General features: G+C 44.5%; 85 protein-coding genes (2 of these 85 cut by a window edge). 34 read left to right on the top strand and 51 right to left on the bottom strand.

The window, feature by feature from the left end; genetic code table 11:
- A protein-coding gene (locus tag IEY18_RS05025; RefSeq protein ID WP_188918461.1) for a proline--tRNA ligase crosses the window boundary here: on the top strand, positions 1 to 1,466 show its 3' portion. 250 nt of this gene lie to the left of the window's left edge; only the last 1,466 of its 1,716 coding nucleotides appear in the window; the start codon falls outside the window, past its left edge; it ends in the stop codon at positions 1,464 to 1,466.
- Between the two features lie 132 nt (positions 1,467 to 1,598).
- Here the strand turns inward: IEY18_RS05025 and IEY18_RS05020 are convergent, their stop codons facing one another.
- Positions 1,599 to 3,131, bottom strand: coding sequence for a methyl-accepting chemotaxis protein (locus tag IEY18_RS05020; RefSeq protein ID WP_188918459.1), 1,533 nt, complete (start codon positions 3,129 to 3,131; stop codon positions 1,599 to 1,601).
- A 160-nt stretch (positions 3,132 to 3,291) separates the two neighbouring features.
- A complete protein-coding gene (locus IEY18_RS05015; RefSeq protein WP_188918457.1) occupies positions 3,292 to 4,293 on the bottom strand; it encodes an ABC transporter substrate-binding protein in 1,002 nt (333 codons plus the stop codon).
- A gap of 549 nt (positions 4,294 to 4,842) precedes the next feature.
- Here IEY18_RS05015 and IEY18_RS05010 point away from each other — a divergent pair.
- On the top strand, positions 4,843 to 5,967 hold the full coding sequence (locus IEY18_RS05010) for a patatin-like phospholipase family protein (protein ID WP_188918455.1): 1,125 nt from the start codon (positions 4,843 to 4,845) through the stop codon (positions 5,965 to 5,967).
- Here the strand turns inward: IEY18_RS05010 and IEY18_RS05005 are convergent.
- Positions 5,964 to 6,668 carry an SGNH/GDSL hydrolase family protein gene (locus IEY18_RS05005; protein ID WP_188918452.1) on the bottom strand — a complete coding sequence of 235 codons (705 nt, stop codon included), beginning with the start codon at positions 6,666 to 6,668 and terminating at the stop codon, positions 5,964 to 5,966. The two genes, IEY18_RS05010 and IEY18_RS05005, sit on opposite strands and share 4 nt — an antisense overlap.
- 102 nt (positions 6,669 to 6,770) lie before the next feature.
- Complete coding sequence (locus IEY18_RS05000; RefSeq protein ID WP_188918449.1) at positions 6,771 to 8,717, bottom strand: monovalent cation:proton antiporter family protein; 1,947 nt, start codon at positions 8,715 to 8,717, stop codon at positions 6,771 to 6,773.
- A gap of 216 nt (positions 8,718 to 8,933) precedes the next feature.
- Between IEY18_RS05000 and dgcS the strand changes: the two genes are divergently transcribed.
- Positions 8,934 to 9,821 (top strand): diguanylate cyclase DgcS, encoded by an 888-nt coding sequence (dgcS, locus tag IEY18_RS04995; protein ID WP_188918447.1) that lies wholly within the window; start codon positions 8,934 to 8,936, stop codon positions 9,819 to 9,821.
- A gap of 231 nt (positions 9,822 to 10,052) precedes the next feature.
- Here dgcS and tilS read toward each other — a convergent pair whose 3' ends face one another.
- The 17 genes from tilS to rpsB all read right to left on the bottom strand — a co-directional run bounded on the left by tilS (position 10,053) and on the right by rpsB (position 29,763).
- Complete coding sequence (tilS, locus tag IEY18_RS04990) at positions 10,053 to 11,495, bottom strand: tRNA lysidine(34) synthetase TilS (protein ID WP_188918445.1); 1,443 nt, start codon at positions 11,493 to 11,495, stop codon at positions 10,053 to 10,055.
- Positions 11,496 to 11,510: 15 nt separating this feature from the next.
- A complete protein-coding gene (dnaE, locus tag IEY18_RS04985; RefSeq protein ID WP_188918443.1) occupies positions 11,511 to 14,984 on the bottom strand; it encodes a DNA polymerase III subunit alpha in 3,474 nt (1,157 codons plus the stop codon).
- A 150-nt stretch (positions 14,985 to 15,134) separates the two neighbouring features.
- The gene (gene rnhB, locus IEY18_RS04980; protein WP_188918441.1) at positions 15,135 to 15,749 is read right to left on the bottom strand and encodes a ribonuclease HII; all 615 of its coding nucleotides are present in this window, start codon (positions 15,747 to 15,749) and stop codon (positions 15,135 to 15,137) included.
- Between the two features lie 23 nt (positions 15,750 to 15,772).
- Positions 15,773 to 16,921 (bottom strand): lipid-A-disaccharide synthase, encoded by a 1,149-nt coding sequence (lpxB, locus tag IEY18_RS04975; protein ID WP_188918439.1) that lies wholly within the window; start codon positions 16,919 to 16,921, stop codon positions 15,773 to 15,775.
- A gap of 19 nt (positions 16,922 to 16,940) precedes the next feature.
- A complete protein-coding gene (gene lpxA, locus IEY18_RS04970; protein WP_188918437.1) occupies positions 16,941 to 17,711 on the bottom strand; it encodes an acyl-ACP--UDP-N-acetylglucosamine O-acyltransferase in 771 nt (256 codons plus the stop codon).
- On the bottom strand, positions 17,708 to 18,169 hold the full coding sequence (gene fabZ / locus IEY18_RS04965; RefSeq protein WP_188918434.1) for a 3-hydroxyacyl-ACP dehydratase FabZ: 462 nt from the start codon (positions 18,167 to 18,169) through the stop codon (positions 17,708 to 17,710). The genes lpxA and fabZ overlap by 4 nt, the downstream gene beginning before the upstream one ends.
- A gap of 31 nt (positions 18,170 to 18,200) precedes the next feature.
- Complete coding sequence (gene lpxD / locus IEY18_RS04960; protein WP_188918433.1) at positions 18,201 to 19,223, bottom strand: UDP-3-O-(3-hydroxymyristoyl)glucosamine N-acyltransferase; 1,023 nt, start codon at positions 19,221 to 19,223, stop codon at positions 18,201 to 18,203.
- A gap of 3 nt (positions 19,224 to 19,226) precedes the next feature.
- Positions 19,227 to 19,724, bottom strand: a complete 498-nt coding sequence (locus IEY18_RS04955; protein WP_188919162.1) for an OmpH/Skp family outer membrane protein — start codon at positions 19,722 to 19,724, stop codon at positions 19,227 to 19,229.
- 54 nt (positions 19,725 to 19,778) lie between these two features.
- Positions 19,779 to 22,262 carry an outer membrane protein assembly factor BamA gene (gene bamA / locus IEY18_RS04950; RefSeq protein WP_188918431.1) on the bottom strand — a complete coding sequence of 828 codons (2,484 nt, stop codon included), beginning with the start codon at positions 22,260 to 22,262 and terminating at the stop codon, positions 19,779 to 19,781.
- Positions 22,263 to 22,293: 31 nt separating this feature from the next.
- A complete protein-coding gene (gene rseP, locus IEY18_RS04945) occupies positions 22,294 to 23,664 on the bottom strand; it encodes a sigma E protease regulator RseP (RefSeq protein ID WP_188918429.1) in 1,371 nt (456 codons plus the stop codon).
- 15 nt (positions 23,665 to 23,679) lie between these two features.
- Positions 23,680 to 24,870 (bottom strand): 1-deoxy-D-xylulose-5-phosphate reductoisomerase, encoded by a 1,191-nt coding sequence (ispC, locus tag IEY18_RS04940; protein WP_188918427.1) that lies wholly within the window; start codon positions 24,868 to 24,870, stop codon positions 23,680 to 23,682.
- Positions 24,871 to 24,873: 3 nt separating this feature from the next.
- Positions 24,874 to 25,731: a phosphatidate cytidylyltransferase gene (locus tag IEY18_RS04935; RefSeq protein ID WP_188918425.1), complete on the bottom strand. Its 858-nt coding sequence runs from the start codon at positions 25,729 to 25,731 to the stop codon at positions 24,874 to 24,876.
- Between the two features lie 17 nt (positions 25,732 to 25,748).
- A complete protein-coding gene (uppS, locus tag IEY18_RS04930) occupies positions 25,749 to 26,567 on the bottom strand; it encodes an undecaprenyl pyrophosphate synthase (RefSeq protein ID WP_188918423.1) in 819 nt (272 codons plus the stop codon).
- An 81-nt stretch (positions 26,568 to 26,648) separates the two neighbouring features.
- On the bottom strand, positions 26,649 to 27,206 hold the full coding sequence (frr, locus tag IEY18_RS04925; protein WP_188918421.1) for a ribosome recycling factor: 558 nt from the start codon (positions 27,204 to 27,206) through the stop codon (positions 26,649 to 26,651).
- A gap of 46 nt (positions 27,207 to 27,252) precedes the next feature.
- Positions 27,253 to 27,984 (bottom strand): UMP kinase, encoded by a 732-nt coding sequence (gene pyrH, locus IEY18_RS04920; RefSeq protein ID WP_188918419.1) that lies wholly within the window; start codon positions 27,982 to 27,984, stop codon positions 27,253 to 27,255.
- An 80-nt stretch (positions 27,985 to 28,064) separates the two neighbouring features.
- Positions 28,065 to 28,913, bottom strand: a complete 849-nt coding sequence (gene tsf, locus IEY18_RS04915) for a translation elongation factor Ts (RefSeq protein ID WP_188918417.1) — start codon at positions 28,911 to 28,913, stop codon at positions 28,065 to 28,067.
- Positions 28,914 to 29,034: 121 nt separating this feature from the next.
- Positions 29,035 to 29,763 (bottom strand): 30S ribosomal protein S2, encoded by a 729-nt coding sequence (rpsB, locus tag IEY18_RS04910; protein WP_188918415.1) that lies wholly within the window; start codon positions 29,761 to 29,763, stop codon positions 29,035 to 29,037.
- Positions 29,764 to 30,046: 283 nt separating this feature from the next.
- Between rpsB and map the strand changes: the two genes are divergently transcribed.
- The 3 genes from map (at position 30,047) to IEY18_RS04895 (ending at position 34,782) form a co-directional block, all read left to right on the top strand.
- Entirely contained in the window at positions 30,047 to 30,844 is a 798-nt protein-coding gene (map, locus tag IEY18_RS04905; protein WP_188918413.1) for a type I methionyl aminopeptidase, read from the top strand.
- A 99-nt stretch (positions 30,845 to 30,943) separates the two neighbouring features.
- Positions 30,944 to 33,511 carry a bifunctional uridylyltransferase/uridylyl-removing protein GlnD gene (gene glnD / locus IEY18_RS04900; RefSeq protein WP_188918411.1) on the top strand — a complete coding sequence of 856 codons (2,568 nt, stop codon included), beginning with the start codon at positions 30,944 to 30,946 and terminating at the stop codon, positions 33,509 to 33,511.
- 83 nt (positions 33,512 to 33,594) lie between these two features.
- Positions 33,595 to 34,782, top strand: coding sequence for a tetrahydrodipicolinate N-succinyltransferase N-terminal domain-containing protein (locus IEY18_RS04895; protein WP_188918409.1), 1,188 nt, complete (start codon positions 33,595 to 33,597; stop codon positions 34,780 to 34,782).
- 64 nt (positions 34,783 to 34,846) lie between these two features.
- Here the strand turns inward: IEY18_RS04895 and purU are convergent, their stop codons facing one another.
- From purU to IEY18_RS04870, 5 genes are all read right to left on the bottom strand, one after another.
- Positions 34,847 to 35,680 (bottom strand): formyltetrahydrofolate deformylase, encoded by an 834-nt coding sequence (gene purU, locus IEY18_RS04890; RefSeq protein WP_188918406.1) that lies wholly within the window; start codon positions 35,678 to 35,680, stop codon positions 34,847 to 34,849.
- Positions 35,681 to 35,815: 135 nt separating this feature from the next.
- Positions 35,816 to 37,291: a PTS transporter subunit EIIC gene (locus tag IEY18_RS04885; protein WP_188918404.1), complete on the bottom strand. Its 1,476-nt coding sequence runs from the start codon at positions 37,289 to 37,291 to the stop codon at positions 35,816 to 35,818.
- Positions 37,246 to 37,707 carry a flavodoxin gene (locus IEY18_RS04880; RefSeq protein ID WP_188919160.1) on the bottom strand — a complete coding sequence of 154 codons (462 nt, stop codon included), beginning with the start codon at positions 37,705 to 37,707 and terminating at the stop codon, positions 37,246 to 37,248. The genes IEY18_RS04885 and IEY18_RS04880 overlap by 46 nt, the downstream gene beginning before the upstream one ends.
- 180 nt (positions 37,708 to 37,887) lie before the next feature.
- The gene (gene truC, locus IEY18_RS04875) at positions 37,888 to 38,688 is read right to left on the bottom strand and encodes a tRNA pseudouridine(65) synthase TruC (RefSeq protein WP_229779739.1); all 801 of its coding nucleotides are present in this window, start codon (positions 38,686 to 38,688) and stop codon (positions 37,888 to 37,890) included.
- Complete coding sequence (locus IEY18_RS04870; RefSeq protein WP_188918399.1) at positions 38,675 to 38,995, bottom strand: YqcC family protein; 321 nt, start codon at positions 38,993 to 38,995, stop codon at positions 38,675 to 38,677. The genes truC and IEY18_RS04870 overlap by 14 nt, the downstream gene beginning before the upstream one ends.
- 141 nt (positions 38,996 to 39,136) lie before the next feature.
- Between IEY18_RS04870 and IEY18_RS04865 the strand changes: the two genes are divergently transcribed.
- Together IEY18_RS04865 and IEY18_RS04860 are read left to right on the top strand one after the other, a co-directional pair.
- Positions 39,137 to 40,147, top strand: coding sequence for a DUF3549 family protein (locus tag IEY18_RS04865; RefSeq protein WP_188918397.1), 1,011 nt, complete (start codon positions 39,137 to 39,139; stop codon positions 40,145 to 40,147).
- Entirely contained in the window at positions 40,147 to 40,533 is a 387-nt protein-coding gene (locus tag IEY18_RS04860) for a DUF3301 domain-containing protein (RefSeq protein WP_188918395.1), read from the top strand. Before IEY18_RS04865 ends, IEY18_RS04860 begins: the two co-directional genes overlap by 1 nt.
- A gap of 1,393 nt (positions 40,534 to 41,926) precedes the next feature.
- Here IEY18_RS04860 and IEY18_RS04855 read toward each other — a convergent pair.
- The 3 genes from IEY18_RS04855 to IEY18_RS04845 all read right to left on the bottom strand — a co-directional run bounded on the left by IEY18_RS04855 (position 41,927) and on the right by IEY18_RS04845 (position 43,457).
- Positions 41,927 to 42,238 (bottom strand): Mpo1-like protein, encoded by a 312-nt coding sequence (locus IEY18_RS04855; RefSeq protein WP_188918393.1) that lies wholly within the window; start codon positions 42,236 to 42,238, stop codon positions 41,927 to 41,929.
- Between the two features lie 17 nt (positions 42,239 to 42,255).
- Entirely contained in the window at positions 42,256 to 42,900 is a 645-nt protein-coding gene (locus IEY18_RS04850) for a GNAT family N-acetyltransferase (RefSeq protein ID WP_188919158.1), read from the bottom strand.
- Positions 42,901 to 43,085: 185 nt separating this feature from the next.
- Positions 43,086 to 43,457, bottom strand: coding sequence for a DUF3192 domain-containing protein (locus IEY18_RS04845; RefSeq protein ID WP_188918391.1), 372 nt, complete (start codon positions 43,455 to 43,457; stop codon positions 43,086 to 43,088).
- A 156-nt stretch (positions 43,458 to 43,613) separates the two neighbouring features.
- Here IEY18_RS04845 and IEY18_RS04840 point away from each other — a divergent pair, with 156 nt between their 5' ends.
- Both IEY18_RS04840 and IEY18_RS04835 read left to right on the top strand, forming a co-directional pair.
- On the top strand, positions 43,614 to 43,943 hold the full coding sequence (locus IEY18_RS04840; RefSeq protein WP_188918388.1) for a hypothetical protein: 330 nt from the start codon (positions 43,614 to 43,616) through the stop codon (positions 43,941 to 43,943).
- Entirely contained in the window at positions 43,943 to 44,716 is a 774-nt protein-coding gene (locus IEY18_RS04835; RefSeq protein WP_188918386.1) for a Zn-ribbon-containing protein, read from the top strand. The genes IEY18_RS04840 and IEY18_RS04835 overlap by 1 nt, the downstream gene beginning before the upstream one ends.
- Before the next feature lie 83 nt (positions 44,717 to 44,799).
- Here IEY18_RS04835 and syd read toward each other — a convergent pair whose 3' ends face one another.
- Positions 44,800 to 45,441, bottom strand: a complete 642-nt coding sequence (gene syd / locus IEY18_RS04830; RefSeq protein ID WP_188918384.1) for a SecY-interacting protein — start codon at positions 45,439 to 45,441, stop codon at positions 44,800 to 44,802.
- 26 nt (positions 45,442 to 45,467) lie between these two features.
- Here syd and queF point away from each other — a divergent pair, with 26 nt between their 5' ends.
- Together queF and IEY18_RS04820 are read left to right on the top strand one after the other, a co-directional pair.
- Positions 45,468 to 46,358, top strand: a complete 891-nt coding sequence (gene queF, locus IEY18_RS04825) for an NADPH-dependent 7-cyano-7-deazaguanine reductase QueF (protein WP_188919156.1) — start codon at positions 45,468 to 45,470, stop codon at positions 46,356 to 46,358.
- Positions 46,359 to 46,681: 323 nt separating this feature from the next.
- Positions 46,682 to 47,845, top strand: coding sequence for an alginate export family protein (locus IEY18_RS04820; protein WP_188918382.1), 1,164 nt, complete (start codon positions 46,682 to 46,684; stop codon positions 47,843 to 47,845).
- Between the two features lie 138 nt (positions 47,846 to 47,983).
- Here the strand turns inward: IEY18_RS04820 and IEY18_RS04815 are convergent, their stop codons facing one another.
- The gene (locus IEY18_RS04815; RefSeq protein WP_188918380.1) at positions 47,984 to 48,820 is read right to left on the bottom strand and encodes a 4'-phosphopantetheinyl transferase family protein; all 837 of its coding nucleotides are present in this window, start codon (positions 48,818 to 48,820) and stop codon (positions 47,984 to 47,986) included.
- Positions 48,821 to 48,936: 116 nt separating this feature from the next.
- Between IEY18_RS04815 and IEY18_RS04810 the strand changes: the two genes are divergently transcribed.
- Positions 48,937 to 50,577 (top strand): SLC13 family permease, encoded by a 1,641-nt coding sequence (locus IEY18_RS04810; RefSeq protein ID WP_188918378.1) that lies wholly within the window; start codon positions 48,937 to 48,939, stop codon positions 50,575 to 50,577.
- A 105-nt stretch (positions 50,578 to 50,682) separates the two neighbouring features.
- On the opposite strand, the gene IEY18_RS04805 is transcribed toward IEY18_RS04810, so the two are convergent.
- The gene (locus IEY18_RS04805; RefSeq protein ID WP_188918376.1) at positions 50,683 to 51,558 is read right to left on the bottom strand and encodes an SEL1-like repeat protein; all 876 of its coding nucleotides are present in this window, start codon (positions 51,556 to 51,558) and stop codon (positions 50,683 to 50,685) included.
- A 468-nt stretch (positions 51,559 to 52,026) separates the two neighbouring features.
- On the bottom strand, positions 52,027 to 54,063 hold the full coding sequence (fusA, locus tag IEY18_RS04800; RefSeq protein ID WP_188918374.1) for an elongation factor G: 2,037 nt from the start codon (positions 54,061 to 54,063) through the stop codon (positions 52,027 to 52,029).
- Between the two features lie 363 nt (positions 54,064 to 54,426).
- On the opposite strand from fusA, the gene IEY18_RS04795 reads away from it, so the two are divergent.
- From IEY18_RS04795 to IEY18_RS04765, 7 genes are all read left to right on the top strand, one after another.
- Positions 54,427 to 55,293 carry a transcriptional regulator gene (locus tag IEY18_RS04795; protein WP_188918371.1) on the top strand — a complete coding sequence of 289 codons (867 nt, stop codon included), beginning with the start codon at positions 54,427 to 54,429 and terminating at the stop codon, positions 55,291 to 55,293.
- On the top strand, positions 55,293 to 63,368 hold the full coding sequence (locus IEY18_RS04790; protein ID WP_188918369.1) for a type I polyketide synthase: 8,076 nt from the start codon (positions 55,293 to 55,295) through the stop codon (positions 63,366 to 63,368). The genes IEY18_RS04795 and IEY18_RS04790 overlap by 1 nt, the downstream gene beginning before the upstream one ends.
- Positions 63,361 to 65,385 (top strand): PfaB family protein, encoded by a 2,025-nt coding sequence (locus tag IEY18_RS04785; RefSeq protein WP_188918367.1) that lies wholly within the window; start codon positions 63,361 to 63,363, stop codon positions 65,383 to 65,385. Before IEY18_RS04790 ends, IEY18_RS04785 begins: the two co-directional genes overlap by 8 nt.
- Positions 65,337 to 71,138: a hotdog fold thioesterase gene (locus IEY18_RS04780; RefSeq protein WP_373290719.1), complete on the top strand. Its 5,802-nt coding sequence runs from the start codon at positions 65,337 to 65,339 to the stop codon at positions 71,136 to 71,138. Before IEY18_RS04785 ends, IEY18_RS04780 begins: the two co-directional genes overlap by 49 nt.
- Positions 71,139 to 71,240: 102 nt before the next feature.
- On the top strand, positions 71,241 to 72,872 hold the full coding sequence (gene pfaD, locus IEY18_RS04775) for an eicosapentaenoate synthase subunit PfaD (RefSeq protein ID WP_188918363.1): 1,632 nt from the start codon (positions 71,241 to 71,243) through the stop codon (positions 72,870 to 72,872).
- Positions 72,873 to 73,154: 282 nt separating this feature from the next.
- Positions 73,155 to 74,564: a hypothetical protein gene (locus tag IEY18_RS04770; protein WP_188918361.1), complete on the top strand. Its 1,410-nt coding sequence runs from the start codon at positions 73,155 to 73,157 to the stop codon at positions 74,562 to 74,564.
- A gap of 433 nt (positions 74,565 to 74,997) precedes the next feature.
- Positions 74,998 to 76,134 carry a coiled-coil domain-containing protein gene (locus IEY18_RS04765; RefSeq protein ID WP_188918359.1) on the top strand — a complete coding sequence of 379 codons (1,137 nt, stop codon included), beginning with the start codon at positions 74,998 to 75,000 and terminating at the stop codon, positions 76,132 to 76,134.
- A gap of 179 nt (positions 76,135 to 76,313) precedes the next feature.
- Here the strand turns inward: IEY18_RS04765 and IEY18_RS04760 are convergent, their stop codons facing one another.
- Positions 76,314 to 78,089 (bottom strand): HD domain-containing phosphohydrolase, encoded by a 1,776-nt coding sequence (locus IEY18_RS04760; protein ID WP_188918357.1) that lies wholly within the window; start codon positions 78,087 to 78,089, stop codon positions 76,314 to 76,316.
- Positions 78,090 to 78,833: 744 nt separating this feature from the next.
- On the opposite strand from IEY18_RS04760, the gene IEY18_RS04755 reads away from it, so the two are divergent.
- The 7 genes from IEY18_RS04755 to IEY18_RS04725 all read left to right on the top strand — a co-directional run bounded on the left by IEY18_RS04755 (position 78,834) and on the right by IEY18_RS04725 (position 89,246).
- Positions 78,834 to 79,304: a DUF2846 domain-containing protein gene (locus IEY18_RS04755; RefSeq protein ID WP_188918355.1), complete on the top strand. Its 471-nt coding sequence runs from the start codon at positions 78,834 to 78,836 to the stop codon at positions 79,302 to 79,304.
- A 507-nt stretch (positions 79,305 to 79,811) separates the two neighbouring features.
- On the top strand, positions 79,812 to 80,876 hold the full coding sequence (locus IEY18_RS04750; RefSeq protein ID WP_188918353.1) for a TRAP transporter substrate-binding protein: 1,065 nt from the start codon (positions 79,812 to 79,814) through the stop codon (positions 80,874 to 80,876).
- A 289-nt stretch (positions 80,877 to 81,165) separates the two neighbouring features.
- On the top strand, positions 81,166 to 81,672 hold the full coding sequence (locus tag IEY18_RS04745) for a TRAP transporter small permease subunit (protein ID WP_229779738.1): 507 nt from the start codon (positions 81,166 to 81,168) through the stop codon (positions 81,670 to 81,672).
- On the top strand, positions 81,672 to 83,060 hold the full coding sequence (locus tag IEY18_RS04740; protein ID WP_188918349.1) for a TRAP transporter large permease: 1,389 nt from the start codon (positions 81,672 to 81,674) through the stop codon (positions 83,058 to 83,060). The genes IEY18_RS04745 and IEY18_RS04740 overlap by 1 nt, the downstream gene beginning before the upstream one ends.
- A 603-nt stretch (positions 83,061 to 83,663) precedes the next feature.
- Positions 83,664 to 85,100, top strand: a complete 1,437-nt coding sequence (locus tag IEY18_RS04735) for a methyl-accepting chemotaxis protein (RefSeq protein WP_188918347.1) — start codon at positions 83,664 to 83,666, stop codon at positions 85,098 to 85,100.
- Between the two features lie 533 nt (positions 85,101 to 85,633).
- Positions 85,634 to 86,818: an AAA family ATPase gene (locus tag IEY18_RS04730; RefSeq protein WP_188918345.1), complete on the top strand. Its 1,185-nt coding sequence runs from the start codon at positions 85,634 to 85,636 to the stop codon at positions 86,816 to 86,818.
- Between the two features lie 640 nt (positions 86,819 to 87,458).
- Positions 87,459 to 89,246 carry a flavocytochrome c gene (locus tag IEY18_RS04725; protein ID WP_188918342.1) on the top strand — a complete coding sequence of 596 codons (1,788 nt, stop codon included), beginning with the start codon at positions 87,459 to 87,461 and terminating at the stop codon, positions 89,244 to 89,246.
- 368 nt (positions 89,247 to 89,614) lie between these two features.
- Here IEY18_RS04725 and IEY18_RS04720 read toward each other — a convergent pair whose 3' ends face one another.
- Both IEY18_RS04720 and IEY18_RS04715 read right to left on the bottom strand, forming a co-directional pair.
- Positions 89,615 to 90,772, bottom strand: a complete 1,158-nt coding sequence (locus IEY18_RS04720) for a GGDEF domain-containing protein (RefSeq protein WP_229779737.1) — start codon at positions 90,770 to 90,772, stop codon at positions 89,615 to 89,617.
- 300 nt (positions 90,773 to 91,072) lie between these two features.
- On the bottom strand, positions 91,073 to 91,993 hold the full coding sequence (locus IEY18_RS04715; RefSeq protein WP_188918340.1) for a sensor domain-containing diguanylate cyclase: 921 nt from the start codon (positions 91,991 to 91,993) through the stop codon (positions 91,073 to 91,075).
- Between the two features lie 315 nt (positions 91,994 to 92,308).
- Here IEY18_RS04715 and IEY18_RS04710 point away from each other — a divergent pair, with 315 nt between their 5' ends.
- Positions 92,309 to 92,560, top strand: a complete 252-nt coding sequence (locus tag IEY18_RS04710; RefSeq protein ID WP_188918338.1) for a hypothetical protein — start codon at positions 92,309 to 92,311, stop codon at positions 92,558 to 92,560.
- A 100-nt stretch (positions 92,561 to 92,660) separates the two neighbouring features.
- Here IEY18_RS04710 and IEY18_RS04705 read toward each other — a convergent pair whose 3' ends face one another.
- From IEY18_RS04705 to yjjG, 3 genes are all read right to left on the bottom strand, one after another.
- Positions 92,661 to 93,707, bottom strand: a complete 1,047-nt coding sequence (locus IEY18_RS04705) for a hypothetical protein (protein WP_188918336.1) — start codon at positions 93,705 to 93,707, stop codon at positions 92,661 to 92,663.
- Positions 93,708 to 93,897: 190 nt separating this feature from the next.
- Positions 93,898 to 94,596: a hypothetical protein gene (locus IEY18_RS04700; protein ID WP_188918334.1), complete on the bottom strand. Its 699-nt coding sequence runs from the start codon at positions 94,594 to 94,596 to the stop codon at positions 93,898 to 93,900.
- Positions 94,597 to 94,773: 177 nt separating this feature from the next.
- Positions 94,774 to 95,448, bottom strand: a complete 675-nt coding sequence (gene yjjG / locus IEY18_RS04695) for a pyrimidine 5'-nucleotidase (RefSeq protein WP_188918332.1) — start codon at positions 95,446 to 95,448, stop codon at positions 94,774 to 94,776.
- Positions 95,449 to 95,711: 263 nt separating this feature from the next.
- Here yjjG and IEY18_RS04690 point away from each other — a divergent pair, with 263 nt between their 5' ends.
- Entirely contained in the window at positions 95,712 to 96,434 is a 723-nt protein-coding gene (locus IEY18_RS04690; RefSeq protein WP_188918330.1) for a YebC/PmpR family DNA-binding transcriptional regulator, read from the top strand.
- 62 nt (positions 96,435 to 96,496) lie between these two features.
- Here IEY18_RS04690 and IEY18_RS04685 read toward each other — a convergent pair whose 3' ends face one another.
- The 3 genes from IEY18_RS04685 to rsmS form a co-directional block, all read right to left on the bottom strand.
- Positions 96,497 to 97,219: a DUF599 domain-containing protein gene (locus IEY18_RS04685; RefSeq protein WP_188918328.1), complete on the bottom strand. Its 723-nt coding sequence runs from the start codon at positions 97,217 to 97,219 to the stop codon at positions 96,497 to 96,499.
- Between the two features lie 123 nt (positions 97,220 to 97,342).
- Positions 97,343 to 98,470 carry a Card1-like endonuclease domain-containing protein gene (locus IEY18_RS04680; protein ID WP_188918326.1) on the bottom strand — a complete coding sequence of 376 codons (1,128 nt, stop codon included), beginning with the start codon at positions 98,468 to 98,470 and terminating at the stop codon, positions 97,343 to 97,345.
- A 121-nt stretch (positions 98,471 to 98,591) separates the two neighbouring features.
- The gene (gene rsmS / locus IEY18_RS04675; protein WP_308424050.1) at positions 98,592 to 98,804 is read right to left on the bottom strand and encodes a pleiotropic regulatory protein RsmS; all 213 of its coding nucleotides are present in this window, start codon (positions 98,802 to 98,804) and stop codon (positions 98,592 to 98,594) included.
- Between the two features lie 874 nt (positions 98,805 to 99,678).
- Between rsmS and IEY18_RS04670 the strand changes: the two genes are divergently transcribed.
- On the top strand, positions 99,679 to 100,050 hold the full coding sequence (locus IEY18_RS04670) for a hypothetical protein (protein ID WP_188918324.1): 372 nt from the start codon (positions 99,679 to 99,681) through the stop codon (positions 100,048 to 100,050).
- Between the two features lie 26 nt (positions 100,051 to 100,076).
- Here the strand turns inward: IEY18_RS04670 and IEY18_RS04665 are convergent, their stop codons facing one another.
- Complete coding sequence (locus IEY18_RS04665; protein ID WP_188918322.1) at positions 100,077 to 100,964, bottom strand: alpha/beta hydrolase; 888 nt, start codon at positions 100,962 to 100,964, stop codon at positions 100,077 to 100,079.
- Positions 100,965 to 101,147: 183 nt separating this feature from the next.
- Positions 101,148 to 103,073 carry a methyl-accepting chemotaxis protein gene (locus IEY18_RS04660; RefSeq protein WP_188918320.1) on the bottom strand — a complete coding sequence of 642 codons (1,926 nt, stop codon included), beginning with the start codon at positions 103,071 to 103,073 and terminating at the stop codon, positions 101,148 to 101,150.
- 376 nt (positions 103,074 to 103,449) lie between these two features.
- Here IEY18_RS04660 and IEY18_RS04655 point away from each other — a divergent pair, with 376 nt between their 5' ends.
- Positions 103,450 to 103,989: an NUDIX hydrolase gene (locus IEY18_RS04655; RefSeq protein ID WP_188918318.1), complete on the top strand. Its 540-nt coding sequence runs from the start codon at positions 103,450 to 103,452 to the stop codon at positions 103,987 to 103,989.
- Between the two features lie 178 nt (positions 103,990 to 104,167).
- Here IEY18_RS04655 and IEY18_RS04650 read toward each other — a convergent pair whose 3' ends face one another.
- The 5 genes from IEY18_RS04650 to IEY18_RS04630 form a co-directional block, all read right to left on the bottom strand.
- Entirely contained in the window at positions 104,168 to 104,791 is a 624-nt protein-coding gene (locus tag IEY18_RS04650) for a fumarylacetoacetate hydrolase family protein (protein ID WP_188918316.1), read from the bottom strand.
- Between the two features lie 324 nt (positions 104,792 to 105,115).
- A complete protein-coding gene (locus tag IEY18_RS04645) occupies positions 105,116 to 106,225 on the bottom strand; it encodes a sensor domain-containing diguanylate cyclase (RefSeq protein WP_229779735.1) in 1,110 nt (369 codons plus the stop codon).
- A 328-nt stretch (positions 106,226 to 106,553) separates the two neighbouring features.
- The gene (locus IEY18_RS04640) at positions 106,554 to 107,468 is read right to left on the bottom strand and encodes a pseudouridine-5'-phosphate glycosidase (protein ID WP_188918314.1); all 915 of its coding nucleotides are present in this window, start codon (positions 107,466 to 107,468) and stop codon (positions 106,554 to 106,556) included.
- A complete protein-coding gene (locus IEY18_RS04635; protein WP_188918312.1) occupies positions 107,462 to 108,562 on the bottom strand; it encodes a PfkB family carbohydrate kinase in 1,101 nt (366 codons plus the stop codon). Before IEY18_RS04635 ends, IEY18_RS04640 begins: the two co-directional genes overlap by 7 nt.
- A gap of 266 nt (positions 108,563 to 108,828) precedes the next feature.
- Positions 108,829 to 109,278: a YaiI/YqxD family protein gene (locus IEY18_RS04630; RefSeq protein ID WP_188918311.1), complete on the bottom strand. Its 450-nt coding sequence runs from the start codon at positions 109,276 to 109,278 to the stop codon at positions 108,829 to 108,831.
- Positions 109,279 to 109,541: 263 nt separating this feature from the next.
- Here IEY18_RS04630 and IEY18_RS04625 point away from each other — a divergent pair, with 263 nt between their 5' ends.
- The 3 genes from IEY18_RS04625 (at position 109,542) to IEY18_RS04615 (ending at position 112,440) form a co-directional block, all read left to right on the top strand.
- Complete coding sequence (locus IEY18_RS04625; protein WP_188918309.1) at positions 109,542 to 110,213, top strand: DUF2461 domain-containing protein; 672 nt, start codon at positions 109,542 to 109,544, stop codon at positions 110,211 to 110,213.
- 147 nt (positions 110,214 to 110,360) lie between these two features.
- Positions 110,361 to 111,731 carry an RsmB/NOP family class I SAM-dependent RNA methyltransferase gene (locus tag IEY18_RS04620; RefSeq protein ID WP_188918307.1) on the top strand — a complete coding sequence of 457 codons (1,371 nt, stop codon included), beginning with the start codon at positions 110,361 to 110,363 and terminating at the stop codon, positions 111,729 to 111,731.
- Between the two features lie 217 nt (positions 111,732 to 111,948).
- Positions 111,949 to 112,440, top strand: a complete 492-nt coding sequence (locus tag IEY18_RS04615; RefSeq protein WP_188918305.1) for a glutathione peroxidase — start codon at positions 111,949 to 111,951, stop codon at positions 112,438 to 112,440.
- A gap of 1,050 nt (positions 112,441 to 113,490) precedes the next feature.
- Here the strand turns inward: IEY18_RS04615 and IEY18_RS04610 are convergent.
- The gene (locus IEY18_RS04610) at positions 113,491 to 114,462 is read right to left on the bottom strand and encodes a PstS family phosphate ABC transporter substrate-binding protein (RefSeq protein WP_188918303.1); all 972 of its coding nucleotides are present in this window, start codon (positions 114,460 to 114,462) and stop codon (positions 113,491 to 113,493) included.
- 167 nt (positions 114,463 to 114,629) lie between these two features.
- Positions 114,630 to 115,343 carry the 3' portion of a phosphate regulon sensor histidine kinase PhoR gene (gene phoR, locus IEY18_RS04605; RefSeq protein WP_188918301.1) on the bottom strand. Its footprint extends 621 nt past the window's final position, so the window shows 714 of its 1,335 coding nt (coding positions 622-1,335); its start codon lies beyond the right edge, outside the window; the stop codon is at positions 114,630 to 114,632.

Below are 115,343 nucleotides of genomic sequence, written 5' to 3'. Positions count from 1 at the left end.
GCCGCTGGGAAAAATTTGGCCCAGAGTTGCTGCGCTTTCAAGATCGCCACAACCGAGACTTTGTATTGGGCCCAACCCATGAAGAAGTCATTACTGATATCGTTCGTAAAGAAGTTAGCTCTTACAAACAGCTTCCGCTAAATCTTTATCAAATTCAGACCAAGTTTAGAGATGAAGTTAGACCTAGATTTGGCGTAATGCGTTCACGCGAATTCTTGATGAAAGATGCATACTCTTTTCATCTAGATCAACAAACGATGGACGAAACTTACGAGTCAATGTTCCAAGCTTATAGCAATATTTTAAGTCGTATGGGGCTTGGTTTCCGCCCAGTCATGGCTGACACAGGAGCAATTGGTGGCAGTCTGTCCCATGAGTTTCACGTGTTAGCGAACTCTGGCGAAGATCTAATCGCATATTCTACAGAAAGTGATTATGCAGCCAATATTGAAAAAGCAGAGTCTCCACAACCAACGGAAACACGTCAAGCGGCGACACAAACGCTTTCCAAGTTAGAGACTCCAAAAGCAAAAACCATTGAAGAATTAGTTGAGCACTATGGTATTGCGATTGAAAAAACCGTTAAAACACTCATTGTAAAAGGTTCAAGCGAAGAGGCACCTTTAGTTGCGCTTATTGTCCGCGGTGATCATGAACTCAATGAAGTAAAAGCAGAGAATCTAGAACAGGTTCTTGCACCGTTTGAATTTGCTGATGAAGCAGATATCCGTAAAGCCATAGGCGCAGGTCCTGGTTCTCTGGGCCCAGTTGAGCTTTCTATTCCAGTCATCATTGATCACTCTGTCGCTGTCATGAGTGATTTCGCGGCGGGTGCAAACCAAGATGGGATGCATTACACCGGCATCAACTGGGAAAGAGATATCGCCGAAGCACCAGCTGCCGATCTTCGTAATATCATTGAAGGTGAAGCCAGCCCTTGTGGTCAAGGTACGATTGCCCTACTTCGCGGTATTGAAGTTGGCCATATATTCCAACTGGGTACGAATTACTCCGAAGCCATGGGTGCCAAGGTACTGGATGTAAATGGTAAAGCGCAGACACTCCTCATGGGTTGTTATGGTGTGGGTGTCAGCCGTATTGTCGCTGCAGCAATTGAACAAAACCATGATGACCGTGGCATCATTTGGCCTGAGGCCATTGCACCATTCAAAGTTGGTATCTTACCCATGAACATGCATAAATCTCACCGCGTGAAAGAGCATGCAGAGAAGCTCTACCAGGAACTGACAGAGGCTGGTGTCGAAGTATTATTTGACGACAGAAAAGAGCGTGCCGGCGTCATGTTTGCTGATATGGAGCTTGTTGGACTACCGCATATTGTCGTCATCGGCGATCGCAATATTGATGCTGGTGTATTTGAATACAAAAACCGACGTACGGGTGAAAAACAAGAAATCCCATTCGATCAAATTGTAGAATTCATTAAAAATGGTGGCCAGGTTTAAACCTGCAATCAAATGCAAAAAATAGAAAAACGCGCGATTAGGCGCGTTTTTTTATGAAACCAGTACACACATTGACTTCCAAAATAGTTAAAACACACCAGCCCCCAGCGCTCCAACAAATCAACCAAATACTTACTGAACTTTGAACTGACCAACCACACCTTGTAAATTCACAGCAAGCTCAGCAAGCTGCTCTGTCGCTTGCGCAGTATTGTCAGCACCAATCGCAGTTTCTTGAGTAATATCGCTAATATTCTCAATATTACGATCGACTTCTCCCGCAACCGTACTTTGCTGATCAGTAGCCTGCGCAATCTGAGTGGTAAACTGCGCAATCTCTTCAACTGATGCGGTAATTTCTTTGATCCCTTGGCCTGTTTTTTCTGCTCGATGAACAACATGCCCAGCTTGCTCATGGGCTCTTTCGGTCACGATAACAGCCTCAGAAGTTCCTGCTTGCAAGCTTTCTATCATGGTTTGGATTTCTTCAGTCGCTTGCTGAGTTCTCAAGGCTAATGTTCGCACTTCATCAGCAACCACAGCAAAACCTCGCCCTTGCTCACCAGCACGCGCTGACTCAATTGCAGCATTCAATGCAAGCATATTAATTTGCTCAGCAATCGAACGAATCACACCTAATATCGAAGAAATGCTGTCACTGTCTTGTGCCACACGTTTAATCACGCCTTCAGCATCTTCGATATCCTTTGACAGCTTTCCTATATCCTCGATAGTTTCGTGCAAGGTGTCATAGCCATTATTCGCTTCTTCTTGAGCGATTCTTGCGGAGTCTGCAGCTTGTGCAGCACTTTCCGCAACCTCTTTAGTTGTCACAGACATTTGATGAATCGCAGCTGCTACCTGTGAAGTTTCATGCTTAAGACTATTCACACCTTTTGTGGTTTGTTCGGTAATCTGAGACGTTTCTTGTGCTGTATCAGCAAGTTGTGTGGCATCATCAGCCACGTTTAGCATGACAGCCTGTAATTTTTTAATTACCGCATTGAATGAATCACATAATTGGCCAAGCTCATCTTTGCTATCGTCCTCTATTCGGCATGTCAGGTCGCCCTCACCATCGGCAATATCTGAAATGGCATCGGTGACCCGACTCAAACGATTTAAAACTGACGAGGACAATAGCCAAGAAAGACAAGCCACGATAATGATATCCAGCACTGCAATCTCAATCACAGTAACAATGAGCTGGTGACTTAAAGCTGAGCGAATATGACTGTCATCGGTAAAAAGTGCTAGTTTGCCAACCGGCACTTTTTCTTCATCCTCAACCACAGTTAATTCTTGGGACAGCTCTTTGGTAAACTTTGCTGGCGCGTCACTGGTTTGAGTTAATGTTTGCGAGTCATCTTTATTGCTACCATAAATCACATCTTCACCAGACCAAGCGATGATGGATTTGACACCTTGTGCGGTCATTTCTGAGCCAATAATACTCGCGACCATATCAGTTTCATAATTCCATACGGGTTCCGGTAAGCTATTGGACAAGCGTGAAAGGCTTGCATTCACTTGGCTAGAAAACTGAGACTCCAATTGATCTTTTTGTTGGAAATAGTTGTAGACACCTGATAACCCCAACAACATGGAAATGAGAAATACAAAGCTAATATTGAGTTTTAACTTAATACTATTTGATATTTTCATTGCTCACTCTCGCCAAATTATTGCGGTTTGGCATCACTAACTGCGTCCTATCCCTGTGGGCTAAATACTCCCTCAACACCGCTTTACATCACTTTCAATTTAAGCGATGACAGTAAAAATGACCGCCATCACCCAAAAACCCTAAAAAGAGCAGCTCTTTTTAATCGATGACACTTGCTTTGCTTTGAATCGACTTCGGTAGCGTCAAAGACCAGCGGTCAAGCTGTGCTTGACTAAAGTAAAAGCGACCTTTCTTCGCGACTGCCGGTTGAATCTTCTTCGGTGATTCGCCGGCTAAAACTCTTTTTACAACCTTTGCTGCTTCAACGCCTTGCACTTCACCAAATAGCACGAGCCCACCGATAGCTTTATCTCTACCCACAACAAAGTCCCAAAATGCAAACGGCGGCACAGGGGTATTCTCAGAGGTCCATGATAAGATGTCGCCTGCAGGCACATGCTTGCCACTGTCATCGACTATCGTATGATAGAGCCCAACAATAATGGCATCATAGCCATCAGACTTGGCGTTCGAAACTGCTTGCTGCCATTTGGACTGGGTATCAATCAGCTTCAGTGTCGCTTTGACCTTTCCGACTTTCAGCGTATCTTTGCCCTTAAACGCATCGGTCACCGCGGCTTGAGATGTGGTTCCTGAGTCAAACAAAATCAATACTGATTTGAGACTGTTATTCATCACTTTGTTAACCTCTGAAATGTTACGCTTGAACAGCGGACGCTCCAGAATTCCAGTGACCTGCTTCATCTTGCCAATCCCAACGGCTCTTGGGTTGCTATTGATACCAAGAAAAACCACAGGGGTACCGTCATCATCAATACGTTTACCCAAATATTTAAGAGCATTATCATCACCAAGCATCACAATATCGGGCTTCATGCTTTTATATTTTTCCCAAGCTTTATCCGCTTGCTGTTGGTATGCATCCTTGGGAACCCTTTTTGTATCCATTTGGAACGTTTCAATTTCATAATTTCCATCAAGGGTTTGTCGAATTCCTTTCAAGTAGCTCTTATCCCATGGGTATTCAGCGTGATAGCTCTGAATGACCAAGACTTTCTTTGCTTCAGCAATTGCAGATGGACTCATCACAGCCCCGACAATGGCCAAGCAAAGAAAAAGACATCGACATAGAGTATTCATGTTTATCTCCAAGAAGTTTTGCCTATAAGTTTTCGTTTCCAACTAAGTATAGAAGAGAAAAAACAAGCGATATTAACAAATAAAAAACCATTACATTTCTTAAGGTTAAGTTTGGAGCAGGGGCCAATTTCACAACTAAAAACAGCAAGATACCTCTAAATGGTTAGGTGGGTTTTGGACAAAAAAATAGGCCATTCAGGAAATGGCCTTAAAACATGGAGATGAGAGGTTGAACGCATGATGTGTCAATATCGATTCTATCTGGACCTATGTCGATGAAACCCCAGATTCGCTTTCGATATGTTTAGGTTACCGTCCGAATACAATCAGGTAAAACGTATCCATTAGATAGTGGCAATCTGTTTTTACGATACAATGCCGCTAGCCACAAAGCTTAGCGAACCCTTAATTTAGCAAGTCGTTAATTACGCTTTTGATATACCTCCCCGTTTCAAAGCGACTTTGAAAGCTCACAACAAATGCAACTTGATTTTTCACAACGTTTAACGCTTTAATTAATATAGGTTTCAAATATTTGAGGAAGGTTATTTGCCAGAGTCTAGAGCGATTGTTCTCGGTGGTGGTGGTGCGCGAGCAGCCTATCAAGTGGGTGTATTTAAGGCGATCGTCCAATTCTATCCTCGCAATCACGGAATTCCATTTAAGATTATCTGTGGTACATCGGCGGGTGCTATCAATGGTATTTCTATGGCGACACATGCCTCTTGCTTTCATCTAGGGGTACGCAAATTAGAATGGGTTTGGCGAAACTTCACCACGAGCAAAGTATATCAATCGTCTATTCCCGGTGTGCTATCCCACTTAGGAAAGATGGCACTCCGAGGCATTCAAGACGGCAAGCTGAACTCTGAACCGGGCAGCCTATTTGATAATGAACCTTTACGAAACCTTCTCAATGAGTTAATGGACTTTGATCGTATTGATAGGAATATTCAAAATGGCGCGTTAACCGCTCTGAGTGTTGATACTTCTAGCTATAACACCTCTAAATCAGTTACATTTTTTCAAGCGGCGAAAGAGTTAGATGACTGGCATCGAGCCAGAAGAAGCGGTGAAAGAATACAGTTAAATACTGAACATTTACTTGCGAGCTCGGCCATTCCATTGGTTTTCCCTTCGGTAAAATTAGGCCAAGGTTATTATGGCGACGGCTCTGTCCATCAGCTTGCACCTTTAAGCAGTCCGATACATCTTGGCGCAAAAAAGATATTAGTGATCAATTTGGAAAGCCCCCATAAACAGGCACCGTTAGAACTAAAGCACCATCCAAAAACAGCAACCATTGCAGGTCATCTATTGGATACGATTTTTTCTGATACACTCAATAGCGATCTTGAAAGGCTAGAGCGAATTAACAAAACGCTTGCAATGATCCCCGAGGAGAACCAACAGGCAATACCTTTACGACAAATCGAAACTCTCGTAATTAAACCAAGTGAAGATTTAAGCCAGCTTGCCGCTCATTATTATCAAGATATGCCTTTTGCAGTGCGAAGCCTATTAAGGCTAATCGGCATCGATCGCCGCTCAGACTCAAGTATTGTGTCTTACCTGTTATTTGAGAAGGCCTATACGAGCGCCTTAATCGATCTGGGCTATCAAGATGCGATGTGCCAAATCGATGAATTGAAATCTTTTTTTGATATTGGTTAAGACAACCTGTTTTGTATAATTTCTTGCGCGACAACGCGACCCCAACGTTGATAAATTTTGGGCCCCGGATGAAAACCATCTTTCGCCATATGCGCTTGCGTTAACTCACCACTAATATCCAATAGACTGCAATCATTCTGCTGCTGTACCCATTTCGATAGCGCTAAATTGAAAAGCTTGGCCTTATAACCGAGAAAAAAGCGCAAAGGATGAGGTAACAATGGAAAATGTCCCATAGGTGGTACTTGGGTCAATATGATCTGTTGCGGTTGATAAGTCTGCCTTAATACACTAATAAAAGCACTTTGATGCTTCATCCACACATTCACATTTGGCAAACGCAGCACATCATTCACGCCTAAAGACACGACAACAACATCAACGACACAATCCGTTACTTCAATTGCACGCATGCAATCATAAGTCGTGAACCCTGACTGGGCTCTCAATTGCCAATGCACGTCAAACTGATGACTTAATGCCTGAGCTAACTGACCACTCAGTGCTTCAGATTGACAATCAACGCCAACTCCAGCCGCAGCCGAGTCACCGATAATGAGAACCTTTAACGGCTCCCCTTCGCCGCACCTACCCTGACGCGCACCTGCAGCTTCAGGCAACTTCAATGCAGTTTTTCGCACTTGCTTACCTTGATAAAGCAAAATCGGGGCGAGCGCGATTTGGAGGGGGTAATAAAACATATGTACAATCCTTTGTTATATTCTTCAGCGCTTGTTCTGAGCTCGCTGACTGCATAGTGCAAGATATGCGACAAACCTAAACAATTCTTACCTTCAACTCTCTTAACCTTGCAGTAAAAATGCCTCAGCTTTTTCCACACGGCGGGGCTTACCCACTAACAATAACGTATCCCCGGCTCGAATAACCCAGTCACCATCAGGGTGATCAAACTCTTCTCCACCACGACGAATAGCCCGCAATTCAATTTTCATTTCATCCCAAGCAATGTCTGCGACCAATTTGCCAACTGCATTCGCGCCACGTGGCAAGGCGACTGCATGTAATAGCTCCAAACTAAAGTCAGTTTCTGTACCTGAAAAGAATCCATGTAGGTATTGGTAATGATTCCGGCGCTCGGATTCCAACCGTTTCAAAATACGCGTTAGTGGCACGCCACACTGATAAAGCACCTGAGAAACTAACATTAAACTGCCTTCCAGCGTTTCAGGAATAACTTGACTTGCACCCGCTTCTTCTAACTCCTCAAGCCCTTCATCATCACGGGTACGCACCAATATTTTTGCATTCGAAACCAACTGGCGACAGAGCGCGGTGACATCTTCTAATGTTCGATGATCTGAAAAGGTCAAAACAATCATTTTCGCATCTCTAATCCCGACTTCCTTCAAGATACTGCGCTTACAAGCATCACCAAAGTAAACTGGTTCTCCGGCCTGTCTAGATTCGGCCACACGAGTCGGGTCTAAATCCAAAACGATATAAGGAACAGCTTCTGTTTTTAAAAAGCGCGCAATGGTTTGACCGACACGACCATAGCCAAGGATGACAACAAGGTCTGAATGATGCTCAATATGAGGAATTGTTTCATTCGTCGTGGGTTTTCGTTTCACCCCTTGCAGGCGTTTTGCCACATCCATACTATGGCGAACAAGCCAAGGTGCAATTGCCATCGACATCACTGCAACCATCACCAAAATGGTACTCACCTCTTTATCCAATAATTGATAATTCACAGCCAAGGCTAAGACAACAAAACTAAATTCACCCACTTGAGCAAGGCTCAACGCCGTTGCGACAGATGCACGAAAAGACTCTTTTGCAAGCTTCAAAATAATAAAAACAATAAGCGCTTTACTGGAGACCACCAGCACGAGGATCAGTAATATTTGCCACCAGAAGCGAAGCACTAGCGAAAAATCGAGTAACATACCGATGGAAATAAAAAATAGGCCCATCAATAGATCTCGAAACGGGCGAATATCCGCTTCAAGCTGCCGACGGTATTGACTCTCACTCAGCAGCATACCCGCCATAAATGCACCTAATGCCATTGAAAGGCCTAACCACTGAGTGATAGCTCCAGTGATTAATGCAACCACCAGTGTGGATAAAACAAATAGCTCATTCGACTTTGAACGCGCAACTTCATCAAAAAGTCGGGGTAAAGCCCACTTGCCGATAGCCATGATGGTGATAAAGGCAAGACTGCCTTGCACAATGCTAATCACGATGCCTTCAATTGACATGCTGTCACCATCTGCCGCGAGCAGAGGCAACAAGATGAGTAACGGTACAACTGCGATATCTTGAAATAGCAACACGCTCACAGAGAGCTCACCGTGGCGGCGCCTCAACCAACCTTGTTCATTCAGTAGCTTTAATACAATTGCAGTGGATGAAAGCGCAATCGCAGAACCAATCACCACAGACTCAACCAAGGTCTGCGAAAACAGCATCGCGCCACCAATACCGAGCAACGCCGTAATCGTCATTTGCGCAACACCCAGACCAAATACGGTTCTGCGCATAGCCCATAATCTCGGCAAAGAGAACTCAAGACCTAAGGTAAACATCAGCAGTACCACACCCAGCTCAGCAACCGATTGCATTTGATGCTGGGTAAACCAATGGAAACCACTCGGGCCACTAATGACCCCGGTAAACAAATAAGCCAAAATTGCAGGAAGCTCTATTCGGCGCAACAACGCAATAGAAATAATGGCAATGACAAGCATTAATAAAACTTGAATCAAAAAGCTGTGTTCCATCTAGTTCAGATACTCCCAACGAACAACTTAAGACAATGAGGAAAAAATGACACAAACGTTTTTCAGGCTTGCCAATATACTGACATGGAGGCAAACCAAAGTTTTTAACCTTTGCTAAACCAATGACATATAAAGATAAACTAAATTACTTCTATATCAGGCACACTTATTGCAAATCTCTTGGTACACGAGTCCTTCACTGCTGGAGTTAATATTATGGACTTTGGATTAGCAACAGAGTTTTACCCTGAAGAATACCGCTATCAACCTGAATTTTATAAACAAGATCAAGCTGAACCGGATATGCTACAGATAATGCAACAGCTACATGCAAGTTTAGACCCACGGACAGTCTTTGCCTGTTACGGAAAAATGATCGGGCAAATTTTGCCGATTCAAGGTGTCCATCTTCAGGTTGCCAAGCAACAATTCCACTGGGGAAAACACCATGGGATCAGCCTAAAACATGTTGCAGAGCAAGACCGTCAGAGCTTGTCCATACATTACCGTCTCATTTCGGCACTGACCTCTTCACAACTCGATATACTCCAAGGTATCGAGCGCTTACTCTTGCAACCTCTTCTTAACGCAATCAAGTATCAAAACATGTCCCAGCAGGCAATGTTCGATTCTTTGACTAACTTAGGGAATCGACACTATTACAACCAAACTATCGCAAAATCACTTGCGAAAGCAAATCGACAATCGGAACCTCACCTTTCGCTGGTGATCCTCGACATCGATAACTTCAAGCAGCTCAATGATACTTATGGCCATAGTTTTGGTGATGAGATACTGCATAAATTTGCTTATTTGCTGAATGACAGCATACGCGACAGCGATCAAGCATTTAGGATTGGCGGTGATGAATTTGTCGTAATTGTTCACGGCTGCCATGACGCCGCAGCTGTGTTGTGTCAAAGGTTGCAAAAAGCAATGGCAAAACAAGCGGTTTTAAAAGAGCACCAAGTACATACCAGTATGGGAATTGCCAAGTGGGAAGCCAGCTTATCGGCAAAAGAACTTTATGATCGAGCAGATTCAGCGCTATACCAAGCGAAAGCTGCAGGAAGGCATTGTTATAAAACTTTTAAAGTAAAATAGGTGTTGGTCGATAAGTAAACTAGCCCCTTGTTAACTTTGGCATTTGCGACAACTCCAGTTGCAGGTGCCTTTTCTTTTTATGGCCGTAACCTAGCAAGAAAGCCACACCAACATTGCTATTTTATCGGGCGAATTTCGCAAAGAAAAAACTGCGCATAAATAACTATTGGTGGAATGTCTCGCGAGACTTAAACATCAAAACACGATTAAGAACAGATGTCGAATCAACCATTAACGCAGTTTATCTGTATCAAATTGAATGCTTAACTCCCCGTCCTTTGCGACAAATGGCTTTTCAACCCATAAGCCTATCGCCGCGACCAACTGTGCACCGTAAAACAAATAGGGCACCCGGCAGCGCACCCAAGGCGGTACCGCAAGCTCCTGCAATACTTTTTTCAATTCACGACCTTTATTTCGGTAATGGGGCTGACAGCGATAACTCCCCGCCAACCGATACTTCACCGTTAACAATTCTAGGTCCTCAGGTAAGCGCATTTTAGGACAAAGCAGTAAAGAACTTTCTTGATTAGCGCTATGAGTCAGAGCATTCTCCAAACCGCCAGAAGATTCTGCCTTTTCTATTTGCGAATGTTTCTCCTTCGTGGCTTGTATCTCTCGTTTAAGCTTCGTTAACAATGCACTACTAGATTGAGCCAAAGTTGAACTATCCACTTGTCGCTCAACATAAGCAAATTGTTGAAATCGCCGTATGGCTATCCCCTCAGCTTTAAAGTGTACATTTGCGTCAGTTTTGGCAAAAATTAATTGTTCAAGTACTTGCTCGGTTTGCGCTCGCGAGAGCGTCGGCAATTGGCAATGATGTAGATAGCCACGCAAAAGTTGCGTTCTCATCGCTTGGCTATATTCCATGAGCTTCTCTAGGTCAAATATCGGATATTGAGAGTATCGAGAGGAAGATAGTAATTGCGGCAAAAGACGATGTACTTGCTCATCCAATGTTTGCTGCTGTTCTGCACACAAAGCGGCACTGCGGCTAACGGTGACCGCATAACTTGGCCAACGCGACTTTAGAAGTGGAATAATTTCATGGCGTAGGAAATTTCGGTCAAAACGGCTATCAAAATTGCTTTCATCTTCAATATGCTTCAACCCATAACGGCAACTAAATGCCTCAATATCAGCACGGCTAAACGCAAGCATAGGCCGAACTATATATTTGTCCCCCTTGAATGGTTGCAGTGTTGACATAGAAGCCAGTCCTTTCGGGCCAAGACCACGAGCAAGTGCTAGCAATAAGGTTTCAAGCTGATCATCCTGATGATGGGCGGTCAGCAAAATATCCCCCTTAGACATCAATGCTTCAAGTGCCGCATACCGCTTGTCCCGCGCTTGTGACTCAATACTGTCACCTTTATTTAGCTCAAGCTTTACTCGTGCAACGTTAAAGTCTATTTGGTAATGCTTTGCACGTTGTACGCAATGTTGTTGCCAATCATCAGCATTGTCACTCAGCCCATGATGAACATAAACAAACATATATTGATATTGAGGGTTTTGCTGTGCGAATTGACTTAAGCCAAAAGCCAGTACTTCGGAGTCGACGCCGCCACTGTAGGCCAACACGATTTGTTGTTTTGACTGAGCACAATCGATTTTGGGGACACGATTCACTGCATCGGTTATGGCTTGAATCAATTGCGCTTGCTGCATGTTAAATAGTGTTCCTTAAAATACAATCCGAACCTTTCCAGGTCCTAACATTGATTCAAGATCAAGCATCAATTCATCGCTTGGATTGACACGCCATTCATCCCCTAAAATGAGCTGGCCTTTCGCTTGCGCTTGCTCATAATTGATAACAACGGGTACCGTACTATTTTTCCACGGCGTTAGTGACGTTTGGAACTGGTTTAAACGCTCAGGAGTTAATGTTTGCGCTTCTAAATCAATCTCTAGTGCTTTTGCGAAATGGCATCTCGCTTCACCAATATCGATGATGTTGCGCGCAGTCATCCGGTTTCCTCCGGAAAAATCATCCACACTAACCTCACCTTCACAAATCAGAATTCTATCTTTCTCTAGCAAATGATTAAACTTCTCAAAAGCTTCGGTAAAGAGCATCACTTCAAGCCGAGCACTTTTATCATCAAGGGTCACTAATCCCATCTTGGCGCCACGCTTGGTGAGCATGACTCGCGTAGCGACCACTAAGCCAGATGCTTTTACGGTTTTGCCGCGATCCGTTGGGTGGATATCTTTTAGGCGGCCAGAAGTATATTGTTTTAACTCTTTTAAATATTGATTGATTGGATGGCCGGTAAGATACAAGCCTAATGTATCTCTTTCACCTTCCAACCACACTTTATCTGGCCACGGCGTGCAGTGGACAAATTGCTGCTTAGTGTCTTCCGGCTCACTATTTAAAAGGCCAAACATATCATGTTGGCCTATGGCTTCAGCTTTGGCGTGTTGATCAGCTGCGCGAATAGCCTCTGGCAGGGTTGCTACCATCGAAGCACGATGTGGTCCCAAGCTATCCAAAGCACCCGCGGAGATCAATTTTTCAATAACACGCTTATTGAGCTTCTTCAGATCAATTCGAGCACAAAAATCAAATAGATCCTTAAACGGACCATCTTTGCGTGCTTCCAAAATTGAATCAACAGGCCCTTCGCCCACACCTTTAATCGCGCCAATGCCATACACAATATTAAGATCATCATCGACGGTAAATTTGAAAAGCCCTTTATTGACATCAGGCGGGATCAAAGGCAATCCCATCCGCTCACACTCATCAACTAGTGTGACAATTTTATCGGTATTATCCATATCGGCAGACATTACAGCCGCCATAAATTGTGAAGGGTAGTGAGTTTTCAGCCACAAAGTTTGATATGAAACTAATGCATACGCTGCTGAGTGAGATTTGTTAAAGCCATAGCCCGCAAACTTCTCAACTAAGTCGAAGATTTTCATCGACAACTCGCCGTCTACGCCATTATTTATCGCACCTTCTTTAAAAATACTGCGCTGTTTTGCCATTTCTTCAGGCTTCTTTTTACCCATTGCGCGGCGTAGCATGTCTGCGCCACCTAGGGTATAGCCCGATAAGACCTGAGCAATCTGCATCACTTGCTCTTGATAAAGAATAATGCCGTAAGTAGGCTCAAGTAAGTCTTTTAATGACTCATGTTGGTATTCTGCATCTGGATAAGAAACTTCTTCGCGGCCATGCTTACGCTCAATAAAGTTATCAACCATTCCCGATTGCAAAGGCCCTGGCCTGAACAAGGCCACCAGTGCAATCATATCTTCGAAGCAGTCTGGCTGAAGGCGCTTAATCAAGTCCTTCATACCGCGGGACTCTAACTGGAACACCGCTGTTGTTTCATAGCGTTGCAATAAGCGAAAGCATGCCGGATCATCCAGTGGAATCGCCGCAATATCGATATCAGGTCGACCTTGTTCCCGCTCAACCCGATTGACCATTTGCAAAGCCCAATCAACAATTGTTAAGGTTCGAAGCCCCAAAAAGTCAAACTTCACCAAGCCGGCCGTTTCTACATCATTTTTATCAAACTGGGTAACCGGGTTTAGCCCTTCAGCATCGCAATATAGGGGGGAAAAGTCAGTAATTTTGGTTGGCGAAATAACAACGCCGCCGGCATGTTTACCGGCATTTCGTGTTACTCCTTCAAGCTTACGACACATGTCTATCAGATCTTTGACATCTTCATCTGCATCGTAGCTTTCTTGAAGGCCTGGCTCCACATCAAAAGCCTTCGCAAGCGTCATTCCCGGCTCTGGTGGAACGAGCTTTGAAATTCGGTCGACAAAACCATAAGGATGGCCAAGCACACGCCCCACGTCTCGTATTACCGCCTTAGCCGCCATGGTTCCGAAAGTAATGATTTGCGATACGGCATCACGGCCATAAAGCTCTGCGACGTGGTCAATCACTTCATCTCGGCGATCCATGCAAAAATCGACATCAAAGTCAGGCATGGATACCCGCTCTGGGTTCAAAAAACGCTCGAATAACAAATCGAATTCAAGCGGATCTAAATCTGTAATTTTTAAAGCATAAGCAACCAAAGAGCCCGCACCGGATCCTCGACCGGGTCCCACAGGAATAAAGTTATCTTTACCCCACTGGATAAACTCCATAACGATCAAGAAGTAACCAGGAAAACCCATATTGTTAATAACTTTTAGCTCAATATCGAGCCGTTCATCATACTCACCTCGCTTTTGCGCACGCTCTTCAGGGTCTGGAAACAAAAACTCTAACCGTTCTTGCAACCCTTTTTCTGAAACCTCAACCAAAAAGTCTTCGATAGACAAATCACCGGTTGGAAAGTTAGGTAAGAAATACTCTCCAAGTCTAACGGTTACATTGCAGCGCTTCGCAATTTCCACGGAGTTTTCGATAGCTTCAGGGATGTCAGCAAACAACTCACACATTTCTTCCTGACTACGGAGGTATTGCTCATTGGAATAGGTCTTAGGGCGACGGGGGTCGGCAAGCGTATAGCCATCATGAATTGCCACACGAATTTCATGGGAGTCGAAATCTTCAGGTTGGAGAAAAACCACCTGGTTAGTCGCTACGACGGGCAGTTGCGCTGCCTCTGCTAATGCTACCGCCATGTGCAAGTAACGTTCTTCATCTGGCCGACCAGTGCGCAGCAGCTCGAGATAATAACGATCATCAAAGTGCTGTTTATAAAACTGAACAAGCTCATCGACTTGAGCTTGGTTCCCTTTCAGTAGCGCTTTACCAATATCTCCTTCACGTCCACCAGATAGTAGAATAATTCCCGCATTTTGTTCAATCAACCAAGTTTGATCAATAACAACGCGATCCTGAATTTGGCCACGCAAATACGCCATACTAATCAATTGCGTTAAACACTGGTAGCCGTCGTTATCTATAGCAATCACAGTGACAGAGCATAACTCATCACCAAAGCTTGGGACCTGCATCCAAAAATCGGCGCCTATAATTGGCTTAATTCCGGCCCCATGACACCCGCTATAAAACTTAACCAAACCACAGAGGTTATTCTGATCGGTCAGAGCAATCGCGGCCATCTCAAGCTCGGTAGCACGAGACAATATGGGCTTAACCTTTGAAACGCCGTCACACATTGAAAAGTCGCTGTGGACACGCAAATGAACAAAACTTGGAGCAGGCATAAAAGATGCTTCTATTGGTTAATCATTAAGGGAACAGAATGAGATTATCAGAGTCTACAGCGATGTGGCTAGTCAAAGCCATGAGAAGGCAAACAAAGCTCACCATATGTCTTGTAAACAGCAGATAAGTAAATGAACTGCTTATAGGTTTTATGGTGTTAGATAAGCCGCAACCGGTTTGAAACTTTTCCGATGCGCTTCGATGATGCCGTGTGCTTCAAGCGCTTCAAAGTGAGCCTTGGTCGGATACCCTTTGTGTTTTGCAAAGCCATATTGGGGGAACTTTTTATCTAACGCCTTCATTTCTTCATCACGCGTCACCTTAGCCAATACAGAAGCAGCGCTAATAGCATCAATTAAACCATCCCCTTTTACGATTGCATGACTCAAGATCCCAAAGTCAGGGCTTCTGTTGCCATCCACCAACACAACAGCGGGCTTCTGTGACAAACCCGCTACTGCGCGCTGCATCGCGAGCATGGTTGCATGTAAAATATTCAATTCATCGATTTCTGTAGGGCTGGCACGACCGATACTGTAACAAAGCGCTTTTGCACAGATCTCTTGAAACAATAAGTCTCGCTTTTTCTCCGACAGCTTTTTGGAATCGTTTAACCCCTTAATCGGTTTGCTTGGATCGAGAATAACGGCTGCGGTGACCACATCACCAACAAGGGGACCTCGACCAACTTCATCAACGCCAGCATAAAGCCCTTGGCATATTGTTTTAATTTGATCTTCAGAAATATTTTTTATGACAGCCATTTATTGTTCCAACAGTAAATCGATTAAGAAGCATCAAGCAGCTTAGTCACTGCATCAGCGGCACGCTCACTGGCATTTTGACGCAACTGCTTATGCAGTCCGGTAAATACTTCGTTCAAACTTCCAAACTCTAAATCTAACTGTTTCGCCACTGCTTGAGCAATGTTCTCAGGCGTACAATCTTCCTGAATTAGCTCTGGGATCAATGCTTCTCCAGCTAACAAGTTGGGCAGAGAATAATGTGAAATCTGCATCATGCCCTTAGCGATTCGATAAGTAATTGGGCTCACTCGATAAGCAACGACCATTGGCCGCTTTACTAACATTGCTTCAAGGGTTGCAGTCCCCGAAGCTAATAGTATGGCATCTGAAGCAGCCATGACTTCTCTTGATTGACCTTCGACAAGGTGAATTTCTAAATCGGGGGCAAATTGTTGTAATGCTTGCTCAAATTGCGCCCTACGTTTTTCATTTACTAAAGGCGTGACAAAGCGAATATCTGGATATTGTGCTTTAATCAATAACGCAGCTTTCACAAATGGCTCTGCAAGTTGCTTTAACTCCCCTCCGCGAGAGCCCGGTAAAATAGCTAAGTACTCAGCATCAGCGTCTAAACCCAGCGTCGCTCTTGCTTCCTGTTTATCTGATTGAAGTGGAATGTCATCAGCTAATGTATGACCAACAAATGTACATGGGACTTGATGTTTATCGTAAAAGGCTTTTTCAAACGGTAGCAAAGACAAAACCATATGCGTCGCTTTTGCAATCTTGAATATACGCTTTGGCCGCCAAGCCCATACCGACGGACTCACATAATGAACCGTTTTTATCCCTTTAGACTTAAGCTTTAACTCTAAACCAATATTGAAATCTGGCGCATCAATGCCAATAAAACAGTCGGGACGAATACGAGAGATTTCATCGACGAGTGTTGCTCGCACTTTTAAGAGTCGAGGCAAACGAGATAAAACCTCCACGATCCCCATTACCGCAAGTTCTTCGATAGAAAAGAGAGACTTAAAGCCTAAGGCCTGCATTCTCGGTCCGCCGATCCCGACAAACTCCGCGTCTGGATATTTGACTTGTAGGGCACGCATTAAACCTGCACCTAAAATATCGCCGGAGATTTCCCCGGCGACCATTGCAAAAACTTTTGGATTTTGACTGTTCATAGATTCCGAACAATAATATTTAGCGAATAATGCCTCGACCAGACGACTTAACGAAGTCTAGCAGCTGTTGAACATGCTCATCATTTTGTGCTTCTTCTTTTAACTCAGCACAAGCTTCTTCAACCGTTAAACTTGAACGGTATAATTTTTTGTAAGCACGACGAACGGCAAGTTGGCTTTGCTTTGAAAACCCACGACGCTTTAAGCCTTCAATGTTTAGGCCTCTTGGCTGTGCGGGTTGGCCTGCGGCCATGACAAACGGTGGTACGTCTTGCAATATAAGAGATGCCGCGGCAGTAAATGCATGTGCGCCAATATGAACAAACTGATGTACGCCTGTCATCCCACCAAGAATCGCCCAATCTCCAACGTGAACATGACCTGCAATTGAAGCATTGTTAGCCAAAATCACATTGTTACCCACGACACAATCATGGGCAATGTGTACGTAAGCCATCAATAAATTGTTTGAGCCAATAATCGTTTCACTGTTGTCTTGAATCGTTCCTCGATGGATCGTAACCGACTCTCGAATAACGTTATTATCACCAATGATGAGACGGGTCGGCTCACCAGCATATTTCTTGTCTTGGCACTCCTCGCCAACAGACGCAAACTGAAATATCTTATTGCCTTTACCAATAACTGTTGGCCCTTTCACCACGACATGGGAACTTAACCAACAATCATCACCAATCTCTACATCTGCCCCAATATATGTCCATGGACCAATTGTGACGTTCTGGCCAATCTTGGCATCAGGATGAACAAACGCTAATTTATCTATCACGAGGTAATCTCTCTGCGAGCACACATAATTTCAGCTGAACAAACTAGCTCACCATCCACTTTAGCTACACCACTGAACACCCCGATCCCACGGCGTTCTTTTATCATTTTCACTTCAAAATGTACCTGGTCACCTGGCTCTACAACACGTTTAAATCGAGCATTATCTATGCCTGCGAAGTAGTATAAAACATCCGGTGAAGGCTCTGAACTCATCGTTTTAAATGCCAATAATCCCGTTGCTTGCGCCATCGCTTCAAGGATTAACACCCCTGGCATTACCGGTGCGACAGGAAAATGCCCTTGGAAAAACGGCTCATTAATCGTTACATTCTTAATCGCATGTAACGTCTCTCCGGGCGTAAAATCCAAGACTCTATCGATTAACAAAAACGGGTATCTGTGTGGTAAATACTTAAGTATTTCCTTGATATCCATAGTGTTTAATTCATTTGACACTAAAATATTTCCTTAAAATCTTAATTCGAAACTACGAATTATCTAAATTTTTCTCAATCTTTTTAACACGTTGGAACAGCTCATCCAGTTGACGGAATCTGACGGTGTTTTTACGCCATAGCTTATTGTCCATCGCAATAGTTGCAGATGACATGACACTCTTTTCACGCACCACACTGGTAATATTAGTACCACCCGTAACCATGGTACCTTCGGCAATTGATAAGTGTCCGGAAACAGCGCAGTTGCCGCCAATAATACAATATTTACCAATGTTCACACTGCCAGCAATTGTGGAACTGCCTGCAATACAGGTATTCGCACCGATAACCACATTATGCGCAATTTGTATCTGATTATCTAAAATCACACCATCATGAATTTCAGTATGCTCTAACGCCCCTCGATCGACAGTCGTTCCTGCACCAATCTCAACTTGATTGCCTATTCGCACACCACCTGTCTGGGGGATCTTAATCCATTGGCCTGCTTGATTTGCATAACCAAACCCGTCTGAGCCAATCACGGTGCCAGCATGAACGATGCAGTCCACGCCAAAATGAACATCATGGTAAATGGTCACATTTGCCCATAATTTAGTTCTAGCACCCAAAATACTATCTTGACCAACGACACACCCTGGGCCGATTTGAACATCGTTACTAATAATCACGCCTTTGCCAATGACTACATTGGCACCAATGGCGACGTTATCACCGATTTGAGCTGACTCATCAATTTGTGCAGAAGGGTGAATGCCTTCGGCCGTTCGCGGCGTTGTATCTAGTAGTTGCGCAACCTTGGCAAATCCGACATATGGGTCTTTTAAAACAAGCGCATTACCCGAATACGTCTCTGCATCTTTTTCAGAAAGCAGAACCGCACCAGCTTGAGTTGTTTCAAGTTGCGCTCGATATTTGCTGTTAGCCAAAAACGACAATTGCTGCGCCGTTGCACCTTCAAGAGTTGCAACGCTTGAAACCACCAATTGGTGGTCTCCTTTCACTTGCGCGTCGAGCTTTTCAGCAAGCTGTTGTAGGGTGTAGCCAGTCATGTATTACTTACCTTTACTTAAGGCTTCAATCACTTTTCCACTAATGTCCGCAGACGGCTTAACATACACTGCAGCACCACGCTGAAGAACAATATCGATGTTCTCTTTCTCAGCAATCTTGTTAATCGTTTTTTGAACTTTAACTAGCAATTTATTTTGCTCTTCACCTTGACGAGTTCTCATGTCTTCATCAAGTGCTTTGCCTTCTAATTGCAATTCTGATTTTTGCGCATCAATTTTACGTGCAAGCTCAGTTTTTTGGCTTTCACCCATCAATGCAGCATCACGCTGTTGCGTTTCTAAAAGACCGCGAATGTCAGCTTGTAACTTTTGAACTTTTGCAATGCGATCGCCGAACTCTTGCTTCATCGCTTTACCAATTTCTTCGCGTTGTGGCAGCTGCTCAAAAATGGCCTGCATATCGACAACTGCTAACTTTTCAGCTTGCGCAGCAAGTGGTGCTGCAAGAATGACAGTGGCTAGCAATACACGATTTAACATCTTTTTCAAAATAGACTCCTTTTACTCAGCAAAACTTGCCGATTTTATTGAAATTTAGAAAGTTTTACCAATATTGAACGAGAAGATCTCTGTCTCATCGCCCTCATATTCTTTAATTGGCCAAGCTAAGTTAAAGACCATCGGTCCCATTGGCGACAGCCATTGTACACTCATACCGTAAGATGCACGAATACGACCGGGATCGGAATAATCAGCTAACTTATCAAACTCATCAACGGGTAAATAACGATACGAATCATAGTCAAACTCAGTATCCCATACATTACCTGCATCAACGAATAAGCTCGCGCGCACCGAGTTGCTATAAGCTTCATCAAGGAATGGCACTGGTACAATTACTTCAGCACTAATCGTGGCAATAGCATTACCACCAATGGAGTTACCCGTACCAACATCAACGCGATTCGCTTCGCCAGGCAAGGTACAACCTGAGCCGGATGGGTCTGGAGAGCAAGGCTCACTATCACGGTATATATAGAAAGAACGTGGACCGACTGAATTTGATTTAAAGCCACGCATAGCACTGCTACCGCCGGCGTAATAGTTCTCCCAGAATGGTAAAATTTGGTCATTATCATTAAATTGACCATAACCATTACCGTAACCCACTCGGCCTCGAGTTAAGAAGACAAACTTATGAGCGCGATCAATTGGGAAGTAAAAATCACTATTAAAATCAACTTTAAAATATTCTAAATCAGAACCCGGAACCGTTACTTTGCTGTTCAGTCGCTGGGTCGAACCATCTGTTGGGAAAGTCCCCCGGTTCAAGGTGCTCCTTGTCCAGCCTAAGCTCAATTCAAAGTTATCAAAGCTCAAGTCTTGATTCGGATCGTCACTATCTCTGTAAATATTATAAAAACGTAGCGCTTGTTCATACGCAGAGATTTCAGAAATCGTGTTATGGCGATAAGCGATACCACCATTAATACGATTATATTCATTAATCGGGAAGCCACTGTTCATCGCAACACCATAAGAGCTATTTTTATAGCGCTCAAGGTTTGCATCATCCGCATCAAACTCATTCCAAAAAATGGTGCCACCTAAACTCACGCCATCTTTGGTAAAATATGGATCGGTATAAGAAATATTTAAGCTTTTTTGGTATTGGTTGGTATTAATACTTATACCAGCTTGGTTACCCGTGCCCAAGAAGTTGTTCTGTTGCACACCAAACTGCAAACTCAGGCCAGAACCTGTACCATAACCAACGCCCGCATTGAATGAACCAGAAGCCTGTTCTTTCACCTTGAAGTTCACGTCGACGAGATCATCGGTCCCTGGAACTTGCACTGTTTCGGTATCAACCGTTTCAAAGAAGCCAAGACGATTCAAATTTGATTTAGACAGTTCAACTTGATCGGAGTTTAACCATGCACCTTCCATTTGTCGTAACTTACGGCGAAGGACTTCATCTTTCGTGACGATATTACCAGTGAAGTTGATATTTCGTACGTAAACCCTTTTTCCAGGCTTAATGTTGATGTTGAGACTGACCTCTTTGGTTTCATCATCAATTTCTGGATACGTTTTTACTTCAGGATAAGCATAACCAAAACGTCCCAAATATTTGCTGTACATTTCCTCGGTAAACGTCACATCGGCACCGTTATACATATCACCGGCTTTAATCGGTAAAATCGTCTGCATCACTTCGTCGCGGCCCATTAAATCACCGGTCAAATTGATGTCTTTAATTTTATACCTGTCACCTTCATCTACATTGATCGTAATATAGAGACCTTTACGGTCAGGTGTCATCGCCACTTGTGTAGAAGTCACTTTGAAACGAATATAACCAAGGTTGTGATAATGGTTTTTGATTGTCTCTAAGTCGGCCTGTAACATTTGTTTTTGGTAGCGTCGTTCGCCGAACAAATCCCACCACGCCACAAAATCCTTCAGCTCTAACATGCCGATTAATTCAGCATCGCTAAACTCTTTATTACCAACGACATTGATCTGTTGGATCTCTGCAGCTAGGCCTTCCGTAAACTTGAACCTAAGCTCAACCCGGTTTCGAGGAAGCTCAACCACTCGAGCTTCAACTTTTGCACCGTACTTACCCACACCATAATAGAAATCTTGCAAGCCTTTTTCGATGCCCGTTAATTTAGTGCGATCTAAAGACTCCCCTGACTTTACGCCAGACCCATCAAGACTCTCTTGCAGCTGCTCATCTTTAATATCTTTGTTACCTTCAAAGGTAACTTTACTAATCGTTGGCCGCTCTTTTACATCAACAATCAAAATACCATTGTCATGGCTGACAGAGATATTTTCAAAGTTGCTTGAGGCATACAGACTCTTAATTGCCTGCTGCAAGCTAAGCTGATCCACGGTATCGCCGACTTTGATAGGCAGATTAAGCAACGCTGCACCTAAAGCAACACGCTGCAATCCCTCAACCTGAATATCGGTAACTTCAAAAGGTTGGAATGACTCTGCCCAACTATTCCCAGAAAAAGACGCACCGACCAATAGCATCGAGGCAAAAAGTTTATTCAATCTCATAGAGTGCTTCTAATTATGTGGCTGTTCCAGTTTAAAGACGGGTAAAATCATTAAAGAGTGCAATACTCATCAATGTCAGCAGTAACGCTGCCCCAACCTTAAATCCAATCTCCTGTACCTTCTCAGATACAGCTCTTCCGGTTATTACTTCAACAAAGTAATAAAACAAATGTCCACCATCGAGTATGGGTAAGGGTAAAAGGTTAATAATTCCCAAGTTCACACTAATCAATGCTAGGAACGATAAAAAATAGACCAATCCAAACGTAGCACTATTCCCTGCACCCTGTGCAATAGAAATCGGACCACTTAAGCTTTTCACCGACACATCTCCGGTAAATAGCTTGCCAATCATTTTTAAGCTCACGGCAATGAGCTGCCATGTTTTATCTGCTGCGGCAAAACCAGCATCTATCAAACCATATTCTAGTTGTAGCTTAACATCTTCAGGCCATGGTTCTTGCGTAGGCACAACACCAATAATCCCAATATCCTTCCCTTGAGCATTTTGATGCACTTTCGGAACGAGAGTCGTAGAAAGCTGCTCGCCAGCTCGTCGAACCGTAACTTGCAATGGCTCACCCGCTGAGGCTTGAATGACTTCAACAAAGCTACGCCAATTATCAAAGCGCTTACCATTATAAGCAACAACTGTATCTCCAACTTGTAGCCCTGCTGATTCGGCAGCACTATCACTCGAGACTTGAGAAAATGTTGGAGAGACTTGCGGCCGATATATTTGTAACCCAATCGCTGCGATAGAAGATTCTTTTTCCGGATCAAAGCTCCAGTTTCGAATATCTAAAGTGTAATCTTTGGTGTTCGCACTTGTTCCAGCTTGCATTGATAGCGGCGCGGTGGTGACGACGATTTGTTCTTCGCCAATATGACTCGCTATAGCAAGGTTCACTTCTTGCCATGTTCGTGTATTTTGTCCTGAAACGGCTTTGATTTGTACCGGGTTCTTAACCGATATGACTGCCGCAGGCGTATTATCTAACGTACCATCAATAACCGGTTTAATGGTTGGAACGCCAATCAAATACATAAAATACAGTGCGATAATTGCAAAAATAAAGTTGGCAATAGGTCCAGCAGCGACAATGGCTATTCTCTGATATACCGACTTTTCATTAAAGGCTTGGCTCTTGAGGTCTTCCGAGATATCGTCCACTCGCCCATCAAGCATTTTGACATACCCACCAAGCGGGATCATCGCGACTGTATATTCGGTCCCATCTTTACCGATTCGAGACCAGATGGGTTTGCCAAAACCGATAGAGAACCGCTCAACTTTAACACCGCAGCGTCTAGCCACATAAAAATGGCCATATTCATGCGCTGCAATTAAAATCCCTAATGCGACAATAAAGGAACCTAAGTTCCATACAAAATCGAGCATTCAAATCCTTCGCGGTTATTTATTCTTGTTAATCGCTTCTTGAGCATAACGGCGAGCGTCCACATCAAGAGCTAAAATGTCTTCAATACTCGATAGACTCTGCTGAGGCACTTGTTTTAATACGGCTTCATTAATGCTGGCTATCTGCGTGAAACGAATTTGTTCATTTAAAAAAGCTTCAACCGCGACTTCATTACTCGCATTAAGTACTGTCGTGGCCTCTTGTCCTACGTTGCAGGCATCGATTGCCAAAGCTAAACAAGGAAACCTTTGGTAATCTGGTTCGCAAAAGCTTAATTGTCCGACTTTAAAAAAGTCTAAAGGTTCAACGCCAGCACGAATTCGTTGCGGATAAGCCATACAATGCGCGATTGGGGTTCGCATATCAGGGTTACCCATTTGAGCAAGCACTGAACCATCGTCATATTGAACCATGGAGTGTATAACGCTTTGAGGATGAATAACTACCTTTAACTGCGATGGTTTTGTGTTAAATAGCCAACGCGCTTCAATGTATTCTAATCCCTTATTCATCATGGTGGCTGAATCGACCGATATTTTTGGCCCCATAGACCAATTCGGGTGATTACAAGCCTGAGCAGGCGTCATTGTCGCCAAAGTGCTCAAATCACTCGTCAAAAATGGGCCACCTGAGCCCGTTAACAAGATATGAGAAACACCATTTTCCGATAAATCGCAATGTCCAAGGTTTTCTTGTACTGCAAGCGGCATGCTTTGAAAAATAGCGTTATGCTCACTATCCACAGGCATTAAGATACTTCCTGAGTCTTTCGCAGCCTGCATGAATAACTGACCCGACATCACTAGTGCTTCTTTATTTGCAAGCAATACGCGTTTTCCCGCTTTCACCGCCGCAAGTGTCGGCATTAAACCTGCTGCACCTACAATTGCCGCCATCACGGTATCAACGTCAGGAGCCGAGACCAATCCAATCAGATCAAGCTCTGATGTTGAAACTTGGATGTTGAGGCTCTGTGGAAGCTTTGCTTTCAATTCAGCCGCTGCTTTTTCATCAACCATATGTACAAACTTAGGTTGATGCTCAACGCATAGGGGCAACATTTTTTCGACATTAGAATGTGCGACAAGCGCATGCACACAGTATTCCGCGGGATTTTGAGAAATAACAGACAGCGTGCTAGCGCCTATTGAGCCTGTCGCGCCCAAAATTACCATATTTTGCATGGGTTACATCCAGAAGCCGATATAGATAAGAGTGAATACGGGGAAAGCTGCGGTCAAACTATCAATCCGATCAAGAACACCGCCATGTCCAGGCAAGATTGTTCCCGAATCTTTAATTTTTGCAATTCGCTTAAACATACTTTCAGACAAGTCGCCGAGTGCAGACGCCAGCGCAGTAAACAACGTAACGCCTATCACCAAGCCAAGCTCTTGCTCAGGAGAAATCGACATTACTGTAACGACCACCACCATCGTCATCACTAAGCCACCGATTAAGCCTTCAATCGTTTTACCAGGGCTGACATTCGGCATCAGTTTTGTTCGACCAAACGCTTTACCTGCAAAATAAGCCCCAGAATCTGCCGCCCAGACGACCAACATAACCAAAAAGACTAAGATGCCACCATAGTAGGGAGAGGCTTCTGTACTCAAAGCTTTTAAAGCAATCAAAGATACAAAACATGGAAGCAAGGTAAGCTGGCCAAACATCGACTTAAACATCGGGCTTTTTTGCCAAAAATTCGCGCTACGCGGATATGAAACCACCATAAACAGCGAGAGTAGCCACCAAATTGCCCCCATGAGCACAACGCTTAGAAAAACTGGATGCAGTTGATTACCTACCCAAATCTCATCTGTAGGAACCAATAAGTTTAAAGCAGTAAGAAGTAATCCAAGAGTGATCGTAAAGCTCCATTGCGTCATGTTGCAAGAGGGCTCAATAATTCTTCCCCATTCCTTAGCTGCAATCAAAAAAACAGCAACCAAAGCCCAAGAGAAGTACGCGGCGGGTAAATAGAAAATAGCACCTAATACTAAAGGCACCAGCCACAAAACAGTAATAATCCGTTGTTTTAACAAAAATACATCCTCAAAAACTAAACTTGCAACGCTTCTATTTGACTACCAGTACAACCAAATCGGCGTTGTCGACTCGCAAAAACTTCAACGGCTTGTGCAAATGTGGTTTCGTTGAAGTCAGGCCATAAAATGTCAGTAAAGACAAACTCAGCATAGGCAGCTTGCCACAGAATAAAATTGCTCACCCGATAGTCACCGCCAGTGCGTATCATTAAATCAACTTCAGGCTGGTTTTGCATGCATAACTGCTCTGATATTGCATCTTCGGTGATCTGACTGCTGCTGATTTCACCAGCTTCAACTTTTTGAGCTAACTTTTGTGCAGCCTGCATAATATCCCAACGGCCACCGTAATTCGCAGCGACATTTAAAACCAGCTGATTATTATCTTTCGTTTTATTTTCAGCTGCTTCAATTTGCTTTTGCAGTCTAGGGGAAAAGCGCTCTGTCGCACCAATAATATTCAGTCGTACCCCGTTTTTATCAAGCAGCTTTATTTCTCGTTGCAATACCGTTAAAAAAAGCTCCATCAGCAAACTCACTTCAGTATCGGGTCGACGCCAGTTCTCGCTAGAAAATGCAAATAATGTCAGCGATTTCACGCCCATTTTTCGAGCCGCACTCACCGCCCTACGCACCGCCTTAACACCAGCTTTGTGACCAAATACCCGCGCTTTGCCTTTACTTTGGGCCCAGCGTCCATTGCCATCCATGATTATGGCAACATGTTGTGGAATCGATTGTTTTACAAGCTCTGGGAGTTGCTGTAAACCATCTTCAGCACTGAGCTGACTCTTCCCTAATAATTGAGGAGTATTTTCCTCGACCGATGACATCTATTACAACCCTTTAAAATAGACAAACGCCGTGTAGTATACATCTACACGGCGCTTCAACTCTAGTCTGATGCGTAGAGTTTAGACTTCCATCAATTCAGCTTCTTTCGCTGCCAGGATTTCGTCAATCATCTTGATGTGTGCGTCTGTCATCTTCTGCACTTCATCTTCACTACGACGAACATCATCTTCAGTACACTCTTTTTCTTTTTCAAGAGTTTTTACATCTGAGTTTGCATCGCGGCGTACATTACGCACTGCGACTCGGCCACTTTCAGCTTCTGCACGCACAACTTTGATCAAGTCTTTACGACGCTCTTCTGTCAGTGCTGGCAAAGGAATGCGAATTGTCGCACCAGCAGACATCGGGTTTAAACCCAAGTCAGACGACATAATGGCTTTTTCAACAGCCTGAATCATCGTACGGTCAAAGACAGTCACAGCCAGCGTACGCGCATCTTCAATTGAAACGTTACCGACTTGCTTCAATGGCGTCATTGAGCCGTAATAAGAAACCTTGATCGTATCCAATAGACTTGGATGCGCTCGGCCTGTACGGACTTTTGCCATTTGTGTTTTTGTGCCTTCAACGCACTTTAACATGCGTGTTTCAGCGTCTTGTTTAATTTCATTAATCACGTTAAATGTCCTTTTCGGTCAAAAACACCCAATTATTTGGGGAAATTTACTTTGCTCGAATGAGCGTACCTTCACTTTCTTCACCCATAATAACGCGTCTAAGCGCTCCTGGGTTATTCATATTAAATACCAGCAAAGGCATATCGTGATCTCTTGCCATCGTGAACGCAGCAAGATCCATCACTTTGTATTCGTTTTCCAAAACTTCATTGTAACTCAGCTGATCGTATTTCACCGCATCAGGGTTTTTCATCGGATCATCTGAGTAAACGCCGTCTACTTTTGTCCCTTTCAACACAACTTCTGCTTCAATTTCAATACCGCGTAAACACGCTGCAGAATCAGTTGTACAAAATGGGTTACCTGTCCCCGCCGCGAAAATCACCACGCGTCCAGACTTGAGCAAACTAATGGCTTCAGCCCAGTTATAATCATCACATACACCCTTAAGCGGAATTGCCGACATAAGGCGTGCATTAACATAGGCACGGTGTAATGCATCACGCATTGCCAATCCGTTCATAACCGTTGCTAACATACCCATGTGGTCACCCACAACACGGTTCATACCTGCATCAGCTAAACCTTCGCCGCGGAATAAGTTACCACCGCCAATCACAACTCCCACTTGAATACCTAACTCAACTAGCTCCTTTACTTCTTGAGCCATACGGTCCAAGACTTTAGGATCAATACCAAAGCCCTCTTCTCCCATTAAAGCTTCACCGCTTAGTTTGAGAAGAATACGTCGAAATGCAGGTTTAGGGTTTGTGCTCATTTTTTATATCCTGATTGTGTCGTTAGGTATGACAAGACCGCAGCATGGCCGCGGTCTTGGTAGTACAACTTGGGTGGCGATTAAGCCTTAGTTGCTGCGATTTGTGCTGCTACTTCAGCGGCAAAATCTTCTTCTTTCTTCTCGATACCTTCACCAACTTCTAAACGAATGAAGTTAGTTACAGTTGCGCCTTTCTCTTTCAAGATAGCGCCAACAGTCTTCTTAGGCTCCATGATGAAGGCTTGACCAGTAAGAGAGATCTCACCAGTAAACTTCTTCATACGACCAATAACCATTTTTTCAGCGATTTCAGCCGGCTTACCTTCGTTCATTGCGATTTCGATTTGAAGAGCTTTTTCTTTCTCAACGACATCAGCAGGAACATCTTCAGGGTTTACGAACTCTGGCTTAGAAGCAGCAACGTGCATTGCAACATGCTTTAAAGTTTCTTCATCAGCTTCACCGGTCACAACTACACCGATACGCTCACCGTGACGGTAAGAAGCTAGGTTTGCGCCATCAATGTACTCAACACGACGAATGTTGATGTTTTCACCGATTTTAGCAACCAAAGCAACACGAGTTTCTTCAAACTGTGCTTTTAAATCTTCAACAGTTACTTTCGCTGCAGCAGCAACGTCAAGCACTGCATTTGCAAAAGTAAGGAAGTTTGCATCTTTAGCAACGAAGTCAGTTTGACAGTTAACTTCTAATAGAGCAGCGAAACCTTCGCCGTTCTTGATTAGGATTGTACCTTCAGCAGCGATGTTACCCGCTTTCTTAGCAGCCTTCGCAGCACCGCTCTTACGCATGTTGTCAATCGCAAGCTCAATGTCACCATTGGTTTCAGTCAGAGCTTTTTTACAATCCATCATGCCAGCGCCAGTGCGGTCACGAAGTTCTTTAACTTGGGCAGCAGTAATTGCCATTGTTAAATCCTCTATAGATAATTCTACAAATTCAATAGATATAGAACAGGGGCCGGTTAAGGCCCCTGTTAACCAATCATTTTTCTTGGTTAATAAGGGCGATGACGAACATCACACCTTATTATTCAGCTTCTACGAAACCGTCTTGCTCTGCTTGAACAGCTAAGTCTTGGCCACGGCCAGAGTTTACTGCAGCAGCAACAGAAGCTGTATATAGACGGATAGAACGCATTGCATCGTCGTTACCAGGAACGATGTAGTTCACACCATCAGGCGCAGAGTTTGTATCAACAACAGCAACAACAGGAATACCTAGGTTGTTTGCTTCTTTGATAGCAATGTGCTCGTGGTCCGCACCGATTACAAAAATCACATCTGGAAGACCAGCCATGTTTTTGATTCCGCCTAGAGACTTGTCTAGTTTCTCTAGTTCACGAGTACGCATTAATGCTTCTTTCTTAGTTAGCTTGTCGAAAGTACCATCAACTTGCTGAGTTTCCAGATCTTTAAGACGCTTGATAGATTGACGAACTGTTTTCCAGTTAGTCAACATACCGCCTAACCAGCGGTGATCTACGTAGAACTGGTCACAAGAAACTGCTGCTTCTTTAATTGCTTCACTTGCAGCACGCTTAGTACCAACAAATAAAACTTTACCTTTCTTTGAAGCAACGTTGCTGATGAAAGCAAGAGCTTCATTGAACATTGGCACAGTATGCTCAAGGTTAATGATGTGTACACCGTTACGAGCGCCGAAGATGAAAGGCTTCATCTTTGGGTTCCAGTAACGAGTTTGGTGACCGAAGTGTACACCGGCTTGAAGCATATCGCGCATTGAAACTGTAGTCATTTCTATTACCTTATTAAGGGGTTAGACCTCCACGTATCCCATACATTCGACCATAAGTGGCACCCCGAAGCATGTGACGATACGTGTGTGATTTAGTATTTAAATTAATTGCCATGTATAATGGCTGCCATCTTCAACTTAAGACCGAGAGCAAATTGAACATTTGCACTTGGGTTTACGAGTCAAACATAACGGCGCGCTTTATACCATATATACAGATAAAGTACAATTTTTACATGAAAAAGCGCTGCGAAAAATCACTTAGGAAAGTAAGAGAATATTAATGAGTATTGTCATCAAGACGGCTGAAGAAATTGAGAAAATGCGGGCGGCAGGAAAGCTAGCGGCAGAAGTATTAACCATGGTTGCACCTCACGTCAAAGCCGGTGTAACCACCAACGAGCTAAATGATATTTGTGCAAAATATACTGAGGAGCAAGACGCCATTTCAGCTCCACTCAATTATCATGGCTTTCCTAAATCGATCTGTACTTCTGTCAACGATGTCATTTGCCACGGGATCCCTAACAACACCCCGCTCAAAGATGGAGACATCGTGAATATCGATATCACGGTTATCAAAGATGGATACCACGGCGATACTTCGAAAATGTTTTTAATCGGTGATGTCAACGCAAAAAATAAACGCCTTTGCCGTATCGCACAAGAAAGCCTGTACGCCGCGATTAAAAAAGTAAAACCCGGATTGAAACTTGGCGAAATTGGCACTGGTATCGAGAAGTTTATTAAGGCAAGCAAAAGCGGGCTTGAAAAGTATTCGATCGTAAAAGATTATTGTGGCCACGGGATCGGCGCTGGTTTCCATGAAGAGCCACAAGTCGTTCATTACAAAAATGGGGATAAAACCGTACTTCGCCCAGGTATGTGCTTTACGATCGAGCCCATGATTAATGCTGGCCGTCACACGACAGTATTAAATAAAGAAGACAATTGGACCGTTACAACCTCTGATGGCAAAAACTCAGCGCAATGGGAGCATACTTTACTCGTTACAGAGAACGGCGTTGAAATCCTGACATTACGTGACGAAGAGGATTTACCTCGAATTATAAATCACTAAAGCGACTGCGTGCCTATTCATTAAGTTCAACTCGGCAACATTCGCCAAGGCCCCAACCGTTTTGATGTTGGGGCAAAGTCCAGAAATTTAGGGAGTGAAATGAACGATTCTCTACAAGCAAAGTCTGCGTTAAATGCCAACCACCAATCCTTACTCGAACGATTTAAAGCAAAAGAAGATGTCTGCGAATTAGTCAGCCAACGTTGTCAAACCGTGGATACGCTCATTAAGGACACCTGGCGTCAGTTTGGACTAGAAGACACGAGCGCGGCTCTTGTTGCTGTGGGCGGCTATGGCCGAGGCGAGCTTCATCCGCAATCTGATGTCGACATTTTGATCCTCTTAGAAGATGAATTATCACTAGATGACCAAGGTAAATTAAGCCAGTTTATCGCCTTCTTATGGGATACAGGCTTAGAAATTGGCCACAGCGTAAGAACACTGCCAGAAACTTTAGAGCAAGGCCGTGGAGACATCACCATTGCCACCAACTTATTTGAATCAAGGCTGCTCAGTGGTCCACTCCCTTTATACAACGAACTCTACCACAGTATTCGATTACAAGATTTCTGGCCCAGTAACGAGTTTTTTATCGCAAAACGTGCAGAACAAGATGCGCGACATGAAAAAGCTAACGCATTTGATTTAGAACCCAATGTTAAAAGCTGCCCAGGGGGCCTTCGTGACATTCAAACCATTACTTGGGTCGCCATTCGCCACTTTGATGCCTCTAAACTCGAAGAACTCGTAAACTACGACTTTCTCGAGCCTGATGAACTTGGCGAGCTGCTTGAATGTCAGCAATTTTTATGGGAACTACGCTTTGCGCTCCATACCGTTTCTGGCCGCGACGAGAACCGCTTGTTGTTTGATTTACAACCACAAGTTGCACAGTTGATGGGGTACGAAGATGGGACCCAGTTAGCCGTTGAGCAAATGATGAAACGCTACTATCGCGCGATTCGTCGTATTCTTGAGCTCAACCAAATGCTGTTGCAACTATTTAAACGAGCAACACTTGAACATTTTACGCCATTAGAAATCTTCAAAGTTAATGAAAACTATCAGCGACGTGGCCAATTCATTGAAGCTTTAAATGACAACCCTTTTGAAAAACCAGCAGAGATCCTGCATCTATTTTTATTGGTTGCCAAAAATTCAAACATCAAACGAATTTACTGGACGACATTACGCGCACTCCGTCGCGCGCGTCGCGCGCAAAAGCAACCTCTAATGGAGCATGAAGAGTGCCGTCAGCTGTTTCGCGAAATTTTGCGACACCCCCGCGGCATAGCCTCACTCTCCTTGATGCATAAACACGGCATTTTGTCGTCTTATTTGCCCGCTTGGCGTAAAATTGAAGGCCAAATGCAGTTTGATCTCTTCCACGCATACACAGTGGACGAACACACTCATAGACTCCTGCAGAATATCGATAAGTTTTCACAGCCCGAACAGAAAGAAGAGTTTCCGCTCGGTTCAATTTTGATTAACCAGCTCCCTAAAAAGGGGCTTCTGGTTCTGGCTGCGATTTTCCACGACATTGCCAAAGGTCGTGGCGGCGATCACAGCAAACTGGGGGCCGTCGATGCGTTGGAGTTTTGCCGTGCCCATGGCTTAAACGATCACGACGGTCGCTTAGTGAGCTGGCTTGTAGAAAATCACCTCGTCATGTCCGTCACCGCGCAGCGAAGAGATATCTCAGATCCCGATGTCGTCGCTAAATTCGCAACCCAAGTCAGAGATGCCGTTCACTTAAGCTATTTATATTGCCTTACCGTTGCAGATATTTGCGCAACCAATGAAAAAACCTGGAACAACTGGAAAGGAGCGCTACTTCGCGATCTCTACTTCTCGACCCAACGCGTGCTTGCAAGGGGTCAAGAAAAGCCCGTTGACATTCGCGCTCGTTTACGTGAATACCAAGCAAAGGCGAAGAAAGAGCTACTTCGCAGAGGCATTAAAGAAAAAGATATCGATACATTATGGCTTAGATTTAAAGCCGACTACTTTTTACGTCATCAACCAAGCCAAATTGCATGGCATGCAGAAGCTATCATTAAGCACAAAAGTGATGAGCCACTCATCTTAATTTCTAAGCATACCGTTCGTGGTGGGACAGAGTTATTTGTTTATGGCATTGATAGACCCAAACTATTTGCCACAGTCATGACGATTTTGGACAACAAAAATGTCAATGTTCATGATGCAAACATTCTGATCTCAAAAGACAACTATGCGTTAGATACGTTTGTCATCATGGAGCAAGATGGCACACCAATTACGCAGCTTTCACGAATTCAAAGTATTAAAAAGGCCCTCGCCAAAGCTCTCGCAAGCGACTCTCCAAAGCTGCCACGATTTAAGAAGCTCCCTAGAAAGATGAAACCTTTTAAAGTTTCAACGCAAGTGAGTTTTCTTCCCAGTAGCAGGCATGGTACAAGTACTATGGAATTGATATCCCTTGATTCACCTGGGTTACTCTCCAAAGTCGGTGACGTTTTATATCGCTGTGAGGTGAGCCTCGTCGCTGCAAAAATTACCACGATTGGAGAAAGAGCAGAAGATTTCTTTATGTTAAGAAACGCCTATGGCATGGCGCTTGACGATGAGCAAAAACACCAACTGAAGCTAGCATTGATTAGTGCGCTGTCACAATCTGAGTAATTACTACTTATATTCTGTACGGCTTCAGTTACATTGAGCTGACCAAATACCACATTAAATCGAAGACAAGAGTAGGAAAAAAGATGGTTGAGACAAAGCAAGACTTTATGACGCTAATCGAAAAAATTGAAGAACAAAGCTGGTACAAAAAACCCATCGGATTTGGATTAGCAAGAGTCGATCGCGGTCAACTCACTCCAGAAAAAATCTTACAAGCTACTTACCCTGTCGTGAACTGGAATGAAAACTTTGGCAGTGCTGCGGTATTCCTACATGCGTTGAGACAAACCGGTACTGAGCTAGACACCAGTAAGAGCGAGCTTGTTTGTGATATCAGTGAAGCCTTTGTCGATCAGTGTTCAGAAATCTTTAAACCATTTTTGATGCAAGCTGTGGGTGATGATCACAGAAACGTTCAAGTCACTGCAGTTTTATCAAGCCTAAAAGAGCACAACGAACTCAAGTGTGAAGATTACAAAATGGTATTCATCTTTGAAGATGATAAACCACAATCCGTAGAAAGCGTTTACTTAAAACTGTACGCATTATCAACCGGCAAAGCGAAGCTCCGTAGCTTGAACTTAGATGGTGCATTTGGCCAGCTCCATAATTGCGCATGGTCAAATGGTAAACCGATTGAGCTTGACTGGTTAAGAACACACGAAGTCACTCTAAAACTTTGTGGTAACTACCCAGAGATTACCATGGTCGATAAATTCCCACGCTTCTTATCTCACGTCATTCCTGCAGATAACACGCGTATTCTTGAAACTTCAAAAGTTCGTTTCGGTGCGCAGCTCGCTGCAGGCACAACCGTAATGCCGGGTGCTTCTTACATTAACTTTAATGCCGGTACAGAAGGTGCGGTGATGGTAGAAGGTCGCATTTCTTCTTCAGCCATTGTTGGTGCAGGCTCGGATGTTGGTGGCGGTGCATCGATTCTCGGCGTCCTTTCGGGCACCGATGGCATCCCGGTTTCTATCGGCGAAAACACCCTGCTTGGCGCGAACTCTTGTACCGGTACGGCCATCGGCGATAGCTGCGTCATTGACGCTGGCGTAACCATTTTGCCAGGCACCAAAATCACTCTAAGTGAAAAAGCAGTTGCTGCGATTGCTGAAGCCAACCCAGGCAAGGAGATCACACCATTGATGCGTGGTAAAGATTTCCTCGGCGTAAATGGCGTGCACTTCAGACAAAACTCTACTAATGGCCAAATCATCGCCATGCGCAGTACCCGTGAAGTAAAGTTAAACGACGAGTTACACTAAGCTTTAATCGTATAAAAAAGGCCGCAATATGCGGCCTCTTTTTATTCTATATCTCGTGCAATCGTTAAAATACCACGGTCTTATTGCCATACACGACCACTTGCTCATTCAAAACAAGTTGCAGCGCTTTGCTTAATACACTTTTCTCAACATCTCTGCCCGAACGAGCCATATCTTCGGCACTATAATGGTGATCTACAGGAATAACATCCTGCTTAATAATAGGCCCTTCATCTAAGCAGTTATTTACAAAATGAGCCGTCGCGCCAATAATTTTCACACCGCGTTCCCACGCTTGGCGATAGGGTGATGCTCCGACAAATGCAGGCAAAAAAGAGTGATGAATATTGATAATTCGATTTGGGTAGCGCTCTACAAATTCTGGCGTCAATACGCGCATATACTTAGCTAATACGAGATATTCTGCGTTATAGGTATCAATGATACTCAGCATTTTTTGTTCATGCTCACCACGAGTTACGCCTTCATGGCTCACAAAATGAAACGGTACATCAAATTTGTCAGTCAATGGTTTTAGAATTTCATAGTTACTCACGACCGCAGCAATTTCAACATCGAGAGCACCATAGAAAGACTTCATCAGAATGTCTCCCAAGCAATGGGCTTCCTTTGTCACCATGACCACAATTCGTTTTTTGCCAGCGTTAACCAAGGTCATATGGTTTTGCTCTGGCAAGACTTTTCTTAGGTCTGCGAGTAATCCCTCATCATTGAATTCGCCTTCCAATTCTGTGCGCATAAAGAAACGCCCTTGGCCATTGTCAACAAATTCACTGTTCTTAATAATGTTCAGCTGATGCTGAAAACACACGCCAGTAATTTTTGCGATCAGGCCCTGTGCGTCAGCACAGTCTGTAATTAAGATTTTGCGTTCCATAACACTTCCAAATACCACGAAATAAACAATGACCTAGGATAGTGCCATAAATCACTAAAATCTCCAGAGCAGAGAAAAGGAAAAGCAAAACAAATGAATAATTTTCAGTAAAACTATAGAAATAACGAAGAATATTTAAGAAGGAAGCTGATCTAAGTGATTTTGAAGTAGCTCTCGAACCGTTTCCGCTTTGGTTCCATAAACCACTTGCACCCCCTGACCAACAATAATGACGCCTTTGGCTCCCAAATTCTCAAGATGTTTTTTATCTACAAGTTCCGGTGCGTCAACGCTAATCCGCAATCGAGTTAAGCACGCATTCAGCGATACAATATTTTGTGGACCACCGAGGGCTGTAATGATGGAGAGCTGACTTTCATTGGAGTCGACAATATCCGTGGCTATTCGGCCCGGTGTTTTTAAATTAAACCCTAAAATAAAGCTCTTGAAGATGTAATAATAAACCAGCGCAGTAATAGGCCCTAGCAAGAGCATCCACTCAGTGTTTTGCGACATATGAAACAACAAACTAAAATCAACGAGCCCCTGCGAAAATACAATACTATGGTGGATATCAAGCAACACGCATAGGCCATATGCTAAGCCGCTTAAACAGGCATGCACAAGAAACAAAAATGGCGCCACAAACATAAAAGCAAACTCAAGAGGCTCAGTCACCCCAGTCAACCAACTGGCTGCTGCAGCTGACAGCATAATCCCTGCAACACGATTCTTTTCTGACTGATCGGCACATTTCCACATGGCATACGCTGCGGCTGGAAGTCCCCACATTTTAATAAGATAACCACCAGCAAGGTTCCCAGCGGTCGGATCTCCGGCTAAATAACGAGCAATCTCTCCCCGTACAAGCTCACCATTGTCATAGTATTGGCCAACTTCCAAATAGAAAGGAGCATTCCAGATATGATGCAAGCCAAGCGGGATTAGCATCCGCTCCACCGCGCCATAAAGGGTAAACGCCAGCGCGGGCTTTTGATAAACCACCCAATTGGAGAAGTGTTCGATCCAGATTGAAAGTACCGGCCACAAATGAGATAGGATATATGCCAACATCATACAAAGTGGAAGCATAAGCAATGGTGTACTTCGACGGCCATCGAAAAAAGAAAAAATAGCGGGTAAACGAATATATTGGCTTAAACTAACGGCCATGCAGGTGACGGCACCAACTAGCAACCCACCCGCAATACCAGTATCAATGGTATCCACCCCCCATAGGATCTGAATCGCCACTGGCGTTGCATCAGTCAGAACCGTTAACGTGGAAGAAAAGATACCAAAACCAAAAACAGCACTAAACGCAGCAATACCTTGATCTCGACAAAAGCCAATCGCAATTGCCACGGCGAAAAGGATCGGCATGATATCGAAAATGAGCTGACCAATTGTTAGCAACAACTCATGAGCTTGGAGTGGGATGAACTCTATGGGGCTATAGGCAAGACCTATCATGACTCCAGCAGCTGGCAATACAGCAATAGGAACCAGCAACGCCTGGCTCAGGCGTTGCGCAAATTTAAACCAGTGCTTTCTTATGAAGTCGACTAGGCCAATTCTGAACTTAGATTTTCGTTCCAACTCTTCAACCACGTTAATGCATCCACCTCGGGTTCCATGGTTTCACATGCGTCCAACTCTAAGCGCTCTCCAATCCGTTTAGCGCCTAACTCGCTCAATAGCTCATCAACTTGTTTGCCTGCCTGACAATAGGTTTCATAGCTAGAATCACCTAGCGCGACAACACCATATTGCAATTCGGGTAAATAAGGGGCAATCGACTTTAGCTCATAAAACCAAGGCTGCAGATCGTCGGGAATATCGCCTTGGCCTGTTGTTGACGTGACAACAATAAGCAGCTCACTTTGGGGGGGAACAAACCCTGTCAACTCATAGTTTTGCCAAAGCTTGGTTTCGTAGCCACTTGTCAATAACGCTTGCTCTATCGTTTCCGCAACGAATTGAGCATTTCCATAAACCGTACCAAAGACAAGATTGACTTTATTCATCATACACTAAGCCCAGAGACAATATTCCATTCATGGTTTTACAATACTGTATCCGCTTACCCTGTAGCAAGCGATTCACATCATCTTTGTTTACTTATCGTTGTGATCTGTATCAGATTTACCTTTCATCAACCGACGTCCAGGGAAGCATGGGATGATAATTTTAATGAAACCGTTAATTTAAAGTGCTACCTCCAATGTATCCGAGCAAGATAGCGCTTGTGGCTGCCAACCTAAACCAGAAAACAAAGTGAGCCATTCCGGCTCCAGTTCAGTTTCAATACTCAAAGGTTGGTTAGTCACAGGATGGATAAAGCTAAGCTTCTTCGCAATTAGCCATAACCGATTCACACCGAAGTGATCACGAAAAAAACGGTTTTGTTTACCATCACCATGGGTGGTATCCCCAACAATAGGATGCCGAAGGTGTGCCGTATGCCGTCTCAACTGATGCTTTCTACCAGTTTGTGGTTGCATTTGCACTAAACTGAAACGACTTGTCGGATAGCGACCTGAACTATATGGGATTTCGCTAGTTAACAAAGGTTGATAATGGGTAATCGCAGATTGAGGCGCCTTATTTTCATTCGCGTGTTTATCACCATGCTTGTCCAGCTCCTCCTTCAAGGCATAATCCAAAACCCCACCTTCAAGGATATGACCCCGAACAATAGCCAAGTAGTCTTTCTTAATCGTATGTTGCTCAAATTGCATGCAAAGTTTATTTGCAACCTCACTGCTTTTTGCGAAAAGCAACACCCCAGAAGTAGGTCGATCAAGTCGATGCACAGGAAACACATGACAACCCACGAGATCACGTGTTAATTGCATTGCAAAAAAACGCTCTTTACGTGCAAGGTAACTGCGATGCACTAATAACCCAGCGGGCTTATGAATTGCGACTAAATGCTCATCTTCAAATAAAATCTCAATATTCGGCTGAACTTCTTCGTCTAGTAAATCTTCTTTATCTTGGCACATTGAGCAAGTCATCCAACTGTTGAATCACACGAATTACATTTTGATATCTCGGCATATCTGACCATACTTGCTCAGCCATTGGCGTAATTGCCATAGACGTCGGCAACGGCAATCGCTTTTCGATTAACTGTTTCATTTTGGGGATAAAAATAAACTGTAGCCACATTTCAAAAGGCATCGAATCACAAGCAAAGGGGGCTTGGCTAGATAAAGCCTCATGGGAGGGTTCAACTGATGACCAAAGTTGCACTGCTTGTAACTGTTCAGCAAGCACATCTAATAATTGCTGAGTTTGATTGGATAACATGGAAATTCCGGTTGAGTAACAGTTTTAGTAAAAGGCACTATGTGCGCGACATAATTCGGCCAAGATCATACCATCTACAGCGACTTAACCCTATAATGCCGACATCTATTCGCACGACTTATACGCGGTTTTTAATTCACAATGGCAGAAATCACTACACTCAGTCAGTTTTTGACAACAGCTAATACCCAATTTCAAGTTTATGACCTAGGTCGTCGAATTCAACATATTGATATGATGGCCTTCCATCAAATCGAAGCATTGACATCGCCCTACCCTCACCCAATTCAAGGCCACGCCCAATTTGCCGTCGTCTTTTGGGATGAAAGCCAGCAACACTATATTTGGTTTCTTAAACTGCCATTGGATGAACGTGGACTTTTAAACCCTGCAGCGCGCACCCAATTCATAAAAATGGTCGTTGAAGCGCTCGGCAGTGATCCCACACTCGCCCTATCTGAAGAGCAACAAGATAAACTTTCAAACCACCCCTTTGCTTTTAAGCCGACTCAAGAAAAGCTTGCCGTCTTCAACGCGCTCGTCAAAAAACAGCTTGGCCTTAGAGCATCCGCACAGTATGAGTTTGCTTACCAATACTTAAGTGGTCAAATTGCCCCAGATATGTGGCAGAAGGTCGGATTGCAAGGCATTGCAGACATTTGTGTAAGAGCAGAAGAGTTCGATCACTTAGAGCAATTATGTAGTAGTCTAGACACTGCCGCGCTCGAGGTACAAATAGCTTTATGTCAGTGTTTTGAGCATCTGAGTTTAGCTCCTAGGCTCATAGAGAAACTGGCGCACAAGTTTGAAACCGCAACACCAGAAATGCGACTGTACTATTTTAGAGCTCTCGCTTGCTCAGCAACTGATACACAAAGAGCAATAGCAAAATTAGAACAGGATAATGCGCTTGATGCAGAAGCCTTAGTCACGATAGCAGCGCGTAATTGGACTGCGCTCAAAGATGATGCAAGCCGCAAAATATTTTTGGAAGCGTTGGCAAAGCAAGATCAACTGTTTTTTAACCAAATTTTCGCTGATGTAGTTGCTATTCCCCTGATCCGCACTTTATTTCTTGCAGAGCTGAGAAACCCTGAGCGAAGTGTTACGCTATCGACAGCCATTGGTGGCCTGTTTAAAAGGACTCAATAATGATGATAGATTTTTTGATGATCGCCGCTGTGGTGGTCATCGCAGCATTTTTTTGGCAGCTAAGACAAATGGCAGAAATTAGCCGCCAATTTGCCCAGCAAGAATGTGGTAAACAAAATGTTCAGCTACTGGCCATCGCAATGGAGTCTGCTTTACCGAGTATTGGCGGTTCAAGTGGATTATGCTGGAAAGCAAAGTTTATGTTTGAATTTAGTACCGATGGATTAAATCAGTACAAAGCAAATATAAATATGCATGGTAAACGAATCCAAAAAATCCAATGGCCAATTTTTCCCGAACCAGAATGGCAACAAGCCCCACTTGCCCGTGGCACAGTCGGTGGTTGCGGTTCAAAAGGAAGTTGTAAGTCTGGTGGGTGTAAATGATTCGCTATCGATTTAGCTGATTAAAACGATGATCGCTTTGAAAAGCAAAATAAAAGAAAGGCGCAACTATCCATAGTTGCGCCCCTTGATCTTTTGCTTAGCCATCCTGCTATGCTTCTGCTCCATGCACCGTCCTTGCGTCTGTGCAGCATCCTGCCGACATCCGTGTAATCCTTCTTCCTTGTACCACCTAGGTACTTTTCCTTGTTTACAGCCATCCCTTGACTGAACTGACTCATTCCATAAGTGTGTCCAAATTCTTCCTTGGGCATCCTTACCAGTACAATCCGTGTTTACTGTCGTCCTTAACAGTAATCTAGCCATCCATGTAAAGTGACCATCCTTGGTTACGCATATGGCTTTCCTTCATGAATGCCACATCCTTGCGTAAAGTTATCCTTAGCACTGTTAGTCCTTAACACTGCTAGACTTCCTTAGTCATGTTCCTATCGTGCTTCCTTGTACGTCTTCAATATTACGCGAAAGCAATAAAAATAATCGGCTGATTTACTCTAGCAAGACGAACGAAATTAACCTGACTCAAACACATCGAACAATAAGGCACTGTTATAAAACATAAAAAATCTTAGCCATTTACATTTATCTTCATCATTACTCTTGTATTTCTTACGCATCTGTAAGATATCTCTCACATCACCAACAGACAGGTAGACATATGCGAAAAATGCAGCTTAAAGGCTTTCAATCGCCCATTAAAAAGGCGCCCCTAAGGGCGCCTAGTCAATCTTTTGATAGCCATCCAGCTATGTGCATGCTCCTTGCACCATCCTTACGTCTATGTGCTCCATGCGCTATCCATAATCCTTATTTGTCCGTGTACAATTGTACTCAATCCTTTGCTCGGTGAATCCTTCACGCGACGCCATCCTATAGCTTTTATCCTCTAACGCTTCCTGCTGTCCTTAATCCATTTTGCTTCCATGTACATAAATTTGTACTTTCCCTATTTCAGCAATCCATTCGCTGAGCTTATGCCGATTCCTTTGGCGTGTCCTATTTCTTCCTGACATCTTCCATAATTTGCAACCATGCAATCCAATATTCCTTTTGAAGTAGATATCCGCTCTACTTCTATCAACATCCTATTGATATCCTATTCAATCATTCCATGATAAAGCCATTTGCTAGCTTCCGTTGACGTCGATGTCATGTAACGGTATGTGGTCATTCTATTCCAAATGTAAACAATTCGGTGGACTAAAATTATTAAGTTGCAGAGGCTACAAGACACAACAAAACCACAAAAACACTAACCAACTGTTTATGTTCACCTTTTGCATTAAGAATCAAAATATATCTGAACAACATAAGACCTATGTCTTACACGCTTGTAAGATATATCTCACAGGGAAACCAGCAAATATCCAGATCACTATTTTTCAAACTTCAAGATACAGCGCACAAATTGTGCAAACATAACCCAATCCGCAAGGAAGCTATAAAACGGATAGGAGAAAGTCGCTGGTCTATTTTTTTCGAAAACATAATGACCAATCCATGCAAAACCATAACCCACAAGAGGTAATAAAAATAGCAGGTAGTAAGACTGAGTGAGCACGCTACATATCGCGAGAAGTATGACTAAAATACTGCCGAAATAGTGTAAACCCCGACACCTGGAGTCTTGGTGCTGCGACAAATAAAACGGATAAAAATCCGTAAAAGTTTTGTAGCGTTCGCTCATCTATATTGACTCCGTTGTTACTCAATTGAATGATGTGCAGTTGTTGGCTTCCGATACAGAACTAGATTACCGCTTAGATCAGCAATACGCATTGCTTCAGAAATTTCAAAGCCACACTGAGTAAATAGAGATTCATGCGCCTTATTGCTCACGAAAACCCCAACCCCATCGATGGCCTGCTGTTCATCTAACCAGCTTTTCACGGCTTCAACTAAAAATTTACCAACCCCTTGGTTTTGTACTTTTGGTGCAACAGCAATAAATTGAATAATCCCGAATCGTGCTGACGGTAGGAGCTCATAAATACTAGACTCTTTTTGAATCAGGGCTTGCGTGGTTCGCCAGTCTGTCCCCAAAACCATTTTAAAGCGCCAATGCCAAAATCGACTTTCACCAATTGAAAACTGATGAGTCAACATACAAGTGACGCCAACTAATCGATCTTTATCATATACACCGATAATTGGTTGTTCTTGTTGCCATAACTCATTCAACTCTTCACGAATTACCGCTCTTAGCTTTTGCTCGTAAGTCGCTAAATCTTGATGGCCAAATGAATGAATAAAAAAAGGGTCGTCATGATAAGCATTGAAGAGTAGAGAAGCGGTAACCCGAAGATCTTCTGCGGTTAAATAAACTGCACGCAAAGCCTGTGTTTTCATCAACTCAATTCCTTGATCTTGATCAAAATCTTCTTCCAATGTATCAAGCTCATCATCAAGTGTAAATATTCCTCCTTTTGGCTCTCCCGATATACTTATAGGAAGCATTGTTGGAACATCACTACATGGGAAAAGGGCCGTTCGCGATGAACAGCCCTTGATTGCTTTGGCCTAACACTGGCAAACTAAATTTTGCTATACGCCGTCTCACCCCAGCCAACAAGTCTATCGTTACTGATGACAACTGGAGTACACTCATTTTTTGTGGTCTTACCATCCCCTTTAACTCTTTGCGTGCGATAAAACAGCACGTGAACTTCTTTACTATCTTGCAAGTAGGCTTCACTAAAGTCAGCGGTTCCCATCAATACCTTCACTTGATCCATGCTCATCCCTAAATCAAGGCTTGCCAAGTTAGTTCGGTTCTTTGTTTGAACTTTTTCCCACTTCTCATTGTTATCCCATTCGCCATCGCCGTCACCTACATTGACCACGCAACCAGTAAGACCTAAGCTAGACACCCCAAAAAATGCAATCGCAAGTAATTTTGCTTTCATATTGTTATCCTTTTTAAAATACGCAAGTTGATATTCAACTGCCAGACAAAGCAAATAGCAGGCCAAAACTGTAAACCTATGTTTTAAAGCCATTTTAATATTTAATAATGGTAATTAATCGTCGAAAAATTCAGGTAATGAGGAATTGAACCAAAAATGAGTCTAATTGACAAAGTGTTGGCCGCGGCAAAATCGATCGCTGACGAAGGCAAACAACCTAGCTTAGCGCTCATCAAAGCGCGAACCGCAAATAAAATTCCAATGCCAATACTTATCCAAGGCCTACAGACATTTCGTAGCCTGCCTGAAGCTGAAAGAGCAAAAATAACTTTATCCGTTGAACCAACAGAACCAACACAAGAGCTAACACTGGAAAACCTCGCTGAGCGGCTGGCTATACTTGAACAACAAGTCAAACACTTACAGGACAAAAACCAACACTTAGAACAACAAATTGATAGCTTAACGCCAGAAGAGAACGGTTAATGTTTGTATACGAATTACGTTTTGAGTGTTTTGCAGATACAACCATTTCAGCAGCAGAAAAAGCGATCAATAATGTGCTTGAAGCCATGCGTGCAAATGGCCAAATTCTAGGTCGGGAATTTGCTGTTGCTTTAAATGATGGTGAATTTAGAGTTCGATTACTGACACCTGAAAAATCGAGCCTCGCAACTCGATATCATAGTCCCTGGGTAAAACAGGCACTAACTCAACTGACTGCAGCAAATATTCTAGCACCAAGAGAGAAGTTTATTGGCCAAGACATCAACTCTGAAGAAAGCTCTATTGAGCCGGCTTCTTGGCAAGTGCTATATACCAGTTATGTCCATATGTGCTCCCCCTTAAGAAATGGCGACAATTTACTCCCAATTCCTTTATATCGAGTGCCTGCAAGTTTCAATGGTGATCACAAACACCTCATTCGATGGCAAGCAGAGTGGCAAGCATGTGACGAACTACAAATGGCATCTGCAACCCAAGCAGAATTTGCTGCACTACGAGAAATATCTGACGAACGAAGTGATTTATTTAGAAGAGGCTGGGATTTAAGAGGCAGAATTGAATATCTAACAAAAATCCCAACTTATTACTATTTGTATCGTGTTGGTGGTGACAAAGCTGCGGAGCATAATCGAGCTTGTCCACGCTGCGGTAATCAAGCATGGAAGCTTGAACAGCCCCTTCATGACATATTTCATTTCTGCTGTGAATCTTGCCGTATTGTGTCCAATCTTTCTTGGGACCATGTGAAATAAGTCCAATTGGTAGCAAATCATATCCACTGGATGATTGAAGGCTGAGTTACACTCAGCCTCTTTCGACATTAAACTAAAGAGCCTTAGCGTCCTGTCAAATTACGCCACATACGCTTGAAACTGGCAAATATCCCCGGATGTTCAACTGCAGCAACAACCTCTTCTGCAGGTAAGTTTGGCGGCGCAACCTTTACTGTCAACTGCTCAAGGAATGCCTCAAGACTATCGGCCAAAACTTCAGACTGCTCCTCCCCAGGCACCTCTTTCGCAACAACCCCCGTTTGATTATTCACCGTTAACATGATGTCTCCGTCTCCCAAAACACCAATAAACCAAGTTAAAGGTTGCTTGAGCTTTCGTTTCATCATCAAATGGCCAATGATATTTTGTTGCAACAAATCAAAATCATCAGCATTCCATGGCTGAATGAGCTCTCCTTCACCCCATTTAGACTCGAATAACAGGCAGCCAGAATAGTAACGACCGTAGAACTCGGCAATATCTGAATGCAACTGTAACTCAAGGGCTGATTCAACATTACTAAACGAGCCACTTTCTGAACGGAGAACAGGCTGCCAATACACCAACGTCTCTTCCGTTGCTGGCTTAATGACGCATTCTGATGGCTGATTTGGAGCATAAAACCGAGGAGGCTCATCTAGACGCTGCAAATAGGATTGATAGTATTGCCGAACAAATTTATCCAAAGCTATAAAACAAGACACTGAGTTTGATTCCAATATCGGGTACAATATGCGCCTATTTTGACATGGAAAAACAATTGATGACACAACATCATGATCCTTACCAAGGTGCATCAGAACTTAGCGAACTCACTCTTGGGCAAGCAACATCATATCAAGCAGAATATGATCGAACTTTACTCCAAGGCGTACCACGCAAGTTAAATCGTGATGCCATCGAACTTACCCAGAATTTACCTTTTCACGGCGTCGATATTTGGACTGCATTTGAGCTTTCATGGTTGAATGCGAAAGGCAAGCCTATGGTGGCGATTGCAGATATTACGCTCGACTGTAAAAGCTTAAACCTCATTGAATCTAAATCTTTTAAACTCTACTTAAATAGCTTTAACCAAACGCGCTTTGATAGCCTTGAAAAAGTGCAGCGAACCTTAGAGCAAGATCTTAGCAATTGCGCACTTGGTAGCGTCACGGTACGCCTGATCGAACCCAAGCACTTCAGTACCCAACGAGTAGTAGAACTTCCGGGTGATTGCATTGATGATTTAGATATTGAAATAGATGACTATCGATTTAATCCACAAATCCTTTCAAACAGTACGGATAAATCACAAATTGTTGCCGAAACACTCACTTCAAACTTACTAAAATCGAACTGTCTAATCACTTCCCAACCAGATTGGGGCAGTGTAATGATCCGCTATCAAGGACCAAAAATAGACAAAGAAAAGCTATTAAGGTATTTAATCTCATTCCGTCAGCATAATGAATTCCACGAGCAATGCATAGAGCGCATATTCGTTGATTTAAAAGCATTTTGCTCCTGCAGCAAGCTCACCGTCTACGCCAGATATACACGTAGAGGAGGGCTGGACATTAACCCGTATCGTAGTGATTTTGAGCAAGCTCCCGAAAGCCAACGCTTAGCGAGGCAGTAGCAACACACAGGTCACATTTCAAGATTGAATTCAGCCCGCATCTATTGCGGGCTTTTTTGAGTTCGGTTATAACTTGAACAACTCCCCACTTTCTATCGCCTTAATTTGTAGCGACTCAAGCGACTATTTTTTAACCTACATGGATTAGAAAAACAAGATTAATACCTATTTAGTAATACCTCCAATTATATATAAGCTATTGATCCCCCTCACAAATTTTGACCAAAAAAAACATGCAAGTATAAAACTTGTTATAGATCACTTTTTATTATTGTTAACTCCTCAACAATCCGCTCGACACTGATGATAATGAGGAAAAATAAATGAAGATCCGTGTACTAACCTTAGCTGTTCTTGCTGGTCTGGCATCAAGCGCAGCGACTGCTGATCAATTGAAAAAGGGATTCGTTGATGACGCAAAAGTAAATGTTCAATTCCGCGCTCGTTTTGAGCAAGTAGATGTGGCAGATACAGAAGATGAAACAACGCTTCGTACTCGCCTAACCTATCAAACGGGTGACATTTACAATGTATTTGGCTTAGCAGAAATTGATGATGTTCGTTCATCAAACGATAATCCTGCCGTACCTGACTACAAATACACTGAAATCAACCAAGCTTTCCTAGGTTATAAAGCACCTGCAAACACCTTGGTAAAGTACGGCCGTCAGCGTATTCTGCTGGACAACCAACGTTTTGTTGGTGGTGTAGGTTTCCGTCAAAATGAGCAAACTTACGATGCTTTCTCTGTAAAGAATACTGCTGTTAAAGATCTGACTGCATTTTACGCTTATGTAAATAACGTTAACCGTATCTTCCCAGAAGGTTCGGGCAAAGAAGATCATAAGAATGAAACTCACATGCTGAACCTAAACTATAAAGGATTAAGTTTTGCAAAAGTGAGCGCGTACGCTTACATGATCGATAATGTAAATGTTGCCGCATTCTCAACCGATACTTATGGTATCCGCGCCGCTGGCAAGCAAAAGTTTGATGATTTAACATTCAACTACGAAGCAGAATATGCCGTACAGTCTGAAGGTGGTGATAACCCTGCAGATTACAGTGCCGACTACATGCTTTTACGTGCGGGCTTAGGCTTCAAGGGCTTTGGTGCAAAAGTAGGTTATGAAGTTCTAGGTTCTGATGATGGTGCAGCTGGTTTCATCACGCCACTAGCTACGCTACATGCGTTCAACGGCTGGACCGACAAATTCCTATTTGGTGGTAAAGGTAACTGGGAAAATGGTATCCAAGATACTCACGTTATCCTGACTGGCAAAGTTAATGGAGTAAAACTGCTTGCTAAGTACCACAAGTTTGACTCTGACTATGGTGATATCGACATGGGTAGTGAGTGGGGTGTTGCTGCAACTTACCCATTTGCTAAGCACTATAGTGTAGGCGTTAAATATGCTAGCTTCAGTGCAGAAGACTTCTCTGCTGACACTGACAAGCTGTGGATTACTCTGCAAGCGAAATACTAATTAGATAACCACTAATTAGTTAAAAAACACGCACTCCCAGAAAAGGACAACCAAGTTGTCCTTTTTTGCGTTTATAACCCGAGCATTAACTTAACCGATACATCATGGCGTTAGCCTTCATCTTAATATTGTCAGAGACTAGAGGTCTAAAACGCCCAGCATCAGGTGAACTTCTTCAGCAGGTTTGTCTGTACACACCGCAAATCGATAATTTGAATTTAAGCGACCCAAAAGGACTTGCCAACAGGGCAAAGCCTGATAGTTTTGCTTCTGGCCACTATCTATTGCTGTCTCTATCATTATATTTTCATAGATTAAAACATCATCTATAAGCGCTAAGCTTGCATGCTTCTCAACCTCTGCTGAGACTTTCTGCATTCGATGAAAGTTAAATTGAAATGATTGCAAACTCAAAGCCAGACCTAAGCCTCTCGCTTTAATGTACGATTCTTTTAGCGCCCATAAATCAAAAAAGCGTTTTCGGCGACTCTCGTCTTCTAAAGCCATGACATCTTTAATTTCACACTGCGTGAAATAGTGTTTCATAATCGATTGAAAATTTGTGTGCGCTCTCTCTCGCTCGATATCTACACCAAGCTGCAATTCCTGTTGCTCGCAATGACAAACCGCAATCACAAGCCAATCACCACTATGACTTATATTAAATTCTAAACCACTCGCCACACGCTGCTGGGCACATAACCTAGGCTTTCCTTTCTCACCATATTCAAATCGCCAGTCCTGAGGCTTAATCGAACGATGTTGAGAAAGCGCAAGCCTTAAAGCCGCTCTCACTATGAGCCCTTGTTGCTGTGCCTTTTGCAATTTAAATCGCGCGACTTTATCACGCTCTTCTGGTGTTAAAATTGCCTCAAATCTTGCTATTTGTTGAGGTGAAAGCATGGAGTTTAGTGAGCAAAACCAAAGTTTAACCTCAAACTTGGGGTGCTGATTGCTTTCAAAAGAGTTTGACAAATTCACACACCTTTTCTTAAAAATGAACAACAATTAAAAACGCTTTCAAGTGGCCTGCGTTAGGCGTAAATTAGAATACAAAGCACAGCATCGCTTATACAAACTTGAGGTGAAGGATGACACATCAAGATCAAAAGTCTGCAGCGCGGGCATCATTAAACGCATTGTACTTTAGCCGAATACGTCATTGGATGATACTTCTCTTGGGGCCAACTTGCGTCTTATATACACTACTGACAACGCCGCCCGCACTCATGCCGCCAGAAGCTTGGCTAATGGTCGGTGTGACAAGCATGATGGCATTGTGGTGGATCTTTGAAGTCATCCCAATTCCCGTGACCTCGTTACTGCCACTGATCCTACTACCGCTGCTTGGTGTCGCTGATATTAAAACCGTCTCCACCCCCTATGCACACCCAATCATTGCACTTTTTTTCGGGGGATTTATGATCGGCATGGCAATGGAGCGCTGGGGCCTGCATAAACGTATCGCCATCAACATAATGCTTAAAACAGGTAGCCAACCAGCGGCTTTAATTGGTGGCTTTATGATAGCCACTGCATTTCTCAGTATGTGGGTTTCCAATACAGCCACTAGCGTCATGATGTTACCCATAGGCTTATCCGTCGCTGCGATTATTTCAAATTGTCAAACAAGCACAAAGCACAGCAATACTGCAGGTGAACCATTCACAAAAGCCCTTCTCCTTGCCATTGCTTATAGCGCAAGTATTGGTGGACTTGCGACACTTATCGGCACCCCACCCAATGCACTACTCGCGGCTTACTTATCAGAAACCTACCAACGAGACATAGGTTTTGCCCAGTGGATGATGATTGGCCTCCCTGTGGCTTCAATCATGTTAATACTCACTTGGCTATGGCTCACTCGATGGGGTTACCAATTCAACTCTCAGCCCTATACAACACATCAGAATGCAAATACTCAAGCACAGGAAAAGCTCCACTCCTCAGTTGATTCTGATCTCAAACTGAACCCAAATGCCAATGTTCCAGCGGCATATATGACGCCCCCCACAGCGATCCACTGCCAACAAGAAGTAGAAAAGTTAATCCAAAAACAGAGTCACGACTTAGGAGCAATGAACCGTGGCGAAAAAATTGTGCTCCTTGTTTTTATCACCACGGCCCTTGGTTGGATGTTCCGCCCTTTTTTGCAGCAATATATTCCAGGGCTTTCAGATCCGCTGATCGCCATTGTTGCAGCGCTATGTTTATTTATTATTCCGGTAAAATTCGACCAAGCAGGAACCGAATTCGTCATGGTCTGGGAAAAATCCAAAGATATTCCATGGGGAGTGTTTATTCTTTTTGGCGGCGGCCTTGCGTTGGCGGCTCAAATTAAAGCGACCGGTCTTGCACAATGGGTTGCCAATTATATGCAGCACCTTCAAGGAGTACCGATTCTCATCATTATTTTGGCCATAGTCAGTGTCATCGTATTTCTTACTGAACTCACCAGTAATACCGCGACGGCGGCAGGCTTCTTACCTTTGTTAGGTGCCTTAGCCGTTTCTATTGATATTGACCCCATAACGCTCGCAGCACCGGCAGCACTTGCCGCAAGCTGTGCCTTTATGATGCCAGTTGCGACACCGCCCAATGCTATTGTATTTTCAGCGGGTAAGCTCAAAGTGTTCGATATGATCCGTTGCGGCTTGGTTCTCAACATTGTCGGAATTGTCGTCATTACCTTTGTTGGCTATAGCCTCATTCACTATGTGTTCCTTAGTTAATAATAAGTTATGAATGACATAGTTCGGCGCATACAAGCGCTCCATCAATGAAAAAGGGCATGGTAATAACCATGCCCTTTTTCTATCTGTATCAAGTCATCATGACTAATCAGCGTAACGACTAACCGTAAAATCATCCAATGCATCTTGCATCTGAGATAGCTTTAATATCGCGCTATCGTTACCCAAACGAGCTGCTCGTTCGTACCATTCGACCGCTTGTACGATATCAGGCTCTGTCCCCAAGCCAACTTCAAACATTAAACCTAGTTGAAATGCGCCTTTCGCATTACCTTGCTGCGCAACTTGCAGGTACCAATCAAATGCTTGCTGTAAATCTTGTTGCACGCCACGACCCTGTTCATACATTGCAGCCAAATTAAGCATCGCAATGCTATAGCCTTGTTTAGCCGCTTGTTGATACCAATCTAAAGCGAGTTCAAGATCTGACCCCACGCCGAGGCCGCTTTCTAGCATCATCGCAAGGCTCGTTTGGGCATAGCGATGACCTTGCTCTGCGGCCTGCCGATACCAATATGCAGCAGTAGACAAATCCTTTTTTACGCCCAACCCTTCCGCATAAAGCATTGCAAGATTATTCTGTGCTCGCGCATGCCCACGCTCAGCCGCTTTTAAATACCATTGGAATGCAGCTTGATAGTCACGATCTGCACCGTGGCCGGTTTCAAACATAATACCTAAATAATTTTGTGCGTCTTGGCAACCTTGTGATGCAGCACGCTCAAACCATTGACTAGCTCTGGAGAAATCCTGACTCACGCCAAGGCCATATTGATACATGAGTGCAAGTCTTGTTTGCGCGGGACGGTGTTGCGCTATGGCGGCCTTTTCTATCAAACCAAAAGCTTGGGTAAACTTCTCTTGCTGGTAAAAACGATCACCTGCCACAAAGTCAACATTGGCGGCAGCGGGTATTGCCCAAAATAAAAGGAGTAGTCCGGTGGAAATAATTCGATTCATATATAGCATCCTTGTCCTGCATCACACGACTTAGTGTAAAAGCTTGAGTGATACTAATGCTAAAAATTAGAAAATGCTGTTTTTTTACATGATTCATTTTCGGCTTTTAGAGTTACTTCAAATAAAGCTAAATCTAGTGACCAATCGCAAACAATCAAGCCGGAATGAACCCTATGTGAATTTCAGTTCCAGCCCGCCATAACAGCATATCACGCGGAAAGCACCACCAGTTCGTCATCTCATTTAGCTTTACACTCCATAACTAAATAGAACCGCCGTTCACCCCAGGAAACAATCTGAATTTGTCTCCACTCAATATAAAAAAATCTGTCGGTTTACCAACTCAATAACCCCGCCACAATGTGAATTCATAAAAAAGCCAGTATCAAATTGATACTGGCTTTTTTGGCTTAAACAAACGCCTTAAAACTCATGCTAAAAAAATCTATGTAAAAATGTAGCGAAGCTTTACGACTCCTTTTCCATGAGCTGTTTTTGCACTACAGCGGGCACCATATCATATCGCACAAACGCCATACTAAATTGCCCGGCGCCACCCGTCATGGACTTCAATCGTGTTGAATAGTCATCAACCATGGCCAGCGGTGCTTCAACGTGAACCTCAACTTTCAACTCACTCATCGCCTCGGTCCCACAAACCATACCGCGGCTTGCGCTTATATCACCGGTAACATCACCAACATGCTCTGGCGATACTGCAATTTTCATTTCCACAATTGGCTCAAGAATAATAGGCTCCGCTGCAGCACAGGCATCTGCAAAGGCTTTTTTACCTGCCATCACAAAGGCAATTTCTTTGGAGTCAACACTATGATGCTTCCCATCTAGTAGAGTCACCTTAATATCTTGCATTGGATACCCAGCTAAAGCGCCGATCGCCATAGCTTCTTTAACCCCTTTTTCAACCGCTGGGATATATTGGCTTGGAACCGCACCACCAACAACTTTTGATTCAAACTCAAACCCTGCCCCACGCGGCAATGCTTCAACAGTAAGCTCGACTTCCCCAAATTGACCGGCACCTCCAGATTGCTTTTTATGTCGATAACGCGCAGATGCCTTGCCATTAATGGTTTCACGATAAGCAACAGCCGGCTTATCCGTATCCATATCCACATTAAACACGTCTTGTGCTTTCTCCAAAGCGATCTGTAAATGCAAATCACCTAAGCCTTGCAAAACCGTCTGGCCTTCAGCTTCGTTACGCGCCAAGTTTAAACTCGGGTCTTCGGCAACTAACTTATGCAAAACCTCCGCAATTTTTTGTTCATCACCGCGCTTTTTAGCTGAGACTGCAAGACCAAATATCGGTTGGGGTAAATTTAGCTCTGGTAAATGGTAGTCATCTTCATCATGGCTATCATGTAAAACGGCACCCACCTCCAATTCATCAATCTTGGCAAGCGCACAGATGTCTCCAGGTATTGCCGAGTTCACTTCGATATGTTCATCACCCTGTAACTTCAACAAATGCGTCACTTTAAAAGGTTTACGGCCTTCGCCGACAAATAATTTCATCCCATTTTGTAAGCGGCCTTGGTGCAAGCGAAACACGCCCATACGACCAAAAAATGGGTCAATCGCAACTCTAAAAACATGGGCTAAAATATGATCATCCGCACTTTGGCTGACATCAACCGGCACCGCATCATCGTCAAAACCTTTTATGAATTGCGGTGGATTTGCTTCTAGCGGGTTTGGCATGAGCTTGACCATCACTTCAAGCAATGAAGTCACCCCAATATCTTGTTCAGCGCTTGCAAAGCAAACTGGAACTAAATGCCCCATACGTAGTGCTGTTTCTAATGGTTCATGGAGCTGCTCAGGGGTTAATGACTCGCCCTGCTCTAAATACACTTCCATCAGTGCTTCATCTTCTTCAAGCACTGTATCAACCAGCTCATCTTTCGCTGCCAGCGGCGTATGGAATAAAGTTGCAGCGGCCTCTTCACAATGTAAGTAGCAATCAACCACACCATCGCATGCAGCATTCGGCAGGTTCACAGGCAAACAACGATGACCAAATCGATCTTGAATGTTTGCGAGTAATGGCTCAAGCGCAGACTCGTTACCGTCTATCTTGTTAATAACAATCAGAACCGCTTTACCTTGCGCACGCGCGGCGTCAAAAGCTCTTTGGGTAACGCTTTCAATACCAGTCTCAGCATTGATCACCAGCATCACCGACTCAACACCAGGCAATGGCAGCAGTGCTCGACCAAAAAAATCTGGCAAACCAGGGGTGTCGACGAGGTTTATATGGTGATTGTCAAAATCAAGATTGAGAAAAGAGGGTTCTAAACTGTGGCGGTGTGCTTTTTCTTGGGCAGTGAAATCGGCATGATTTGTGCCCTTTTCCACCCTGCCACGTTGGGGGATTGCCTTCGCACTAAAGAGAAGTGCTTCCTGCAGAGAAGATTTTCCTGCTCCAGTATGCCCTAGTACAGCAAAATTTCGGATCTGCTCTGTTCGATACTCAGCCATACGGCCTCCTTGTGTCACTTTTCAATACGCTAAATATTGGTAGAAAACATTGAGTACGCAGCCAGTATAGACCTCTAAACTAGCACAAAATTTGACCTCCGTCGCACTTTACTCTTCAGTGTTACCCCTTCTGCAAATATAAAATTTCAGCATACACGTGTACCCTACTTTTAGCTAAAAACAGTCTTTTTAAGTCCCAGGTGATTGTATTGCTAAACCACGTCAGGTAATCTGCTCACCCATTGTGCAAAACTACGGTTAAATAAGGCCGCAAGCCTAGCAATATTAGGCTTTTTACTCTAAATGAGATTTGTGAGCCTTATTGAGTCCCAATAGATTATTTTCGGGTGCATACGAAGAGACATGACTGAAGAATCGCTGAAAACTGTCAACAAACCTTCACAAAAAGGTAATACACGTTCGCAGAATAAATCGGCAGCTAATCACAGAAATGCCACCACAACACCCGAAATGCGTGAGTTTATTCAAACTTCCGAGCTTCCAGTTGCCAAATTGGCCAAGATTCTAAACATCAGCGAAGCCACGGTACGTAAATGGCGTAAGCGAAATTCAACCCATGATAGTTCCAACAAACCACACAAACTCAACACAACACTCACGCCGATGGAAGAGTATGTTGTGGTTGGCCTGCGCTACCAATTAAAAATGCCATTGGACAAATTACTGCAGGCAACCCAAAAATTTATTAATCCAAACGTTTCTCGCTCGGGACTTGCGCGCTGCTTAAAGCGATATGGTGTGTCCCGTGTTGATGAAATTGAAAGCCCTTATTTCCCTGAAAAGTATTTTAATCAATTGCCCATATCTCACGGCAACCAAGTGCAAACCTATACCGTATCTCCAGCGCAACTCGCTAAAACGCTTTCACTGCCCAATCAGAGTGGCGACAGTGTCGTTCAAGTGGTCTCGGTAACGATTCCACCCAAGCTGACCGATGAAAAACCAAGCTCCGTTTTGCTTGGTATCGATACCCAAAGCGACTGGATTTATTTAGACATATACCAAGACAGTAATACACAAGCGACAAATCGATATATTGCCTATGTACTCAAACATGGGCCGTTTCATCTAAGGAAGTTGCTCGTACGCAACTACCACACCTTTTTACAGCGCTTTCCTGGAGCCGTGCCTAAGCATGATCTCCAACATTCGAAGCCTGGAACCAACAATGAAATGCCAGTCCGTCTGGCAACCAGCGGAGACTCATAATGAGCCAAACCTCTAAACCCAAAACACAAGAGGCGCAAATTGATAAGCGCCTGAATAAACGCCTTAAAGATATGCCTGTTGCTATCGTTGGCATGGCTAGTATTTTCGCCAACTCGCGCTATCTCAATAAGTTTTGGGATCTCATTAGTGAAAAAATTGATGCCATTACCGAAGTTCCTGAAACTCACTGGCAACCCGAAGACTATTATGATGCAGATAAAAGCTCACCAGACAAAAGCTACTGTAAGCGTGGTGGCTTTATGCCAGAGGTTGACTTTAACCCTATGGAATTCGGCTTGCCGCCAAATATCCTAGAGCTCACTGATACTTCGCAACTATTGTCACTCATTGTCGCAAAAGAACTGTTAGAAGACACACAATTACCAGCCGATTATGACCGCGACAAAATCGGCATTACCCTCGGTGTAGGTGGCGGTCAAAAGATCAGCCAAAGCCTCAATTCACGCTTGCAATACCCAGTTCTAAAGAAGGTTTTCAAGAACAGTGGCATTAGTGACTCTGACAGCGAAATGTTGATTAAGAAGTTCCAAGATCAATATATTCATTGGGAAGAAAACTCGTTCCCAGGTTCATTAGGGAACGTGATTGCCGGCCGTATTGCCAATCGTCTCGATCTCGGTGGCATGAACTGTGTTGTCGATGCAGCTTGCGCAGGCTCTCTTGCAGCAATGCGCATGGCTTTAACTGAGTTAGTTGAAGGCCGAAGTGAAATGATGATTACCGGCGGCACCTGTACCGATAATTCACCATCCATGTACATGAGCTTCTCCAAAACGCCTGCATTTACAACCAACGAAACTATTCAGCCTTTCGATATTGATTCTAAGGGCATGATGATTGGTGAAGGCATCGGTATGGTGATGCTTAAGCGTTTAGAGGATGCTGAACGTGATGGCGATAAAATTTACTCTGTAATCAAAGGCATTGGTGCATCTTCAGATGGCAAGTTCAAGAGTATTTACGCGCCACGCCCTGAAGGCCAAGCCAAAGCACTAAAACGCGCTTATGACGATGCGGGTTTTGAGCCTCATACTGTCGGGCTCATTGAAGCTCACGGTACCGGTACTGCTGCGGGTGATGTGGCTGAATTCAATGGCTTGAAATCTGTATTTGGCGAAGAAAATGACACCAAACAGCATATTGCCCTTGGCTCAGTGAAATCACAGATTGGTCACACCAAATCAACTGCTGGTACTGCTGGATTAATCAAAGCAGCCCTAGCCCTACATCACAAAGTCCTTCCTGCGACCATTAACGTGAGTCAACCAAGTCCTAAACTTGGTATTGAAGATTCACCATTTTATCTGAACACTGAAACCCGACCTTGGTTACCGCGTCCAGATGGTACGCCTCGTCGTGCGGGAATTAGTTCATTTGGTTTTGGTGGCACCAACTTCCATATCGTATTAGAAGAACACACCACTGAGCACTCACGAGATGTTGCTTACCGCCAACGCCAAGTGGCACAAACTATCGTCTTTAGTGCTGCAAATAAGTCGGCGCTGCTGAGCGTATTAAAAGATGTTCAAACCAAGGCGACTGATGCCGATTTACAGCAATTAGCTCAACAGCATGGCTTGCGCAGTTTAGCGGCGAACGCTCCACGGGTTGGCTTTGTAGCGGCAACCAATGACGAGTTGCAAACTCGTCTCAATCAAGCCATTGATAAGCTTCAAGCAACTGACGATGCTTCTTGGCAAATTCCGGGTGGCGTATACTACCGCCAAAGTGCACTGGTCGACACAGCAAGCAAAAAGCCAGCTAAAGTCGCGGCACTATTTGCAGGGCAAGGTTCTCAGTATTTGAACATGGGCCGAGACCTTGCTTGTCAATTCCCTGAAATGCGCCAGCAACTAGTCATCGCAGACAAAACGTTTGCCGCAAATGATAAAGCGCCGCTTTCAAGCCTACTGTACCCACGCCCTGTGTTTTCTAAGCAAGATGTAAAAGCTCAAGAGGCACAACTCACGAATACTGCAAATGCTCAAACAGCAATCGGTGCAATATCCATGGGTCTGTACCAATTAATGAGCAATGCTGGTTTTAACGCAGATATGTTTGCCGGCCATAGCTTTGGTGAGCTCAGTGCACTTTGTGCTGCGGGCGTTATTTCTCAAGAGGGATACTACCAACTTGCTTACGCCCGTGGTGCCGCAATGGCAGCTAAACCTGCTGAAGGGGCAGATACCGGCTCAATGGCCGCTGTCATCACCAAAAAAGCTGAAGATGTTGAAGCCGTAGAAGCCTGTATTGCGAAATTCGACGGGGTCAAAGTTGCAAACTATAACGCACCAACACAACTGGTAATTGCAGGTCCAACTGAATCCGTTGCCGATGCAGCCAAGGCATTGACAGAACTAGGCTTTAAAGCAATCTCACTTCCGGTTTCAGGTGCATTCCACACGCCACTAGTCGGCCATGCACAAGCACCATTTGCAGCAGCGATTGATGAAGTGAGCTTTACCAAACCAAAGCAGCCTCTATATTCCAATGCGACTGGCGCACTTCATAAAAAGGATGCCCGTGGCATAAAGTCTGCTTTCAAACAGCATATGTTGCAGTCTGTCCATTTCAGTAAGCAGCTAGAAACCATGTACAACGATGGTGCCCGCGTCTTTGTTGAGTTCGGACCGAAAAATATTTTGCAAAAGCTGGTTGAAAATACGCTAGCCAACCAAAATGAAGAGTTTGTAGCCGTAAGCTTAAATGCGAATCCAAAAGCAGACAGTGATGTTCAGTTTAGACTCGCCGCAGTGCAACTCGCTGTCGCTGGTGTTGAATTAAACACCATTGACCCTTACCAAGCAGCGAATCCAGTTGCACCTAAATCTTCTCCCATGAATATTAAACTCGTGGCAGCGAACTATGTCAGCCCCGCAACACGTAGCAAAATGGCGAAGTCTTTAGAAACCGGAAAAATCAGCAGCCAAATCGTCGAGAAACCGGTTGAAAAGATTATTGAAGTTGAAAAGATTGTTGAGAAAATCGTCGAAGTCGAAAAAGTTGTCGAAGTCGAGAAGCTTGTGCATAACCCACAAGCACCAGTAGCATCTCAAGCAAGAGAAATTTCCGTGAATAATACACCTATCAATGCTGTTGCAACCCAAATTGTCGCAGACACAAGTCCGCTTGCACAATTCTTCGCAGCGCAACAACAAGCTGCTGAATTACATCAGCAGTTCCTCGCGATTCCGCAGCAATATCAGCAAACCGTAACCACCATGATGACAGAGCAAGCAAAGCTTGCGGCGCAAGGTGTGCAACTCCCACAAGGTTTGCAAGTAACAATGGCAATGCTACACCAGCATCAAGCGCAAACATTAGAAAGCCATGCACAGTTCTTAAACCTTCAGGCTCAAAGTAGTCAAAGTGCACTGCAAGCGATTGGCGCAAGCCCAGCCTCACCTGTCGCACCTGCAGCACAAGCGGCGATTCAGCCTGTCGCAGCACAAGCACCGATGGCGCAGCCACAAGTGCAAGCCCCTGTTATAGCCGCCCCAGTTGTTCAGGCTCCTGCTCCTGTCACTCCCGTTGCACCAACACCAGCTGTCCAGCCTGCTACTCCAGCTCCAGCGACACCGGTTGTCACGAAAGCACCTGCTGTCGTCGCTCAAGCAGCCACGCCAGAGCCTACCGTAACCCCCGTTGCGGCGCCCGTAGCCGCAAATGCAGAAAAAGTAATGCTTGCTGTCGTTGCTGAGAAAACTGGCTACCCAACAGAGATGCTTGATCTTGAAATGGATATGGAAGCCGACTTGGGCATTGATTCCATCAAACGTGTAGAGATCTTAGGCACCGTTCAGGATGAGTTACCAAACCTACCAGAACTCAGTCCTGAAGACCTAGCAGAATGCCGTACCTTAGGTGAAATCGTCACCTATATGAATAGCAAAATGCCTACAACATCAGCATCAGCCAGCACTCAAGTCACGTCAGCAGGTTTAACCGCTGATGCGGTACAAACGACCATGATGAATGTCGTTGCAGAAAAAACAGGCTACCCAACTGAAATGCTTGATTTAGGCATGGATATGGAAGCTGACTTAGGTATTGATTCTATCAAACGTGTTGAAATCTTAGGTACTGTTCAAGATGAGCTGCCTAGCTTGCCAGAGCTTAGCCCTGAAGATTTAGCAGAATGCCGCACACTGGGTGAAATTGTTGATTATATGAACAGCAAACTCCCTGCAGCGAATGTCGCACCAGCCGCGCAAGCGCCGGCAGCAAATGCGAGTGTAAATGCCGCGGGCTTATCGGCCGAACAAGTGCAAACAACCATGATGAATGTGGTGGCAGAGAAAACCGGTTACCCAACCGAAATGCTTGCCCTTGAAATGGATATGGAAGCCGATTTAGGCATCGATTCAATCAAACGCGTTGAAATCTTAGGTACCGTGCAAGATGAGCTCCCAGGTTTACCTGAGCTTAGCCCTGAAGACTTAGCTGAATGCCGTACGCTCGGCGAAATCGTCGACTACATGAACAGCAAGCTACCCGCTCCAGGCGCAGTCGCACCAGCAGCCGTATCAGTTGCAGTCCCTGCTCAAGCAGCATCAGGACTCAGTGCTGATACGGTACAAAGCACCATGATGGCCGTTGTTGCAGAAAAAACCGGTTACCCAACCGAAATGCTGGCCCTTGAAATGGATATGGAAGCCGATTTAGGCATCGACTCAATTAAGCGCGTCGAAATCTTAGGTACCGTGCAAGATGAACTCCCCGATTTGCCTGAGCTCAACCCAGAGGATTTAGCGGAGTGTCGCACGCTAGGTGAAATTGTTGCTTATATGAATAGCAAACTTCCTGCACTTGATGCAGCACCTGTTTCAGCGCCAACGCCAGCAACATCAGGCTTAAATGCCGCACAAGTAGAAAAGACAATGATGTCAGTCGTTGCAGAAAAAACCGGTTACCCAACCGAGATGCTTGCCCTTGAAATGGATATGGAAGCCGATTTAGGCATTGATTCAATCAAGCGAGTAGAAATCCTAGGTACGGTTCAAGATGAACTCCCGGGTTTACCTGAACTCAACCCAGAAGATCTAGCCGAGTGTCGCACACTGGGTGAAATTGTTGCTTACATGAACAGCAAGCTTGGCGAGACCGAGACAACAACACAAGCACCAAGCACACAAGCGCCTGCCACCCCAGCACAGGGAGCAAGCACTGACGCAGTGCAAACGGTCATGATGGATGTAGTTGCAGAAAAGACAGGTTACCCAGCAGAAATGCTCGCCCTTGAGATGGACATGGAAGCTGACTTAGGGATCGATTCGATTAAGCGTGTCGAGATCCTAGGCACTGTGCAAGATCAGCTGCCAGAACTACCAGAACTCAATCCTGAAGATATGAGCGAGTGCCGTACTTTAGGTGAAATTGTTGCGTTATTTTCAAAGCAAATCGGTCAGGCAGCACCAGTAGCAGATAAACCTGCAGTGACCGTTGCGCCTGCTAGTAATGAGCCAAGTGTTGAACTTCCTCCACACAGCGAGGTGGCGCTAAAAAAGCTTAAATCGGCGGATAAGTTAGCAAGCTCATTCGTCGATGCAAACCTTGATCTCTTCGCTCAAGGCGATGTTATTGTAATCGCAGACGACGGTCATAATGCAGGCGTATTAGCAGAAAAATTACAAAAGCTCGGCACCAAAGTCGCGGTGGTACGTTTACCGGGCAAGGCACCGCAATCGCCATTAAGTAGTGAGATAGCTAGCCTTCAAGCAGCAGATTACAGCGAAACTGCAATCACACAGTTAATTGCTGACATCGAAAAGCTTGGCCAAATCGCCGGATTTATCCACTTGCAGGCCATCATTGCCGACAGCAATAACACAGGGATCATTCTGAGCGATGACGGAAAGCAAGCGCTTGAACAGGCATTCCTTTGGGCAAAGCACTTGCAACCTGTGCTCACAGCAGATGCCAAAAGCCGCCGCAGCTTTATGACAGTTAGCCGTATTGATGGTGGGTTTGGTTATTTAGATACCAACAAACTACAGGGCGCTGAATTAAACCAAGCAGCACTTGCAGGCCTCACTAAAACACTCAGCCACGAATGGCCAACAGTATTTTGTCGTGCACTAGATATCTCGCCTGAGTTTGATGCAAGCCAAGTTGCAGATGCCATCGTCGCTGAAATTGGCGATAGCCAAACTCAGCCCAACGAAGTGGGGATCAGCCAAACGGGGCGCGTACAACTCGTCGGTACAGAGAGTGAACTAAAAACACCTGCTGCAGAATTAAATCGTTCAGATAAAATTCTGGTGACCGGGGGTGCTAAAGGCGTCACGTTTGAATGTGCACTTTCTTTAGCCAAACGTTGTCAGTCGCACTTCATCCTTGCAGGACGAAGTGAGCACCTCACGACATTGCCTCAGTGGGCCGAAGGTAAACAAGCGAGCGAACTCAAACCAGCAGCTATCGCGCACCTGTTAGCAAGTGGCAACAAACCAACGCCGAAACAAGTAGATGCTTTGGTATGGCCAGTACAAAGTAGCCTTGAGATCAGTCAGTCATTAGCGGCATTTACAGCAGTTGGTGCAAGTGCTGAATACATCAGTATGGATGTTACCAATGAAGAGGCGATTAAAGCATCACTTCGTAATAACCAAGTGACGGGTCTAATTCATGGCGCGGGAGTTCTCGCCGACAAAAACATTCAAGATAAAACCCTTGAAGAATTAGGCCGTGTCTATGGCACCAAAGTAAACGGCCTCAAAGCACTGCTCGGCGCTTTGGACTGCAACAAGCTTAAACTCGTTGCAATGTTCTCATCAGCTGCAGGCTTTTATGGCAATACAGGCCAAAGTGACTATTCAATGTCAAATGAGATATTGAACAAAGCAGCCCTTCAGTTCCAAGCAAACCACCCACAAGCGAAAGTCATGAGCTTTAACTGGGGACCTTGGGACGGCGGTATGGTCAACCCAGCATTGAAGAAAATGTTTACTGAGCGTGGCGTTTATGTCATTCCACTACAAGCTGGTGCAGAGTTGTTTGCTACACAATTATTGGGAGAAACGGGGATTCAGTTACTCGTAGGAACCGATATGCAAGGCAATGACTCTTCACAAGATGATAGTGAGGCAGCTGCTGTAAAAAAGCTTAAAGCGGCCCCGGCATCTGCTGAGGGTTCGCTTGCGCAAGATATCAAAGCTGTCGTCAAACCATTCGTAAAAGCGGTTCAACGTACGTTAGTGCTAGAGCCGCAGCAGATGCGCTTTCTTGAGGATCACGTGATTGGTGGCAATCGCGTGTTACCTACAGTGTGTGCGTTGCAGTGGATGCGTCAAGCCGCAGCTGAAGTGACCGGACAAATATTTACGGTTCAAGATTATAAGTTGCTGAAAGGCGTGGTTTTTGAAAGCCAAGATGCTATCGAGCTTACATTAGCCTTGGAGCCTACGACCCTCTTAGGGCAAGCCTGTATTCAAGCGTTGATTAGCGCCGAAGGGCGTCCACAGTATAAAGCGACCTTGGTTGCGACTGATACGCTTGAGCAAACAGCAATCGCGTTAAAATCTACGCAGGATTATAACGCCTTGCAAAGTAAGGCAAGCTTAGCTGACAAATCGGCTCTTTATCGTGATGGCACTTTGTTTCATGGCCCACGCTTACAAGGGCTGCAACGCATTGTACAGTTTGATGCACAGTCTTTAATTGCAGTCTGCCAAATGCCGCAGGTGAAATCGCAAGATTGTGGCGCTTTTGTGCCCACACAAGCGTTTGGTGGATATCAACCTTTTGCGGAAGATTATCTGCTACAAGCTATGCTGGTGTGGGCGCGTATGACCCATGATGCAGCAAGCTTGCCATCGGCTATAGAGCGGTTTGATTCATTTTCTCCACTGGCGTGGGGAGAGGAAGCTTGGCTAGAATTAGATGTCGTGAAAACGAGTAGTCGTCAACTTCAAGCCAATGTTCGCTTATACCATGCAGATGGTCGTATCAGCGCACAAATGCTCGGCGCCAAGGTCACGGTCAGTAAAAGCATCAACGATGCCTTTTTACAAAACCAAGCCAAAGCGATTGGTATTGAGGAGCAAGCACGTGGCTAATGTAGCGGATTCATCATCGAAGATGCCCCTGCGAGTTGCGCTGCTTAAAGGGGCCGTTAATCGGGCTCCTTCGACAATTGCAGCGCTTTCTTTTGTCACCCTAGAGGTGACAAAAGACGCTGCAAATCTCGACCACACCTTACATCAAGCGCAAGAAAAACTCAGCCAAGGTCAGTGTATTGCCTTGCGCTGCAACGATCAGAATATCTGGATGCTACCCGCGTTAACAGCAGCTAAACAAAAGTGTCACCCCCATGCAGTCCTAGTTGGCTGCGGTGAGACGTTTGCGTCAGCCGTTGAACACGCTCGACGCCAATCGACGGATATAACAGCCAAGATCAATCACAGCGAATCCTCGGCAACCGAGCAATTCGATGCGTTATTGCAGTTGATTGACAGTTTACACACGCGCCATTTCAGTTTGGATGCCGACAAAGCAAGCCATTATTGGTTTACTCGTCCACATCAAGCTCGGGTCGCTAGCCTGGAACTGGCTCAATCAACTTGGGTACTGACCCAAGGTACGGCAAGTGCACCTGCCATTTCAATTTTAAATGACAAGCGCCTATTTTTTATTATTGCTGCCGATACACAAATTGAATTCAGTGAACAACTGGAGCAGCTCGCAGCATCAAGCATCACCACTCAATGTATACAGACGACGATGCTAGAATCGCTGCTCGCTTATCAAGCGAATGGTGACACCAAAAGGTATGCGTTAGTCCTCCAAGCCGCCCATAGAAGTGGTCTTGCAACTGAAATTAGTGGAATGCAAAAAGCGCTCGTCGAAATTTTTGACAAAGAAGATTCGAGCTATAAGACCCCCGCAGGAAGTTATTTCAGTGCGACCCCGCTTGGACAACAGGCGTTAAGCTTTGTCTATCCCGGTGTCGGCACCGTTTATCCCAATATGCTGAACAGCTTGCATCAATATTTCCCAGCACTCTATGCACGTTTAGAACGCGAAGGAGATTTTGAGGAAACCTTGCAAGCGAAACGCATTTACCCTTCAGCAGGCATTGCTGACGAGATGTCTTTGGGTGAATTAGCGATAGCTGGTGTGGGTGCAAGTTATGTCTTGACCAAGATACTCACGCAAGAATTTGCAATTCGTCCAGCCTACGCCCTTGGTTATTCCATGGGAGAAGCGGCAATGTGGGCGAGCCTTGATGTCTGGCAAGCGCCGCACCAGTTAATTGAAGCCACTCAAACCAGCCCCATTTTTACCACGGCAATTTCTGGAAACTTAACCGCAGTTCGCGAAGCTTGGCAGGTTTCAGTGACTGAGCCCATCCAATGGAATAGCTTTGTGGTTCGCAGCCCTGCGCAACCCATTTTAGATCTACTACCAAAGTTCCCCCGGGCTTATCTGCCAATTATCCAGGGTGATACCTGTGTCATCGCCGGATGTGAACAGACCTGTAGAGATTTGCTGTCAAAACTAGGAAAGCGCGGGATCGCTGCCAACCGAGTCACGGCAATGCACACGCCACCAGCAATGGGGCAGCATCAAGCAGTACTTGAGTTTTACCACCAGCCGACGAAAGCAGACGTGAACCACTCAGCGTCTGCAACACGCTTCATTAGTGCGGCGCAGAACCAAATGGTGCAACTTCCGCATACTGGCAAAATTGATAGCGACGTAATCGCGAAATCTATTGCAGACACGTTTTGCAACCGCCTAGATTTTACCCAGCTAATTCAAGCCAGCCGTGAACAAGGTGCCAAACTATTTGTGGAAGTCGGTGCTGACCGACAAACCAGCACCCTCATAGACAAAATTAACAAAGCCGATGGTCAAAGCAACGCCTGTTGCACGGTACCGATGAATGCTAAAGGTGGCGATGATGCGATGAATTTACTTAAAGCCCTCGCCCCGCTCATCAGCCATCGTGTCGATATGACCCTCAGTCCGCTTTTAAACGGTTTGCAACATCAATTGGCAACACAATCCCCAGCAGGGACGGTATCCAATCAATCAAACCAAACACAACTAGTAGAAGGAGAACCTCAGTGAGTTCTCAATTCAAATCTAAACCTGCGGCAAACTCTTGTAAAATTGCCATCGTTGGCTTAGCCAACTTGTATCCAGATGCCGATACGCCGCAGCAGTTCTGGCAAAACTTGCTGGACAAGAAAGATTCACGCACCACCATTGATCCACAAAAGCTTGGTGCAGAAGTCGCTAGCTATCGTGGTGAACAAGGCGAGTCAGATCGTTTTTACTGCGATAAAGGCGGTTATATTCGCGACTTTCAGTTCAACGCCAATGGTTACCGTTTAAACCCAGAGCAATTTGATGGCCTGGATGAGAGCTTCTTGTGGGCACTTGATACCAGCCGCAAGGCACTTGCAGACGCAGGGGTCGATCTCAATTCTCCAAAGCTGGACAAAACCGGCATTGTGATGGGCACCTTATCGTTCCCTACCGCGAAATCCAATGAGCTGTTTTTGCCCCTTTACCACGGCGTGGTTGAACAAGCACTACAACAAAAGCTTGGAAATGAAAACTTTCGCCTCCAAGGTTTCCAAGCAACGCAACAGCCTCATTCTGCGAACCCACACAACGGTGCGATTGCCCAAAATGCATCGAAAGTCGTTGCTGACGCATTAGGTCTTGGTCAAGCCCAACTCAGCCTCGATGCCGCATGTGCAAGCTCAGTATATTCACTCAAGCTCGCCTGTGACTATTTGCTAACGGGTAAAGCAGACATGATGTTGGCCGGCGCAGTCTCTGGTGCCGATCCATTCTTCATCAATATGGGTTTCTCCATTTTCCATGCTTATCCTGAACACGGCATTTCTGCGCCGTTCGATGGCAACAGTAAAGGCCTATTTGCTGGCGAAGGCGCCGGAGTATTAGTCCTCAAACGCCTTGATGATGCAGAACGCGATGGCGACAAAATCTATGCGGTCGTGAATGGCATTGGTTTATCAAATGACGGCAAAGGCCAGTTCGTCCTGAGCCCAAACAGCAAAGGTCAAGTACAAGCCTTTGAACGTGCTTATGAAGCCAGTGATATTCGTCCAGAAACCATTGAAGTAATTGAGTGCCATGCAACAGGGACACCGCTGGGCGATAAAGTCGAGCTCACCTCGATGGAACGCTTCTTTAGCGATAAGCTCGACAATACGCCAGCACCCTTACTTGGCTCAGCAAAATCAAACCTTAGCCACCTCCTCACGGCTGCGGGCATGCCGGGGATTATGAAAATGATCTTCGCAATGCAAACTGGTCAACTGCCTCCAAGTATTAATCTCTCGGCTCCGATCGCCTCGCCAGAAGGCTTATTTGGCGCTCATAGTTTACCAACGGAAGTTCAGGCTTGGCCGAGCAAACCGGGGAACCCAGAGCGTCACGCAGGTGTTTCAGTATTTGGGTTTGGTGGTTGTAATGCGCACTTATTATTAGAGTCTTACTCTCGCGCCGCCAGCGAACAAACTGCAGAACCCGTGCAATACACACCACAACCGTTGGCCATTACCGGTGCCGCTGCACACTTTGGCACGCTCGCCAGTATTAATGCTATCAATCATGCCATCGCAACCAATGGCGATGGCTTTAGAGAGTTACCAGCACAGCGCTGGAAAGGCCTCGAAAAACATCCGCAGGTCTTAAGTCAATTTGGATTAGAGGGCATTCCACAAGGTGCATATGTCGATAGTTTTGAACTCGACTTTTTACGCTTTAAATTGCCACCCAATGAAGATGATCGTTTGATCCCACAGCAATTGATGTTAATGAAAGTTGCTGACGAAGCCATTCTTGACGCAGGCCTTGAAAATGGCCAAAAAGTTGCGGTACTCGTCGCAATGGAAACAGAGCTTGAGCTACATCAGTTCCGTGGTCGGGTGAACCTGCATACGCAACTCGCTGACAGTCTAGCGGATATGGGTGTTGCGCTTAGCGACACCGAATATCAATCCCTTGAAGCAATTGCAATGGATAGTGTTCTCGACGCAGCCAAGCTAAATCAGTACACCAGTTTCATCGGCAATATTATGGCGTCGCGCATCGCGTCACTTTGGGACTTTAATGGTCCAGCATTTACCATTTCAGCAGGCGATCAATCTGTGAGCCGCTGTATTGATGTTGCTGAAAATTTAATGAGCCAAGAACATCTGGATGCTGTGGTCATTGCTGCTGTCGATTTATCAGGCAGTGCCGAGCAAGTGATTCTCAAAAACCAAATCGACCCTGTCGCATTAGCACCCAGCGTACTCAGCGAAGATAACCAACACTGGCGCGTCGGCGAAGGTGCGGGGGCTATTGTTCTCCAAAGTCCACATCAAGTCGGAGCTGAGAAAGTTTATGGCAAAATTGAAGGGCTTGCATTCGGCTCAAGCAACCAAGCCCCCGGCATTACTCAAGAGCTGCTGAACCAAACGGCACGAACTAGTCAAGAGATCAGCCTTTTAGAGTTAAATCTTGCCCCCGGCAGTGAAGGACTTGCGCCGCTAGCCGTTGCACAAATGCCCTTGTCACATGCACAGCAAACCCAAGCAGAACAACGTATGGGGCATTGTTATGCGGCATCAGGTATGGCTAGCTTGCTTCATGGTTTATTGTGCAATACGCAGCTCAATAGCAATCAAGACACAGCAGCCATCGTGACAAACATTAGTGAAAATCAATGCTCACAATTGCTCGTCAGCCAAAGTGCAGGCCAAAAAGTTGCCCTTGGCCAACGTTTAGATACACAAATTCAACATCAAGGTAAATTGTCGCTGATCAAAGAGGTGAGCCTTGGTGGCCGAGATATCTACCAGCATATTGTCGAATCAGAAATCCAAAACTTAAGCGACATTCAAGCAAAAGTTGCCAATAAAGTTCCGGCAACGCCTGCCCCCCAGTCGACTCCGATTTCAGCACAGACACCTCCGACACTAACCCCAGTTAGTGTCGCGGTCACTCATACCATAGGTAATCTGAACCATATGACTCAACCGATCCAAGAACCAGTAAAGCTTTCTGGCGATGATGCCGTGGCTCTCAAGCAAAATCAAATCAAGGCACAAGAAGCCCACAAAGCCTTTTTAGCCAGCCGAGAAGCCGGGTTAAAGCTCGCTGATGCTGTGATTCAGGCACAGTTGTCAGGCCAACAAATTTTGCCACAAACAGCCCAAGTCACAGCTGCGTCGGCCACTGCATCATCAACACCAGCAGAAGCCCAGCCAAATTTAGAACCAAAGCTCGCACCCAATCACGCTTTAGTTGGCAATTACGTTGCCCCAGTACCAGCGCACAAACCTTGTATTTGGGACTATCACGACTTAGTTGAATATGCCGAAGGCGATATTGCAAAAGTATTTGGCTCTGACTATGCGGTAATTGATAGTTATTCTCGCCGCGTACGCCTTCCAACCACGGACTACTTACTCGTTTCACGAGTGACAAAACTTGATGCAAAAATGCTTGAGTTTAAACCGTGCACAATGACAACAGAATATGACATTCCTGTTGACGCACCTTACTTGGTAGACGGTCAGATCCCTTGGGCAGTTGCTGTTGAGTCAGGTCAATGTGATTTGATGCTAATTAGCTACCTAGGTGTCGACTTTGAAAACAAGGGAGATCGCGTTTATCGTTTACTCGATTGCACCCTAACCTTCCTGGGTGATTTGCCACGGGGTGGCGATACCTTAAGATACGACATCTCTATCAATAATTTTGCCCGCAATGGCGATACGCTGTTGTTCTTCTTCTCATACGAGTGCTTTGTTGGCGATAAGATGATCTTGAAAATGGACGGTGGCTGCGCAGGCTTCTTTACTGATCAAGAGCTTGCTGATGGTAAAGGGGTCATCCGTACTGAAGACGAGATCAAGGCCCGCAACATGGCGGTCAAACAAACGTTCAACCCGCTATTAAACTGCCCACAAACTCAGTTTGATTATACCCAAATCCACAAGCTGTTATCCGCAGATATTGGTGGCTGTTTTGGAGGTGAGCACGCGGCACACCAAGCGGCAACAGGTCAGCAAAACTCATTATGTTTTGCTTCAGAAAAATTCTTAATGATTGAAGAAGTCAGTAAGCTTGACCGTCAAGGTGGCGCTTGGGGACTCGGCCTGATTGAAGGCCATAAACAACTCGCTCCAGATCATTGGTATTTCCCGTGCCATTTTAAAGGTGACCAAGTGATGGCTGGCTCTTTGATGGCTGAAGGCTGTGGTCAATTGCTACAATTCTACATGCTACACATGGGCATGCACACGCAAGTGAAAAATGGCCGCTTCCAGCCTCTAGAAAATGCATCGCAAAAAGTACGTTGTCGTGGCCAAGTGCTACCCCAACACGGTACCCTCACCTACCGTATGGAAGTCACAGAAATCGGCTTTAGCCCTCGCCCTTACGCCAAGGCAAATATTGATATCTTGCTCAATGGTAAGGCCGTTGTCGACTTCCAAAACCTCGGTGTAATGATCCGCGAAGAAGAAGAGTGTGTATTGTATCCTCTACTTGACGCAGAAAGCACGCCGGTGGCCGCACCAGCAGCCACAACGCAAGCATCAATCAATGCACCACTTATGGCGCAAGTACCGGATCTAGCGGCAGCGCCAAACAAAGGTGTGATCCCACTACAACATGTCGAGGCACCTGAAACGCCGGATTATCCAAACCGAGTGCCTGATACCGTGCCATTTACGCCCTATCATATGTTTGAATTTGCCACAGGCAACATTGAAAACTGCTTTGGTCCAGACTTCTCGATATACCGGGGTATGATCCCACCCCGCACACCGTGTGGCGATCTACAGCTCACCACCCGAGTGGTCGAAGTCAACGGTAAACGCGGTGACTTCAAAACACCTTCGTCTTGTATTGCCGAATACGAAGTGCCTGAAAATGCATGGTACTTTGACAAGAACAACCATCCGACATTAATGCCCTACTCGGTCTTAATGGAAATCTCCTTGCAACCGAACGGCTTTATCTCGGGTTATATGGGGACGACGCTTGGATTCCCTGGTGAAGAGCTATTCTTCCGTAACCTCGACGGTAACGGCAAAATGCTGCGCAAGGTTGATTTACGCGGCAAAACCATTGTCAACGACTCTAAGCTATTGTCGACAGTCATGGCTGGTACCAATATTATTCAAAGCTTTAGCTTTGAGCTCAGCACTGATGGTGAACCGTTCTACCTAGGTAACGCTGTATTTGGTTACTTTAAAGGTGCCGCATTGAAAGATCAGTTAGGTCTCGATAATGGCAAAGTGACGCAGCCTTGGCATGTGGAAAATAACCGTAAGCCAGATCATCAAATTGACTTACTTGATAAGAACACGCGCTACTTCAATGCACCGGCAAACCAAGAGCATTACAGTCTTGCCGGTGGCCAGTTAAACTTTATCGACACGGTAGAAATTGTGGATGATGGCGGTAAAGCAGGGAAAGGCTATTTGTACGCAGAGCGCACGATTGACCCGAGTGACTGGTTCTTCCAGTTCCACTTCCATCAAGATCCTGTGATGCCAGGTTCGCTCGGTGTTGAAGCGATTATCGAGCTGATGCAAACCTATGCACTGACCCATGATTTGGGTAAAGATTTGGTCAATCCTAAGTTTGGTCAAATTGAATCTGAAGTGAAATGGAAATATCGTGGACAAATTAATCCGCTCAACAAACAGATGTCTCTCGATGTACATATCACTGACGTGAGAAAAGAAAACGGCCGTGTGGTTGTGGTTGGCGATGCAAACTTGAGCAAAGACGGCCTACGTATTTATGAAGTCAGCGATATCGCAATTTGCCTAGAAGAAGCTTAGCCGCTTCTCTAACATCAAATAGAGCCAAGAGGCGTTCAATATTGAGCGCCTCTCACAAAACAAAAATAACAGCACGCCTTATAAGAGGTTTGATTAAACAATATGAATTCTATCACCAGCAATAACGAAAAATTGTCGCCATGGCCTTGGCAAGTTACGGATCAACAAGTGAGCTTTGACCCTGCAGCCCTCGCGAGTCAACTCAAAGATTTAAACCGAGGATGTTACCTTGTCAATCACCCAGAGAAAGGTTTAGGTATTAGTCAAGATGCTGAAGTCACCTCTGATAGCGCGACAAATCCAGCCGCTTTGCCGGTCAGTGCTTTTGCCCCCGCACTTGGTACTGAAAGCCTTGGTGACAGCAATTTTCGCCGTGTACACGGTGTAAAATATGCTTACTACGCAGGTGCCATGGCAAATGGCATTTCATCTGAAGAGCTCGTCATTGCGCTGGGTAAAGCCGGTATTCTGTGCTCATTTGGTGCCGCTGGCCTCATTCCTTCTCGCGTAAAAGCAGCAATTGAACGAATTCAAGCAGCACTGCCTAATGGCCCCTATGCCTTTAACCTAATCCATAGCCCGAGTGAGCCCGCGCTTGAGCGTGGCAGCGTAGAACTATTCCTAAAGCATGGCGTAAAAACCGTTGAAGCATCTGCGTTTCTTGGCCTTACGCCACAAATTGTCTATTACCGTGCCGCTGGCCTTAGTCGCAATGCAAATGGCAGCATCAATGTCGGTAATAAGGTGATTGCCAAAGTAAGCCGTACCGAAGTCGCGACCCACTTTATGAAGCCGGCACCAGAAAAATTACTCCAACCGCTGGTAGACCAAGGCTTAATTAGCGCAGACCAAATGGAAATGGCGCAACAAATTCCAATGGCTGATGATATCACTGCTGAAGCCGATTCCGGTGGTCATACTGATAACCGTCCGTTTGTCACTCTGCTCCCCACTATTTTGGCACTCAAAGAAGAGATCCAAGCCGAGTATAAATACGAAACGCCATTGCGTGTTGGCGCTGGAGGCGGTGTAGGAACCCCTGACGCTGCGTTGGCGGCATTTAACATGGGCGCAGCGTTTATTGTCACGGGTTCTATCAACCAGGCCTGTGTCGAAGCAGGGGCTAGTGAGCATACCCGCAAACTACTCGCCACCACTGAAATGGCAGACGTCACCATGGCACCAGCTGCAGATATGTTCGAGATGGGGGTCAAATTACAAGTTGTAAAACGCGGAACGTTGTTCCCAATGCGAGCTAACAAATTGTATGAGATTTACACTCGATATGACTCAATAGAAGCCATCCCAGCTGACGAGCGTGAAAAGCTTGAAAAGCAAGTATTCCGTTCAACATTAGATGATATTTGGGCAGGCACCGTCGCTCACTTTAATGAGCGCGACCCAAAACAAATTGAGCGTGCAGAAGGCAACCCAAAGCGTAAAATGGCACTGATTTTCCGCTGGTATCTTGGGCTATCTAGCCGCTGGTCTAACTCAGGTGAAGCTGGCCGAGAAATGGATTATCAAATCTGGGCAGGTCCCGCACTAGGTGCCTTTAACCAATGGGCGAAAGGAAGCTACTTAGATGACTACACCCAACGTAACGCGGTCGATTTGGCCAAGCATTTGATGTATGGCGCCGCCTATTTAAACCGCATCAACATGTTGACGAGTCAAGGCGCAGCATTGCCGACTCAAGTACAACGTTGGACACCAAGCGAGCGCATGGCGTAAGTCACATCGATTGCATGTCATCATTAAACGGCAAAAGCCCGCTTATTGAGCGGGCTTTTTTACGCAGTTCGTCAGCACTAAGAGCTTGCGGGAACCAACAAATCTTAACCGATTTTCACAAAATGCGATTTGAATGGTATCGGGCTAAAGCCAGCGCATCGGAATCACAAATGGGTTTACATGACTGTAAATTATCTTTAGCTTAATAAATAAGTTACACCGTCATCGCTTGGACGCTTTGACACAAGCAGCGATTATTTTTTAATGATTCAAGGATGATAAATGAAACTTTTTTTATTACCTCTTAGTATTATCTGCACTACTTCAAGCACGGTCCTAGTCGCAGATGAATATCCTCAGATCCTCGATTTTTATCCAGATTGTCCACCTCAAATACTAGCCACCGTAGAAGACCGACTCACCTACGATATTGACCGCAAGCCGCTAAAATCATCAGGCGGCAACATATTGGACTACCGTGATGAATATGTGCAACAAGCCTTAATTGAAATACAAAATAAAGCAAAAAAGGCTGGGGCAGATGCCGTCATTATTGAACAACTAAGAGTTGGAGCGGTTGATCGCAGCTTTAGTACAAATAGCGGCAGTCGAAAATCAAAAACGCAAAAGCTCTTTGTATTGTCCAAAGTGCAACAACTAAAGCTTTGCCCAACCAAGCAGCTGAGTTCAAAACCAACACCGTACAATAGTGAAGGAAAATCGGTTTCATATACTGAAACCGTCGTTAGCTTAAACCTGCCAGAAGATGGCAACATCCTCAAACTCGCTCGACAACACCAGGCACCTGAACCAAAAATTTCCACAAAAGGAGCTTATGGTATCAACATTGGCGATTCGATAGCTAAGCTACAGCAGGCTCTAGGCCCGCATAGCATTCAGCTTCAACTCACAAATGGTGCGATCGTATATGGATATGGACGTCACCTGTGGTTTATTGTGAAGCACGGTAAAGTCATCACCATTTCACAAGATCTTGGATTATTAAACGGTCATGGACAAAACCAAATAGCCCTAAGCGACAATTACGACCATACCCATTGGGTTATTGCCGATAGAATTCAGCGCGGAGACAATTTAGAGCAAGTGAAGGTGCACTTACCCATAAAAAAGGTCGGAAATAGTTATAGAGTGATGAATAAAGAGACCCAATTACTCTTAAAGTTTGAAAGCTACAAAGAGAGCTTAGATGATAATAATGCATCTCGATTAAACAGCTTTGCCATCTTGCCTTCTTCACAGCAAACACTAGCTAACAAAATCAATTTCGCTCAGTTCGATAATACGCTTATTGGCGAAATTCTAGCCCTAGATTTTGAGCAAGATTATTTATTGCAACCACAGCAACTACAAAATCAAATTTTACTGGATGAATCAGGCCCTAAAATCCTTGTTAATCACAACCTTTTACTTGGTTATGACAAACAAAAGAAAGTGAACTATATAAAAGTAACGGAATCCATGTCATCAGCCCAAACCATGTTCGAGTTTAATCAAGTGCTTGCCAAATATAATATCCCATCAACAAAATCGGCTTTGCTTGCTCGCTACCCGCAAGCAGAAGACAACCTAGATAACATTATGATTTCAGATGGCTTTACCACCCTTTCGATTGATTTTGACTCCTATGAAGATGAGGCCCAATTAATTGAACTCACGCTAAGTTTTGAATGACGCTAAGCTCAGCTAAACAACGAACAGATTTCGAATGAATAGTTTTAAAATCGTCTCTCTAATGGAAAGCTCTTCAACAAACAACATATAAAAATCGCACCTCAATCATCATAGGCTCAATACATCCGTCACCTAGCCTTCGTAAGCGATTATTTATAGATATTTACGATGACTATTGACCAAAATTTATCGCGTCAAATTTAACCGCCTAACGTTCAATAAGTTAAGTGTCCCTTCTTTTTGAGAATCAATTTTAAATAAACAGAAGTTTTTTTATACCATAAAAATATATACCAATAATGATTATCATTACTAATAACTTACATCATAAATGATTTATAAATCCTTATTCTTGATTACTATATTTTTGCGCAAGTCATACTTTAGACCTACCCTTTGTGGGTGCAAAACAACCAAACTTCTAGGATGAAATATGAAACATTTTAAATCGTTCAAATACGGTGTATTAATGTTGGCTCTAGCTGGTAGCTCTATAACATCATTTGCCGCTAGCAAATCCCAGGGACAAAATAACGGTAAACCTTTCCAAGAATTGCAAAGCCTTATTGACTCGAACTTGGCACTGATCCAAGCTAATCAAGGAGACATTTCAAATTTACAATCTATATCGACATTTTTATTAAGTTCATTGAACGATGTCGATAGCCAGCTGGCAAACCTTGATAGTCGCGTAACAGGTAATGAAGCAGAATTAGCATCTGTAAACGGCGAGTTAGATGCAATCGATGGCTCTCTTATTGATTTATACGCGAACATCTCGCAATTGGCTGATCGCCACTCTTCTGACATGGCAAACATTCAAAATCAAATCGATTCATTATCCAATGCTGTATCGGGAAACTCTATTGCGATTAATGAATTAAGTATTCAATTAGCCGCTAAAGCGCAAGAATTAAGTCAGGCAATTGCCGATAACGCACTCGCAGTGGATGGGTTAACCACTGACTTGTCATTGCTAAATGCGCAACTAAACCTTTTAAGTTTAGAGCTTACCAGTGCAGTTCAGCAATTAGCGGCGCTTGAGCTAAGAGCTGCAAACCATGAAGCTGAAATTGTCGCTTTGATGCTTCGAATAAGTACTGTAGAGGACATTGTAGAGAACCATTCACATGACGTCGACTTAACTGGTGTAGAGTTATCTTATGAGTCTGAAGGTAGAGATGTTCATATTTTTAAAACCGAACGCGCAGCAGTACTTGCCGATAATATTGAGTTTTGTGAGTCCAGAGGTTTAGCTTGGTGGTCGCCAAAGTCTTCTGTAGACGCACAGCTTCTTCTTGATAATGCACGTGCAATCGATAACTACCACACATGGGTTCAAGTGTACGGCCTCATCACAACAACAGGAAACCCTGCAACCATGAATGGTTTTCCATTTTACCCCGACTCTCCGAGCTGTGTGGCTGGGTCAAGTTCAGGCTGGGCTGGTGTAAGGGATTGGGGTTGTTCTCTGTGTGATCCTGATAGCTCCAGCTATGGGGGAAATGGACTCAGTTATTGTTGGGACACAAGCCATCAATACGATTGGTTCGCATGTGAAGCAGATTAAGCCCCGAACACCAACATAAATCACTATTCCAAAGGCAGCGAAACCCACAGTATTTTCGTGGGTTTCGCCAGATATAACGTCCTTGATTTATTTACAGCGTCGGATGCCAAGACTCAACATTGTATACGCAAGATACATATGGGCACCTCATGCTTATTCTGAACAATCAACCTTTCTCTTTACGACAGAGTGGCTGATTGTCTATCCATATACGCTTCAAGAGATTCTACCGAGTGACATTGCTCGTTACTCAGCTCAAATTGTTCAAATTCATAGCGCACACAGGTGTTGTTGGTCAGCCTGTTTAAAATTTCTTTAAGCGTATCAAAGTCTAATGCTTGCGGAGAAAGCACCAAAAAGTCATCTCCATGTAACCGAAACAGCAAAGCGCTGGTTAACCTATCTGAAAGCTGAGTAGAGATCTCGACCAAGAGTTGATCTCCACTCTCCCACCCTTGCGCCCGGTTGTAGTTAGAAAAGTTTTTTAGATAGATGGCGGCGGCATATTGAATATTTTCACGCCCCAATTGCAAGCTAGATCCCTGCTCGACAGCCAATTGCACGCGCAGATACTCTCGATTATAAAGTCCCGTAAGTTGGTCATTATAAAAATAAGCTAAACGCTGTCGCTCTGTGGTATTTTTAGGTGCTTGGTTGGTTTCACTCAACTCTACAGTGCTGAGCGCTTTTACTGCAACTTCAGCGTAGAGCGGATTAAATTGCTCACCTGCTAAGCGCTCGATTTCAAGCAAACTTTCTTGCACCGATTTACGGCCTTTATAAATACGATCTGTCGTCATCGCATCAAACGCGTCCGCAATCGCCATAATTTGCGCAAGCTGAGGAATTTCATCGCCTTTCAAGCCATTTGGGTAACCTTTACCATCATATCTTTCATGGTGCGCCTGCACGATACCGGCAATATCGGCAAAGGTATCAATCCGATTCAGCAACTGAAATCCAGAAGTCGCATGTTGCTGAATAATGCTAAATTCAGCTTTTGATAATCGTGCAGGTTTTAAAAGAATGGAATCTGGCGTGGCAATTTTTCCAATGTCGTGCAACATCGCTGCGCGACGTAATTGTTCGATCTGCTCCTCGCAAATGTCGAGCGCCTTTGCAATACGAACGCAATAATCCGCCACACGTTTTGTATGTCCAGCTGTATAGCTATCGCGCCCTTCAATCATATCAACAAGCGAAAATAAATATTGCTCAACGTCATTTTGCTTCTCTTGCAAATACTTTCTCGCACGAGTTTTGTAGTGGCAAATAGCTGCAACCCCAATGAGCCATAACACCACAAAAAATGTACCCACATACGCAAGTTTGTCAAAAGCGTCCTCATAATATGACGCAATTGGAATTGACGCAGAAATCCCTCCACGAAGATCGCCGACCTGATAACCTTGTTTTGCATGACATTTTAAACAACCTTCAATGACAACCATAGGCTCAAGCACTCGAATAAACTTCTCACCGTCAATATCCGTCAGTTCACTATATTCAGTGAACGTACGTGCCATTTCATTGAGTGCTTTTATTTCCCATAGATCGGGAGCATTTTTGGGATTGAGAGGTTGCAGGCTGGTTAAGTGCCCTTTGGTGCCGTAATACTCCGCATAATCTTGTGTCACTTGCGACAGAATATAAGCTGGATTCATCAATGTCAGATGTTGACCATCATTGGTGATGACATCACGATTTGGGAGATGTGACAAATATGGGTTTGCAGGCGTATGCTCACTAATTGGCACGTAAACCCCACCATGGGATGCCGCCCATTTCCGGTAAGCAATATCTTTTCGAATACTCGCCCTAGCATCATTATATGCGAGCCGTTCTGCAGATGACTTGCTTTGCCAAAAAACAGTTACCACAAACCCTAACAGCAGCACCGTCCAACATAGGAGAATCATGTTCATTAGGCGACCAATAAAATTGGGGTTTCTCATTGACCGCTATTCTCCACTGTCTCATCACTCCCCAACTCATTATTGAAATGGATGCCGCGCCAGATTTCTAGCACGCATACTTTTGGTTTACATGTATGCTCTTCTGAAGCCGTCTACTCTTCAACTCATTTATAAAGGAAAAAGAAGCTATAGCGTTTGTTGGCGCTTAAAGACATGTACTAATAGCAAGATAGCATCATTCCGAGATCGAATATATCAGCATGTCACATATTTAAGTCTAAAATTACAAGATGACTTAACACATTTAAAATACAAACAAATCTTATCAAAATATCACCATTAAATGTGCTTCTTTAGTTACTAAAGAAGCACAAAAATCAATTCCATATTGTTATGCTTTACAGCTTTCAAAGTGCTAAAGCCAAGTCACAGAAACTTCATTCAACCGCTGACCAATATCCAGCCTTTTAATCCTGTTTAGACGTACACGTTGCTTCCCACGTTGTACTAAAGCTTTGTTCATAATCCAGATAGTTCCCTGTTTATCTTCTTTTCAGTCACAACAATCACAAAATAAACCCATCACCAAAATAAACATTTGTGTTACATAATTAAAACCGATAATTTGTCATTCGTTTTACCGACAACTCTATACGGACTCAACAGCTTGTAAGTACTCAGAAAACAGAACTCTTGCGTTCAAAACATACAAGTTTTCGGAATGTATTTCGCTCAGTCGGTCAACCACTATCTAGGACTAACAATACAAAGAAGGAATATTTAATGAACAAAAACCTACTCGCTATAATTCTTACTGCTGCGGCACTTACAGGTTGTTCTTCTGTCCCAATGGAATCAAAAGAAGCCACAGCGAAAGCGAGAGAATTTAACGCTCCAGCAGAAAAAAAAGCAGGCTTTTATGTGTTTCGCAGAGATACATTTGTTGGCGCAGCGTTAAAGAAAGACGTATGGCTAAATAAGGAGTGTGTTGGTGAAACTGCAAAAGGCGTATTTTTTTATAAGGAAGTCGACGGTGATCAAGCCGTAGCAGTGTCGACTGAATCAGAGTTCTCTCCCAATACACTGACGGTCGATGCTAAAAGTGGCAACCTATATTTTGTCGAGCAATTTATTAAAATGGGCGCATTTGTTGGTGGAGCAGACGTAAAACTAGTGCATGATGAAGCTGGAAAGTCGGAAATTCGCAGATTAAAAATGGCGAAAAGCGGTAAATGTAGCTCTGAATTAAAATAGCATCCTCACACTTTTATTTGTGAAGAGAGCAAGCTGCGACAATTAAAGCAGTTGTCGATTTACATTAACGACAACTGCTACATATTCTTCAAATAATGACTCACAAACCACCTTATCTCAACTCCAATACCTATGCATTTCAAATCGAACGAATAGGCCACCACAAAACCGGCAGCTGTAATAAAATCACAAAAATATTTTTCACTGAAGCAGTACTCTCTCCCCACATTTGCAAAACCCACCCAAAACAAGACCCAGATCACACCACACAGATAACCATAAAGCGATATCACTCACAAAATATACGTATAAACCCGTAGAAAAATTACGCGCAAACGCTGATTAACAATTCATTAACACAAAGATACTGTAGTTACGCCTTCTAAATCATGCTTCGCAGAGATAAAGGATTGGGCCCGTTTTTTTGGCTCCTGCCTTTGACGTTATCAGCACAAGCACCATGAATCCAAAGTGGCAATAAAACCACTGAATTAAGGAAGATCTATCATGAAAAAATCAAAATTATTAATCATGAGCACCATTGCACTCGGCCTAATGTCATCCTTTGCTCACGCTGAAAAACGAATACTGCTGAAAACACCGATCTACTATAACTCTGTACTGCCGGGTCTGGGCTCCACCATTCGATATGTTGCGGATGATCTGAGTACACTGAGCGGCAATAGCTTGAAGATGAAGGTGTATGAACCCAATAAACTCGTGAACCCCAAAGAAATTTTAGATGCAGTTTCTACGGGTAAAATTCAAGCAGGTTACGCCACAGCAGGCAACTGGGGCGGAAAAATCCCTGCCGCTCGTCTATTCTCATCTGTCCCTTTTGGCCCAGAAGCGCCTGAATACCTGGCGTGGTTTTACTACGGCAATGGCAACAAGTTGCACCAAGAGCTGTACGATGCCAACAATCTCAACGTCAAAGTTCAAGTGTGTGGCATCTTGGCTCCTGAAACTTCAGGCTGGTTTAGCAAAGAGATTAACAACGCCGATGACTTAAAGGGCTTAAAAATGCGCTTCTTCGGTCTAGGCGCGTTAGTGATGGAGAAGCTAGGCGTAAGCACAGTCGGTCTACCCGGTGGCGAAATTTTCCCCGCACTTGAAAAAGGCGTACTCGACGCAACAGAATTCTCAATGCCCGTGGTAGATAAACGCATTGGGTTAAGCAAAATCCTTAAGTACAACTACTTCCCAGGCTGGCATCAACAAGCCACGATGATGGAGCTCATCATCAATAAAGATACTTGGAACAAAATGAGCGACCGTCAGCAATCGGTGATCAAACATGTCTGTAAATCGGCCACGCTCGATGCTCTCGCCCTAGGTGAAGCGATGCAGGCACCCATTATGGAAGAAAACCTCAAGGCTGGTGTCATCAACAAGTATTGGTCACCAGAAATGCTCAATACGTTTAAGGAGAAATGGCAAGAAGTTGTGGTTGAGCAATCAGCAAAAGACCCAGAATTCAAAAGAATTCATGACGACCTAACCACCTTCAGAAGCCGCTACGACCTTTGGGAATCAAACGCGTTCTTACCGCGACCACTCCCTAATCTATAACCACTCTTTTGGCGTTACCGTCTGGCATCCGAGTGGAGTGCGACACTCGCAGCGGTAACGCGTTTCAAGCGCAATTCTATTCCTCAAATCATGTGCGGATTTGAACTTCTTAATCATGAACGATATGCCTCAATCGAGTCAGAGTATTGCAATGGTGATGGGTTCCTTCGTACCACCGTTTTTGGCTAGCACTGCTCAATACTTCAACTGACTCCTCGGGTCATCGTAGGCTAAAGACTGGATATTCACTATGTTCTCAATCAGTCCCACCAGCCCAATAGCGCTCAGAATGCAGTCTGTTGCTGATCAGCTGGAAAAAATCATTCGCTTCACCGCTGCCATCTGCTGTTGGTCTTCAGCATTTTTGATATTCGTCATTATTTTGAATGTCACTATGCGTTATGGCTTCAGCAAAGGGTTGATTCTCTTCGAAGAAATCCAATGGCACTTATATGCCATCGGAATCATGTTCGGCATGTCCTACGCTGAAATTACTAACTCACAAGTGCGGGTTGATGTGGTTGCCGATCATTTAAAGCCACGGACACGCCTGTTCTGGGAAATGTTTGGCTCGGTTGTTTTTGTACTGCCAATGGTTGGCGTGATTTTGCTCAACAGCTGGGAATACGTCGCCTCCTCATTCCTGCTTTCAGAAACGTCAGAATCCCCGCTGGGTTTACCTTTTCGTTGGCTAATTAAATCTGCCATCCCCATTAGTTTCATTTTGTTGGCGTTGGCCAGCATTTCAAGGTTACTGCGCAATTTGGTGACATTTTTCGCGAAGGAGGAAAAATAATGGAGTTTAGTGAAATCCTGGTGATCGCGATGTTTGTCACCTTTATCGCTTTTCTATTTACCGGAATCCCAATCGCCTACGTTCTCGGGGGCGTTGGCGTCATCTTTGGTGCAGTCGGTTACTTTTCAGACGAGTACCTTGGCACAATGTCAGGACTTGATTTAAACGCACTCGGTATTGTGGTGTCCCGCATATTTTCGTTAATGGAAAATTGGGTGTTAGTTGCCTTACCCATGTTTATTTTTATGGGGCTAATGCTGGATAAATCAGGCGTTGCAGAACGAATGATGATGGCCATGCAAGAGCTCTTTGGTCGAGTCCGCGGCGGACTGGGGATCACCGTGACCCTCATCGGCATCATTCTCGCCGCTTCAACCGGCATTATTGGTGCATCGGTCGTACTTCTTGGCCTGTTGTCTATCCCTGCCATGATGAAGCAGAATTACTCCAAAACCTTTGCCACTGGCATCGTCTGTAGTGCTGGTTGCCTTGGAATTTTGATTCCTCCCAGCATCATGTTGGTGATCATGGCCGATCAATTGGCACTCTCTGTTGGCGACTTATTTACCGCAGCAGTGTTCCCCGGTTTATTACTCGGTTTTGTTTACTTAATCTATATTCTCGGTTTGTCCTGGTTTAAACCTGATGTTGCGCCGCTCGCACAAGATCGCCGCCCACTCACCTTTACAGTCATCTGGGAAGTTATCCGCGCCATTTTGCCACCGATCATTCTCATCGTGGCTGTTTTAGGGTCAATTTTTGGTGGTGTCGCAACCCCGACTGAGGCGAGTGGCGTAGGGGCATTAGGTGCAACGCTACTTGCACTGTATAACCGAAAGCTGAATCGAAAAGTATTCCATGAAGTGCTGATGTCCTCGTACAAAACCACGGCCTATATTTTCTCTATCTTTATCGGTGCGACACTATTCTCACTGGTTCTGCGAGAACTTGGTGGAGACGAGTTTATTTCAGCAGCATTAACCGGCCTTCCATTTGGCGACTATGGTGTACTGATTGTTATTTTGGTCATCGTCTTTTTGTTAGGCTTCTTGCTGGATTGGATTGAAATCACCTTGATTGTCCTGCCGTTGCTCGCCCCCGTAATTGGTGAACTCAATTTCGATTTAGGCACAGGAACAGGCCTCGAACAACCGGTACTGGTGTGGTTTGTCATGTTGATTGCGGTCACGTTACAAACGTCATTCTTGACCCCCCCCGTCGGCTTTGCTCTATTTTATCTTAAAGGCGTGTGCCCACCAGAAATTAAGCTGACCGACATCTATAAAGGTGTGGTGCCGTTCATTATGTTGCAGCTGCTTGGCCTGGGATTATTGGTAGCGTATCCAGAACTCGCCCTCTGGCTACCCAACCAAATTTACGGCAAATAGGTAAGCACATAGCTCTTCGGCTGATGTAACCATTTGGAACCATCGCCAACTGCATTAAATCGAAAAAACAATCGACTGCCTGCACAACCCAACCGCGCTCGGCTGACGTAAGGATGCCTAAGCCGAGCTTCCCCCACTATCACGTAACGAGGCTTTGAACGGCTCCATTCCTTGCCCAAAGCGACGAATCGTGCACTCAATCGGCCTAAACTTCGCTTTAGGCCTCATTTTCATCGTGCAAAACAGCCGAATGAATGTAGAGCTCACAGTTATGTACTATCAGCAGCGTTATCCTAAGTTATTTAGAGTAAAGTCTATATTTATCAATTGCATGCTCTACGTTGACAGGGAGTAAGTCGTGACAACATGCTCTTTTTCACACAGAGAAGGGATATCTTAATGGCATTGCCTGCAACTTTAGTTGTATCCTCATCAGAGACCATGACCATTGACGACAAACTAACGACGGGCAGCCACGAATAGATTAGAGAAGATCCTGCTAATTTTTTCTGATGTTCCATAATTATCTCTAATGAATACAGAGGTTACATTTAGTTGAATACTTCAGTGAGCCAATTACAACAAACAGATAAGGATGCAGTCATGAATCGACTTACCATCAAAGAAAAGCTGGCGTTGGTATCAATCGTTCCTTTAACACTCATGTTGCTCGTGCTGATTGCACTCATTTTCGGAGAAACCAGCAGCCGCAATGCAGATAGCCAACAGAGGATGCAACAGGAAGCGAACAACCTTGCGCAGGTGTTAAGTTCCTCCATCAATGAATTGAGTAGCAGCCAAATTCAGCAACTCAATAGCAGCCTCACCCACAGCCAAATTCAAGCCAAAAGTAGCAGCACATACAATCAGGTCATCGAACAACAAGGACAATATCAGCTTCTTGTCCCTATCAATAATCAATGGCAGCTCGTGCTCAAGCAGCCACAGCAAACCTTACAAACGGTAGCGGCCAGCCATAGCACCACCCTTGCCTTTCTTATCCTCCTACTCGTTGCATCATTGGGGTTAACGGCAAGCATCAGTCGTTATATCGTACGAACGCTGACGCAAATGCGTTTGGTCACCGACCAAGCCTGTGGTAATGACCTCACCGTGCGCCTAAATTACCCAGAAGGGCGTGACGACCTGCGCGGCTTAGGCAACCATATTGACAACCTCATCGCCACACGACAACGGGTCGTGAAAAGCTTACTTGAAGTTTGCCGCAAACTGCAGGAACAAGCCGATGTTCTGCTCAACAACGCGAGCAATAGCAATCAACTCAGTATCGATCAAAGGCAACACTTAGATAGTCTGGCCACCGCCATGGAAGAGATGACGGTGACCGTTAGCGACGTGACCAATCACGCCGAAGACACCTCAAAAGAAACCCAAAACGCCAGCCGCGATGCCGAAAAAGGCTTAAGCCAAATTCACACCACCATCGGCACCATCGAGCAACTGGTCAACGACGTGCAGAGCGCAGCTAATGCGGTCAGCCAAGTGAACGTGAATGCCGCCAAAATTGATGCCGTGGTTGCGACCATTAACGGCATTTCAGAACAAACCAACTTACTGGCGCTCAATGCCGCCATTGAAGCTGCGCGCGCCGGCCATCATGGTCGAGGCTTTGCAGTCGTTGCCGATGAGGTGCGTTCCTTAGCCAGCAGAACCCAATCTGCCACGGTAGAAATCCAGCAAATGATTGAAGAACTGCAATCTGGCACTAGCAACCTTGAGTCGCTCATGCACAGCACCACCAACCGTGCCGAGCAAGGGCAGCAACTCATCAGCCTGACTGGTGAGGGACTACAGCAAATTGCGTCGCACTCTGAGAAGATTTTCAATATGAATGACCATATCGCGACGGCTGCAGGCCAACAAAGTGGTGTGATGAATGATATTAGCGGCAACTTACTCAGGATCCGGAACCAGTCCCATGATGCCGAACAAGCTGCAAATGACTCGGTCTCCGCAAGCCAAAATGTGGGGACTATTGCTGGCGATCTCGCGGCCCAGCTTTCTCGACTTAAGATTTAATCTCGCATCATCCACACCAGCGCGTCACGGCTATTGTTGAATCCAGTCGTGGCGCTTCGCCCACACCCGAGCAAGGGGGAATGAGCAGATATCCCCTCGGGTATTTTTGGCTCGATGAAATGGTGAATCGAAGCCACGACATTATCCAGTATCCATAATCTAATAAATCATGATGCTACGATTGTCTGAACGTTATTGGCATTCGTATTCCCCTAAACTACCCTTAGTTAACATCATCAGTGCGTATTCATTCTGAGCCTTGAGTTGCTCGCTTTTGTGGGCACGGCTCAGACGGATGTAAATGCTGACGTTTCTAGACGAATTAAAACAAACGAAAAGCAAAAAATTTGGGCATGATCCCAGCAATAATTTTTTTACCGCTATGGCAATTTGACCTGCCAATTTCCGTGGAAGATCGTCTCTTTAAGCACGTGCTTTAGCGCACATACTTTCGCGTCCTTAGTGGTATATCAGACAGCGTTGGTAGTATTCTCGTACTGTGTCCCATTGGCACTTTATAGAGAGGTAAATAAATGAATGAGTTGATACTACAAATTCGGGCGCTCACAAACGAGGACCCACTACTCACCGCCGTCATTGTCGGCATTTTGCTGTTTATTTTCGCGGGCCTTTTGGGCTATATGCTTAAAGATGTTCCTGCAAAAATAGTCCGCAGCATTAGCCGTTTGCTGTTCCTTCGATTGACCATTGATGATAGCCACACCTCAAGAACTGAGGTATTCAACAAATTGTCATACCTGATCAGTAACACCACTATCCCTCTGTTTTCTCGCTCTATTTCTCAAGCGGTTTACATTGACTATAGTGCCAGTTATGACGGGTTAATCAGCGTTAAATCAATTGGCTATGGTACGCATTTGTTTAAGTATGATGGCAGTTTGATGATGGCAACCCGCACCAAGATAGATAGCAGTATGCCTTATGATTCTATACAGGTTTCTGCACCATGGTGGTCAAAAGGTAAACTCCATAGTTTGCTGGAAGATACCCGGGGCGATATTTCTGAGCAGCCAAAAGTCCATATCTTCGAAGAAACAGAGTGGTGCCGATACGGAACTCTGAAATCCGCTGGCTTTAGCGACCTCGTGCTCGATGAGGATTTTAGGCAGGATATCCTGCGTGAAGTTGGCAATTTTGCAGGCAGGGGCAAGTCGGTAATGAGTAAGCTCACGGTGTTACTGCATGGACTGACGGGTACAGGAAAAACGGGCATAGCAAGGGCTTTAGCCGTTGAATATAGCCGCGACTTATACATTCTCAATCTGTCTACAGTTAACGATGCGACGGTTCACAAGGCAATTCGCAAAGTACCACCTGGCGCCATGTTGCTGATTGAAGATTGTGATTGTGTAAAGGCAACGGTTTCACGTGCTGCGGAAAGCAACGTCGATAATCCACCGCTGACATTGGGTGGCGTGCTGAATGCACTCGATGGTGTGATCCCCCTTGAAGATTGTCTTGTGGTCATGACCACCAATCATCTTGAACGCCTTGACCCAGCGCTGATCCGTAAAGGTCGTGTTGATGTCAATTTTGAAGTCCCGTTAATCAGTGCACAACAGGTCAACGACGATTACAAAGAGCGTTTTGGTGCTGTACTCAACGTCACAGAGCCCATGCTGGGTTGTGAAGTGTACGAACTACATCGCAAAGCAAGTTTAAGATACAGCGTGTGCCACACTAAAAAATGTTGGTAATTGAAGGAATAACGTTCATTTTATATAACAGCCTACTTAAGTTTCACGCAGCCTGAAGATAGCGACTTCACGATAGGCAGCTAGGTACTGTTCCCCTTTGGTCGAGAAAGGGGTGATATTCCGCAAAATGCACGTTCATCGTTATAAAAATAGTCAATCTGCTTTTTGTTTTAGTTTCGCCAAAAATTTACGTTTATCTTTACAACACATCTCAGCCCTTCCTCCTGCTGCCACTTGCTAGGTTCACGTCACAGCCAATACAAAAAATATCGTATATGCAAATCAAGCATGAATAGAATTCACTATACGAATTGCTCACACCGACCACCCTGCACTAGACACAAATCACACCCACACATGCAAGCTTGCATACCAACCACCTAATTTATTGCACTTCCACATTGGAAGAGAGTAAGACTGTGATCTTGTTACGAGTTTTCGTGGCATTTCTCGATAGGCCGTTGAGATTGCTAAGCCAGCGGGCTGACAATATGCGCATAGCGAGGCTAACACCAAGTCGCTCGACATTCTGGCGCGTCATCTGAATTCAACTTAGAACAACGCAATACCTTGTGAGAAACCTGCCGTGTAAGCCTCTAGAGGAGAGTGTCCTACTGGAACCGTTCAATGAGGAAAAGCAATGAATAACTTTAAGAAAGCCGCATGTTTAGCAAGTTTGCTAGGCAGTATGGCGATCGCTGCAAACGCTAATGCGGCAGACACCTTAGCAGAATTCCACAGCGAGAATTTAGAATGCGATAGTTGCCATTTAGCAAGCGGTGAACTGTCGAATGACAATTTAAGCCATGAAAACCAACAATGTACATCATGTCATGGCACGATGGATGAGGTCGCGGAAGCTACCCAACGCGACCATTACAATGCCCATGCTTCACACTTCCCCGGAGAGATTGCTTGTACCTCTTGTCACAGTGGCCATGAAAAATCGATGGTGTATTGCGATTCATGTCATAGCTTTGAATTTGAGATGCCTTATCGCGGTCAGTGGGAACGTCATGAACCAACCATTGCAGAACTCGAAAAAGAAGCCAAGCTACGCAAAGCAGCTTTAGCTGCGAAGCCACAAGCAAGTGTCGATGTTGTTGTTGTCGGCTCAGGCGGCGCTGGTTTTTCAGCCGCGGTATCTGCCCATGATAAAGGCGCAAAAGTCATTATCGTAGAGAAAGAGCCAGTGATCGGGGGTAACGCGAAATTGGCCGCTGGGGGCATGAATGCCGCTTGGACTGATCAGCAGAAAGCCAAAGGCATTGAAGACAGTAGTGACTTGATGGCGAAAGATACCATGAAGGGTGGTCGAGATCTTAATGATCCTGCGCTCGTCAAAGTGTTAACCACTCAATCAAAATCATCAGTGGATTGGCTTACAGCTTTAGGGGCTGATCTAAAAGATGTGGGCCGAATGGGTGGCGCCTCGGTGAATCGCTCTCACCGACCTACCGGTGGCGCTGGTGTTGGTGCCCACGTGGTACAAGTCTTATATGACAATGCAATGGAGCGGAAAGTCGACTTACGTTTGAATACTCGTGGCGTTGAAATTCTGAAAGACAAAACCGGCAAAGTCCGCGGCATTTTGGTCAAAGGCAAATACACCGGTTACTATTGGATTCAGTCTGATGCTGTTGTACTCGCAACCGGTGGTTTTGGTAAAAACAATGACCGCGTTGCCAAACTCGATCCGAAGTTAAAAGGGTTTATTGCAACCAATCATCCAGGTGCAACGGGAGACGGCCTTGATGTCGCAGCAAACGCTGGTGCGAAGTTAATTGACCTGCAATATATCCAAGCTCACCCGACTCTTTCAGTCAAAGGTGGCGTCATGGTCACAGAGGCGGTACGCGGCAATGGCGCGATTTTAGTCAATCGCGAGGGCAAGCGTTTTGTCAATGAAATCACCACCCGAGACAAAGCCGCCGCAGCTATTTTGAAACAAACTGGTGGCACGGCATTCTTAATCTTTGACGATTCGGTTCGCAAGTCATTAAGCAAAATCAACAAGTACATCGGCCTTGGCGTCGCGCCAACGAACCCATCTCTTGAAAAGCTGGGCAACTCGTTAAATATTAATGGCAGTCAATTAGTTGCAACCATTGCGCGTTATAACAAACTTGTCGCCAGTGGCAAAGATACTGACTTTGAACGCCCTAACTTGCCACGAGCATTGAATGAAGGAAATTACTATGCAATCGAAGTGACACCCGGTGTCCACCATACAATGGGTGGGGTGAACATTGATTCTAAGGCTGAAATTTTAAATGCCAAAGGCATGGTCATTCCGGGTTTATTTGGTGCAGGTGAAGTCACCGGCGGCGTCCATGGCGCAAATCGTTTAGGTGGTAATGCGATTTCAGATATCGTGACATTTGGCCGATTAGCAGGTGCCAATGCTGCTGCATATAGCAAGCAATAATCACGCTGTTATCTGATTTGATTCACGCGCTGCTCATATGAGCAGCGCGTTTTTGTATAGGCATCAGGTTGAACGAACCACATCACGTAATGCGGCTTGCCCCCCTCTGAATAAAACTTCGTAATACATGAGCAGCTCAATCACGAAGCCTCTATATCTATGAACCTATAAACCGCTAAAACACGAATTCACTAGGCCGCTGAACCGTTGAGTCATTAGATCGTTAAGTCGTTAGGTCGTTAGGTCGTTAGGTCGTTAAGTCGTTAGGTCATTAAGTCATTAAGTCATTAAGTCATTAAGTCATTAAGTCACTGAACACGAATCTAGATTCGCGATGTGTCACTTTTAGCCTACAAAGCTAAGACAGGCTAGGCAAAGTTCTCAGCCCGAGCCACTTTGTTTCTGCCTTTTTCTTTGGCGCTATAAAGGGCTTTATCTGCAATGTCGATAGCGGTTTCAATCGATATTTCGCCATTTTGAATGTCCACAACCCCAAAACTTGCGGTAATGGATATGGCTTCGCCTTTATGAATAATCGGCGTCTCTGCAATCGCTTTACGCAAACGCTCTGCCACCTCTTCGACGTTCTGGTAATTTGTGTGGCTCACCAAGATAACAAACTCTTCTCCCCCAACACGCCCCATCAGATCGCTAGACTTTATATTGTCACTTACGCGTTTGGCCGCTTGTGCAAGCACTGTATCACCTGCAGCATGACCATAGAGATCGTTTACTTTTTTGAACTTATCAATGTCCCAATAAATTAAGCACACATGATTTAATTCTTTGATTTCTTCATACAGCTGTTTTTGCGCTTTTTCATAAAATCCTCGCCGATTTAAGCAACCCGTTAACACATCGGTCTCAGCAACATTTTTCATTTTTTCGGCGAGATCGGACGCCATCATAAATAAGATAAATACCGCCATCCCCACTTGCGCAGTTGGGACCGTAATGAAATTAACCATTAAATAAAGCTTTAAATATTCAGGTTTGGCTTCTGCACCCTGCATCAATGCTATCGTCGCCGCAATAAATAATCCTAAGGCACAGGCATAATAGGTAAAGGCAGCGCCGACCTCTGCCAGCCGTGGTTGTTTACGGAATCTCAAAATTAAGGTCGCACTCAACACAAACATCGCCACGTCATAATAAATATAGAGCGACATATAAAGTCCGACATGCGGCTCTAACGCCCTAAAATAATAAACCGCTAAACCAACAATAACTGCGCCGGAAATTAAATAAGCAAACCGGATCGGGACTTTAGTTCGGATACAGTGACCCCAAGCCCCCAGTAAAACCGAAAACATTGAAAGGCTTGTTACCAATGTCCAATAATTAATATCAGAATCGAAATAGCTACGGGAGAGCACGCCAGCCCATTGGCAAGCTGAAACAGCAAAGGAAGCAGACCAAATAAGTGTGTAGGGTTTCTTGCCAAGCGCGGACCATGACATAAGAAAGATTGCAGACCAGATTAGACTTGTAAGCAATAAGCAAACTAATACCAGAAATACATCCACTCATATCTCCCCAATAAAAGTGTGATCAAAGTCCACTCTAATCTATTCTAACGATTAATTCGAATACTTATGTTAACTTTTTGTAAAAACACAAGTTTACTTTAGAAAGGGCTTAACAATATTTTTTGGATGTATTTTCAAGCAATTCATTTAATTTATATTTTTCTCGTGCATTTTTGCATAAAAAACAGCAAGGCTTTAAGTCACCTCATCGGAGCAGTCGACACTAAGATTTAGTGCCGTTCAAATAACGAACAAATCTAAAATTAAAGACACGGTTCAAAGCATGGCGATTACCGATTAAATTAAGCCTAACTGAATTTGGTCTCGTCCACTTTCTTTTGCCTGATATAACAAATCATCGGCGACTTTGAGCATTTCTTCTATTGTTATTTTTTGCGTTGGCAAAAGCGTGACTAAGCCGGCACTGAGCGTCAGAATAGGTTTCACTGGAGAATCAAGATTAGGAATGTTCAGCAATTCTAACGCTTCAAATAGATGCTTCAAACACTGGTTTGCGTCAGACTGTGACATATTCCCCCACACCAGGATGAATTCTTCCCCACCATAACGAGCACATAGATCACTTGGGCGCTTGGCAAACTGTTGCAATAAAGTCGCGACCTTACACAAGCATTTATCCCCTGCTTGATGGCCTTCACGATCATTCAATAGTTTGAAATGATCAATATCTAATATGGCGAGACTGATTGGCATCGTGAGTCGATGACAACGCGACCATTCGTTTTGCAAGAATTCATCTAAAAATCGTCGATTGGCAATTTGTGTGAGTCCATCTAACCGAGATAAATCCAATACGCGCTGCTCTGCCATTTTTCGCTCGGTAATATTCTGATGAGAAATGACAAAGCATGGCTGCTCTTGCACCTGAAAACGGCTGACACGCATCATAAACCAGCGCTGTTGAGTTGGACTGTGGCAGGGGTACTCAAAATAGAAATTGTCTAACTCGCCCCGGATCACTTTGCGGATGCCATGAGCAGCTTGTAAGCCAAAATCATCACCACTCGCTGCCGCTCGATCACATTCAGCGATATAGTTTTGTCCATCCCAATGGCCTTGAATTTGGCAAGCATTGTTTTTGCCAAAATCCTGCCATGTTTGATTTACAAACAAAATATCACCACGCTCGTTAATCACGACAATATGCTCAGTAATCGCATCTAACACTTGTTGCAAAAACTCATAGGTATACTGCATGTATTCAACCTTACCATTGGCATCATTTTACCCGCGCAGGGTTCATTTACTCAGCTTAGACTTACCGGAAAAATTAGAGACTATAAAACCAAGATTAATGTTGATGTTGTGATGGGTCTCAGATCAAACCCCATAAATCACACAAGAAACCTTGCTGCAATTGCAATCATTTCCCCATAGAAAAACAAATTAAAATGCGTTTTGCGTGAAAACAAAAGCAACTCCACTCCCCCAATACTAAAAAATTTAGCGGGAGAAATACGCCGCTCAATTGGTTAACATACAGTTCCCATGAGCAATTAAATCACTTTGGCAATGGCAAAACCCAATAAAAAAGGCCCAACACGAACGGTTGATATCTTTTGCGCTCAATGTAAGCAGCAGTTATTCAAATACAGGAAAGGCGGCAAAGGCGCATTGGTAAAGTGTTTTAAAGAGAGGATTGTTGAAGACTTTACAACTTCAAGTTGTCACTGCCCCAATTGCCAACGAGAATTTGCACGAGAAACACTGATCCGCGGTACCCCAGCCTTCAAAATGATTGGCGGTAAGGTCACCATGAAATAACGCCATGACTCTGCATGCGTTGGATGTCACTTCTCACTTGAATCAGTCAGTCTCTTTCTCATGTCGCGCTTTCACTCCATAACCAGCTCACGCTTAAACGCTACTGTCCAATTGGGAATGCGGGCGATATGCAGTTTTTTACCTCAAAACGATGACCGTAAGTTTGGGTCTCGTCAGGGGTAATTTGTAAAATCTCATAGTCATTAAGTTCAACAATACTGGCGCCGCTTGCAATTTCGCAGCGGCTATAACTGTTTGCCTCAAGATGGAATGCAAACTCAGCAATCATCCGCTTGCTTAAGCCAATATATTGCTCAAGCAAAGATGGCTCTTCTTCTGCGCCTTCAGGTTCCGTATCAGCCACATCTGCCACTGCAGTTTCAGTCTTGCCGGGCGTGGGCTCTGTTTGATTGATCTTATCGAGCTCCTCTTGCAAAGCGATTGCCGCCTCATGACTTGGTTCGCCCTCGGCTATGCGTTCCGCGGTCTTTTCTACCGCTTGTTCGACCAATTTATCCACATCTAGACTCTCACTTGATCCGGTTGATAGCACCAGAAATAAGTGAGTGAGCAAAACAAATGTCATGCTGAAACGCAAAATTGACATGGAAAATGGAAATTCGCTTCGAGCAATTAACTGTACTCGCTTCATGCCAAAGGGTCTTAATAGCAATAACAACAACCAATAAAACGGTGTACTCAATTGCATTAATACCAGTGCCAACGCAGTGATTGTAAATAGCCAGACCGGCAAGTGCAGCAGGACAGCAAAGTTATGAGTGTAAGTTAAAGCGCTCGCATCAACCGTCACCACCTCATTCACAACGCCAGAGGCTGAAACTAAGGCAAAGTTCGCGATAACGGCATAAAACAGCAAGATGACAGCTTTCCCTGCAAGGGCATGCCACATGCGATTAAAGACGGGCCAAAACTCAATCACGAGCGCGAAAACGGTAATGAAACCACTAATAAAATATGTATCAGATGAGACAAACACAAAGAAAAGTGCAACCAAGTATAAACGTTCGGCAACCACGAGCCGGTGCCAAAGTGAAATCGGTTTTTCAAATGCTTGCTGAAACAACAATTGCACTTTCTCAATCATAGAATGCTGAATAGGCTGGAATCGGTTCAATAGATGTTTCATGCTGTGTCGCCTTCATTGCGCTTCTGATTGCATTGTTCACAAAATCTCGTCAAAGCGCAAATCGGCGCGCAAACCACCACAGCAAAACGAAGACGCTCAGTACACGCCCGACCCGGAATGTGAAAATGCAGTATATCTGCGAAAATTATGAGTGAACTGCAGCAGCTCGAATGGGTCGGAGACCCACTCTCTAGCTGCGGCTAAAGGCTTGCCGGTGCTCCAGCAATTCAAATTGCATACAATGCAACTTTGTCGCTGGCTCGCCCTTGAGATTAACTTGATTATTGGGCAGTGTTTCTGGTGTTTCCAACTGAGCTTGATAGGATATTTGCAGTCGTGGTCTTTGATTCGGGAGTTCAACGAGGTGAATTTGCTCGACAGCGACTTGATTTCCAACATAGACACTGTCTAGCTGCTGGATCTGCCCGACTTGGTGACTAAATTGAAACAAGCCAACAAACCAAAAGATTTCTCCAAGCTCATTCGGCACCGCAAAAGGGGCTGCAAACAGCATTTCATAGGGCTGGTTTGCAATCGGTAGCGTAAGCATTTGCCGATAATCAATGGCCATTTCACTGGCAACAGCAAATTGGTGACCAGCACTGGACTCAAGAAGCAGCCCATCATGGGCTAAAGCATTGAGTACCATCTGCACATCGGGCACAGACATCGGAAGCCGAGCCAAGCTCGCATCAACTGGCGACTCCCCCAGCCAGTCTTCAAGCAATGCAATTGCTTCATCTTTCATTCGACTGATTGGCTCAGTGATGCCATCTTTGGAGGCAGCATAAATATGGTCTTGAATGAAAAAAAGATCGTAGCTGAATAAAATAGCGGTTCCAAAGAGCGCTATAAATATGGCAAACATGAACTGATGTAAAACGCGCATTTCCTTTTACTTTCCTTGTTTTGCAATCATTTATTCACAATACGCCGTTCGGACTCCTCGAAGGCGGCGCTATTATCGCAAAATAAAAGATAATAAACAGGTGCATAGCTATGCTTTGCTTCACACTTTTAATTCATTGATTGGTTTTTAAGAGTTCGTTGAAATACTTCCCTGTATTTATGCAAGTAAAATGGCTTGAAGCTCTGCTAAAGAGCCCACATGATAATTGGGTTCAATTCCTTCTGGTTTTGTCTGATTACGCCAATTCAGCCAGCAGGTATCCAGACCGGCATTGATCCCACCAAGAATATCAGAGTGCGGATTATCTCCAACCATTAAAACCGTCCCTTTGTCGGGATGATTCATGCGCATCAAAGCATGTTCAAAAATTCCAACATCTGGCTTGGCCAGTCCAACTTCTTCAGAGATCACCAAAGGATCAAATACTTCAGCCAGTCCTGTTCGTTGCAAACGAACCATTTGCAGCTCGGTAAAACCATTGGTAATTATGCCCATATTCACACGCCCGTGCAGCGCGTCAATCAACTCTTGTGCTCCCGGAAGTAAGTCGCATATATCAGCCATCGCCTTCAAAAACTCACTATTGAGCTTTTGGGTGGAGACCGCGAGTTTGTCAGCCCAAGATTCAAAGCGGATGTGTTGCAGCTCTTTGGCGGAAAGCTTTCCGTCTTGATAATCGACCCAGAGCGGTTTATTTACTTGTTGATACTGTTCAAAATCAAGCGGCGTAAAATCCACCTCAAACCGAGAGAACATCAACCTCAGCCCTGCAAACGCATCGAAATGGAATAAGGTTTCATCTGCATCGAACAATATCCATTGGTACTTCATTAATTCACTCTCTTTTTCATCCATATAGGCGCACAAGATACGGGGTTGTAGTTTTAATGTGAACCCCTTGAGAAGATCTTAATTCTTGCATTGTCGTTGAGCACTTTCTCAATATATGTCCCACAAGAATGAGAGAAAGTACACAGGCTCGCTAGAGTTCTCAAAATTACGAATACAAACACTAAAGTGAAGCAAAGCCTGCACTTGTGACTTGAAAGCTGATAGAATTCTGGCAATTTTTTAGTTTGAAGAGACATAGCAAGATGGGAAGAGCATACCAAAACCGCAAAGAGTCCATGGCGAAAACAGCAGGCCAGAAGACTCGACTCTATTCACGATACGGAAAAGAGATTTATGTTTGCGCCAAAAATGGTGGTACGGACCCTGACGGCAACCTGTCTCTTCGTCGTATGATTGACCGCGCGAAAAAAGATCAAGTTCCGGCACACGTGATTAAAAATGCGATTGATAAAGCCGTGGGTGGCGGTGGTGAAGACTATGATACAGCACGCTATGAAGGCTTTGGTCCCGGTGGATGTATGGTCATTGTCGACTGCTTAACCGATAACGGAAAGCGAACATTTACAGAAGTTCGCCAAGCATTTGTTAAAAATGACGCCAAACTTGGTAGCCCGGGTACAACAGCGCATATGTTTGATCACCAAGCGGTGTTTGTCTTTAAAGGTGATGATGATGAAGCTGTACTTGAAGACTTAATGATGGCAGATGTGGATGTCAGTGATGTTGAAGTCGAAAATGGAATGGTCAGTGTTTACGCGCCACATACCGAGTTTTACAAGGCAAAAGTCGCACTCACGGAAGCAAACCCAGACGTCAGCTTTGAAATGGAAGAAATCACCTTTGTGCCACAAAACTTAACTGATGTGACTGGTGAAGATGTTGAAACCTTCCAAAAGTTCCTAGCTGCTCTTGAAGACTGTGATGACGTACAAAACGTGTATCACAATGCGCAGTTACCAGAATAATCAAACAAACGTTCAATAAAAAAAGCAGCCTCGGCTGCTTTTTTTATGGTGCACATACACAACTAATCCAGCAGGTCACCGTCACTTTCTGCGGTCAGGTGCTGAATTCCTTTCGTAATCGCAATCACAGCTTTTGATTTAAACTCTCGCATATACAAGGTGTACACCACCACAATACTGGCAAACATAAACAGAAATGGGTGGAAAAACCAACATAACGCAGCCATCGAGAAATAATAGGATCGCAAGCCATAGTTATATGAATGCGCAGCTTGATCTTGAACGGTTGCCATTTGTCTGGCGTAGTCTTTTAAATTTTGATTTTTCCCACTGCCATCAACGGGCGCGGCACCAATCATCACATTCAAGAACCCATACTGGCGCATTGACCACGTAAACTGAAAAAATGCCAAGACGAAAATGCTCGCCAAAACCGCAAGCTTAATTTGAATCACATTGTGGATCGGCGGCGCCGTATAAGGGATGGTTGCGATCACCTCTTCGAGCTTCTCTGCTTGAGAAAACAGAGTTAAAACCCCCGCCAATACGATGAGTGTGGAGGAGGCAAAAAAGGCAATGTTACGTTCCAGGTTTGCTAACATTGCAGCATCCCCCACCCGTACACCACGGGTCATTAACTCATTCATCCAGTGAATTCGATGTTGATGCAAGCAACGGGCAATGCAATTTGTAGTTTTCGCCTTCCCTTTGGCAAAGCGGGTATAGCCCAGCCAGCACGTGACAAAGAAAACCAGCGCAACGATTTCTAGTTCGGTAGACGTCATAATCCTCCGCCTATTTGAGAGCGTATCCATTCATGATGAAAGAGATTGTACTTATCAATCAGTTTAGCCAGATCAATGAACAATTGCTTATTGAATATAATTAATGGGGTATCACAATGACGCTTAACAGCCACTCAGCCATTGACGCATATGGTGCTTGAGCTGACCAAGTTGTTCACCTGCGAGTACTTCAATCCCTTGGGCTTTAGTGCGCAAGACATCGGCATCAGATAAAGGACGGAAACTCACGACCAACGCGCGAGCATGGCTACCACCAAGAATATCTGTTAATGCATCTAGCTTGTATGCCACAGCTTTGGCATCTTCGGCTTCAATTCGTTTTGCCTTGCATTCAATTAAATGCAATTTGTTGTTCGCAACAAAGGCAACATCAATTTCGTTTTCGACATCACCAGTTGCACAGCGCCGTTTGACGGTGACCCCTTGCGCGAGATCTTGAATTTCACTGAACTCATGCCGCAGCAAATCCACCACAGAAAACACATATTCTTCAAGCCATCCACCATTGGCAAAAAAGCGTGCTTCCGCATCTTTAAAATGAAGTCGATTGTCGATAACTTGCAAATAACCTAGCCCTTCAAGATCGGAAATGAAGCCCTGTAGCTTGCGGTCTTCCAGCATACTTTGGCTTAACTCAGGGGTTACGAGCTGCTTGCTATTCATCGCTAGCCAATTGAGAGACCCCAGCGGTTTAGCATGGACTTGCGCATTTGATGCCCACAGCGCCCCCACATTTCTCACGCTGGGCTTCAAGCTTTGTTTCCGTTGAGAAGAAATCAGTCTGGCATCAAATAATCGCAGCATCGTTGGTAAGCGGATCAAATCCTCAATCGGCATCGGCGCGATATCACTGGGTACCAGCCAACTGACTTCATCCCGCTTAGGCTCAAGTACAAAAATACCATAGCCATAGGAGCGACTAATATTGGTGGCAGCGAGCATCACATGACGATCGCCATTGCTGGCATTATAGAAAAAATCGGTCCCTTGGTACTGCTCCGCCATCACATGTAACGAGCGCATAATTTCATCGGTACTGAGCGTATCCGGTAAAATCCAAACTTGGGTGGTTTTCTTATATTCTCGAACCAACTGCAGGAAAGCATCGACTTTGGCTTGTTGTTGATGGGTATGGATCAAAAGTAAGCCTTCAGCTTGCATTTTACTATCGAGCAATGGCGTCAAAATTGTAATTGGATTTTCATCCATAATCGCAATGTGTATCGCCATATCACCCCTTCCTGACAGCCAATTAAACTAGGTCGACAAAGATAAAGACCACAGTAATTGATTTTTGCATAACGACCACATGACCGAACGCAAAAAAATAACAATTAGTTAACGCAAATAATCAAGGATGTGATTTAGAGCACTTCGTCAGTAAATCTTGTTTGACGATATCGAGGGCAGAAAGCGCGGTTTGCGGCGAAACCTCATTCGACTCCAATAAATAGATCAAATCAACAGCTAATTGCACATGCTCAGGTGCGCTCGTTAACTCAGAAGCTTCAGGCTCAGCCACCAGTTCAGTTTTAACTGGCATAGCATGTTGCGATGGTTTCATCACGGGGTAAATCTCCTTGGTATAATCATTAGCCACCTTTCTTTGCGGCTACTGTGTCACTGTCACCAGCAAAAGGCAATCCGCTAAAGTATTAAAAGCTCAGCCTGCGGGAAGGCTATTGTAAGACTTGCGCTTCAACTTTTCATAATCTCCCGCAACGCAACACTCTTAGCACTTCGCATAACAAGACAAAAACGCTGAAAGCAACTCATGCTAGCATTGCAGAGGGTCTTTAGTTGCGAGATAAATCTGAGTATACTTTGCCCGCATATCAAACAAACGAAACCCGACATGAGCCAAAACCAAACCAAACCCGATTTTTCAAAACTTAATAAAAGTGCAAACCAGTCATTTCAGTCACAAAAAAATCTGATTAAAAGGCTCTTCAGTGGCAAAACGGTCACCTGTGATGTTTGCCAGAAAAATCTTAGCCTTCAAGTTCCTAGCCCCTCAACCGCTGACAAAACCTATGGTGTATTCTGCAAAAAAGGCTGTACGGATATCCAATTGGAATTCGAACTTTAAAGTCCACGGCTCGTCACTCTATGTTTACTTTGTGCATAAAAACCTGCACATGGTGCTAGCTTGAATAGGGTTTTGCGTCTTTCTCGGGGGTTGCTCTATCTCTTGCACTCACCAAATATCACTCCCCTGACGACATGTATCTTTGATGATACGCGACTCTTACACTAACTTTGCATCCAGCCTTGTAGTTTGCAAAAACGTCTTTAAATTTTCGTTTCATTCGAAATGAAGCTTATAACCACTGTTTTGAGCAAGGTATTCCTAAACTCGGCGGGAATCTTAATCTAGATCAAAAAACAAACATTAGATGTTGTTAATTTATAAACATCCCTCTTTACAGGTGACGCCGATGAAAGAATCTACATTGATTCGACTCATGAACTTACTCATGTTTCTGGGTCTTGCTTTGATCGGGACTGCACTCTACCTCATCATCATTAAACAACTCCATGTCACAATGAATATTCGAGGGGTACAAATCATTGCAGCAGTTGTGGGCGCCGGGTTAGTACTCCTACTCCCCTCCAAGCTTTATCTGACATTAATGTTAATGAAGGGGAGTAGCACAAAGCCAGGTCTTGCCGGCGCAAAAAGGAGCATGCAAATCAAGCAGCCAAAATCCTGTACAGGCGACCCAAGCAATCCCCCAGAAGCGGTTTCGTCTGCCATGCGAAAAGATAAGCAAATCTGCAAGTCTCTTGACCAAGAGACTCGCAGGTGAAATGACGAAAGGGTGAAGACAAAGCATTAACCGATGCGGCGTACATTATCGAACGGTGATGATAAGGCTTGTGATTGATGGCCAAAAAGCTGATCTAACCAAACTTCCATATCGTTAAATACAATCTCTCTTTCCGGCTCGTGAATTAATTCATGGTACAAGCCTTTGTAGGATTTGAGCACTTTCACAGGGGATGTTACGCAACGGATCAACGTATCTGCGCCTTGTGGGTTAACCAGTTTGTCGTGGGTGCCCTGAAGTACGAGCAAAGGCAGTGCGATTTTCGAAGCTCTATTCCGCACAAAATCCATGGCCCTGATAATTTCATAACCAAGTTTAATTGTTATTCCATCACTTGTGACCAAAGGATCCAGTAGATACTTATCAATCACTTCTGGCGTGCGGCTAATACTCGTCAACTCAAGTTTGCCGATCTTAGCTCTTGGGAACAACTTCGCAGCAATTCGAGCGGCGCCTTTCATAAGAGGCGTGACTTTAAAAGGAGCTTCAATCGCAGGCGCAGACAAAATCGCAGCACTGACTTTATGCTGATAAATGCTCAGATAGTAGCTGGTAATCAAGCCTCCCATACTATGGCCAAATAAAATAATTGGCTGCTGTGGGTGTTGCTCTGAAACCCTATCAACCATTTGATCTAACCCGGCCACAAACTGAGAGAAGTCATCAATATAGACACGTGGACCATCTGATAAACCATGACCCAAATGGTCAAAGCCATAGACGGCATACCCTTGCGGCACAAAACGATTGACCAGATTCATATAACGGCCCGAATGTTCCGCTAAACCGTGAACAATGAGGATCACGCCTTGAACAGGCTGCTGAGGTAACCACACCTGATACTGCTGCGTTTTCCCGTGGATATGTGTAAAACTTCCGGAGTGACGCTTCATGTTGATATCCTTATCAAATACTTCGCCAGTAATCGTTTCAGGCTACGCTTGCAATCATACGAAGGCAAGTGAAATACCATGATATATAAACAAATTTAAATGAAACACAGATGACACTATGCTTAAGCCGTCATGCCAAAATGAAAAACTCAATTCAACATGCGGCTCAAAATTAATTGCGCATTAACTCGATTTTTCCGTTTTATCGAGTAATTCGACAATTTCATCAGACAATGGCTCAAGTTCGTCATAGAGAGCTTGCGCCTTTTTGTTTTCCCCTTCCTCTTGCGCCACCAGCACCTCTTTCACAATTTGGTGCAGTCTGGCATGGGGGCCTTCTATCTGCTGAAAGTAAGTCGATTTACCGTACTTTTTCTGCCCTTCAGAATAGTACCAAAGCCCCAACTTACACTCTCGATGAGAGCAAGCTTGTGCCTTGGTAATCGCTTGGGTGTCTCCCTGTAAAAACGCGCGAACTTTAGTTTTCCATGCCAGATGCGCAGATTTAGCACCTTCAAAGTCAAACTCTAATGCCGATTGCCCAAGATCATATTGCCGCAACTGGATCTGTAGCGATTGCGCCATGTCTACTAGGGATGAGATTTTCGTTTTGAGCTGCTCCGCATTCCCTGTGGTACGGTTAGATAAATTGCTAATCTCAAGAATATTGGCATTCATCTCTTCAGCCACGCTCGACTGCTCTTCTGCTGCCGTGGCAATTTGCGCATTCATATCATTAATCGACACCACTGAAGAGGCAATTTGATTGAAAGTGCTTTCGGTGTCTTGAATTCGCTCAACAGAGTCATTGGCATTTTCAAGGCCTTTTTCCATTGAGGCTACCGCGCCCGTAATTCCACCATGAAGGTTTTCAATCATCTCGCGGATCTCGACAGTTGCCCCTTGAGTCCGCGATGCAAGTGTACGCACCTCATCTGCAACCACTGCAAACCCTCGCCCTTGCTCACCAGCACGAGCCGCTTCAATAGCAGCATTTAGAGCCAGTAAGTTGGTCTGCTCAGCAATGGCACTAATGGTATCGGTAATATTTCTGATCTTATCGCTATCCACCGCTAAATCATTCACGGTTTTTGCCGTCGATGACACATCTTCTGCCAGTGATTTAATCGCTTCGCACGTTTGTGACACCACGGTCTGCCCCTCTTGTGCCATGCGCTCTGCATCTGCAGTTTGCTCTGAGGTTGAAGCTGTATTTGATGCCACTTCAGCAACGGTTGCCCCCATTTCCGTCATCGCGGTGGCAACCAATTCGGTTTCCGCGTGCTGTTTTTGCATACCTGTTTGGGTTTGAAAGTTGGCTTCAGACAGCACATCAGTGGCAACAACTAAACTCTGGGCGGACTCGTTAAAACGGCCAATCACTGTCTTTAGCCGGCTTTGCAGAATTTTAACCGCCATAAACGACTCGCCCACTTCATCTTTTCGTGGGTTGCGAATACTCTCAGTTAAATCACCACTTGCGACTTGCCGAACAAGCGCGGTTAGGTTTTCTAACGGTTTAACGATTCGGAAGTTGACTACCCAAAAAATCAGCGCAAGCAGCGTAAGGATGACGGTATTCGCGACGATTAGGCCCATACTGGATTCAGTAAACTGACTCAAAACCGCAATCGCTAAGACAAGCGCCAGTATGATGTTGACTTGATACTTCAAAGACAACGTCTGCCAAAAACTCGGATGCGGGAGGGTCATTTGCCGATCGGTTTTCATTTTTTTATAGAGTGCTTCTGCTTCAGCGACTTGCTGCCGAGTTGGACAACTACGCACCGACTGGTACCCAACCTTTTTACCGCCATGAAAAACCGGAGTGACATAGGCTTCAACCCAATAATAATCTCCATTTTTACAACGGTTCTTTACGAGTCCTTGCCAAGGTTTATCTGCTTTAATTGTGCTCCATAAGTCAGCAAAAGCGGCGGGTGGCATATCAGGGTGACGAACGATACTATGATTTTGATTGAGTAACTCCCCCTCCGAGTAGCCACTAATCTCAATAAAGTCTTTATTACAATATTGAATCACGCCTTTTAAATCGGTTGTGGAAACCAGCGTTGCACCCTCTGAAAACACTCGCTCTTTTTGGCTCATAATACAATCCCTTACTACAGATACTTTTTTATCGGCGCATCTTCTTAATTTATTAATTGAAAACGGCTTTTTTAAAAAATTTTAGTACAAAAATTCAAAAGTGCGTCGGTATTGTACGTAGTCGAATGACTAAATTTTAAAACGTGAACTCGCTCAATATTTACACATAAAATATCTGTCAAAACCAAAGTCGCTAGTGAGGAGACGGCTGAATATCGACCCCAAATTGATTGTGAGAAGTCGGCAACTGCAATAGCTCAAGTTCGAGATAGCTCACAAACACATGACAAGTTCATCACGCAGGGATAAATCACTAGAGTCCCTACCCAATGGCAGCTATACTAGCGCGTTTTTTGAGCCCTTTAGAATCCTGTATATGCGCCTACTTCAGTCATCAATTCATCCGAGCCTTGCAAGCCTCAGCGGCAAGACTTTTCATCGCCGCGCCGCGCGAGCCATTATTTTGCGCCATGACGAAATATTGATGCTTTACACCGAGCGTTACCATGACTATACCCTTCCAGGTGGCGGTGTAGACGAGGGAGAGGATATTGAGCAAGGCCTAGTTCGAGAGCTCATAGAAGAGACTGGCGCACAGAATATACAGAATATTCAAGAGTTTGGTCTTTACGAAGAGTTTAGACCTTGGCACAAACCTGAGCACGATATTGTCCATATGGAGTCGTTCTGCTTTACTTGTGACATTGACCAACAGCTTGGCGACACCGCTCTAGAAAGCCACGAAATTCAAAATGGCATGAGACCCGTTTGGATCAACATCCATCAAGCCATTGCGCATAATGAGCACACGATGGCGACCAGCGATAAAAAAGGCATGTCGATTGAGCGAGAAACATTTTTATTAAAACGGATCGTTGCAGAACTACTCCCTGCTGAGCTTCAACAAGCTTGTTAGTTCACCGAACAATATGCTGCCGCGAGCTCTAGAATATTGACACCGACTCAAATAGAGTATGCTGTTCAAATTCACTTGCATACACAAGGTGAGTCGACTTGGCGACTGTTTTCGCTTCCACGTTACCGCGATGAAAGTATCGCCATGAAACACGAACTAGAAACCGGCCTGTAGAAAATTATTGTGTCGGTTGCATTGCTTTAAATTGCTGGTTCACTATACAAGTCTCACCGTCAAATAGGCTGAGTTCAAAACATGCGCCCCCATGAACCACACCGACCCCTTTTGGCGTCCCCGTCATCACAACATCACCATCAGCTAACGACATAAATGATCGAATTTCCTGACGAATTGCTTCTGGCGTATTCATCATCAAGGCAACATCTCCCATCTGCACCAATTCATCATCAATCTTTAACGTAAACCGCAGCGCTTCAACCGTAGTGGGTATCGCAACAAATGAAGTTAAAACTGCTGCACCATCAAATGACTTTGCCCGCTCCCAAGGCAGTCCCTTAGCTTTTAGCTTTGATTGCAGTTGACGCTTGGTCAAATCAAGCCCTAAACCAACCCCGACAAAAGACTGGTCCTGGCACAGAAAGCAGAGCTCTGCCTCATAATGAATAGGCTCATCAATACCAACGAGCAGGTCTTTGGATATCGCTGAATTTGGTTTAACAAAAATCACCATTTCATCTGGGATTTCATTATTGAGTTCATGAATATGGTCAACATAATTTCGACCAACGCAAACGACTTTGGTGGGTGTTATCGTTTGCTTATCAAATACGATTGAATTCACCTTGACTGCTTCCTTTAGCAACAGAGACGTGTGATAAAAACATGACCTATCCAAAATAACAAGTTCAAAGCAATAAGCGCAAACCAAGGAAGCTTTAATCAACAAGGAAAAAGTTCGTCACTCTGAGGATGAAGCGATAGGGAGGATGAAAGGAAGAAAACCAAACAGTCAAAGATAAAGCCCACTTAAGAGCAATGAGTCAAAAAGGGCCAGTGAAATGCATAAGTGATTAGTGGTAAGTGATAAGTGACGATTGCATGTCGCTAGTGGCGTGCATCAATGCTGGTGACCGAAGTCAAAGACATTGCCCCCCATTATATGGCGCTACTCTGCCCGCCGGACACAGTTTTTTCCAGCTTGCTTGGCACAATACACACCTAAATCAGCCAGCTTAATTAAACGCTCAAAATCTTTGGTTTCTGGCGTTTTTGAAGCAACACCAATACTGACACTTCCTTGCCAGAATCCTTCTCCAGTTATCACCTTGAGATGATTGACTTGATGTAAAATATTCTCTGCAATGGCTTGGCTTTCTTCATGATCAGTATTGGGACAAATCAACAGAAATTCATCGCCTCCAAGGCGGCAAATCACATCATGATTGCGACCACAAGCATTCATGGTTCTCGCAAGTTCTCGCAAAACCAAATCCCCTGCATCATGACCATAGGTATCGTTCACTTCTTTAAAATGATCCGCATCAATCATCATTAGCGACAGAGGCATCCCCGAAGGCAAGGCCTTACACCATAAATCTTCCAACACAGCCATTGCATAACGTCGATTAGGTAGGCCCGTTAACACATCCGTTAACGCCATTTTCTCTAGGTCTTGGTTCGCATTCACAAGTTCGCGAGTTCGCTCAGCAACCTTGCGTTCAAGCGACGCATTCAATTCCACGAGCTCTTTATTCCGCACAGAAACCTGTTCAAATAAACCATGCAACGCTTTTAACAAGGGTTCAGTTGCACTATCGGATTCATGCTCTTCAGCCTCATAAGCTTCAGCAGGCGAGGCGCCATTTTCAATCGCTTCAATTTGCCGCGCCATATTCTGATCCGCACCCAATATATGATAGGCGAGCCAATGGGTCAGAAAGTCGAGTAAATACTGGGCTGAACGTTGATCGTTTGGGCTTAATCCACGGTGGAGGCTTTTGATCTCTTTGATAAACTCTCGATGCTGGATTTTTTGCAATTCAACATGCCGTAAATCGACTTGCTTCTCATGCATGAGTAACTCTTCTTCCCAAAAATGCAACGACGCATAATCTTGCAGCTGATTTAAGAGCGACACGACATCTTGAAACACCAGCTCATTGTCAGATAACAGATGCCCCAACCTATTGACCATATCCACCAGATTATGGTGTTGTTCATCAACGTCATCTAAGCCAGTGACAAAATGTTTATCCCAGTGGAAAGAATCCTTCAACGCAGCTTACTCCTTGAAACTGTTTCAGTTAGTTTAGACCTTGCTTGATAGTCTGTCTTGGGGCGAGAGCACAGTTTGTTGAAATAAAACGGTCATCAAGTAACAAAGCAATTGACCTACAACAGCTTTTGATGAAATAGCAGCTTTTTAATCATGCATCATCCTAGGGTATCGAGTCTCGTTTTCTCTCTAGAATAACGAATAAAATATTGTGTACTTGTAAAGAGGTGGCTAAAACAACATAAAAAAACGGCTAGATGAGAACTCACCTAGCCGTTATGAACGTCGCGCGATTCGCGCCCCGTCGCGATGAAATCTACCGCACTCGTTAACTCACGTAACTTTTGGCAATTTGCGCTGCTAACTTGGCATTATTGAAAACCAATTGAATATTAGATTTCAAACTATTCCCAGCAGTTTTCTCTGCCACTTTTGCTAATAAAAATGGTGTAGAATCTTTACCGCCAACCCCCTTGGCATCCATTTCAGTCAAAGCATCCACTATGACCTGATCAATCTCAGCCTTATCCATAGCAAATGCTTCTGGAATCGGATTGGCAACCACCATACCGCCCTTCAGTCCCATCTGCCATTTCGCTTTCATTGCCGTTGCAATTTGCTCCGGAGTATCAAGTTGATAGTCCACACCAAACTCACTTTCACGGGTATAAAATGCTGGAAGCGTTTCGGTTTGATAACCCACCACAGGCACGCCATGGGTCTCTAAATATTCAAGGGTTAACCCGATGTCTAAAATAGATTTTGCACCAGCGCAAACCACTGCAACATCCGTATTCGCAAGCTCCTGTAAGTCAGCAGAGACATCATATGTTTGCTGAGCACCGCGATGGACTCCACCGATACCGCCTGTCGCAAAAATTTTAATTCCAGCCATCGAGGCGAGAATCATCGTTGAAGCCACGGTCGTTGCGCCATCGGCTTGCTTTGCAACAATAAACGGAATGTCTCGGCGGCTAGTTTTAATCACATCCAAACCGGTTTTTCCTAGATACTCAATTTCTTCATGGGTCATCCCTACTTTCAACCGACCTTTCAATATCGCAATCGTCGCAGGAATGGCGCCATTGTCGCGAATGATTTGCTCGACCTTTAAGGCAGTTTCAACATTCTGCGGATACGGCATACCGTGTGAAATAATTGTTGATTCAAGTGCGACAACAGGCTTGCCTTCAGCAATCGCTTGAGCGACTTCAGGATTGACATCCAAATACTGGTCTAACATTTTAACTCCTTAAGAATTCGATTGATCGAGACATCAGACATATTGGGGTTGATGGTGTCTAAATGCGACAAAGCCACCACCGCAGCCGCCATGGCATAGCGGGTTGAGTCTTCGATAGAAAGTTGTTGAATATAACTATGGGCAAGTCCGGCTAAAAAGGCGTCGCCAGCGCCATTAGCGTTGGTCATAGCAACCGGAATTGCAGGAATAAGTTGCTGAGCATTTTGTGCAATATCGCTATAAAACACACCTTGCTGACCCAAGCTTAAAAATACTCTTTGCACTCCCTGCTCATGGAACCATTCGGCTAGTTTGGGTAAATCTTGTTCACTCGATATGGTCATGCCAGACAATTGTTGCGCTTCTTGCAGGTTGGGTTTTAGCGTATGAATTGCACTTAAATAGGGCTTCAACTTACTTGCTTTGGCACACGAAACCGTATCCACAAATATAGGTTGGTCAGCGAAGTTACTCAGGATATAAGCAAGCGATTCTTCAGATAGATTGGTATCAAGCACAATCAGCGCCGCGCGTCGCAGCATATCGGCATGGGGCTTAAGCATCGCGGGGTTCAACCGTTCTAAGATTGCCATATCATTGATCGCAACATGCATATCGCTAGTACTATCGAGAACAGAGAGGTATGTCGAAGTGGCCGCATCCGTGACTTCAATACAAGCTTGTGTATCAATACCTGCCAACTGCGATTGCTGGATCACCATTTGGCCATATGTATCCTTACCTACTGCCGAAATTAAGCGAGTCGGTGTACCAATACGCGCAAGATTTTCGGCAATGTTTCGAGCAACACCGCCAGGTGAACAGGTCACACTCCCTAAATTTGAATCGCCAATTTTTAGATGCGCCATTGGTCGCCCAAGGATATCCATATTGGCGCCACCAATCACCACCGCATACTTATTTTCACCAAGAATGTAACCCTTACCTCGGATCACCCCCTTATTGGTTAAATTCATAATATGCCCAGCAACGGCAGAACGACTAATGCCAAGCTGTTCAGCAATTGCTTGTTGAGCAATGAGTGGGTCACGTTTTAATAAAGATAAAATTTGTTGTTCGCGTTCTGTTGTCATGATACGTCCATATAGAGCAAACATATGTTTGCAATGCAAACTTATGTTTGAACCATACTCGCTTCAACAGCGGACTACAAGTGCTTGAGTCAAATTCACATAGAAAAAATAGAGAGAGAACATTCGAGTTTAAAGGGGAGCTTCTTCAGCAAGGTTCCAGCTGCCACTGTCAACAAAAAAACGCCGCAGCTGTCGGCAATAACTGGGGCGCTACGTAACGACCAGAGAGGCTTTCTGATTTCACGGAATTGAAGCCCCCATAAAAGCTAACGCCTGTGTTTAGCCAGTAATCGGTCGAGTTGATTTGCAAATGCTTGGCGTTCACTTTGACTCAACGCGGCTGGGCCACCTGTATGTACGCCACTTGCTCGCATGGTATCCATAAAATCACGCATATTCAGTTTAGCCTTAATGTTTTCTTGGCTATACAGCTCCCCCCTTGGATTTAAAGCGAGCCCACCCTTGGTGATGACTTCATCTGCAAGCGGTATATCCGCCGTAATGACCAAATCTCCAGCGCTCAGGCGCTTGACAATTTCATCGTCTGCAACATCAAATCCGGCTGAAACAATCAAAGTGTTAATGAATTTAGATGGCGGCACTCGCATCCCTCGATTGGCGACTAAAGTGACTTCAACTTGGGTTCGGTCTGCTGCCCGAAAAAGCGTTTCCTTAATCACAGTTGGACATGCGTCTGCATCAACCCAAATTTTCATTGTTTCTCCTTGTCGAATTCTCAATTAACTAATGCCGAATAAAACATTGCAGCACTATATCATTGACCACAAAAAAGGGGAGGTGTTTCGTACCTCTAGATTCGGAACATTGCAATACTGAGCACAGACACGCCTCACCCACGCAATTTTCTCCAGCACAACGAGTTTAAAAGTAAGCACTCATAACAACGCTAAAGAAGACAATTGGCAATCGTTGAGCTTCTTGTTAAATTGGCGTTCTTTGCGTGCCAAATGGATGAATCATGTTTACCAATCAAAGCTTTGAATTCTTGCAGCAATTAGCGCAAAACAATGATCGGGAGTGGTTTAAGGCTAACCAAGTACAATATGAAGACACGGTACGCTCCCCAGCCTTAGCATTTATTGAACATATGCAGCCCCATATTCTCGCCCTATCGCCGCGATTAACTGCAGTTCCTAAAAAAGTCGGTGGCAGCTTGATGCGGCCCCAACGAGACAGTCGCTTTAGTAAAGACAAAACCCCCTATAAACTCAATGTCGGCATTCAGTTTCGACATTTTCAAGGTAAAGATGTCCACGCCCCCGGTTTATACGTACACCTTTCCAATGAAGAATGCTTTATCGGCGGCGGAATTTGGCATCCTGACTCAGGGGCTCTGAACAAGATCCGCAATTGCATTGATGACAATCCCAATGGCTATAAAAAGGCACTACAGCAATTACATCAGGCTCAGTTCACCATGGTTGGAGATAGCTTAATTCGCCCACCAAAGGGGGTCGATAGAACACATCCAATGCTGGAAGAACTCAAGCGCAAGGACTTTATTGCCATTAAACATATTTCAAAAAACACAGTGATCAGCCAAAACTTTGCAGCATTTTGCGCCAATGAATTCGGCGAGATCCAAAAACTGATGCAATACCTGTGCTTTGCTTTAGAGATGGATTACTAACTCCCAATTGCTCAATTGGTACCATAACGATTTCGAAGGGTGTGCATCATACCGATTGACGGCATGTAGAGTCTTTTCATTTTCTGCTACACTTGCGCCAATTATTCTAGCAAGCTCCTTTGAGCATTTTGCAACAGGCAGTACACCATGACCTCCCCTTCTTCTATGAGTCGCAACTACCATGCATTAACATCTGCACTCAATGATCCCAACCCGATGCAAAAAAGAGCAATGAGCTACGGCAATACGATTGCAGGACTCTTTGCTGAGGTATTCGACACGCATTTGCCAGCGGATAAGGTGCTCGCAAATTATTTCCGCGAACATAAGAAGCATGGCTCTAAAGATCGCAAAATTATTCGCGAAACCTTTTTTGCCTTATTTCGTTGGTGGGGTTGGTTAAAACAACTACCGACACTTGAAACTTCGCCTAATGCTAGACAGGTGGACTTTCAACATCTCGCACTCGCGGCCACATTAGAAAGCCACCCATGGCAATCGGTCACCCAAGCTTGGCTTGCGTGCGTTGGAAAAAATTGGGAGCCTCTCGAGCCCAATCGACAATTGCAACAAAAAGCGACTTGGTTACAGTCTCAATTTGCAGGTTTTGAGTTTAGGTTAACCGAACTCTTACCCGATTGGTTTTGGCAATATTGTCAGTTAGCAGATGAATCTCAACAGGCGCTCATTGAGTCGATGATGAGCCGTCCCCCGATCTGGGCTCGGGTACAACATGTTTCTCGACAGCAAGCGCTTGCAACTCTGGCGCAAGCTCAGATTGACGTAGAAAGCACACCATACTTTGCCGATGCGATCAGTTTAGGCACCAAAAGCATCAATTTAGATGCGATGACACTATATAAACAAGGACAGCTTGAAATTCAGGATCTCGCCTCACAAGTCATTGGGCAAATTTGTGCCCCACAGCCCGACCAGCAGTGGTGGGATGCATGCTCAGGAGCCGGAGGGAAATCCCTTCAATTGAAATCCTTGATGTTACGCCAAAACGCCAACTCAACAGGGCGTATTGTCGCATCCGATATCCGCCCGCGCCCACTACAAGAGCTAGCCAAACGCGCTAAACGAGCGAAGTTCAGCGGCATCATGACGAAGCCATGGCAAAGTGAAGCCCTGCCCGTTGAGCCGGCATCATTTGATGGCGTCCTAGTCGATGCTCCCTGCAGTTGTTTAGGCACTTGGCGACGAAATCCAGATATGCGCTGGGTCGATACGCCAAGTTGTGTCGAACAAAAACCGAGTTTGCAGCTCGATATTCTCAGTCGGAGTAGCCGGGCGGTCAAACCCGGCGGGACACTGGTCTACGCAACATGCTCGTTAGCGAAGGTAGAAAATGAAGATGTAGTACAAGCTTTTCTTCAAAAGCATGCCGAATTTGAACTACAACCATTACAACACCCATTTACTCAAATTCAATCAGATACATTGACGATCTGGCCATTTGAAGCAAATACAGATGGCATGTTTGTCGCAAAATTTCATAGAAAAGCAGATCATTAAATCACTGATGTGTAGCAACTAGTTTTTCGGTCAATTATGCAAATAATTGACCTTTTTTCTTTTTGAAAACGTATGTAACCACTCAAGATAAAAATCTACATGTTACACGCCGTTTCCATCGCTATTAAAGTTACGACGAATTTACATTGCCAAAAATTATATTGCGCGCAATATTTATTGTCGATATACTGCCTGCAAATCTAGCAAGGAGCATCCTATGACCTCATCAATTTACGACTTAACTGTCACAGACATTTCAGGCAAAGAAGTACCTTTAGCTGACTATCGCGGTAAAACACTGTTGATTGTGAATACTGCAAGCGCTTGTGGCTTCACCCCCCAATACAAAGAACTGGAAGAGCTATATCAAACCTATAAAGCACAAGGATTAGAGATCTTAGGCTTTCCATGTAACCAATTTGGCGCACAAGAGAAAGGTGATGAGGCTGCTATCGCATCTTTTTGCGAACTTAATTTTGGGGTCACATTTCCACTCTTCGCGAAGATCGATGTTAATGGCGACAAAGCAACACCACTCTATCAACACTTAAAATCTGCAGCGCCTGGACTCTTGGGCTCGAAAGCGGTCAAATGGAATTTCACCAAGTTCCTGATCAGTGCAGACGGCAGCAAAGTTCAACGATTTGCCCCTAAAACAAAGCCAAATGAAATGGTAGAGCAAATAAAAAACTGCCTTCCAACCAGCTAATTTATAAAGACAAAATTAATTATTAAAAAATACATCATAATTTTTGGTTGTTTTTTGAACTTTACCGTATGGTCGTACTCAAACAAAGTGAACAGCGAAAGCATTTTTCATGTTCATCATTCTCCTTGGGACAGCTAGCGCGTCCCCTTGATCTAAATTAGATCCGAAGGCAGCCTCATTAGGTTGCCTTTTTTTAATGGGACTCGTCGCCGATAAAACTCAGGTTCGATGTGGCTCTAGCAAGATTTTCAGTGCCATGAAAGGGAATCAAAGCACCATATGATCTGCGCAAAACAGCGTCGATATACACCGCAGTTTTAGACTGCTGAAAAAATTATTTTATCTTTTTAAAACTTTTCGAGTTTTTTTTGAACCTTTCCCAAAAAGGTGACTCTATATACATGTAACGCATTTATTGTTGTTCATCATCATATCCCTTAGGAATGACTCGTCACTGTTTAGCTAGCGCATTCGACGACGAAATCATTCGATTTATAAGAATTCTCTTTGTAATTCGCATAGCCACCTCTCAGGTGGCTTTTTTTTGCCTCTAAATCACACGGATAGAAATGATCAACTGATGCTGTTCCGATTTGGCCTCGTTAACCATCGCAAAGTAACACTAAACATCTTTGTTCACTCAATCTTGATGACCAAAATTTATGTCGTAAGAAACACGATAAATTCAGGGAAATATAACCGCCAAATAAAAAATTTAAACTATTTTCAAAAGAAGATGAACTTTCTGAGAAATTGCGACTCTATATATACGTAACGCATTTATTGTTGTTCATCATCATATCCCTTTGCGGGTTTGAATTTGCAGTATCGCTAGCGCAAAACAGCAAATTTATTCTCGGATTAAGAATTACGAATGTAATTGCTATGACCACCTTTTGGTGGTCTTTTTTTTGTCTCAATTTTGCTGCAGAGCAGCAGATGGACGAAAGCAAGTACTAATTTATGCTCTTGGGGCCTGAAGGGGAGACAGAGATAGAAACAAAAAAGCCTCCAATAAGGAGGCTTTTCAATCAAGTTTAAACTTGAGACTTAAAGGCGGATACCAGCTTTACCTAAGTCTTTGGCAACAACACTACGAGGTAGTGAAACATAACCGTCTTTTTCAACGATTTGCTGACCTTGCTTAGAAAGAACATAGCGTAAGAACTCGCGGTCCATTGGTGCTAGGTCTTTATTTGGGTGCTTGTTGACGTATACATATAGGTAACGAGAAAGTGGGTAAGTACCGTTTGCCGCGTTGTCATTCGTTGCAGCAATGTACTTTTTACCTTTCTTAGCAATCGCTACGGCTTTCACGCCAGCAGTCTTATAACCAATGCCTGAATAACCAATGGCATTTAAAGACTGTGATACTGACTGAACTACAGATGCAGAACCAGGTTGCTCATTCACGTTCGCTTTGAAGTCACCTTTACAAAGTGCTTTCTTTTTGAAGTAACCATATGTTCCAGATACAGAGTTACGACCATAAAGTTGTACGTCTTTAGCTGACCAGTTACCACCGAGACCAACATCACCCCAACGTTGAACTTCATCACCACCACACTTATGCGTAGAAGAGAAGATACCGTCAACTTGTTCAATGCTTAGACCTTCGATTGGATTGTCTTTATGAACAAATACAGCTAATGCATCAATTGCCACGCGAATTGCGGTTGGCTGATAACCATAATGCTTTTCAAAAGCTTCAACTTCGTTAGGCTTCATCTTACGGCTCATTGGGCCAAATTGTGAAGTACCTTCAGTCAATGCTGGTGGTGCAGTTGAAGAACCTGCCGCCTGAATTTGAATGTTAACGTTTGGATACATGTGCTTAAATTCTTCAGCCCAAAGCGTCATCATGTTAGCAAGCGTATCTGAACCTACAGAAGAAAGGTTTCCAGAAACGCCACTTGTTTTCTCGTATGTCGGTAGTGACTGATCAATTGCTGCCATAGATGCTGCAGAAAATACACCAGCGGCTGATAGAGTTACCGCGCCGACGAGCTGTTTCAATTTCATTTTTTGCTCCAGTATTAAGCGAACTTGTTTTCTTAAGACGCAACCAGTATCAATTGCAATGATGACAACTCTATGACTTCGATATGACAGCTAGATGACAAAACACAATAAAAATGAAAAAGCCAAGCTTAATGCTTGGCTTTTCGTGTTGGCAAATCAACAATCCATCAAATAATGGGTAGTTGCGACTCTTCAACTACAATTTCTTGCTTGTCAATTAAATGCACCGGAATAATAAAACTAAAGGTACTGCCGACTCCCGCCTCACTGGTCACATTTAGTTCACTATGGTGATGACCAAGCGCATGTTTCACAATTGCCAAACCTAAGCCACTGCCGCCAGTCTGCCGAGAGCGTGCACTATCGACTCGATAAAAACGCTCGGTTAAACGTGCAATGTGCTGCGGCTCAATTCCTTCACCTGTATCTTTCACACTAAATTGACCACCACCTGACGGCGTACTGCGCCAGGATATTGAAATCGTACCACCTTCTTCCGTATATCGAATTGCATTTGAAATTAAGTTTGAACACGCACTACGCAATTGAATTTCATTGCCATGTGCGTTCAAACCCGGTTCGCAGCTAAAATACACTTGATACCTATCAAGGGCGAGGGCTTTGGCTTCTTCTTTGAGCACATCCATCAAGTTACGCATATTGATCTGATTCTCTAGATCTACATTGCTTGCATCCTCAATCCTCGATAATGCGAGCAATTGCTCAACCATAGACTGCATTCGAGACGTCTGTTGCTGCATTAGGGAAAGAGGCTTGGCATTGGGAGAATCTTTCTCTTCCATGCTCATCATCATTTCAAGATAACCCTGCAACACAGTTAAAGGAGTTTTAAGCTCATGGGATACATTCGCGACAAACTC

Origin of the sequence: Shewanella gelidii, from assembly GCF_014647855.1 — a bacterium.
GTDB classification, from domain to species: Bacteria; Pseudomonadota; Gammaproteobacteria; order Enterobacterales; family Shewanellaceae; genus Shewanella; species Shewanella gelidii.
The sequence above is the reverse complement of the archived record's forward strand: the minus strand, read 5'-3'. Positions and strand labels throughout refer to the sequence as shown.

Bases quoted from the DNA above. Each gene is read 5' to 3' on its own strand.
- IEY18_RS05020 (WP_188918459.1), bottom strand. From the start codon at position 3,131: ATGAAAATATCAAATAGTATTAAGTTAAAACTCAATATTAGCTTTGTA.
- IEY18_RS05015 (WP_188918457.1), bottom strand. From the start codon at position 4,293: ATGAATACTCTATGTCGATGTCTTTTTCTTTGCTTGGCCATTGTCGGG.
- IEY18_RS05005 (WP_188918452.1), bottom strand. From the start codon at position 6,668: ATGTTTTATTACCCCCTCCAAATCGCGCTCGCCCCGATTTTGCTTTAT.
- IEY18_RS05000 (WP_188918449.1), bottom strand. From the start codon at position 8,717: ATGGAACACAGCTTTTTGATTCAAGTTTTATTAATGCTTGTCATTGCC.
- dgcS (WP_188918447.1), top strand. From the start codon at position 8,934: ATGGACTTTGGATTAGCAACAGAGTTTTACCCTGAAGAATACCGCTAT.
- tilS (WP_188918445.1), bottom strand. From the start codon at position 11,495: ATGCAGCAAGCGCAATTGATTCAAGCCATAACCGATGCAGTGAATCGT.
- dnaE (WP_188918443.1), bottom strand. From the start codon at position 14,984: ATGCCTGCTCCAAGTTTTGTTCATTTGCGTGTCCACAGCGACTTTTCA.
- rnhB (WP_188918441.1), bottom strand. From the start codon at position 15,749: ATGGCTGTCATAAAAAATATTTCTGAAGATCAAATTAAAACAATATGC.
- lpxB (WP_188918439.1), bottom strand. From the start codon at position 16,921: ATGAACAGTCAAAATCCAAAAGTTTTTGCAATGGTCGCCGGGGAAATC.
- lpxD (WP_188918433.1), bottom strand. From the start codon at position 19,223: ATGACTGGCTACACCCTACAACAGCTTGCTGAAAAGCTCGACGCGCAA.
- IEY18_RS04955 (WP_188919162.1), bottom strand. From the start codon at position 19,724: ATGTTAAATCGTGTATTGCTAGCCACTGTCATTCTTGCAGCACCACTT.
- bamA (WP_188918431.1), bottom strand. From the start codon at position 22,262: ATGAGATTGAATAAACTTTTTGCCTCGATGCTATTGGTCGGTGCGTCT.
- rseP (WP_188918429.1), bottom strand. From the start codon at position 23,664: ATGCTCGATTTTGTATGGAACTTAGGTTCCTTTATTGTCGCATTAGGG.
- ispC (WP_188918427.1), bottom strand. From the start codon at position 24,870: ATGCAAAATATGGTAATTTTGGGCGCGACAGGCTCAATAGGCGCTAGC.
- uppS (WP_188918423.1), bottom strand. From the start codon at position 26,567: ATGTCATCGGTCGAGGAAAATACTCCTCAATTATTAGGGAAGAGTCAG.
- pyrH (WP_188918419.1), bottom strand. From the start codon at position 27,984: ATGAGCACAAACCCTAAACCTGCATTTCGACGTATTCTTCTCAAACTA.
- tsf (WP_188918417.1), bottom strand. From the start codon at position 28,913: ATGGCAATTACTGCTGCCCAAGTTAAAGAACTTCGTGACCGCACTGGC.
- rpsB (WP_188918415.1), bottom strand. From the start codon at position 29,763: ATGACTACAGTTTCAATGCGCGATATGCTTCAAGCCGGTGTACACTTC.
- map (WP_188918413.1), top strand. From the start codon at position 30,047: ATGAGTATTGTCATCAAGACGGCTGAAGAAATTGAGAAAATGCGGGCG.
- glnD (WP_188918411.1), top strand. From the start codon at position 30,944: ATGAACGATTCTCTACAAGCAAAGTCTGCGTTAAATGCCAACCACCAA.
- IEY18_RS04895 (WP_188918409.1), top strand. From the start codon at position 33,595: ATGGTTGAGACAAAGCAAGACTTTATGACGCTAATCGAAAAAATTGAA.
- purU (WP_188918406.1), bottom strand. From the start codon at position 35,680: ATGGAACGCAAAATCTTAATTACAGACTGTGCTGACGCACAGGGCCTG.
- IEY18_RS04880 (WP_188919160.1), bottom strand. From the start codon at position 37,707: ATGAATAAAGTCAATCTTGTCTTTGGTACGGTTTATGGAAATGCTCAA.
- truC (WP_229779739.1), bottom strand. From the start codon at position 38,688: ATGTGCCAAGATAAAGAAGATTTACTAGACGAAGAAGTTCAGCCGAAT.
- IEY18_RS04870 (WP_188918399.1), bottom strand. From the start codon at position 38,995: ATGTTATCCAATCAAACTCAGCAATTATTAGATGTGCTTGCTGAACAG.
- IEY18_RS04865 (WP_188918397.1), top strand. From the start codon at position 39,137: ATGGCAGAAATCACTACACTCAGTCAGTTTTTGACAACAGCTAATACC.
- IEY18_RS04860 (WP_188918395.1), top strand. From the start codon at position 40,147: ATGATGATAGATTTTTTGATGATCGCCGCTGTGGTGGTCATCGCAGCA.
- IEY18_RS04855 (WP_188918393.1), bottom strand. From the start codon at position 42,238: ATGAGCGAACGCTACAAAACTTTTACGGATTTTTATCCGTTTTATTTG.
- IEY18_RS04850 (WP_188919158.1), bottom strand. From the start codon at position 42,900: ATGAAAACACAGGCTTTGCGTGCAGTTTATTTAACCGCAGAAGATCTT.
- IEY18_RS04845 (WP_188918391.1), bottom strand. From the start codon at position 43,457: ATGAAAGCAAAATTACTTGCGATTGCATTTTTTGGGGTGTCTAGCTTA.
- IEY18_RS04840 (WP_188918388.1), top strand. From the start codon at position 43,614: ATGAGTCTAATTGACAAAGTGTTGGCCGCGGCAAAATCGATCGCTGAC.
- IEY18_RS04835 (WP_188918386.1), top strand. From the start codon at position 43,943: ATGTTTGTATACGAATTACGTTTTGAGTGTTTTGCAGATACAACCATT.
- IEY18_RS04820 (WP_188918382.1), top strand. From the start codon at position 46,682: ATGAAGATCCGTGTACTAACCTTAGCTGTTCTTGCTGGTCTGGCATCA.
- IEY18_RS04810 (WP_188918378.1), top strand. From the start codon at position 48,937: ATGACACATCAAGATCAAAAGTCTGCAGCGCGGGCATCATTAAACGCA.
- IEY18_RS04805 (WP_188918376.1), bottom strand. From the start codon at position 51,558: ATGAATCGAATTATTTCCACCGGACTACTCCTTTTATTTTGGGCAATA.
- fusA (WP_188918374.1), bottom strand. From the start codon at position 54,063: ATGGCTGAGTATCGAACAGAGCAGATCCGAAATTTTGCTGTACTAGGG.
- IEY18_RS04795 (WP_188918371.1), top strand. From the start codon at position 54,427: ATGACTGAAGAATCGCTGAAAACTGTCAACAAACCTTCACAAAAAGGT.
- IEY18_RS04790 (WP_188918369.1), top strand. From the start codon at position 55,293: ATGAGCCAAACCTCTAAACCCAAAACACAAGAGGCGCAAATTGATAAG.
- pfaD (WP_188918363.1), top strand. From the start codon at position 71,241: ATGAATTCTATCACCAGCAATAACGAAAAATTGTCGCCATGGCCTTGG.
- IEY18_RS04770 (WP_188918361.1), top strand. From the start codon at position 73,155: ATGAAACTTTTTTTATTACCTCTTAGTATTATCTGCACTACTTCAAGC.
- IEY18_RS04765 (WP_188918359.1), top strand. From the start codon at position 74,998: ATGAAACATTTTAAATCGTTCAAATACGGTGTATTAATGTTGGCTCTA.
- IEY18_RS04760 (WP_188918357.1), bottom strand. From the start codon at position 78,089: ATGAGAAACCCCAATTTTATTGGTCGCCTAATGAACATGATTCTCCTA.
- IEY18_RS04755 (WP_188918355.1), top strand. From the start codon at position 78,834: ATGAACAAAAACCTACTCGCTATAATTCTTACTGCTGCGGCACTTACA.
- IEY18_RS04750 (WP_188918353.1), top strand. From the start codon at position 79,812: ATGAAAAAATCAAAATTATTAATCATGAGCACCATTGCACTCGGCCTA.
- IEY18_RS04745 (WP_229779738.1), top strand. From the start codon at position 81,166: ATGCAGTCTGTTGCTGATCAGCTGGAAAAAATCATTCGCTTCACCGCT.
- IEY18_RS04740 (WP_188918349.1), top strand. From the start codon at position 81,672: ATGGAGTTTAGTGAAATCCTGGTGATCGCGATGTTTGTCACCTTTATC.
- IEY18_RS04735 (WP_188918347.1), top strand. From the start codon at position 83,664: ATGAATCGACTTACCATCAAAGAAAAGCTGGCGTTGGTATCAATCGTT.
- IEY18_RS04730 (WP_188918345.1), top strand. From the start codon at position 85,634: ATGAATGAGTTGATACTACAAATTCGGGCGCTCACAAACGAGGACCCA.
- IEY18_RS04725 (WP_188918342.1), top strand. From the start codon at position 87,459: ATGAATAACTTTAAGAAAGCCGCATGTTTAGCAAGTTTGCTAGGCAGT.
- IEY18_RS04715 (WP_188918340.1), bottom strand. From the start codon at position 91,993: ATGCAGTATACCTATGAGTTTTTGCAACAAGTGTTAGATGCGATTACT.
- IEY18_RS04710 (WP_188918338.1), top strand. From the start codon at position 92,309: ATGGCAAAACCCAATAAAAAAGGCCCAACACGAACGGTTGATATCTTT.
- IEY18_RS04705 (WP_188918336.1), bottom strand. From the start codon at position 93,707: ATGAAACATCTATTGAACCGATTCCAGCCTATTCAGCATTCTATGATT.
- IEY18_RS04700 (WP_188918334.1), bottom strand. From the start codon at position 94,596: ATGCGCGTTTTACATCAGTTCATGTTTGCCATATTTATAGCGCTCTTT.
- yjjG (WP_188918332.1), bottom strand. From the start codon at position 95,448: ATGAAGTACCAATGGATATTGTTCGATGCAGATGAAACCTTATTCCAT.
- IEY18_RS04690 (WP_188918330.1), top strand. From the start codon at position 95,712: ATGGGAAGAGCATACCAAAACCGCAAAGAGTCCATGGCGAAAACAGCA.
- IEY18_RS04685 (WP_188918328.1), bottom strand. From the start codon at position 97,219: ATGACGTCTACCGAACTAGAAATCGTTGCGCTGGTTTTCTTTGTCACG.
- IEY18_RS04680 (WP_188918326.1), bottom strand. From the start codon at position 98,470: ATGGCGATACACATTGCGATTATGGATGAAAATCCAATTACAATTTTG.
- rsmS (WP_308424050.1), bottom strand. From the start codon at position 98,804: ATGAAACCATCGCAACATGCTATGCCAGTTAAAACTGAACTGGTGGCT.
- IEY18_RS04670 (WP_188918324.1), top strand. From the start codon at position 99,679: ATGAAAGAATCTACATTGATTCGACTCATGAACTTACTCATGTTTCTG.
- IEY18_RS04665 (WP_188918322.1), bottom strand. From the start codon at position 100,964: ATGAAGCGTCACTCCGGAAGTTTTACACATATCCACGGGAAAACGCAG.
- IEY18_RS04660 (WP_188918320.1), bottom strand. From the start codon at position 103,073: ATGAGCCAAAAAGAGCGAGTGTTTTCAGAGGGTGCAACGCTGGTTTCC.
- IEY18_RS04655 (WP_188918318.1), top strand. From the start codon at position 103,450: ATGCGCCTACTTCAGTCATCAATTCATCCGAGCCTTGCAAGCCTCAGC.
- IEY18_RS04640 (WP_188918314.1), bottom strand. From the start codon at position 107,468: ATGTTAGACCAGTATTTGGATGTCAATCCTGAAGTCGCTCAAGCGATT.
- IEY18_RS04635 (WP_188918312.1), bottom strand. From the start codon at position 108,562: ATGACAACAGAACGCGAACAACAAATTTTATCTTTATTAAAACGTGAC.
- IEY18_RS04630 (WP_188918311.1), bottom strand. From the start codon at position 109,278: ATGAAAATTTGGGTTGATGCAGACGCATGTCCAACTGTGATTAAGGAA.
- IEY18_RS04625 (WP_188918309.1), top strand. From the start codon at position 109,542: ATGTTTACCAATCAAAGCTTTGAATTCTTGCAGCAATTAGCGCAAAAC.
- IEY18_RS04620 (WP_188918307.1), top strand. From the start codon at position 110,361: ATGACCTCCCCTTCTTCTATGAGTCGCAACTACCATGCATTAACATCT.
- IEY18_RS04615 (WP_188918305.1), top strand. From the start codon at position 111,949: ATGACCTCATCAATTTACGACTTAACTGTCACAGACATTTCAGGCAAA.
- IEY18_RS04610 (WP_188918303.1), bottom strand. From the start codon at position 114,462: ATGAAATTGAAACAGCTCGTCGGCGCGGTAACTCTATCAGCCGCTGGT.